At 38.9% G+C, this 115,343-nt stretch carries 108 protein-coding genes and 2 other annotated features (2 of these 110 only partly in view); of the genes, 80 read left to right on the top strand and 28 right to left on the bottom strand.

What is annotated here, in order from left to right:
* The 4 genes from I588_RS15865 to I588_RS15850 all read right to left on the bottom strand — a co-directional run.
* Positions 1-114, bottom strand: the 5' portion of a protein-coding gene (locus I588_RS15865; protein ID WP_211219390.1) for a tyrosine-type recombinase/integrase. 867 nt of this gene lie to the left of the window's left edge; the window shows 114 of its 981 coding nt (coding positions 1-114); its start codon is at positions 112-114; its stop codon lies off the left edge, out of view.
* Positions 115-139: 25 nt separating this feature from the next.
* Positions 140-1,123 (bottom strand): tyrosine-type recombinase/integrase, encoded by a 984-nt coding sequence (locus tag I588_RS15860; protein ID WP_010755494.1) that lies wholly within the window; start codon positions 1,121-1,123, stop codon positions 140-142.
* A complete protein-coding gene (locus tag I588_RS15855) occupies positions 1,110-2,333 on the bottom strand; it encodes a tyrosine-type recombinase/integrase (RefSeq protein WP_010755493.1) in 1,224 nt (407 codons plus the stop codon). The genes I588_RS15860 and I588_RS15855 overlap by 14 nt, the downstream gene beginning before the upstream one ends.
* A gap of 132 nt (positions 2,334-2,465) precedes the next feature.
* Entirely contained in the window at positions 2,466-2,726 is a 261-nt protein-coding gene (locus tag I588_RS15850) for a PD-(D/E)XK nuclease family transposase (protein WP_010759775.1), read from the bottom strand.
* Positions 2,727-2,948: 222 nt separating this feature from the next.
* Between I588_RS15850 and I588_RS15845 the strand changes: the two genes are divergently transcribed.
* Positions 2,949-3,575 (top strand): hypothetical protein, encoded by a 627-nt coding sequence (locus I588_RS15845; RefSeq protein ID WP_010759774.1) that lies wholly within the window; start codon positions 2,949-2,951, stop codon positions 3,573-3,575.
* A 65-nt stretch (positions 3,576-3,640) separates the two neighbouring features.
* Here I588_RS15845 and I588_RS15840 read toward each other — a convergent pair whose 3' ends face one another.
* A complete protein-coding gene (locus tag I588_RS15840) occupies positions 3,641-4,543 on the bottom strand; it encodes a LysR family transcriptional regulator (RefSeq protein ID WP_010759773.1) in 903 nt (300 codons plus the stop codon).
* A 302-nt stretch (positions 4,544-4,845) separates the two neighbouring features.
* On the opposite strand from I588_RS15840, the gene I588_RS15835 reads away from it, so the two are divergent.
* From I588_RS15835 to I588_RS15805, 7 genes are all read left to right on the top strand, one after another.
* Positions 4,846-5,697: a sugar phosphate isomerase/epimerase family protein gene (locus I588_RS15835; protein WP_010759772.1), complete on the top strand. Its 852-nt coding sequence runs from the start codon at positions 4,846-4,848 to the stop codon at positions 5,695-5,697.
* Between the two features lie 83 nt (positions 5,698-5,780).
* Positions 5,781-6,632 carry a shikimate dehydrogenase gene (gene aroE, locus I588_RS15830; RefSeq protein ID WP_010759771.1) on the top strand — a complete coding sequence of 284 codons (852 nt, stop codon included), beginning with the start codon at positions 5,781-5,783 and terminating at the stop codon, positions 6,630-6,632.
* A gap of 76 nt (positions 6,633-6,708) precedes the next feature.
* Positions 6,709-7,992 carry an MFS transporter gene (locus I588_RS15825; RefSeq protein ID WP_010759770.1) on the top strand — a complete coding sequence of 428 codons (1,284 nt, stop codon included), beginning with the start codon at positions 6,709-6,711 and terminating at the stop codon, positions 7,990-7,992.
* Between the two features lie 158 nt (positions 7,993-8,150).
* The gene (locus I588_RS15820) at positions 8,151-9,479 is read left to right on the top strand and encodes a hypothetical protein (RefSeq protein WP_010759769.1); all 1,329 of its coding nucleotides are present in this window, start codon (positions 8,151-8,153) and stop codon (positions 9,477-9,479) included.
* A 27-nt stretch (positions 9,480-9,506) separates the two neighbouring features.
* Entirely contained in the window at positions 9,507-11,630 is a 2,124-nt protein-coding gene (locus I588_RS15815; protein WP_010759768.1) for a hydantoinase/oxoprolinase family protein, read from the top strand.
* 42 nt (positions 11,631-11,672) lie between these two features.
* The gene (locus I588_RS15810) at positions 11,673-12,326 is read left to right on the top strand and encodes a hypothetical protein (RefSeq protein WP_010759767.1); all 654 of its coding nucleotides are present in this window, start codon (positions 11,673-11,675) and stop codon (positions 12,324-12,326) included.
* Between the two features lie 106 nt (positions 12,327-12,432).
* Positions 12,433-13,269 carry an SDR family NAD(P)-dependent oxidoreductase gene (locus tag I588_RS15805; protein ID WP_010759766.1) on the top strand — a complete coding sequence of 279 codons (837 nt, stop codon included), beginning with the start codon at positions 12,433-12,435 and terminating at the stop codon, positions 13,267-13,269.
* 114 nt (positions 13,270-13,383) lie between these two features.
* Here the strand turns inward: I588_RS15805 and I588_RS15800 are convergent, their stop codons facing one another.
* Entirely contained in the window at positions 13,384-15,291 is a 1,908-nt protein-coding gene (locus I588_RS15800) for a M13 family metallopeptidase (protein ID WP_034694450.1), read from the bottom strand.
* An 84-nt stretch (positions 15,292-15,375) separates the two neighbouring features.
* On the opposite strand from I588_RS15800, the gene I588_RS15795 reads away from it, so the two are divergent.
* The gene (locus I588_RS15795; protein WP_010759764.1) at positions 15,376-15,921 is read left to right on the top strand and encodes a hypothetical protein; all 546 of its coding nucleotides are present in this window, start codon (positions 15,376-15,378) and stop codon (positions 15,919-15,921) included.
* A 68-nt stretch (positions 15,922-15,989) separates the two neighbouring features.
* Positions 15,990-16,964 (top strand): ribose-phosphate diphosphokinase, encoded by a 975-nt coding sequence (locus I588_RS15790; RefSeq protein ID WP_010759763.1) that lies wholly within the window; start codon positions 15,990-15,992, stop codon positions 16,962-16,964.
* 58 nt (positions 16,965-17,022) lie between these two features.
* On the opposite strand, the gene I588_RS15785 is transcribed toward I588_RS15790, so the two are convergent.
* Positions 17,023-18,198, bottom strand: coding sequence for a PucR family transcriptional regulator (locus I588_RS15785; protein ID WP_010759762.1), 1,176 nt, complete (start codon positions 18,196-18,198; stop codon positions 17,023-17,025).
* Between the two features lie 207 nt (positions 18,199-18,405).
* Between I588_RS15785 and I588_RS15780 the strand changes: the two genes are divergently transcribed.
* From I588_RS15780 to I588_RS15740, 9 genes are all read left to right on the top strand, one after another.
* Positions 18,406-19,914: an ABC transporter substrate-binding protein/permease gene (locus I588_RS15780; protein WP_010759761.1), complete on the top strand. Its 1,509-nt coding sequence runs from the start codon at positions 18,406-18,408 to the stop codon at positions 19,912-19,914.
* A gap of 11 nt (positions 19,915-19,925) precedes the next feature.
* Positions 19,926-20,660 (top strand): amino acid ABC transporter ATP-binding protein, encoded by a 735-nt coding sequence (locus I588_RS15775; protein WP_010759760.1) that lies wholly within the window; start codon positions 19,926-19,928, stop codon positions 20,658-20,660.
* A 21-nt stretch (positions 20,661-20,681) separates the two neighbouring features.
* A complete protein-coding gene (locus tag I588_RS15770) occupies positions 20,682-21,809 on the top strand; it encodes an aminotransferase class I/II-fold pyridoxal phosphate-dependent enzyme (protein ID WP_010759759.1) in 1,128 nt (375 codons plus the stop codon).
* Positions 21,810-21,819: 10 nt separating this feature from the next.
* The gene (locus I588_RS15765; RefSeq protein ID WP_010759758.1) at positions 21,820-22,872 is read left to right on the top strand and encodes an ornithine cyclodeaminase family protein; all 1,053 of its coding nucleotides are present in this window, start codon (positions 21,820-21,822) and stop codon (positions 22,870-22,872) included.
* A 151-nt stretch (positions 22,873-23,023) separates the two neighbouring features.
* A complete protein-coding gene (locus I588_RS15760; RefSeq protein ID WP_010759757.1) occupies positions 23,024-24,169 on the top strand; it encodes a cysteine desulfurase family protein in 1,146 nt (381 codons plus the stop codon).
* A 61-nt stretch (positions 24,170-24,230) separates the two neighbouring features.
* Positions 24,231-24,578, top strand: coding sequence for a DUF1831 domain-containing protein (locus I588_RS15755; RefSeq protein ID WP_010759756.1), 348 nt, complete (start codon positions 24,231-24,233; stop codon positions 24,576-24,578).
* A 125-nt stretch (positions 24,579-24,703) separates the two neighbouring features.
* Positions 24,704-25,351 carry a hypothetical protein gene (locus tag I588_RS15750; RefSeq protein WP_010759755.1) on the top strand — a complete coding sequence of 216 codons (648 nt, stop codon included), beginning with the start codon at positions 24,704-24,706 and terminating at the stop codon, positions 25,349-25,351.
* A gap of 53 nt (positions 25,352-25,404) precedes the next feature.
* Positions 25,405-26,250, top strand: a complete 846-nt coding sequence (locus I588_RS15745) for an aldo/keto reductase (RefSeq protein ID WP_010759754.1) — start codon at positions 25,405-25,407, stop codon at positions 26,248-26,250.
* 10 nt (positions 26,251-26,260) lie between these two features.
* On the top strand, positions 26,261-26,866 hold the full coding sequence (locus I588_RS15740; protein ID WP_010759753.1) for a metallophosphoesterase: 606 nt from the start codon (positions 26,261-26,263) through the stop codon (positions 26,864-26,866).
* Positions 26,867-26,921: 55 nt separating this feature from the next.
* On the opposite strand, the gene I588_RS15735 is transcribed toward I588_RS15740, so the two are convergent.
* Complete coding sequence (locus tag I588_RS15735) at positions 26,922-28,322, bottom strand: PH domain-containing protein (protein ID WP_010759752.1); 1,401 nt, start codon at positions 28,320-28,322, stop codon at positions 26,922-26,924.
* On the bottom strand, positions 28,319-28,696 hold the full coding sequence (locus I588_RS15730; protein WP_010759751.1) for a GntR family transcriptional regulator: 378 nt from the start codon (positions 28,694-28,696) through the stop codon (positions 28,319-28,321). The genes I588_RS15735 and I588_RS15730 overlap by 4 nt, the downstream gene beginning before the upstream one ends.
* Before the next feature lie 218 nt (positions 28,697-28,914).
* Between I588_RS15730 and mnmA the strand changes: the two genes are divergently transcribed.
* The 3 genes from mnmA (at position 28,915) to I588_RS15715 (ending at position 30,821) form a co-directional block, all read left to right on the top strand.
* Complete coding sequence (gene mnmA, locus I588_RS15725) at positions 28,915-30,033, top strand: tRNA 2-thiouridine(34) synthase MnmA (RefSeq protein ID WP_034694446.1); 1,119 nt, start codon at positions 28,915-28,917, stop codon at positions 30,031-30,033.
* A gap of 194 nt (positions 30,034-30,227) precedes the next feature.
* Positions 30,228-30,494, top strand: a complete 267-nt coding sequence (locus I588_RS15720) for a hypothetical protein (RefSeq protein WP_010759749.1) — start codon at positions 30,228-30,230, stop codon at positions 30,492-30,494.
* A gap of 78 nt (positions 30,495-30,572) precedes the next feature.
* Positions 30,573-30,821 (top strand): hypothetical protein, encoded by a 249-nt coding sequence (locus I588_RS15715; RefSeq protein WP_010759748.1) that lies wholly within the window; start codon positions 30,573-30,575, stop codon positions 30,819-30,821.
* 16 nt (positions 30,822-30,837) lie between these two features.
* On the opposite strand, the gene I588_RS15710 is transcribed toward I588_RS15715, so the two are convergent.
* Positions 30,838-32,106 (bottom strand): multidrug efflux MFS transporter, encoded by a 1,269-nt coding sequence (locus I588_RS15710; protein WP_010759747.1) that lies wholly within the window; start codon positions 32,104-32,106, stop codon positions 30,838-30,840.
* Between the two features lie 208 nt (positions 32,107-32,314).
* Here I588_RS15710 and I588_RS15705 point away from each other — a divergent pair, with 208 nt between their 5' ends.
* The 14 genes from I588_RS15705 (at position 32,315) to I588_RS15640 (ending at position 49,559) form a co-directional block, all read left to right on the top strand.
* Positions 32,315-32,686 carry a DUF1033 family protein gene (locus I588_RS15705; RefSeq protein WP_010759746.1) on the top strand — a complete coding sequence of 124 codons (372 nt, stop codon included), beginning with the start codon at positions 32,315-32,317 and terminating at the stop codon, positions 32,684-32,686.
* On the top strand, positions 32,625-34,697 hold the full coding sequence (locus I588_RS15700; protein WP_010759745.1) for a DNA topoisomerase III: 2,073 nt from the start codon (positions 32,625-32,627) through the stop codon (positions 34,695-34,697). Before I588_RS15705 ends, I588_RS15700 begins: the two co-directional genes overlap by 62 nt.
* Before the next feature lie 151 nt (positions 34,698-34,848).
* Entirely contained in the window at positions 34,849-37,524 is a 2,676-nt protein-coding gene (locus tag I588_RS15695; protein WP_010759744.1) for a sigma-54-dependent transcriptional regulator, read from the top strand.
* A gap of 124 nt (positions 37,525-37,648) precedes the next feature.
* Positions 37,649-37,969, top strand: a complete 321-nt coding sequence (locus I588_RS15690; protein WP_010759743.1) for a PTS sugar transporter subunit IIB — start codon at positions 37,649-37,651, stop codon at positions 37,967-37,969.
* A gap of 15 nt (positions 37,970-37,984) precedes the next feature.
* On the top strand, positions 37,985-38,314 hold the full coding sequence (locus I588_RS15685; protein ID WP_010759742.1) for a PTS lactose/cellobiose transporter subunit IIA: 330 nt from the start codon (positions 37,985-37,987) through the stop codon (positions 38,312-38,314).
* An 11-nt stretch (positions 38,315-38,325) separates the two neighbouring features.
* Positions 38,326-39,468, top strand: a complete 1,143-nt coding sequence (locus I588_RS15680) for a GNAT family N-acetyltransferase (RefSeq protein WP_010759741.1) — start codon at positions 38,326-38,328, stop codon at positions 39,466-39,468.
* Between the two features lie 194 nt (positions 39,469-39,662).
* Positions 39,663-40,922: a PTS sugar transporter subunit IIC gene (locus I588_RS15675; RefSeq protein ID WP_010759740.1), complete on the top strand. Its 1,260-nt coding sequence runs from the start codon at positions 39,663-39,665 to the stop codon at positions 40,920-40,922.
* A 92-nt stretch (positions 40,923-41,014) separates the two neighbouring features.
* Positions 41,015-42,403, top strand: a complete 1,389-nt coding sequence (locus tag I588_RS15670) for a glycoside hydrolase family 1 protein (protein ID WP_010759739.1) — start codon at positions 41,015-41,017, stop codon at positions 42,401-42,403.
* 17 nt (positions 42,404-42,420) lie between these two features.
* Complete coding sequence (locus I588_RS15665) at positions 42,421-43,509, top strand: DUF871 domain-containing protein (protein WP_010759738.1); 1,089 nt, start codon at positions 42,421-42,423, stop codon at positions 43,507-43,509.
* A gap of 80 nt (positions 43,510-43,589) precedes the next feature.
* Positions 43,590-43,816: a binding site (T-box leader), on the top strand.
* A 160-nt stretch (positions 43,817-43,976) separates the two neighbouring features.
* Positions 43,977-44,618, top strand: a complete 642-nt coding sequence (locus I588_RS15660) for an amino acid ABC transporter permease (protein WP_010759737.1) — start codon at positions 43,977-43,979, stop codon at positions 44,616-44,618.
* Between the two features lie 22 nt (positions 44,619-44,640).
* Positions 44,641-45,276, top strand: coding sequence for an amino acid ABC transporter ATP-binding protein (locus tag I588_RS15655; RefSeq protein ID WP_010759736.1), 636 nt, complete (start codon positions 44,641-44,643; stop codon positions 45,274-45,276).
* A 43-nt stretch (positions 45,277-45,319) separates the two neighbouring features.
* On the top strand, positions 45,320-46,156 hold the full coding sequence (locus tag I588_RS15650; RefSeq protein ID WP_010759735.1) for an amino acid ABC transporter substrate-binding protein: 837 nt from the start codon (positions 45,320-45,322) through the stop codon (positions 46,154-46,156).
* A gap of 71 nt (positions 46,157-46,227) precedes the next feature.
* On the top strand, positions 46,228-47,049 hold the full coding sequence (locus I588_RS15645; RefSeq protein WP_010759734.1) for an amino acid ABC transporter substrate-binding protein: 822 nt from the start codon (positions 46,228-46,230) through the stop codon (positions 47,047-47,049).
* Between the two features lie 125 nt (positions 47,050-47,174).
* On the top strand, positions 47,175-49,559 hold the full coding sequence (locus I588_RS15640; RefSeq protein WP_010759733.1) for a DNA translocase FtsK: 2,385 nt from the start codon (positions 47,175-47,177) through the stop codon (positions 49,557-49,559).
* Between the two features lie 209 nt (positions 49,560-49,768).
* On the opposite strand, the gene I588_RS15635 is transcribed toward I588_RS15640, so the two are convergent.
* Positions 49,769-50,371 carry a DUF1349 domain-containing protein gene (locus tag I588_RS15635; RefSeq protein WP_010759732.1) on the bottom strand — a complete coding sequence of 201 codons (603 nt, stop codon included), beginning with the start codon at positions 50,369-50,371 and terminating at the stop codon, positions 49,769-49,771.
* 236 nt (positions 50,372-50,607) lie between these two features.
* On the opposite strand from I588_RS15635, the gene I588_RS15630 reads away from it, so the two are divergent.
* From I588_RS15630 to I588_RS15600, 7 genes are all read left to right on the top strand, one after another.
* Positions 50,608-52,557, top strand: a complete 1,950-nt coding sequence (locus I588_RS15630; protein ID WP_010759731.1) for a BglG family transcription antiterminator — start codon at positions 50,608-50,610, stop codon at positions 52,555-52,557.
* Between the two features lie 4 nt (positions 52,558-52,561).
* A complete protein-coding gene (locus I588_RS15625) occupies positions 52,562-53,026 on the top strand; it encodes a PTS sugar transporter subunit IIA (protein ID WP_010759730.1) in 465 nt (154 codons plus the stop codon).
* Between the two features lie 18 nt (positions 53,027-53,044).
* A complete protein-coding gene (locus tag I588_RS15620; protein ID WP_010759729.1) occupies positions 53,045-53,353 on the top strand; it encodes a PTS fructose-like transporter subunit IIB in 309 nt (102 codons plus the stop codon).
* A gap of 11 nt (positions 53,354-53,364) precedes the next feature.
* Positions 53,365-54,462 carry a PTS fructose transporter subunit EIIC gene (locus I588_RS15615; RefSeq protein WP_010759728.1) on the top strand — a complete coding sequence of 366 codons (1,098 nt, stop codon included), beginning with the start codon at positions 53,365-53,367 and terminating at the stop codon, positions 54,460-54,462.
* 108 nt (positions 54,463-54,570) lie between these two features.
* Entirely contained in the window at positions 54,571-54,936 is a 366-nt protein-coding gene (locus tag I588_RS15610) for a hypothetical protein (RefSeq protein WP_010759727.1), read from the top strand.
* Between the two features lie 82 nt (positions 54,937-55,018).
* A complete protein-coding gene (locus I588_RS15605) occupies positions 55,019-55,291 on the top strand; it encodes a hypothetical protein (RefSeq protein WP_010759726.1) in 273 nt (90 codons plus the stop codon).
* A gap of 18 nt (positions 55,292-55,309) precedes the next feature.
* Positions 55,310-56,245, top strand: coding sequence for a LacI family DNA-binding transcriptional regulator (locus I588_RS15600; protein WP_010759725.1), 936 nt, complete (start codon positions 55,310-55,312; stop codon positions 56,243-56,245).
* 33 nt (positions 56,246-56,278) lie between these two features.
* On the opposite strand, the gene I588_RS15595 is transcribed toward I588_RS15600, so the two are convergent.
* Positions 56,279-57,040, bottom strand: a complete 762-nt coding sequence (locus I588_RS15595) for a DeoR/GlpR family DNA-binding transcription regulator (RefSeq protein WP_010759724.1) — start codon at positions 57,038-57,040, stop codon at positions 56,279-56,281.
* Positions 57,041-57,209: 169 nt separating this feature from the next.
* Here I588_RS15595 and I588_RS15590 point away from each other — a divergent pair, with 169 nt between their 5' ends.
* The 3 genes from I588_RS15590 (at position 57,210) to rlmN (ending at position 61,582) form a co-directional block, all read left to right on the top strand.
* Entirely contained in the window at positions 57,210-59,558 is a 2,349-nt protein-coding gene (locus I588_RS15590) for a formate C-acetyltransferase (protein ID WP_010759723.1), read from the top strand.
* A 15-nt stretch (positions 59,559-59,573) separates the two neighbouring features.
* Positions 59,574-60,356, top strand: coding sequence for a glycyl-radical enzyme activating protein (locus I588_RS15585; RefSeq protein ID WP_010759722.1), 783 nt, complete (start codon positions 59,574-59,576; stop codon positions 60,354-60,356).
* Positions 60,357-60,517: 161 nt separating this feature from the next.
* Positions 60,518-61,582, top strand: coding sequence for a dual-specificity RNA methyltransferase RlmN (rlmN, locus tag I588_RS15580; RefSeq protein ID WP_010759721.1), 1,065 nt, complete (start codon positions 60,518-60,520; stop codon positions 61,580-61,582).
* Positions 61,583-61,622: 40 nt separating this feature from the next.
* On the opposite strand, the gene I588_RS26470 is transcribed toward rlmN, so the two are convergent.
* The gene (locus tag I588_RS26470) at positions 61,623-62,051 is read right to left on the bottom strand and encodes a helix-turn-helix domain-containing protein (protein ID WP_010759720.1); all 429 of its coding nucleotides are present in this window, start codon (positions 62,049-62,051) and stop codon (positions 61,623-61,625) included.
* Positions 62,052-62,181: 130 nt separating this feature from the next.
* Between I588_RS26470 and I588_RS15570 the strand changes: the two genes are divergently transcribed.
* From I588_RS15570 to I588_RS15555, 4 genes are all read left to right on the top strand, one after another.
* Positions 62,182-63,000, top strand: a complete 819-nt coding sequence (locus I588_RS15570) for a hypothetical protein (RefSeq protein WP_010759719.1) — start codon at positions 62,182-62,184, stop codon at positions 62,998-63,000.
* Between the two features lie 35 nt (positions 63,001-63,035).
* On the top strand, positions 63,036-63,425 hold the full coding sequence (locus I588_RS15565; protein ID WP_010759718.1) for a hypothetical protein: 390 nt from the start codon (positions 63,036-63,038) through the stop codon (positions 63,423-63,425).
* A gap of 72 nt (positions 63,426-63,497) precedes the next feature.
* Positions 63,498-63,896 carry a VOC family protein gene (locus I588_RS15560; protein WP_010759717.1) on the top strand — a complete coding sequence of 133 codons (399 nt, stop codon included), beginning with the start codon at positions 63,498-63,500 and terminating at the stop codon, positions 63,894-63,896.
* A gap of 117 nt (positions 63,897-64,013) precedes the next feature.
* Positions 64,014-65,981, top strand: coding sequence for a HelD family protein (locus tag I588_RS15555; RefSeq protein WP_010759716.1), 1,968 nt, complete (start codon positions 64,014-64,016; stop codon positions 65,979-65,981).
* Between the two features lie 49 nt (positions 65,982-66,030).
* Here I588_RS15555 and I588_RS15550 read toward each other — a convergent pair whose 3' ends face one another.
* The 4 genes from I588_RS15550 to I588_RS15535 all read right to left on the bottom strand — a co-directional run bounded on the left by I588_RS15550 (position 66,031) and on the right by I588_RS15535 (position 68,966).
* Complete coding sequence (locus I588_RS15550; RefSeq protein WP_010759715.1) at positions 66,031-66,858, bottom strand: NUDIX hydrolase; 828 nt, start codon at positions 66,856-66,858, stop codon at positions 66,031-66,033.
* A gap of 94 nt (positions 66,859-66,952) precedes the next feature.
* Positions 66,953-67,978 (bottom strand): peptidylprolyl isomerase, encoded by a 1,026-nt coding sequence (locus I588_RS15545; protein WP_010759714.1) that lies wholly within the window; start codon positions 67,976-67,978, stop codon positions 66,953-66,955.
* A gap of 166 nt (positions 67,979-68,144) precedes the next feature.
* Positions 68,145-68,531 carry a YtxH domain-containing protein gene (locus tag I588_RS15540; protein ID WP_010759713.1) on the bottom strand — a complete coding sequence of 129 codons (387 nt, stop codon included), beginning with the start codon at positions 68,529-68,531 and terminating at the stop codon, positions 68,145-68,147.
* Entirely contained in the window at positions 68,532-68,966 is a 435-nt protein-coding gene (locus I588_RS15535) for an HIT domain-containing protein (RefSeq protein WP_139243958.1), read from the bottom strand.
* Between the two features lie 128 nt (positions 68,967-69,094).
* On the opposite strand from I588_RS15535, the gene I588_RS15530 reads away from it, so the two are divergent.
* From I588_RS15530 to I588_RS15465, 14 genes are all read left to right on the top strand, one after another.
* Positions 69,095-69,835 (top strand): ABC transporter ATP-binding protein, encoded by a 741-nt coding sequence (locus I588_RS15530; protein WP_010759711.1) that lies wholly within the window; start codon positions 69,095-69,097, stop codon positions 69,833-69,835.
* The gene (locus I588_RS15525) at positions 69,828-71,036 is read left to right on the top strand and encodes an ABC transporter permease (RefSeq protein ID WP_010759710.1); all 1,209 of its coding nucleotides are present in this window, start codon (positions 69,828-69,830) and stop codon (positions 71,034-71,036) included. The genes I588_RS15530 and I588_RS15525 overlap by 8 nt, the downstream gene beginning before the upstream one ends.
* 3 nt (positions 71,037-71,039) lie before the next feature.
* Positions 71,040-71,897, top strand: a complete 858-nt coding sequence (gene dat, locus I588_RS15520; RefSeq protein WP_010759709.1) for a D-amino-acid transaminase — start codon at positions 71,040-71,042, stop codon at positions 71,895-71,897.
* A gap of 99 nt (positions 71,898-71,996) precedes the next feature.
* Positions 71,997-72,779 (top strand): phosphotransferase family protein, encoded by a 783-nt coding sequence (locus I588_RS15515; RefSeq protein ID WP_010759708.1) that lies wholly within the window; start codon positions 71,997-71,999, stop codon positions 72,777-72,779.
* Between the two features lie 39 nt (positions 72,780-72,818).
* Positions 72,819-73,472, top strand: a complete 654-nt coding sequence (gene trmB, locus I588_RS15510; RefSeq protein WP_010759707.1) for a tRNA (guanosine(46)-N7)-methyltransferase TrmB — start codon at positions 72,819-72,821, stop codon at positions 73,470-73,472.
* 67 nt (positions 73,473-73,539) lie between these two features.
* Complete coding sequence (gene comGA / locus I588_RS15505) at positions 73,540-74,454, top strand: competence type IV pilus ATPase ComGA (RefSeq protein ID WP_010759706.1); 915 nt, start codon at positions 73,540-73,542, stop codon at positions 74,452-74,454.
* Positions 74,451-75,461, top strand: a complete 1,011-nt coding sequence (gene comGB, locus I588_RS15500) for a competence type IV pilus assembly protein ComGB (RefSeq protein ID WP_010759705.1) — start codon at positions 74,451-74,453, stop codon at positions 75,459-75,461. The genes comGA and comGB overlap by 4 nt, the downstream gene beginning before the upstream one ends.
* Positions 75,455-75,730 (top strand): competence type IV pilus major pilin ComGC, encoded by a 276-nt coding sequence (gene comGC, locus I588_RS15495; RefSeq protein WP_010759704.1) that lies wholly within the window; start codon positions 75,455-75,457, stop codon positions 75,728-75,730. The genes comGB and comGC overlap by 7 nt, the downstream gene beginning before the upstream one ends.
* On the top strand, positions 75,711-76,169 hold the full coding sequence (gene comGD, locus I588_RS15490; RefSeq protein WP_034694437.1) for a competence type IV pilus minor pilin ComGD: 459 nt from the start codon (positions 75,711-75,713) through the stop codon (positions 76,167-76,169). Before comGC ends, comGD begins: the two co-directional genes overlap by 20 nt.
* Positions 76,156-76,341, top strand: coding sequence for a competence type IV pilus minor pilin ComGE (gene comGE / locus I588_RS15485; RefSeq protein WP_010759702.1), 186 nt, complete (start codon positions 76,156-76,158; stop codon positions 76,339-76,341). Before comGD ends, comGE begins: the two co-directional genes overlap by 14 nt.
* Positions 76,342-76,364: 23 nt before the next feature.
* Positions 76,365-76,793 (top strand): competence type IV pilus minor pilin ComGF, encoded by a 429-nt coding sequence (gene comGF / locus I588_RS15480; RefSeq protein WP_010759701.1) that lies wholly within the window; start codon positions 76,365-76,367, stop codon positions 76,791-76,793.
* Entirely contained in the window at positions 76,786-77,154 is a 369-nt protein-coding gene (gene comGG, locus I588_RS15475; protein WP_010759700.1) for a competence type IV pilus minor pilin ComGG, read from the top strand. The genes comGF and comGG overlap by 8 nt, the downstream gene beginning before the upstream one ends.
* Before the next feature lie 223 nt (positions 77,155-77,377).
* A complete protein-coding gene (locus tag I588_RS15470) occupies positions 77,378-78,385 on the top strand; it encodes a class I SAM-dependent methyltransferase (protein ID WP_010759699.1) in 1,008 nt (335 codons plus the stop codon).
* 23 nt (positions 78,386-78,408) lie between these two features.
* Positions 78,409-79,605 (top strand): acetate/propionate family kinase, encoded by a 1,197-nt coding sequence (locus I588_RS15465; RefSeq protein ID WP_010759698.1) that lies wholly within the window; start codon positions 78,409-78,411, stop codon positions 79,603-79,605.
* A 74-nt stretch (positions 79,606-79,679) separates the two neighbouring features.
* On the opposite strand, the gene I588_RS15460 is transcribed toward I588_RS15465, so the two are convergent.
* The 3 genes from I588_RS15460 to I588_RS15450 form a co-directional block, all read right to left on the bottom strand.
* Positions 79,680-81,266, bottom strand: a complete 1,587-nt coding sequence (locus I588_RS15460) for a SulP family inorganic anion transporter (RefSeq protein WP_010759697.1) — start codon at positions 81,264-81,266, stop codon at positions 79,680-79,682.
* 164 nt (positions 81,267-81,430) lie between these two features.
* Entirely contained in the window at positions 81,431-83,695 is a 2,265-nt protein-coding gene (locus tag I588_RS15455; RefSeq protein WP_010759696.1) for an FtsX-like permease family protein, read from the bottom strand.
* On the bottom strand, positions 83,695-84,396 hold the full coding sequence (locus I588_RS15450) for an ABC transporter ATP-binding protein (protein WP_010759695.1): 702 nt from the start codon (positions 84,394-84,396) through the stop codon (positions 83,695-83,697). The genes I588_RS15455 and I588_RS15450 overlap by 1 nt, the downstream gene beginning before the upstream one ends.
* Before the next feature lie 170 nt (positions 84,397-84,566).
* Here I588_RS15450 and I588_RS15445 point away from each other — a divergent pair, with 170 nt between their 5' ends.
* Positions 84,567-85,178 carry a TetR/AcrR family transcriptional regulator gene (locus tag I588_RS15445; protein ID WP_010759694.1) on the top strand — a complete coding sequence of 204 codons (612 nt, stop codon included), beginning with the start codon at positions 84,567-84,569 and terminating at the stop codon, positions 85,176-85,178.
* A gap of 89 nt (positions 85,179-85,267) precedes the next feature.
* Here I588_RS15445 and I588_RS15440 read toward each other — a convergent pair whose 3' ends face one another.
* The 3 genes from I588_RS15440 to I588_RS15430 are packed head-to-tail and all read right to left on the bottom strand — an operon-like array spanning position 85,268 to position 87,067.
* Positions 85,268-85,807, bottom strand: coding sequence for a CDP-alcohol phosphatidyltransferase family protein (locus I588_RS15440; protein WP_034694434.1), 540 nt, complete (start codon positions 85,805-85,807; stop codon positions 85,268-85,270).
* Positions 85,808-85,863: 56 nt separating this feature from the next.
* The gene (locus I588_RS15435) at positions 85,864-86,778 is read right to left on the bottom strand and encodes a LacI family DNA-binding transcriptional regulator (RefSeq protein ID WP_010759692.1); all 915 of its coding nucleotides are present in this window, start codon (positions 86,776-86,778) and stop codon (positions 85,864-85,866) included.
* Positions 86,753-87,067: a hypothetical protein gene (locus tag I588_RS15430; RefSeq protein WP_010759691.1), complete on the bottom strand. Its 315-nt coding sequence runs from the start codon at positions 87,065-87,067 to the stop codon at positions 86,753-86,755. Before I588_RS15430 ends, I588_RS15435 begins: the two co-directional genes overlap by 26 nt.
* Positions 87,068-87,365: 298 nt before the next feature.
* Between I588_RS15430 and I588_RS15425 the strand changes: the two genes are divergently transcribed.
* The 3 genes from I588_RS15425 to I588_RS15415 all read left to right on the top strand — a co-directional run bounded on the left by I588_RS15425 (position 87,366) and on the right by I588_RS15415 (position 91,151).
* Positions 87,366-88,214, top strand: a complete 849-nt coding sequence (locus tag I588_RS15425) for a DUF368 domain-containing protein (RefSeq protein ID WP_010759690.1) — start codon at positions 87,366-87,368, stop codon at positions 88,212-88,214.
* 326 nt (positions 88,215-88,540) lie between these two features.
* Positions 88,541-89,980 (top strand): proline--tRNA ligase, encoded by a 1,440-nt coding sequence (proS, locus tag I588_RS15420; protein WP_010759689.1) that lies wholly within the window; start codon positions 88,541-88,543, stop codon positions 89,978-89,980.
* Between the two features lie 211 nt (positions 89,981-90,191).
* Positions 90,192-91,151, top strand: coding sequence for a D-2-hydroxyacid dehydrogenase (locus tag I588_RS15415; RefSeq protein WP_010759688.1), 960 nt, complete (start codon positions 90,192-90,194; stop codon positions 91,149-91,151).
* Positions 91,152-91,249: 98 nt separating this feature from the next.
* Here the strand turns inward: I588_RS15415 and I588_RS15410 are convergent, their stop codons facing one another.
* Positions 91,250-92,185, bottom strand: coding sequence for an aldo/keto reductase (locus tag I588_RS15410; protein ID WP_010759687.1), 936 nt, complete (start codon positions 92,183-92,185; stop codon positions 91,250-91,252).
* Positions 92,186-92,401: 216 nt separating this feature from the next.
* Entirely contained in the window at positions 92,402-93,346 is a 945-nt protein-coding gene (locus I588_RS15405; RefSeq protein WP_010759686.1) for an aldo/keto reductase, read from the bottom strand.
* A gap of 126 nt (positions 93,347-93,472) precedes the next feature.
* Positions 93,473-93,675: a binding site (T-box leader), on the top strand.
* A 48-nt stretch (positions 93,676-93,723) separates the two neighbouring features.
* Here I588_RS15405 and hisS point away from each other — a divergent pair.
* From hisS to I588_RS15385, 4 genes are all read left to right on the top strand, one after another.
* A complete protein-coding gene (hisS, locus tag I588_RS15400; protein WP_010759685.1) occupies positions 93,724-95,025 on the top strand; it encodes a histidine--tRNA ligase in 1,302 nt (433 codons plus the stop codon).
* Between the two features lie 40 nt (positions 95,026-95,065).
* Entirely contained in the window at positions 95,066-96,838 is a 1,773-nt protein-coding gene (aspS, locus tag I588_RS15395; RefSeq protein WP_010759684.1) for an aspartate--tRNA ligase, read from the top strand.
* Between the two features lie 102 nt (positions 96,839-96,940).
* Positions 96,941-97,819: a YitT family protein gene (locus I588_RS15390; protein WP_010759683.1), complete on the top strand. Its 879-nt coding sequence runs from the start codon at positions 96,941-96,943 to the stop codon at positions 97,817-97,819.
* Between the two features lie 338 nt (positions 97,820-98,157).
* Positions 98,158-100,002 (top strand): acyltransferase family protein, encoded by a 1,845-nt coding sequence (locus I588_RS15385; protein WP_010759682.1) that lies wholly within the window; start codon positions 98,158-98,160, stop codon positions 100,000-100,002.
* Positions 100,003-100,031: 29 nt separating this feature from the next.
* On the opposite strand, the gene I588_RS15380 is transcribed toward I588_RS15385, so the two are convergent.
* Complete coding sequence (locus I588_RS15380) at positions 100,032-100,310, bottom strand: GIY-YIG nuclease family protein (RefSeq protein WP_010759681.1); 279 nt, start codon at positions 100,308-100,310, stop codon at positions 100,032-100,034.
* Positions 100,297-101,034 (bottom strand): tRNA1(Val) (adenine(37)-N6)-methyltransferase, encoded by a 738-nt coding sequence (locus I588_RS15375; protein WP_010759680.1) that lies wholly within the window; start codon positions 101,032-101,034, stop codon positions 100,297-100,299. The genes I588_RS15380 and I588_RS15375 overlap by 14 nt, the downstream gene beginning before the upstream one ends.
* A gap of 80 nt (positions 101,035-101,114) precedes the next feature.
* On the opposite strand from I588_RS15375, the gene I588_RS15370 reads away from it, so the two are divergent.
* Positions 101,115-101,747, top strand: coding sequence for a lysophospholipid acyltransferase family protein (locus I588_RS15370; protein ID WP_010759679.1), 633 nt, complete (start codon positions 101,115-101,117; stop codon positions 101,745-101,747).
* A gap of 42 nt (positions 101,748-101,789) precedes the next feature.
* Here the strand turns inward: I588_RS15370 and I588_RS15365 are convergent, their stop codons facing one another.
* Positions 101,790-102,518, bottom strand: a complete 729-nt coding sequence (locus tag I588_RS15365; protein ID WP_010759678.1) for a DUF554 domain-containing protein — start codon at positions 102,516-102,518, stop codon at positions 101,790-101,792.
* A 193-nt stretch (positions 102,519-102,711) separates the two neighbouring features.
* Here I588_RS15365 and I588_RS15360 point away from each other — a divergent pair, with 193 nt between their 5' ends.
* From I588_RS15360 to pepF, 7 genes are all read left to right on the top strand, one after another.
* The gene (locus I588_RS15360; protein WP_010759677.1) at positions 102,712-103,851 is read left to right on the top strand and encodes an exonuclease SbcCD subunit D; all 1,140 of its coding nucleotides are present in this window, start codon (positions 102,712-102,714) and stop codon (positions 103,849-103,851) included.
* Entirely contained in the window at positions 103,841-106,972 is a 3,132-nt protein-coding gene (locus tag I588_RS15355) for an AAA family ATPase (protein ID WP_010759676.1), read from the top strand. Before I588_RS15360 ends, I588_RS15355 begins: the two co-directional genes overlap by 11 nt.
* Positions 106,972-110,148: a DEAD/DEAH box helicase gene (locus I588_RS15350; RefSeq protein ID WP_010759675.1), complete on the top strand. Its 3,177-nt coding sequence runs from the start codon at positions 106,972-106,974 to the stop codon at positions 110,146-110,148. The genes I588_RS15355 and I588_RS15350 overlap by 1 nt, the downstream gene beginning before the upstream one ends.
* 997 nt (positions 110,149-111,145) lie before the next feature.
* On the top strand, positions 111,146-111,544 hold the full coding sequence (spxA, locus tag I588_RS15345) for a transcriptional regulator SpxA (RefSeq protein WP_010759673.1): 399 nt from the start codon (positions 111,146-111,148) through the stop codon (positions 111,542-111,544).
* Positions 111,545-112,353: 809 nt separating this feature from the next.
* On the top strand, positions 112,354-112,998 hold the full coding sequence (locus I588_RS15340; protein WP_010759672.1) for an adaptor protein MecA: 645 nt from the start codon (positions 112,354-112,356) through the stop codon (positions 112,996-112,998).
* A gap of 54 nt (positions 112,999-113,052) precedes the next feature.
* A complete protein-coding gene (locus tag I588_RS15335) occupies positions 113,053-114,036 on the top strand; it encodes a competence protein CoiA (protein WP_034694427.1) in 984 nt (327 codons plus the stop codon).
* A 77-nt stretch (positions 114,037-114,113) separates the two neighbouring features.
* Positions 114,114-115,343, top strand: the 5' portion of a protein-coding gene (pepF, locus tag I588_RS15330) for an oligoendopeptidase F (RefSeq protein ID WP_010759670.1). 591 nt of this gene lie beyond the right edge of the window; 1,230 of the gene's 1,821 nt are visible here — the first part of the coding sequence; it begins with the start codon at positions 114,114-114,116; its stop codon lies beyond the right edge, outside the window.

The raw sequence follows: 115,343 nt of genomic DNA, 5'->3' as shown, positions 1-115,343 counted from the left end.
TCTTTCGTGCGTTGCTAAATAGTCAAAAAAGAGCACGAAAGTGTCTCGATAAGATTCAATAGTCTTTTTTGAGCAACCTAAGAATTTAGTTAAATAACTTGAAAAATAATTCATCACATAAAATGAAAAGCCATGCATGTCAATCTTCCTCTCCTTGATAGAACAAGTTACCGATATACTTTTTCACTTTTGTGCTCACATTTTTATGTTGCTGAACGGTTAGTCGTAAATAGTTTTCAGTTTGAGTCAGGTGTTCATGTCCTAAATAAACAGACAATAAAGGAAGTGCGGCATAAAGATCAATTCCTTCTTTTTCTGCCTTTTCAAGCGCATGAATGGCAAACGTATGACGTAAGTCATGAATTCGAGGTAAATTACCGCCCTGTCGATATGGAATGTAAGAGTCTACTAGTAGTTTCCTATATCTACGATATAGAGACCCTATAGAATAATGTTCGTCATAAGAATTCGGGTGATGAAAAATGAATTGGTTAGGTTCTAAGTGGGAACTGTAAGAGGTCATATAGCTTTGTAATTGTGCATGCACACTATCAGATAATGGAATGATTCGACTTATATGATTTTTAGAATCAATGATTTCAATAATCCCTTGATCCACTTTACAATGTTTTTTCCGTAAATGCAGTCCTTCGGAGCGACGCAGACCACAAGAGTAGTACAAAATGAATAATAAGGTAAACGCATCATTTGAATAATCCTTTTGATTGACGATCTTTTTTAGATTATCAAATAGACGGATAATCTCCTCGTGAGTAAAAATGTAAGGGACAAAAGAGCTTTTCAGGTATCTCGGTTCAAATGGATCAATATAAATATTTGGATAACCCATGTCAGTTAATATATGACAAATATCACAGAGTACTTTGATTCGCATGTTATGGTAGACTTTTCCTTCATTGTCAGTTTGTTCGCACCATTTCTCATACATTTCCTGTGTAATAATTGGTTTCGTTGGTTTAAACTGACTGAGAAATTTTGCAATTCGTCTATAAAAACCAACATAGCAGTCGCCATAATCATAACCTATTCCTCGTTTGTATTGAATAACACGCTCAAATGGTTCGTTGTAAGGTTCGGCGAACTTATAATTATAAAAAGACATAAGGCACCTCCAAAGAAAATTCTCTTAATTTGGTTTCGTCAATGGTCAGATATTTCTCTGTCGATCTTATTTGCTTGTGTCCTAGAACATTAGAAATTGCGCTAATTGGAACTGACTCCTGCATCAAATTTGTCGCAAGTGAATGTCTCATGGCATGGGCCCCCGCATGCTTACCAGTAATATCAATTTCTGCTCTTAGAAAGACTCGTTTAACGATAGAAGAAATTCCACCAATAGAAAATTTGTGATAGGGAGCACAGCTAATTAAAAAAATATGATCCAAGTCCTCATTGACCGCTTTTCTGCTGTTCTTAATGTAATCTAACAAGGCAAATTTCATTTCGGGCAATAATGGAAGTGTCAGAGGTTCGCCGCTTTTCTTTTGCCTGATAAAGAAAACATCGTTTTCCCAATCAAGTTGCGCAAACGTCATCTCTAATAAATCAGATGCACGTATTCCAGTATAATAAAGAGTTGTAATAACTGCCATTTCAAGTTTACCTTGAACAGAGTTTATATCGATAACATCAAATGCTTTTCTCATATCTTCTTTACTATAATAAGATAATATAGATAATCTCTGACTAGAATGGATAACTGGAAAGATAGAATACCCAGAAAACGGGCAAATTTGTTTATCAAACATCCAATCAATTGCTTGTCTAAGATTTCCACGATGTAAATCCTTAGTATTTGGAGAGCTTTCTAAACTATTGATGAATTGATGGACAAGTGTAGTAGATAGTTCTCTAAATGAATAGACCCGGTTTTTATCTAAAAAAAGAAGGAATTTTCCCATTGTCCATAACTTATTTTTTTTTGCTTGCTTCTGACAAGTGATTAAATTATCTACGAAATCTTTGTATTCTAAATAAAAATCTAAAAATGCAGTAGGGATATTTGTATAAGCCGTGTTGTGATGTCTTAATAAGTAATTTCCAGTGTGATAAAATTCAAACAGTAAAAGTACGGGGCGGCGAAGAGTAAATTGTAATTGGCAGTTAGGGGCATCTAAATCAAAGTCGAAGGATTCTTTAAAAAAATTTCGAGCTTCATTAGAGTTCACCTTCTGAATATTTCTCTTAACACAGAAAGTTTCAAAAGTATGACCAATCCATAAAAAATGATCCAGTGTATTGTCGGAATATCCATCGCCTTTCATTTTTTTGATAAGTTGATTCATAGTAGGAACAATCTGATCGGTATCCATGTAAAAACCTCCTTTTCTTTTATTTGGATACAAATCAACTGTACCACCATCTTTCATTATGTGAAGAAAAAAAGTGAATAGACATTGACAAATCAACGTCTGTTCACTCAACTTTACATAACTATTTACTTTTCATAACATCTCGATGGTTACGTGACTACCATCTTCTGTTTCAGCTAAAATATCTACTTCCGTGCGCATTAATTCAGGGTTTTCGTCGTAGGCCTTCTTGTAACTGTCAATGTGGTAGGTCTCTCTTGGCTTCAAGCTCTTAAACTCTTTTCCTAAAATATCACGGATAAAAGCTTTCAAAATATGCGTTGAGTCCTTGGAGCATAGGAGTTTTTTGAATAATAAATCCATTGTGGGTAATAATTTTACACGGTTTTCCATCTGAATCTCTGTCCTTTCGGCGATAGAGATTTTTCACCATTAGTATATCATGGTTGCCCATTCTCTATCAAAATATGCTTCAAGGTAATATATGCAAAAAAAGCCAATTTTTTCTTGAATAGGAAATAGATTTGAATTGAATATAACTGGGGATGGGGCTAAAAGCCGTATCCTTTCACCAATCCGGTCTTCTTCACTATAATAAGGACAGGAGGTGCTTTCATGGACAATCAAGCACAATTTGAAATGAAGGTCAGCAATTTAGCTAACCGTTTTTTGTATAATAGTTTAACTACCCCACAACGATTATTACCGCTGGCTGAGCGCATTGCGCGTGACGGTCAGAAGCTCGCCAAGGAATACGACGAGCAGCAGCGGATTCAATCGGTGGCTGAAGAACTGCTAAAGGTGATGGATGGTTCTTTGTATCTGGTGGATCGTTTGGCAGATGCTATTCTGACAAAGGATTATCAGCATTTATCAGAGGATGAACTGGTAGATGAGCTAGGTAAAATTGAGGGAAATTCAGATGAAGAGGAGCGCCTGATTCAGCTGTTGATGGAATCGATCCAATCCAATCTGCAGCAGGGCATCACACTGGAGGAAATCTACTACGAAAATTATTTAACCGAATATGCGGCAAGTTTAATGGAAATCTACGTAATCCAGCATTTAAAGAATCAGGAGGAATTTCTCAACGAATTGCAGCCATTAATCAAGACCAATCGCGACAGCGAAGTGCCTTACGGAATCTTCGTTCGCGTCAGCAACAACTTCAAAAAGGAGCTGGCTCGCCAGTATTACCGGTATGAAACAGTTGTTAAGCTGATGGAAACGGACGCTCACTAAAATGGAATACCTGAAGCAAGCCCTGAATCACAGCGATTCAGGGCTTGTTTTATGTAGCCTTTCCATCAATAAATCGTTTCCTGCGGATCAGAATGGGCTAGCACGTATTCTTTAAAATGAGTGACTACTGGCGTCAAATAAGCTTCTTTATTAGTAACTAGATAGAAGTAGCGTTCCCAATTCAAATTTTTCAAGCGGATTTTCTTCAACGGCAAAGATTCAAGGACACCCATGTCTGGTACCACCGCCATAGCAAAGCCTTCACTGACCAAGCCAGCGATTACTTGGTCGACGGTCACTTCATAAACAATATTATAGGTACAGTTGTTACGTTTGAAAGCACTGTCGATGATGCTGCGTAAGCCGCTGTTTTTACTAAAGCCGATCTGCGGGAAGGGCTGAGTTTGTTCCAAATAAACCTCATCAAATTGAGCCAGAGGATGATCTAACGGAGTAATTACTACCAGCTCCTGGTTAGCCACTGGGATAAATTCAATCGTTGGTTCATCTGGCAAGTAGGAACAAATACCGATGTCGTACTTCATACTCTTAATGCCCTCGATGATTTCTTTGGTAATACCAGAAGAGGTATGAAAATCAAATTCGATTTCCTTTTCCGGATTAGCTTTAATAAAACCGCTGGCAAAACGCGGAGCATAGCGAGTTCCTAAAATAGGTAGAAAGGCGAAGCTGATATAGCCGCTGCCTTTGCTGATTTTTGAAACGGTGTCGATACCAGTATCTAACATATTCAAGGTTTTACTGACGTAATCGTGGAAGATTATACCAGGTTTTGTTAAGACCACATTGCGGCCTTTTTTTTCAAAAAGCGGTACGCCAAGCTCGGATTCCAAGGAAGCAATGGCATTGCTTAGGCTAGGTTGTGTGACATTGAGCAGCTTACTAGAACGGGTATAATGCTGTTCGCGGGCCAAAACATCAAAGTATTTTAAATGTTGTAGATTCATGTATGTATGCTCCCTGTGCTCAGTTTTCTTCATTATAGCAAAACCTATTTCTTTTACCTATAGATTATTCGATAAAAACCAATTAGATATTTAACAAATTACACGTTAGAATAAATTCGTAAAGTGATTGTGAAGTAAGGAACTTTATCGATTATCTGAATGTTCGTGAAATTTTTTAGAATTTTGGATGTTTAGATCCTAAGTAACCGCTTTATTTACGAAAAACGTCTAAATCATGAGTTTGTTTATGCCAACTCATGTGAAAGTAATAACTTTAAATAATTTTTAGGAGGAAATAGAAGATGAGAAAAGTACCATTAACTATTAGTTCATTTACATTAGGCACGGAGATTGATTTTGAGGAACGGATTAAAGCAGCAAAAGCAGCAGGCTTTGACGGAATTGGGATTCGCGCTGAAACTTATATGTTAGCAGTTAAGCAAGGCTACTCTGATGAAAGAATGCTAGAAATTCTTGAAGAGAATGATATGAAGGTAACAGAAGTTGAATACATCACAATGTGGACTGATCAAAATAAAACAGCAGAAACACCAAGTACTCTATTACAACAGTTTAAAGAGCAAACAGTTTACCACATGGCGCGCTTGTTCGGCGTAGGCCATATCAACTGCGGTTTAATGGAAAGTGATTCATTGGAAGTACAAATTCAAGCCTTCAAAGAATTGTGCGAACGGGCGAAAGAATTAGTCATCGGTTTGGAATTCATGCCATACAGTGGTGTGCCAGATTTGAAAACAGCTTGGGAAATCGTTGACGGTGCAGGCTGTGACAATGGTATGCTAATTTTAGATACTTGGCATTGGGCTCGCGCTGAAATGACTGCTGAAGATTTGAAGGGTGTACCAGCTGACAAAGTTGTGTCTATTCAAATCTGTGATGTTTTAGAACGTCCATATCCAAAACCAATTTTACGTGAAGAGTCATTGCATGATCGTTTATGTCCAGGTACTGGCTGGGGCGATACAGTAGGTTTCTTGAAAGCCTTGAAAGAGCATGGTATTAAACCTCGTGTAGTTGGAACAGAAGTTATTTCAGATAACAACTTAGAATTAGGCTACCAAAAAGCAGCACAAATGAATTACGACACAAGTATTGATGTAATTAAGCAAGCTTGGCCTGAATTACTAGATTAATTTTACGAATTTAAAAAAAGGGATAAAATTACAAACCGAAATGTAGTATACTAGCTAATAAAAATGAATAGGGATGTGTATACATGTTAGAAGGAATTTCAGGAAGAACGAAATTATACGGCTTAATTGGTAGTCCGGTTGGTCATTCTGGCTCACCTGCTATGTATAATTATGCTTTTGAACAATTAGAGATGGATGCTGTATATCTGGCTTTCGATGTTGATGTTGAAGGGACAGAAAAAGCATTTGACGCAGTAAAAACATTCGGCATGCCTGGCGGAAACGTAACAATGCCATGTAAAGGCGAAGCAGCGAAATACATGGACGAACTTTCACCAGCCGCTCAAATGGTTGGCGCCATCAATACCTTCACTAATGTAGATGGGAAATTAACAGGACACATTACAGATGGTATGGGCTTTGTTGACAATTTAATGGCTCACGATGTTGATCCAAAGGGTAAAAAGTTTGTGGTTCTTGGTACAGGTGGAGCAGCAACAGCTATCCAAGTTCAATTAGCGATTGAAGAAGCAGCATCTATTGCCATCTTCAACTTGAAAGATGCATTCTTCGCGAACGGTGAACGCACAGTTGAACGTGTGAAGGAGCATTATCCAGAATTAGATATTGCGATTTACGATTTAGCAGATGCAGATCTTTTGAAAGAGAAGGTTGCTGAAGCAGACGTATTAATTAATGGCACTGTAGTTGGTATGGGCGAAGGTTCAACACGCACGCCAATCAGCGATACAAGCATTTTCCATGATGAGTTAGTGGTTGCGGATGCAATCTACAATCCACCGAAAACTCAATTGTTAAAAGATGCTGAAGAAAAAGGCTGTAAAACGGTAGGTGGATCAGGCATGCTGCTAGCACAAGGGAAAGCAGCGTTTAAGATCTTTACCGGTAAAGAATTGCCAGTAAGACCTAAGTAAGACTATTTCACCCGCACACCTTATGCTACAGGTGTGTGGGTGTCAAAAAGATGAATGAAAAATGAGGAGTGTCTAAATGAGAGCTAAAAAGTACATTTTGTCCTTATTGACCGTATACTTGTGCTATTTTACACATGGTATGCAGTCAATTATTTTGAGTCAAAATTCAGTTTATTTTTATACTAAGTGGGGATATTCAGATCCATCTGAAGGTGCAGCAGCAGTTTCATTAGCGATTACAGCTTATGGTGTTGGTAAATTAGTCAGTGTTTGGATCGGTGGAGAAATCTCTGATAAAGTCGGTCGTAAGAAAATGGCAATTTTAGGTGCAATTTTATATATTATGTTCTTTAGCGGCTTACTTGTTACTACATCTGTTACTATCGCTGGTATTGCGGCTTTCCTTTCAGGAATTGCAACTTCTGGTTTATGGGATGCAGCACTATATCCAGCGGCGCAAGAGAGTGCCCCGAAGTACTCTGCCTCAGCGTTATTAGGAATTAAATTATTTGTGTCAATCGCAGGAGTGGTTTATCCGTTAGCAGTTGTGAACTTTGCTCAATCGGGCAACCAATCACTAAGCATCATGATTCCATTAGTCTTATCAGTTGCTTGTCTAGTAATGGCAATTATCTCTCCATTTGCTTATGACGATATGATGAAAGAATCTAAAGGGAAAAATGATGGCAAGAAGAATTCTGCTGTTCAAGCAGAAATTGATGCAGCTAAAGCGAAAATGCTGGTTAAGCCAAATATCTTGGTGAACATTATCACCATGCTTTACGGCTTTACTTGTATGGTTATTATGTATGGTGCGCAACAATACACGAAAGCCTTCGGAATTAATAATGTTGGTTTGACTGAATTGCAAGCAGCAGGTATGACATCAATCTACACTGTGGGTTCAATCATCGCCGTGATCTTCTGGGCAATCTTGATGGGTAAATTGAGATGGAATCCAGTGAAGGTATTGTTAATCAACTCAATCTTTACTGCTGTTGCTTTGGGAATGGTAGTTTTGATTCGTCAAACAGCTGTTATCTACATCGCTATTGCGATGATCGGGTTCTTCGCAGCTGGTGGTGCATTGCAAACTGGTTTGAGTGTGCGTCAGCATTTCTGTCCGGGGCCTAAAGGACGTAATACTGGTATCTATTATACCTTTATGAGTCTGGCAACTGTATTCTTGCCATTTATCGTTTCATCAATGACGAGATCAGTTGGTGAAACTCAAGCAGTATCTGTTATGATGGGTGCATTATTAATTGTGGCAGTACTACAAATCTTGATGATGGCTTACTTGATTATGCAGCACACCAAAATCTTTGGTTACAGTGCCTTTGCTAAGATGAAGGACTAATCATCGTTAATTGAATGAATTTTATGGAGGTACGACTAATTTTTTAGGAATTAGTCTCCTCCTTGTTTTCATATTTCGGGATAATGTTTGAATAGTAAGGGAATTTGTTTAAAAATCAGTATCTGAAATTAGATGCGAGGGAATTTTGGGAGGGACCCATGGACGTTATAATTGGGATTTTGTTAATCTGTTCCTTCTTTGGAATGGTAATGTTTTGTATTAAGGGACACAACTTGATGGTTGGTTTCTTTATCATGGCGACAATTTGGACATTTTTGCCGATCATCGGCAATCTGCTTTCGCCTAATGCGGCATTTGATGGCCTGACAATCAATGATATGCTGCGCCAAGTTTATCAGACAGCACCAGAAAAATATGGTGCATCAATCATGAATATTTTCTTAGGAGCCTTTTTTGGCCGGATTTTACTGGATACGGGAATTGCGGCAACAATTATCCGTAAAAGTGTTGAGCTGGGTGGTGATAACCCTGCAGTAATTTTGGCGATTGTGAATGTTATTAGCGGATTTATTTTTACCTCGATGACAGGTGGTGGATCGGTTATTGCGATTGCAGTAATTATTCTTCCAATCTTGTTCTCAATTGGAATACCTAAGGTTATCGGTTTTTTCTCCTTTACCGGTTCAGTAGCAGCAGGAATCTTTTTAAATCCGATTAACTTTGGCCAATATTCCGCTTTCTTTTCCAATTCAAATGGGGGACTAGAGTATACATACAATGACTATTTCCCATTTGGTATTTTAGCTTTTTCTGTAATGATTATCGTGGTGTCATTAGCATCAATGATCTATTTAAAAATGGAAAATCTGACCTATTCATGGGCAGCAACTAAAAATGCAGAAGTTGTTGATGCACCAGGGATTGCTCTAATCACTCCATTTTTACCCGTAGTGGGAGTAATCGTATTCAAGTTGCCAGTAATTCTTTGTTTTATTTTAGCAAGCTTATATGGTCTGGGTGTTTGCGGCGGATTAAAAGGCAGTTTTAGAGATATCTGTCGGACACTTTCACGAATCTTTACCGAAGGGGTTAAAGATGTATCTGCTCTGATCGCTTTTTGGATTACCTTGGCGATGTTTAATGATGCAGCGGTGTATGCAGCACCATACTTTAAGGCAGTTATCGGTGGGGTCATTCCTACTGCACCTTTGGCTTTGTGTATTTTGTTTGGAATATTAGCACCATTAACTTGGTTTAAAGGTCCACTTTCTCTAATTGGTTCGGGTGCCGCTATTCTAGCAGTAGTCAGTCAAACAACCAATTATCCTACCACCTTCTTGTATCCCTTGTTCATCTCTGTGTTGATAGGGATGGCCCACTTCGATATTACCATTTCCTGGAATGCCTGGGGACTTGGATTTAATCGGATTAACAGTGTGGATTATATGAAAGTGGCGCTGATTCCAGGAACTTTAGTGGCTCTGCTTTTGGAAATTGCCAACTTTTTCCTTAACAACCCTTTATAGATTCTAAGAAGTAAGGAGAATATCGACATGAAACGACGCGTTCGAATAGGAATCGATGTTGGTGGTACTCACACAAAGGCGGTGGCCATTAACAATGATACGCAAGAAATTATCGGAAAATCCTCAGTTAAAACAACCCATGACAGTGAACAAGGGGTAGCTGAAGGGGTAGTGAACTCCTTTTTAAAATGTTTGTCTGAGTTTAATATTTCAGCTGAAGAAGTCGTATTTGTTGCCCACAGTACGACTCAAGCTACCAATGCCTTGTTAGAAGGCGACGTAGCTAAAATTGGTATCATCAGTACCGCTCGCGGAAAGATGGAGGGCTGGTTTGCCCGACCGCAAACCAAATTAAAGGATATTGATCTAGGAACTGGCCGAAGTATCTATGTCCGCTCTCGTTTTATTCCTCAAAAAGATTTTGATGAAGCAACAATTTCCCAAACAATTGATGAGCTTATAGCTGAGGGCATTGATGTTTTAGTCGCATCGGCTGCCTTTGGAGTAGATAATTTAAGCTTGGAAGAAAAAATTGCTGAAGTTGCTAAGGGGAAAGGCATTCAAGTGACTTTAGCCTCGGAAATGACTAAGCTGTACGGCTTGTCTCGTCGGACGCGTACTGCAACGATTAATGCTTCAATTTTACCTAAGATGCTGGAAACAGCTAATTCAACTGAACAAAGTGTTCGTTCATCAGGTGTAGACGTTCCCTTAATGATTATGCGTGGTGACGGTGGACTGATGGACGTTGTTGAAATGAAAAAACGTCCAGTATTAACAATGCTTTCTGGTCCAGCGGCCAGCGTAATGGGTGCCTTGATGTATTTACGAACATCGAACGGTATTTATTTCGAAGTTGGAGGAACCTCCACCAACTTAGGTGTAATTAAAAATGGTCGCCCAGTTATTGACTACTCAGAAATTTCGGGTCATAAAACCTACGTAAACTCTTTAGATGTTCGCGTACTTGGAGTAGCCGGAGGAAGTATGATTCGAGTAAGCAAAAGCGGTGTTAAAGATGTCGGTCCTCGAAGTGCCCACATTGCCGGCTTGGAATACTCAGTATACACTCCTGAAGATGAGATTGTTGATCCTAAGCTGGAGCTTTTTGCACCTAAACCAGGGGATCCAGAAGATTATGTAGCGATTCGTTTAGCGAGTGGAAAAGCAGTAACTATTACTAATTCCTGTGCAGCGAATGTTTTAGGCTATGTTACTGAAGAGGATTTTTCACATGGGTATGTCGAATCTGCGCGCAAAGCTATGCAGCCGTTGGCAGATTATTTAGGTCAAACTGTAGAAGAGGTTGCTCGTCAAATCTTAAGCAAAGCTATTGAGAAAATCGAGCCAGTCATTCAATCACTAGCGAAGAAATATCAGCTGGAGAAAAACCAAATGACGCTAGTAGGTGTCGGCGGCGGCGTTGCTTCATTGATTAAATTTGCAGCTGAAAGAATGGATCTGGTTTATAAGATTCCTGAAAATGCTGAGGTAATTTCTTCTATTGGTGTAGCTCTGGCAGCTGTTCAGGATGTAGTGGAACGGATTGTTCCTAGTCCGACCAAATCAGATATTCAGTCAATCAAACAAGAAGTTATTAATATGGCGATTGAAAGTGGCGCAACTGAAGAAAGTGTCGAGGTTCATATTGAAATTGATCCGCAAACCCAAAAAATCACGGCACGAGCTTCAGGTTCTACTGCAGCCCAGGCAACCGAATTGCAAGGGGCAGCTACAGAAGAGGAAGCACGAGATATTGCGGTGCAAGATTTACGGGTTCCAGATAATGAAGTTGAATTGTTAGAAAAAACCGAACAATTCCATATTTTTGGCACCTCTTCGGCTAAGACCGGTGACGCGATTCGGGTAATTGATAAAAAAGGCTTCATTCGTGTACAACGCCAGCATGCGAAGGTGATCAAGACCAATATTCAAAGTTATCTGGAACAGGTAACTAAATTATGGGAAGACATGGCTAACTATCAGAGTGATTTGATTATTCGTCCCGATTTCTATTTCTGTGTTGGACCACGTTTGCTGGATTTCTCCAGCACAGATTTTGCCCAATTAACAATGTTGATTGATATTGAAATGAGCGAAATCGTTGGTACAGATGAGATTATTATCATTGCGGCCAACCGCTTCAAATAAGTACCAGCCTTCTTTTTGAACGCTGTTTTAAGGAGCAAAGCTGTGAATACTGAAAGATTTGTTAGCCAGATGATCCAGCTAAGCCAGCAGAAGGAGGAGTTATTTGCCCACTATTTGCTGGCTCAGGATAATCTCTATCGTAAAATTCCCGAAGAACAACGGAATTCTTTAATTACAAAAGCAATGGCAAGTGGTGAAGCAGCCGCTCAGCAGCTGCAGGGACAAGCTTTGGCTGATTTTCTGGTGGAGTCAGGAATAGGTGTAACCTATGTTGAGGAGACTTCCAGTAAAACTAAGGTTTCCTACACTTTAGCAGAGATTCGTTTGCCGGATCGTATTACCTTAAACCGAACCTTGATCGATTCAGGTCAACAGCTGATTGACCAGCAGACAGGACTGCAATTTTTAATAGAACGAGCTTCAATTTCGGATGTTTTGACGGCCCATGAATTGTTTCATTACTTAGAGAATCGGGATCAGCTGTACACCACGGAAAAACATGTCCAGTACAAAATTGGTCCGTTTTCAAAAACAGCCAGAATCCATGCGTTAAGTGAAATTGCAGCCACGGCCTTTGCCAAGGCGTTCTTCGGTTTAAGTTTTTCACCACTTTTGTTCAATCCAGTGCTGCTGTACAACTTTGACGGAGAATTCAGTGAAGGCTTCATTGAACAGCTGTTGAAGCAGGGAAAGTGATTCATCACTTAAGGCTATGAATTAATTAAAAAAAGCAATTAGTATAAATGGTTAAAGTAACGTATAGTAGATAATAGAGAATAACAACAAAAGGGGAAATCAAACAATGGAAAAAACTTGGTTAGATTTAGCTGGCGACGTTGTCGTAATTACTGGAGCACTAGGCGGAATGGGACGCAAAATTGCAAATGATTTTGCTGAACAAGGCGCTAAATTGGCTTTGGTAGATTTGAATGAAGAAGCAACACAAAGCTATGCTAAAGAATTAAACAATACTTACGGCGTTGAAGCAAAAGGTTACGCGTGCAACTCAACTGTTGAAGAACAAGTAGATGCTTTAGCAAAAGCAGTGAAAGCGGACTTTGGCCGTATTGATGTGTTAGTTCAAACAGCAGCTATCTTAACATTCAGTCCTTTAGAAGATTTAGCATTAGACGAATGGAAACGTACGATCGATGTAAACTTAACTGGTTACTTCTTAGTTTCACAACGCATCGGCCGTGTGATGATCGAGCAGCAATCAGGTCGTATGGTTCATATTTCAACTATTGCTTCAATCGCTCCTGAAACTTACTCTGGTGCTTACAGCCCAAGTAAAGCTGGCGTAAACATGCTGTCTAAAATGATCGCAGGTGAGTGGGGACAATATGGCGTACGCAGCAACTGTGTATTACCATGCTTCGTTAAAACACCATTATCAACTAAATTCTACGAAGATGAAGAAGTAGAAGAAGGACGCAGAAGAATGACTGCTAACCGTCGTATCGGTGAAGTACAAGATATTGCAAATGCAGTTCTTTACTTGGCAAGCAAACGTTCTGACTACACCAACGGTCACGAACTACGTGTTGAAGGCGGATTTGGCAACATGATCGGCGACTTGGTACCAAAACCAGGCGGACGTCGTCAATATGCCATCGATTCAAAGAAACCTAAAAACTAATTAAAATGAACCCAGCTAAGAGGAGCAATGCTCAGCTTAGCTGGGTTTTTGTTTTCTTTCAATTGAGCCAAATAAGAAGAAATACTTAGTTATTCTATATTAAGGTAGTTCTTTTTACCAAATACTTACCCGTTTTTCAGGAGCCAGGTACATCTCATCCTCTGAAGTTACATCAAAGGTTTGATAGAAATCTTCAATATTTTTCACCTGAACGTTGGCTCTTAGTTTATTTGGTGCATGAACATCGACAGCCAATAATAGCTGTGAATACTCTGGGCGTGCTTTCATACGCCAAATGGTAGCCCAGTTAATAAAGAAGGCCTCCAGGTCTACGTCCTCTTCGCGTTTGGCTGCTTCTAAGGCACAGCTTAAACCACCAGCATCGGCAATGTTTTCTGAAACCGTCAGTTTACCATTGACGCTGCCGCCAGCAATCTCTAAACCATCAAATTCCGCAATCATGGCATCGGCTAAGGCTTGGAAATGTTCACGATCTTTCTCGGTCCACCAGTTGTTCAGATTCCCCAGTTCATCAAAGAGAGAGCCGTTGTTGTCAAAGGCATGGGAAATCTCATGGGCGATAACTGCGCCGATCCCGCCGTAATTTGCACTCTTTGATTGCTTCAGACTGTAAAATGGTGCCTGCAAAATCGCTGCCGGAAAGACAATGATATTGCGGAAAGGGTGATAATAAGCGTTGACCGTATCCGCACTCATTTCCCATTCGTCACGGTTTACAGGCTGATTCCATTTACTGAACTGGTCTTCACGGCCTAAACGACTGAAATGCAGTGCATTAGTTAATAATGTTCCGCCTTGTTCAGCAGGTGTTACCTTGAATTGATGGTACAAAGCTGGAATCTCATCAGGATAACCCACGTGAATGCCTAATGTACTTAGCTTCAAAATCGCTTTTTCGCGGGTAGCTTCACCTAACCAGGTATTGTTTGCCAAACGATCTTGATAGACTTGAATCATGGTTTCCACCATTTGTTTGACGTCACTCTTGGCTTGTTCGCCAAAATATTTTTTCCCGTAATAATCGCCCACTACTTGGTCAAAACGACCGGAAGCTAAATAAAATGCGGCTTTTTTCTGTGGTCGAGCTTCGGCTGCACCCGATAAAGCGCGGTTGTAAATACCGCCAATTTGTCGGGCTTCTTCACTTAGATAGCCGGTGAGCGAATTTAGGCTGAGTACCAGCATCCAGCTTTTTACCAATGAAAAATTGTCTGGATTAAGGAAGCTGTCTAATTGCTGGAAGTAATTCGGTTCAGTGACAATAATTTTCTCTGGCAGTTGACCGATCAATTGCTGCATGAGGTCAGCTAGCTTAATATGGCTGCTGTGGGATGCAAATTCTTCCGCTGTTTGTGGATTGTACATTTTACTGTAATCAGCATTTTCTTCGGCACTTTTCACGTGAGGTGCCATTAAGCGGTCAAAAGCTAATGCTTCATCTGTGATTCGTTCAGCCTCAGCATTGTCGTAGCCAGCTAAGGTAAACAGCTGCAGCGTCATATCCTTGAAGATCGCTAAAAGCTGTTCAGCTTGCGGATGATCCTCAGCATAATAGGTTTTGTCTGGCAAAATCAGGCCAGCTGGTCCGGCAAACAGCGCATTGATTGTGGTGTTCTTCATATCCGCATCCACATCTAAGCTGAAAGGCAATGGCAGCCCAGATAATACCCAGTCCTTTAACTGTCCATTTAAGTCGTCAAAGGAATTCAGTTTTTCAATTCGTTCTAGAATTGGTCGAATCGGCTCCATGCCATCCGTATCCCGCTTTTCAAAATCGCTAGCCAATCGATAATAGGCGATATATTCCTTCATCAAATCGTTTGGAATTTCCTCCGGTGCTTCCACCAGCTGATTAGTATCAGCGATTAACAAATCATCAATCTCATCCACTAAATCCTGAAATCCGCCAGTTGCAGGTTTATCCGCGGGTATTTCTGCCGTTTTCAGCCATTCGCCATTCACGGCTTCGTACAAATCTTGTTTTATCATCAATTTTTCCATTTAATACGTGCCCCTTTCCTTCCTTTCTATTATGATATAGACAAGAGAAATACTCAAAACAAATAAACTCAAGGAGCAAAAAAGATGACCTATCCTTTAAATACGTGGATCGAATTGCCGGAGGAACGCTTCAAAGCTTACCGCACATGGCGCACCCCTAGCGGTTTTTTATGCGGAACGTATGCCAGCAGTGTTCTATTAGCCTATTATCAAGATTATGTAGATGAAAAAATGCTTCCAGTCAACCTTAGGCAAAAGGGGTCTAAAGATAATCAAAACCTAATTGCGGCAATGCAGCCAATCCTGCAGCCAATCGATCTGCCTACTATTCCGGCGCAAATCAGCTTTGGATTGAATCGCTTTTTGAAGCAGCAAAAGGTTCAGCGGCGTGCACGCTTTACGACTACAGGGGCTTGGCATCGAACAACCAAACGGATTCTGGCAGGCAAGCCAGTGATGATAGGTGTTTTGCGTTTGTTAGGCAGTACCTATGGGAATCATTGGGTAGTAGCTTATGGCTTTTACGAGGATAGTGAAGGGAAACGACTTTACAAGGTGCACGACAATTGGGGAAATTACAATAAAATCATCCCAGCAAGCTGGGCAAATGGCACAATCTCCTTTCCATAAGAATAAAATTCACAAAAAAAGGGTGAAGTTGTGTTAAACTATTGGTAGAAAATGCTTGGAGGGACACCATGACAGAACAAAATAGCGAAAAGAAATTCAAGATTTTTAGTTTAAATGGCAATCAGCCATTGGCCGAAAAGATTGCAGCTGTTTGTGGAACAACATTAGGTAAGTGTACAGTGAAACAATTTAGCGACGGAGAAATTGCCATCAACGTAGAAGAAACCGTGCGAGGCTATGATACGTATTTAGTTCAAGCCACGAACGAGCCGGTAAACGACTACTACATGGAATTGCTGATTATGATTGACGCCATGAAACGAGCAAGTGCTAAGACGGTTAACGTTGTATTACCTTATTACGGGTATGCTAGACAAGACCGGACAGCCAAGCCTCATGAGCCAATCACAGCGAAACTAATTGCCAACCTTTTATCAGATGCAGGGGCAACTCGGGTACTGACATTAGATTTGCACACTGTTCAAGTCCAAGGATTTTTCGATATCCCTGTAGATAATTTGTTTACCATGCCGCTTTTCGCTCACTATTATCGTGAGAAAAACATGATAGGCGACGATTATGTGGTGGTATCACCGAAAAATAGCGGCGTACAAAGAGCGCGCAGCTTATCGGAATATTTAGACACAACGATTGCGATTGTGGATGAAGCAGAAGAAGGTAAGGCCGACAGTGGGTACGTGATTGGTGATGTTGCTGGAAAAGTATGTATCATGGTAGATGATATTTTAAATACCGGTGAAGTTTTCCAAAAAGCCGCTGCTACCTTAAAAAAGGCTGGGGCGAAAGAAGTTGTTGCCTGTGCTTCTCATGGTTTGTTGTCACCGCCGGCTAAGGAATGCTTAGACCAAGCCGATATTAAAGAAATTTGTATTACTGATTCGGTGTTTACGCCAGCTGAGCGTCATCCGAAACAGTTAAAAATCATTAGCTGTGCTGATTTAATGGGCGAAGCTGTAAAACGAATTCACAACAACCAATCGGTCAGTCCGCTATTCACGGTTGAAAAGAAAGATTTTAAATAGACAATCAATAAAAGGTGCGTTCAATCTGTTTACCGGATTGGACGCACCTTTTTTCGAGTCATTCTTCCGCTAGCAGGTCAGCCGTTTTCACTGCCAGTGAAAGCTGTTCATAGAGGGCAAAATCTGATAAGCTCTGTGTCCCATTACTTAACAGCTCTTTTAGCTTATGCAGTCGATAACGCACGGAATTTTCGTGAATGTCTAATGTGTCAGCCATCATAGATAAATTGCCTTCGCAATGAACAAAAGCCCGGGCGGTTTCCAACAGCTTCTGCTGTTTGGAGGGATCGTTACTAATGATCTTAGTTAAAAGCTGCTGACTATAATGGCGGAAGGTATCTTCCTGATAAAAAGGGATCAACAGCTGATAAACGCCCAGCTCCTCATAGCTGTTAACTCTGCTTTGTGATTTCCTGCTGAATTGAGCACTCACCAAGGCTTCAGAAAAAGCATTCTTCAAATCTGCTGTTTGGCGATAGTCTAAGCTTTTGCCGACGATAAAGTCGCTTGCTGAAAGTCCGATTTGTTGAAAAAGATCAGCAATTAGCGGGAAATGATCTTCTTTAAGCAGGTGTTTCTTCAAGCCTAAAAGGACAAAGAAGCCTTGCTGATAGCTGATACCTCGAATGAAAAAGCTGCTGTGCTGATAATTATTGATCAAAGACAGCCAATGAACAATCGGTGCATTCAAACGATCCGGCAGTAGATAAAATAAGGTATATTTTTTCAAGGATTCTTGCTGAAACAACAAGGTCTGAATCCGTGCTTCAGGAATCGGATCGCCAGCCAGCAGCTCCTCAACCAAGCCTTCCAAAATCTTCTGTTGCCCATCAAAGGAAATGACCTGCTTTAGCTGAAACAAAATATCCTCAAAATGAGGTGTGGCAGATTGCTCATAGGTGAAGATTGGGAAATTGATTTCATCCGCGTAAGCTAGGACCTCAGCTGGTAATTCTTGAAAGAAAATTTTCTTAACAATTAAGCCGCTGACCCCATCTCGATATAGCAGACGAATCGTGTCCACCAGCAAATCAGGATTGTTTTTAGCAAAGTACAAACTGGTGATAACCAAGCTATTTACATCAAACTTTCTTTTAGGATGCAAGCCCTCATCATATTCGTATTCCAAAATGCCTACAGTCGTGATTTCATTTTCTAAGCCGCTTTTTCCTGCTGCCAAGGTCAAGAAATGAAAGTAATCAAAGGATAATACCTCGCGAAGCGCAATACTCATGTCTGTCCTCCCACTGCCATCTAATAAATATGCATTCTAATAGGAATGATTATAGCACTAAAATAGCTGTTTTTGTGCTAATCACCAAAATATAGAAACATATTTGTATTATTTACAAAAAAGTGAACAGCACTAACGAGTATAATAGGAATAACCAAAAAATGTGAGGATAATGGTGAATGAATATTCACTGCTTGGAGGGAAACGATGAAGAAAAGATGGTTAAGTAAATTACCTATTTTGTTACTGGGACTATTCATATTGTTGGCGGGGACAATTACGGGATACGCAGAAGAAGATGACTCGCTGCAAAAGGTGTTGGATCGGGGAACACTAATTGTTGGGACCTCTGCCGATAATCCACCAAAGGAATTTATTCGCATGAACAATGGCAAGGAAGAAATTGTCGGCTTTGACATTGATGTGGCGAAAGAGATTGCTAAGGAATTAGGCGTTGAGCTGGAAATTACCAATATGAAGTTTGATGGATTGATTCCAAGTATTCAAACCAATGAGTTTGATATGGCCTTAGCGGGCTTTAATCCAACACCTGAAAGAAGAGAAATCGTTGGGTTCTCTAATCCTTATCATACCTTACCCTTTGTCATTTTGACGACGAAGGACAAGGCGGAGGTTTTTACTTCAGTAGATTCGCTAACCGGCAAAGAGGTGGCGGCTCAAAAAGGTTCTACTCAGGAAACGATTCTCAACGACTATTTAGGAAATGCTGAGCCTGTTGCGTTAGGCAAGCTGCCGGAGGTCATCGCCGAAATCAATGCGGGAACAGTAGATGCTGGCGTAGTTGGCTGGCTGACAGCCCAGAACTACTTAGATGTATACCCCAATTTAACCATTGCAGATGTAGAGATTGAGGTGCCTGAGGAAAAGACAGCTCAGGTCATTGCTTTTCCCAAAGAGAGCAACGCACTGATTGCACGAGTGAACGAAATCATCGCTGAAATGGAAGAAAAAGGGATGATGGAGGAGCTCTTAGATAAAAATATCGAGCTGGCAAAAGCAGGCGACAGCCAAGATAGCCGCAGTATGCTGAAGACATACGGTCCGCTGTTCCTTAAAGGGGCGGTGACAACGATTGGTGTAGCAATCATCTGTGTGCTTTTCGGGACATTACTAGGTATTCTAATTGCTCTACTGCGAATTTCTTCTAATAAGCTGTTAAAAGCATTGGCAACTTTTTATATTCAAGTGCTTCGGGGCACACCGGCCTTGCTGCAGGTGTTTATTTTCTACTTCGGTCTTTCCATGATTGTCAATATTCCTTCTATTCATGTCTGGGGTGTGAATTTGGCTCGCCTGATTCCCGGTTGTATCGCATTGTCGATTAACTCTAGTGCCTATGTAGCGGAAATTATCCGTTCAGGAATTAATGCCGTGGACAAAGGCCAAAGCGAAGCCGGTTATTCGTTGGGACTAAATAAACGAATGACCATGCGGGAAATTATTCTGCCTCAGGCTATTCGCAATATTTTACCGGCGTTGGGCAATGAGTTTATTTCGATGATTAAGGAAACCTCTTTATTGTCAGTGATTGCCGTTTCTGAATTAATGTTTGTGGCGGATACGGTGAAGGCAGCTACCTATCGAACGATGGAGTCGCTTTTCATTGCGGCGATCATCTATTTCTGCATGACCTGTGTGGTATCGCTGCTAGTGGCTCGGTTTGAGAAAAAACTGGCCCATTCATCTAAAGGCTAGGGGGAGAAAACATGTCTGAATTAATTCAAGTAAAAGAACTGGTTAAGGCCTTTGGCGATAATCAGGTGCTTAACGGCATTACAACTAACGTAAAAAGAGGAGAAGTTGTCGTCGTTATTGGTCCATCCGGTTCGGGAAAAAGTACGTTTTTACGCTGCTTGAACCTGTTAGAGGTGCCTACCAGCGGACAAATTATTTTTGAGGGCACCGATTTAACCGCTCCGAAGACGGAAATTTTCCATGTTCGGGAGAAGATGGGAATGGTATTCCAATCCTTCAATCTCTTTCCCCACAAAACGGTGATGGAAAATCTATGCTTGGCACCAGTTAAGCTAGGACGTAAAAATGAGCAACAAGCCAAAGATAAAGCAGAAGGTTTACTGAAGCAGGTAGGTCTTTCTGATAAAGCAGAAGCCTATCCCAGCTCCTTGTCAGGTGGGCAGCAGCAGCGGATTGCGATTGCCCGAGCTTTGGCGATGGAGCCGGATGTAATGCTGTTTGACGAGCCTACCTCAGCCCTTGATCCTGAGATGGTGGGAGAAGTGTTAACGGTTATGAAGGCGTTGGCTCAGGAAGGCATGACCATGATTATCGTTACCCACGAAATGGGCTTTGCCAAGGAAGTTGGCGATCGGGTACTGTTTATGGATGAGGGAAAAATTGTCGAGGAGGCGGCCCCAGCTGATCTATTCGACCATCCTCAGCATGCTCGAACTATCGACTTTTTAAGCAAAGTACTGCACTAGACAAATTAGGAGGAACCAACTATGTATATTAAGCCTTTCGGTGTCGAACGATGGCTTTCAAATTATGAATTCAATGTCGATTACAACTTAACCAGTACCTCAATCATTCCTTTTTCATTGGATGAACTGCTGGCGGTAACCGGTGAAAATCCAGAGGAAGTAAAAGAAGCGATTTTTTCTTTACGACTAAGCTATGGTGCGATTGAAGGCAATCCTGATTACTTAGCTGGAGTAGCGAGCCTGTACGATTCGCTGGGTCCAGATCAGGTGATCTCTACTCATGGTGGTGTAGGCGCTTCTCATTTAACTGTGATGACTTTAATTGAGCCAGGGGATCATGTGGTTGCGATTTTGCCAGCTTATCAACAAATTTATTCAGTCCCTGAATCAATCGGGGCTAAAGTTGATTATTTGTTTATGGAGAAAGCCGACAATTTTGTGATTGATTTGGACAAACTAGAAACACTGGTTACACCAAAAACGAAAGCAATCTGTTTCAACAATCCCAATAATCCAACTGGACAGGTAGTCAGCGATGAAATCGTTCGGGCCATGACTGAGATCGCTCGCAAAAATGACGCTTATTTAATTTGTGATGAAGCGTATCGCGGGCTGGCTCATGAAGCCGGCTTCGGGTTATCGGTCGCTGACAGCTACGAAAAGGGAGTCAGTCTAGGCAGTATGTCAAAGGCCTTTGCCATGGCCGGTTTGCGTTTAGGCTGGATTGCTACGCAGGATGCTTGGCTAATCAAGGCGGTTGAAATACAGCGAGATTACACGATGATCAGTTGCGGCGGTATTGATGAATACATCGCTGGATTGGCCTTAAAACACAAAGACGTAGTTTGTGAGAGAAACTTAGGCATTGTTCGTCATCGGGTAGCTCTATTTAATGAATGGGTACAAAATGAATCGAAGCTAGACTGTGTGCTGCCTCAGGGAGGTACTGTTTGTCTGCCGTATTACCAAAGCAGTCTGTCCTCGGAAGATTTTTGCCGCAAAGCGATTGAAACCGAGAGTGTCCTGCTGATGCCAGGTTCGGTATTTGAATTGGAAAACTGTTTCCGCATGGGATGTGCCCGCGAACCGGAGGAAAAATTTTTGGCGGGACTGGAACGGGTTTCCAGTTTCTTGAAAACGATCGATTAAGGAGAAAACAATGACACAAATACGCGTATTGAATCAAGCAATGGTCAAAGAAGTTTTATCATTAAAAGAAACCATCCAAACGGTGGAAGATGTTTATCGCGGCAAAGCGAACGAAACAAGCACCCTGTGGCCCATGATTTTCTATGAATTTGATCCAGGAAAAGCTGATATGGACATTAAGTCAGGTTACATGAAGGAGCTGGGAATTTATGGATTAAAGCTGGTTTCCTGGTATGGAAGCAATCCTCAACAACAACTGCCGGCTTTGTTTGGCACCACCATGCTGTTTGACGATCAAACCGGAGCACCGTTGGGCATTGTAGATGCGGAATATATTACCGGCATGCGGACTGGTGCGGCAGCAGCGATTGGCAGCAAATATCTGGCACGCGCTGATTCTGAAACCTTGTTAATGGTAGGAACGGGACATCAAGCGTTGTTCCAGCTGTTGAGTCATCTACTGGTGATTCCTAACCTGAAGCAGCTGCTGATTTATAATCCCTTGGCGCAAGAACAGGCAGCGGCCTTTGCAGCAAACTGCAAGGAACAGTTGCTTCATTTGTTGGACCAGCCGAAAATCAAAGAAGACCAAATCGAAGTACGGGAAAAGATTGCCCAGCTGCAGATTCGAGCAGTGGAAGATATAGCAAGTGCTACCGGCGAGGCTGATATTGTAGTGACAGCTACCCCTTCAAAACAACCGCTGATTCAAGCCGACTGGGTGAAACCAGGAACACATTTCAGCTGTGTAGGTGCTGACATGAGCGGTAAGCAGGAAATCGATGGCGCAATTTTTCAGCAAGCGCGTCTTTTTGTAGATGACCGCAATCAGGCAATCGCTGTTGGGGAAACGGAACAGCCGATTAAGCAAGGCTTTATTAATGAGACAGCGATCCAAGGAGAAATTGGCGAAGTCATTCTTGGCCGAGTAGCAGGTCGAATTTCTAACGAAGATATCACCATTTATGACACGACTGGAATTGCTTTACAGGATCTGGCGGTAACTAAGCAAGTGTTAGATGCTGCTAAGAAAAATGAGATTGGTCAAGTAGTCGATTTATAATACACAGCTCAGGAAAATGGACCGAAAGACTTCATGGTGACTGGTTGATTTTCCTGAGTTTTTTCGACATCCAGATGATTCTTTCCTTGTCTAAAGACGTTTGCCTATGCTAGAATAACCCTACTTTAACTATAGAAAGGTTCGTAGACTTGTGGAATCCATATACTTAGATCATGCAGCCACCAGCCCGATGCACCCTGATGTGATTGCGACGATGGCTGATATTATGCAAAACTATTACGGCAATCCCTCCAGTATTCATCACCTAGGTCGTTCAGCTTCTCAAAAGCTGGAAGAAGCGAGAGAAGTAATTGCCAAAAGCTTAGACGTAAAGCCTCACGAGATCATTTTTAACAGCGGTGGAACAGAAGGGGATAACACCGCAATTTTAGAAACAGCTTTTTCGCGCCAATCCGAGGGTAAACATTTGATCACCACTCAAATCGAGCACCCGGCAGTATTGAACACGCTACGCTATTTGGAGGATAAGGGCTTTGAAGTGACCTATTTAGCCGTGGATCAAAAGGGTCGCATTTCTCTTGATGAGCTGAAGTCAGCTTTGCGGAAGGATACCATTTTAGTTTCTATTATGTATGGCAACAATGAGATTGGTAATTTAATGCCGATTAAAGAAATCGGCGAGTTGTTGCAAGACCATCCGGCTTATTTCCACACCGATGCGGTTCAAGCATATGGCAACCAAACGATTCATCCTCATGAGCTAGGGATTGATTTGTTGAGCACCTCAGCCCACAAGGTTAACGGACCACGAGGTGTAGGTTTCTTATATAAAAACGATGCTATTCGGCTGCCTTCGCTGCTTCATGGTGGTGAACAGGAAGAAAAACGCCGGGCCGGAACCGAAAATCTGGCAGGGATCTGCGGCTTTGCTAAGGCAGTCGAACTATTGACAACAGAAGAACGGGAAAAACGCGGGAAGACCTATCAGCAATTTACTGAGCTTGTTTTGCAGGGCCTGAAGGATGCTCAAGTGGATTACCAGGTAAATGGTGATCTGGACCACAAGCTGCCTCATATCCTGAATTTGCGTTTGAAAGGAATTCCCAGCGACCTGCTGCTGATGAAATTGGACTTGAAAGGCATCGCCATTTCTACAGGTTCAGCATGTACTGCAGGTAACGTAGATCCTTCGCATGTGTTAGAAGCCATGTACGGAAAGAACGCTCCTGAAGTAAAAGAATCTGTACGGGTAAGCTTTGGTTACGGCAATACAGAGGCCGAAGTGCAGCGCTTTACCCAAGAACTTGTCGCAGCGGTTCAACAACTAAGAAAGTAGATTGAATTACGCGCCTGTTCCCTCTATAATAATAGGTAAAGAAAAAAGAAGAGGTGAGCGCATGGCTTTTGCAAAAACAGCCACAGTAGAAGGTGCGAAGGTAATTTACAGCTTGGCACCAACTGCTAAAAAATACACATTACGAGATAACGGATTTACCGAAACAACCTCGGGAAATTTCCAATTAATTCGTCCGTTAGATGCAACACCCCAAAGTAAAGAAGGCTTCAAATTAAAGATTACTGTCGCAAAGGACTTGCAGCAGTTAAAAATGTCGATTACTACTGCCAATGGATTGAAATCCGTGAATATTTTTAAGGATGACAACCATGCACTGCTACAAGAGAAGTTCTACTTCTTAATGGATGGCATGATTGATCGTGGACTTTTTGTAAAAGTTGAAAACTAACCAAGAAAACAATTTCTGTCAAATTTTAGACAGAAATTGTTTTTATTTGTTCCTCAAAAGGTTCAATTGGAAAAGAATATGGTACACTAAAGACAGTTATCTTTAATTGAAAAGAAGGTGGAACATTGGGGCGAAAAATACAGACAATGGTGCATCATAAAATTATTTCTGAATTTCGACATTTAACAGGTCTGACAATCGCAGTAGACGATTGTGCTTATCTGGCAAGGAAATATCGATCATTCGGAGTAGAAGATTATATCATTGCACACTATGAGGGAAATAGTTATTTTACTCGATACATACAATACTACGTGGACTTGCTTCCTTGCTGGGAGTACAAGAAGGATTATTTAATCCCGTTGATTTTTCGCGAAATGCCAGATACCCAAAGGATGTTTCAAGAGCCTTATCGCTGGGAAGCTTTTTTCAGGTTATTGGATTGGTATTTAACCTATCAGCCGGAGAAGGTACTGATTAACTGCCAAAATAAACAAGGTAAAAGACAGGTCGTCGATACGGCTTTCTTGATTTTCCGTCTGTGGGAAATTTGCGACGGAGCAGCCTTTCCAATTGGCAACTTAAATAACCTTTCTGAATTCCAGCACTGGGATCACATTTTCCATTTAATCGATACTGGGAAATCATTTCGCAGAACCACAGATTTTAACCCTGAAAAAATTGAAGACTTAACTCAGCTTGAAGTAATTATTGGAATTATAAAAATGCGTTACCAAGCTATTCTGGAAAGACAAGGTTACCAGCTGAATTAGCTCGTAGCCTTTTTTGCATTTTTAACGTAGACTAAATGTGAGGCGGAGAAAAAATGAACATTGAATTGGGACAAAAACGAGTGCCGGCAATTGGTTTGGGAACCTGGCACATGGGTGATGAAATTGGTAAGCGGCAACAAGAGATCAAAGCGCTGCGGGCAGGGCTGGATGCCGGAGCACGAGTGATTGATACAGCAGAAATGTATGGCGACGGACGCTCTGAACGACTAGTAGGCGAGGCGATTGCACCGTATGATCGGACTAGCCTGTATTTAATCTCTAAATTTTATCCTTGGCATGCCGATAAGGACAATCTGCAGTATTCTCTAGAACAAAGCTTGTCACGTCTGCAGACGGATTATTTGGATTTGTATTTGCTGCATTGGCCTGGTAGTGTGCCTTTGGAGGAAACAGTGAATGAACTGGAACGTTTGAAAAAAGCTGGCTGGATTCGCCAATGGGGGGTATCTAACTTTGATACTAGTGATATGCGGGCGCTATATAGTATACCTAAAGGGAAAGGCTGCCTAACGAATCAAGTGCTTTACAATTTAGCCAGTCGGGGCATAGAATATGACTTGCTGCCATGGATGCGGGAACATCAATTACCGCTGATCGCATATTCACCGATTGCACAAGGGGATACATTAGGTGCCCGTTTACAGGACAATCCTGTTTTGCAGGAAATTGCTGCCAACCACAAGGCCTCTATTTTTCAAGTTTTATTGGCCTGGGTGATTCGGGACGGCAAGACCTTGGCAATTCCGCAATCAGGAAAAGCGCAGCATGTATTAGATAATCTTCAGGCATTAGACATTCAACTATCTGCCGTGGAGTGTGAGCTGCTTGATCAAGAGTTTCCTAAGCCAACCACGAAACAACCATTAGACATATTGTAGGTGAGTGAAAATGAAATTTTTTATTGGCGATACCCATTTTTTTCATGAGAATCTGTTAGGGGACAATGATTTTGCGCCTCGTTTATTTGACACGGTGGAAGAGATGAACCAGCAGCTGATTACTAGCTGGAATGCCGTAGTAAAAGAAAAAGACACCGTTTATCATGTTGGGGATGTAGCGATGCACCCTAAATATGAAAAAGGCAATCAGGAAATTTTGGCGCAAATTTTGCAGTTGAACGGGAAGATTGTCTTTATTAAAGGTAATCATGATTCTCGCGCTTTCCTTAATTTTTTAGCAGCCAATGATCCGATGCTGCCAGATGGAACCCCTAAGTTTGAGTTCCATGATGTAGGTACAATTGTTAAGTTCAACCATCATCAGTATTATTTGACCCACTATCCTATGCTCTTAGGGACTACGTTGAACATTCGTAACCTTCATGGACACATTCATCATTATAGTATTCCGATTGCTGAAGACATTAATGTTGGTGTCGATGCACCTGAGCGGGATTTTTTGCCCAACAAGCTGCCTTTTGGCACACCACTTTCCGAGCACATGATTGATATTATCGCCGAAGCTAAAGCGAAGGAAATGGAAAAACTGAAATAAAAGTAGAAAAATGGGCACCTTTGACTGATGAAAGTCGAGGTGCTCATTTCTTTTTTTATTCCATTGCGGTCCGAATTTCCTGATAGGCCTGCTTCGTTTTCTGCGGTCTTTTACTAGTAAAATAATAATCTCGGTCATAGGTTTCAATCACTAAGATCGGTTTTGACTCATTAATAATCAATAAATCGGCTGGCTTGCCGTTTATCCGAAATTTTCCCATCGCATACTGATCCGTCGCAAGTCCATTCGTTCGAACCCCTTTGCCAGGTAATTTTTCGATTAATTCCAGCTTTTGAATATTGGGCAGGGCAATCGCCCGTTCTCGAAAAAATGGGCCATCCAAAGTAACCTTTTGAGCATCTACTGTGTAAACAAAAGGATCAGGATCATAATCTAAAATGAACATCGGGACGATGGTGATGATCAGGGAAGCCATTAGTATCACACCAACCAAGCCCATTAAAATTTTCCCGGATTGGGTTGCCAGATTAACAGATAGATTCAATCCAATACGATCAGGTACCATGAAGCGAGTATCATTAGGGTTATAATAAACGCCATAACGCCAGTAATAGTCGTCTCCCTGATAACGAAAGTCTTTTGCTTGAGCCAACAAACGGTCCTGTTTTCCCCGTAAAGCCAGTAACCAGCCAAGACTGAAAAACACGATAAACAGCAGCAAGCCAAGACTGAAAAACACGATAAACAGCAGCAAGCCAAACTCCAAAAATGTCAGCAAAGCAAACTGATTTTGCCACCGTTCCACCGCCAATAACGGTAAATAGATAGTCAAGGGCAGGATCATTCCAATAACGACCATTATAAGGGCCCAATGATGTTTGGTTAAATCATTATATTGTCGGTTAATTTCCTGATCATTGGTTAAAGCACGTACGGGTAAACGCCCAACAAAGTACCAACCGCCAACCATGATTGCTTCAGAGAAAAGGACAACCAAAAGAACGACTAGGCTGTCAGGAAAAGACCGAGTTAGGAAAAAAAGTCCGAGACTTAGTGCGCCAGCCAGCAGGAACCACTTCCAAGATACCATTTGAACATTTTTATCCCGCACTAGCTGCGTATTGATTTGTACGGGAGCAACATCTAGGTGCCACTGATTGTCTTCAATTAATTGACGCATTTTGCGAATGTAGCGAATTTGCAAACCATAACCAGCACCAATTGTTAGAAAAAGCATTACGAAAAACAGCAGCATGAACCACGAATCCCGAATGGGCAATAATAGCGGGGTCTCTATGATGCTTAACAGTAGAGCCGTTTGAAATTGACGTTTTCTGTAACGCTTAGCTAAAGCTTTTACCTGTGGATTATCCAGCTGACTAGGTGGGAGCGTGTTCTCGATAATCACATGATTATGCGGTTTTGCGGCCAAAGATAAAGTAAAGGCCATAATCAAATTGCAAAAAACTAAAGTGCCCCACATGAATAGGTTCATTGTTCTCTTCCTTTCCGAAAGCTGGTTAAAATCTCATCAATCAGTTGTTTAATTTCTGCTTCACTCGTACCTGATAGGCTCAGCTCAGCCAGCAGCAGAGTGAGGGCCGCAGCCTTTTCTCCTTTTTTCTCAACAGGCAATGGTGCGACTAAGGTTCCTTTGCGACGGTCTGTAATTAGATACCCTTCTTCCTTCAGCTGCTGATAGCCCTTTGAAACTGTCATGGCGTTCATTCCCAGCTCGTCCGCGATTTGACGTACGGTAGGCAGCTGTTCATTCGGCTTTACTTCACCCTTAGCTATACCAATAATAATTTGTTGGCGCAACTGAAGGTAGATAGGTTCCTCCGAATGGGGATCAATTTCAAGAATCATCCTCCTCAACTCCTTTGTATCATTTATATTAATACGAGTAATACAAAAATGCAAATGCTCAAAATTCCCTGAAAAACAAATTAGTTTAACGAAAATTTAAAGGTTTAATGTTTTTGCACCCAAAAGAGTATAATTTATCGTATAATACGTGTTACTGAAAAGTTGCGACCTTCAAATCGTAGAGTTTTCGGAATCTAGATTGAAATGATGGTGATACTGTGGCAAACAGCAACACAAGAGTCGTCGTGGGAATGAGCGGCGGCGTGGACTCGTCAGTTACAGCTCTTTTATTAAAAGAGCAAGGCTATGACGTAGTAGGAATTTTTATGAAAAACTGGGACGACACTGATGAAAACGGTGTGTGTACCGCAACTGAGGATTACAAGGATGTAGCGAAAGTGGCTGCCCAAATTGGTATTCCTTATTACTCAGTCAATTTTGAAAAGGAATATTGGGACCGTGTTTTCGAATATTTCTTAGCAGAATATCGGGCTGGACGAACACCTAATCCAGATGTGATGTGCAATAAGGAAATTAAATTTAAAGCCTTTTTGGACTACGCAATGGATTTAGGAGCAGATTATGTAGCAACTGGCCACTATGCTCAAGTTAAAACCGATGAAAACGGCGTTGTGCACATGCTGCGAGGGATTGATAACAATAAGGATCAAACGTATTTCCTAAGTCAGCTTTCACAAGAACAATTGTCAAAAACTATGTTCCCGCTAGGCGGCATGGAAAAGTCAGAAGTACGAGCAATTGCTGAACGTGCTGGCTTGGCTACTGCGAAGAAGAAAGACTCTACAGGAGTTTGCTTCATTGGAGAAAAGAACTTCAAACAATTTTTAAGTAATTACTTGCCAGCTAAAAAAGGCAACATGGTTACCTTAGAAGGTGAAATTAAAGGACAACATGATGGATTAATGTACTACACGATTGGTCAACGCCAAGGACTTGGAATTGGCGGCGGCGGTAAAACCCAAGAACCATGGTTTGTTATCGGCAAAGACTTAAGCACCAACACATTGTACGTTGGCCAAGGCTTCCATCATGAAGCATTGTATGCGACTAGTTTAGATGCCAGTGAAATTCACTTTACTACAAATGAAGACAAGCCGAAGGAATTCCGGGCAACAGCGAAGTTCCGTTACCGTCAAACCGATGTACCAGTTACTGTTTATTTAGAAGAGGGCAATCGTGCCAGAGTCGTCTTTGATGAACCTGTTCGGGCAATTACACCAGGTCAAGCAGTCGTTTTCTATGATGGGATGGAATGCTTAGGTGGTGGCCTAATTGACCATGCCTATAAAGAAACCAAAGTATTGCAATACGTATAAAGCACTACCCTTCAATCGAAATTAAGCAAACAAGCAGGAAATGCCTACTTTCGAAAATATGTTTTGCCAGACAATCTTTCCATGGATTGCCTGGCTTTTTTTCGTAATAGAATAGCAGGAGAAAAATTTTTCAACAATTAATGAGAATTAAATTAAAATATGCTATAATAACCATTAAAAAAGGGGTGGTATAGATGGCAGGATTTGATTTTTTTGTCGTTGCCTTGTGCGGTTTGTGCGGAGTAATTACTGAATATAGTGGACTGCTGTTTTATCGCGAACGGGAATTTGCTTATTTAATGCTGGGATTGTGCAGCGGGTTAGTATCTGTTTCCATTTACTCTTATTATTTTGCTGGAAAGGAAATTTTAGTCTGTACATATCTTTACCTTGCTTTTTGGATAGTTAGCGGATTGATTTTGATTTGGAAAGCCAAATACTCTAGGGTGAAAAACACATAGGCAGCAATAGATTGTGCATAAAATCACTTATCATTCTTTCGCCTTTATGATAAAATGATTAAAAAGGAGTGATTCCCCATGAGTTTAGTAAATTTATACGTAGTACTTATGTGTGGGCTTGGTGCCATTATTTCTGGTTATAGTATTCTATTAATGAATCGTGACTTCAAATTGAGATATGTCTGGATTTGCTGTTTTAGTGGAATGTTGTCTATAGTATTATATACGTATCATTTTGAAGCTCAGGAACCCTTCTCAATTATGTGTCTCTATTATGGCAGTTGGCTATTTAGTGCCTACTTCTTTACTAAGAAAATGAACGCTTAAAGCAAAAAGCATTGTCCTACTTATGGGCAATGCTTTTCTTTTCCTTTTGATGATAGATCTCTGTCTCAGCGATTTCTTTAGTATTGCGATGAACTGAAAGGTAATTAACCAATACCAACAATGAGGTAGATAGAAACACTCCTCGGTAGCCAAAAATTGAAGAAACGCTTGATCCAATCATAGGGCCCACTACATTGCCTGCGGCCTGGAAGGATTGATTATAGCTGAAAATCCGACCAGCAGCATGTTGAGGTGAATATTTTGTAATCAAGGTTTGTACCGCTGGCAGCAAACAAGCATCAGAAATGCCCACTAAAAAGCGCAGAAACGCCAGCTGCCAAACATTTTGAACAATTGCCATCGGAAGATACACCACAATCGCAAACAGTAAGCCAATACCTAAGATTTTCTCGCTGCCGATTCGGTCACCTAAGCGTCCTAAACGAGGTGCAGCAATTAAAGTAGCAATCCCTGGAATTGAAGCAATAACACCACTAACAAAGGTTACGTTCCCATGATTGTGCATCAATTGACGAATGTACAAGCTGATAATCGGGCTGATCGAATTATTAGAGGCTTGAATAATCATGGTGGTAAGAAACATACCAAGAATTAAATGTGGGTATTTCAATTCGCGGAGAATTTGCTTGGCTGGAATCATATCCTTTTTTTCAACTGGCGTAAATTCTTCATGAACGAAAAAAGTACTTAGTAGAAAAACTAAAAAGAGGATAGCGCTGGTAATAAAAAAGGTATAGCGATAACCAAAGATGGAGGCAGTTGTTCCGCCAACCAGCGGACCTAAAAGATTCCCAGTCACAGAACCGGTGGCCAATGTCCCTAAGACCTGTCCGCTTTTTTCTCTAGGAGTACCCGTCGCAACCAGAGCAGTTGCATTACTAATGTAACCTGAGAAAATACCCTGCAGCAGCCTTAATCCAATCAGCTGGTAAACATTAGTTACCAACCCCATCAAGCCGATGACTATGGCCATTCCTAATGAAGCCCGCAGCAGCATCAACTTCCGTCCCTTTTGGTCTGCCAGACGTCCCCAAAGTGGTGAGACAATTGCTGTAATCAAGAAGGTAGAGGAAAAAGTAACCCCGCTCCAAAGATTCAGCTCCTGACTGGTGTAATGACCTAGCGTATCAATATACAGAGACATAAAAGGCATAACTAAACTAAAACCGATCCCTGCCATAAACGTTCCAAACCATAACACAATTAAAGTCTTTTGCCAGGTTGGACGAGGCGGAAATAGTCGTTTCTTAAGTTGTTCTGACAAAACGTTCTGCCTTCTTTCATTTAGACTCAAACGTTTCTATTATAAACCTGAAAAATAAATTATCAAATCCCTTAGTACTGTGATAAAGTATAATTAAGAAAAACGCAAAAATGTTGTGCTAAACTAAAGGAAAAGAATACCAGTAAACAGAACGCTTGAAAAAATTTGACTGAATGCATTATGATGACAGTGGAAAGAAGGGGTGGGAATGTACCAAGTTATTACCATGTATGGTGACAATGAACCATGGTGGTTTTTTGAAGATTGGAAGGAAGACATCACTGAAGAGAAGCAATTTGATGATTTTGAACAGGCAGAAGACTATTTTGAAGAGCGCTGGGGCGCACTATCTCAAAATTTTACATATCATAATGCAAAAAAGAATTATTTGAGCGCCTTTTGGAACGATGAAGACGAGCGTTGGTGTGAAGAATGCGACGATTATCTTCAACAATACTGGGGTTTAGCACTTCTAATGGATGATCAACCAATCTCAGTAGAGAGCAGAAAGGAATCATATGAAACAGCTAATACTAGCGGAAAAGCCAAGTGTTGCAAAAGATTTAAGCAAGGTGCTTAACGCAAATCAAAAACATAAGAACTATTTTGAGGGACCCACTGTAATTGTAACGTGGGCTCTTGGTCATTTATTGAGCCTAAAAATGCCTGAGGATTTGAACAAGGAATGGCAAAGCTGGCAAATGGAGACCTTGCCGATTATTCCTAAATATATTGGCATCAAACCATTGCCTAAAACCAGGGCGCAATTAAAAACGATCCAACAGCTGGCCAAACGCAGCGATATCTCTGAAGCAGTCATTGCGACTGATGCTGGAAGAGAAGGAGAGCTGGTGGCTCGCTGGATTTTGGAGTACGTAAAATTCAATAAACCGGTGAAACGTCTTTGGATTTCTTCACAAACACCTAAAGCCATTAAAGACGGCTTCAACAAGCTGAAACCAGCCAAGGAATATGACAATCTTTACTATTCAGCAGTGGCTAGGGCCAAGGCTGACTGGCTAGTAGGCTTAAACGTAACTAGAGCATTAACCGTTAAATACGAAGACAGCCTGTCTGCTGGACGAGTTCAAACACCCACACTATCCTTGGTGCGTCAGCAGGAAAAGAAAATTGAAAAATTCCGTCCACAAAACTATTTTGTGATTTCCCTGCAAGTCGAGGGTCAAAAAGCTAAACTGAATCAAAAAAATCCTTACAGCATCACCGAACGGGAAAAAGCTGAAGCCTTAGTTAAAGAATTAAGCCAGCAAAAAGGAACGGTTACCGATATTTCAGAAAAAGAAAAGGTCGAACCGGCACCGCTGCCTTATGATCTAACCGAAATCCAACGGGAAGCCAATGCTCGCTACCAATTCTCTGCTAAGAAAACTTTGGCGTTAGTCCAAAGCCTATATGAAACGCATAAGATCGTTACCTATCCGCGAACAGATAGTAAATATCTGACGAGCGATATGAAGGCAACCATGAAGGAACGACTTCAGGCTATCAGTGATTTCGCTCCGGAAGTCAAGCTATATCTTAAAAACGGTGGACAAGTGAAGCAGCAGCGTGTCTTCCAAGACAGCAAAGTAACCGATCACCATGCGCTAATCCCGACAGAACAACGTCCGCGCTATGAAAAACTATCAAATGACGAGCAGCGGATCTATTCTATGATCGTTACCCGCTTTTTAGGCTTGTTTGCAGACGCTCACAAGGAAAGCCAACAAAAAGTAACTGTTACTTTCGGCAAGGAAACCTTTACCTTCCGTCAAAGTAAGGTTCTTGTAGCCGGCTGGAAGAAAATGGAAGAAGAAAAACCAGCGATTCAATGGAAGAAAGAGCAGCGGATTGTCCCTGATTTTACCATTGAAAAAGCGTTGACTTCACCGCCTAAACCGCTAAATGAAGGTACTTTGCTGGCTTTAATGGAAAAACACAGCTTAGGAACACCTGCAACTCGAGCAGAAATTATCGAAAAACTGATTAAGTCAGAATTAATGGAACGCACACCAAGCGGCCTGCAGGTCTCGCCAAAGGGCAAACAGCTGCTGGAGCTGGTAAATCCATCATTGGTGACACCAGAATTAACTGAAAAATGGGAAAAACAACTGGAAGCCATTGCTAAGGGCAACTACTCCAGCAAGCAATTCTTGAAGGAAATTGAAGAAGATACTAAGAAGCTGGTTCAAGAGGTTAAACAAAGTGAACAGAAGTATCAAGACTTCTCAATTACCCAAAAGAAATGTCCTGAATGCGGCTCTCTGCTGAGAGAAAAAAATACACGCGATGGCAAGATTTACAATTGCACCAACGCAGAGTGCAACTACCGCCGCCGTAAAGAACCGAAAGTTTCTAACCATCGTTGTCCGCAGTGTCACCGTAAAATGGAGATTATTGACGGCAAGAAGGGTTCTTACTTCCGTTGCAAGTATGACGGTACTACTGAGAAGATGTTGGACAAAAAAGAACGCAGTAAGAAAATGAGTAAACACGAAGAACGTCGCCTGCTGCAGAAAGTCAATCAAGAAGCTGAGCCGCAGGAAAGTGCTTTGGCGCAAGCGTTAAAGGCAGCCATGGAACAAAAATAGTGATGAAAGGGCCGACAGAAATGTCTGCTCTTTTTATTTAAAAAATAATTCTGTAATCGATTTCGCTATTTTTATCTACCGCTGGTTATTTCACTAAAAAAGCGGTATAATAGGCATTGGTTTATACCACTTCTTTTTAGGAGGTGCTCAAATGAAAGCAAGAAAAGACGAAGTGTTAGAACTTTTGAAGGAACAAAAGCGTGAAATGACCGCTCAGGAACTTGCTGACAAAATGTCAATGGACCGAACCAATATCAGCCGCTATTTAAATGAGCTGACGAAAGAAGGTTTGGTACGAAAAATCGATGGGCGTCCTGTTAAATTTCAATTCGTTGTCCAATCTACCGAAAACCATATTACTTTTGATAATTTAATTGGTCGAGAAGAATCCCTAAAAAGCCAAATTCAAAAATCAAAAGCTGCTATCCTATATCCGCCACGCGGACTCCACACGATCATTTTCGGTGAAACCGGCACAGGGAAAACAATGTTTGCTGAATGTATGTATCGTTTTGCTGTATCCTCTGGAGTCCTAGATGCTAGTGCGCCCTTTATTACTTTTAACTGTGCCGATTACGCTCAAAACCCACAACTATTATATGGTCATATTTTTGGTGTAAAGCGCGGTGCCTTTACTGGAGCTGAAGAAAGTCGTGAAGGGCTAATGGCTCAAGCAGATGGGGGAATTCTCTTCTTAGACGAAATTCATCGCTTGCCTCCTGAAGGACAAGAGATGCTGTTCACCTTTATTGACAAAGGTATTTTTCGTCCCTTGGGTGACAGTCAGGAAAAAACCGCCTCTGTTCAGATTTTAGGTGCAACCACAGAAACCAGCTCCACCTTTTTATCCACCTTTAATCGTCGAATTCCCATGCAAATTGAATTGCCTTCATTGGCTGAACGTTCATTAGACGAACGCTTAGCGATTATCAAAGAGTTTCTACAACAGGAAGCCAATCGCTTAATGGAAGAAATTGCCATCGACAAGCGCAGTCTACTAGGTTTTCTATTGTATACGGCTGAAGGAAATATCGGTCAGCTGAAGCGAGACCTTAAACTGGTCTGTGCCAAAGCATTTCTGCATTATCAAACCAACAGCGACATGGATAAGCTGATGATTACCGAAGAAGATTTACCGGTAAATGTCCAAAAAGGATTATTGAAAATGAAGGAGCAGCCTGATTTAGGTCCGTTCTTAGATAAGAAAAATCTTTACATGAGCTTTAAGCCAGGTACAGAAGAAGTAGTCTGGGGGCAAGATCCGGCGAAAAGTATGGAGGTTTATCATTCCATCACTGACAAGCTGGATACATTAAATCAGGAAAACTTGACCGAAATTGATTTAGAAGAACTGATTTCCAATGATGTGGATCAGTATTTTGAAACGTATGTGGAAGAACTCTCTCATACAAACGCTTATCGGGAAATTATACCTGATGATCTTTGGCGTTTGACCAATGAGCTCTATGAAGTTGCTTCCGAAAAGCTACAGCGAGAGTATGATGAGAAGGTTCGCTTTGCCTTTGCTTTACATTTAAACTCTACTATAGAAAGAATCAAAGTCGATCAAATCATTCCTCATCCGAATTTAAACGAAATTCGGAAAAAATATTCAAAGGAATTCCAGCTGGCGATTGAATTATCGGGACGTATTGAAGAAGAGTATAATATATTGATTCCGTTAGATGAGATTGGCTTTATCACTATGTTTCTCACGATGGAAATTAGTGAAGACAAGCATCCTGACGAACGTCAAGTAGCAGTGATAGTCGTTATGCATGGCAAATCAACAGCCTCCAGTATGCTGGAAACCGCACAGGATCTGCTGGGAACGAAAGACGGAATTGCCTTCAACATGCCGCTGACTGTAAAAACTGAGGAAATGTATGCGACGATTCGAAATTACATTGCTGCTGAAAAAGATCGTTTCTCAGAAGGGATTATTTTACTAACCGATATGGGGTCTCCCAATAATTTCGGAAATTTAATTTATCATGAGATGGGGATTCGAACCAAGGTAATCTCCATGGCAAGTACGATGTTAGTGCTGGAAAGTCTTCGATTAGCCACCTTAGGCCGTTCCTTGGAAGATATTTATCATAGTGTCATTACCGTGTTTACCAATATGATTCAACTAGAAGACCCCGTTCCTAAAGATGGCAAACGGGTGATAATCGTTGCCTGCTTCACTGGCGAAGGAGTCTCTAAACGTTTGAATCAAGTAGTTTCTCAGCTAGTCGACAACAATGAATTTGAAATTATTCAAATGCAGTCACTGGAACGAGAAAGCTTCAAGCACCGGATTGATCAGCTGATTACGCATAAGGAAATTGCTGCAATCATTGGGACGATGGAAATTCATTACCAACAGATTCCGTTTATTCCAGCCTTAAATCTGTTCAATCGTCAGAAAATCCTAGAGTTTCAAGATATTCTTGGAACAAAAATTTCTTTGCCAGAAATGGTAGAATCCTTAACCGAGGATTTTGCTCCGGACATTGCGGTTAGTGAATTGTTTTTTGTAACCGAAGAAGCCATTCAGCGCATCCGCAAAAGTCGCGGACTAATTATTGATACCAATGTATTGCAAGGCTTGATGATTCATATTGCTTTTCTGGTAGATAAAATTAAAAAAGGCTTACCAAGACCACTATTCAATGAAGTGGAAAGCTATCGTCAGCAAAATATTTCGATGTTTGCAGAGGTTTCCTTGCAACTAAAACCAATTGAAGAACAGTTTGGTGTTCAATTAACGGATGACGATAAAGCCTATATCGTAAAAACACTTTTAGACAACAGCATTGAACTAGAATTGCACAGTGTGTAATTCTAGTTTTTTTGTGTGTAAGTTGGAAACCTTATCATAGCAGCCTCTGTGCAAGCGAAAAGTTGGCACACTACTTGCTTTATATAAAAGTGAAAATAAAAAAATCTTGAAGGAGTGTTCTACCATGAAAAGAATTATGTTAGTTTGTTCTGCAGGAATGAGTACTAGTCTATTGGTTACCAAAATGGAAAAAGCAGCTGAAGAAAGAGGAATGGAAGCTGATATCTTTGCAGTATCTGCTTCAGAGGCTGATGGAAAATTAAATGACACAGAAAATCCAGTGAACGTTCTGTTGTTAGGACCGCAAGTTCGTTTTATGAAAGCGCAATTTGAAGAAAAATTAGCTGGCAAAAATATCCCATTAGAAGTTATCGACATGAAAGACTACGGCATGATGAATGGTGAAAATGTCTTGAATACAGCGATCGCTTTGATGGATCAATAAGAAGGGGTTATCAAGATGAGCGACGTAATGAACCAAGAACAATTAGAAGCTGTCATGGGCTTAATCATGAATTCTGGCGATGCGAAAAGCAGTGCGATGGAAGCAATTCAAGCAGCTAAAAAGAATGACTTCGATCTAGCTAGAGAAAAGCTTGCTTCCGCAGATGAAGCGCTAATTGAAGCCCATCATGCACAAACAGGTTTGTTAACTAAAGAAGCCAGTGGCGATCCAATGACTGTAACGTTATTAGCAGTTCATAGTCAAGACCACTTAATGACAAGTATTACTTTTAATGATTTAGCTAAGGAAGTAGTCGATATTTATCAACGCCTTGCTGACGAGTAGGAGATGATCATGTGAAGCTGCCGCAAAATCAAGCAACTCTGCAAGCGGTAACGAAATTAATTGAATATGCTTTTAATAAAAAGCAGCCAATTATCGAGAACGCATTGTTTCTCTCTCGTTATCACCATGCAGATTGTTTTGGCACTTTCAACAAGGAACAGCTAAGCAGCTTGGTAATGAGCAATCATTTTCAAGCCAAGATTTTCGCAGGAACTGTACCGATGTCAGGGATAGGTTATGTAGCAAGTTATCCTGAATTTCGCGGAAGCGGCGGTGTTTCTGAGCTGATGCAGGAAATATTAACTGACTCATACGAAAATGGCGTGGTCATCTCTCAACTAGCTCCGTTCTCTCAACGCTTTTATCGACAGTTTGGCTATGAGAATACCAGCAAACAAAAGCATTATCGGATTCCTGCAGCAGCGTTTGCTTACGTAGACAGTGAAAGAACTGGTGAGGTTCAACGAGGGACTTGGCAGGAATTGAAGCCGCAGATTCAAACGATTTATCACCAAGCCTTGAAAGGTCAAGTTGGTTCGGTGGAACGGGAAGAGTGGTGGTGGGAACGACTGCAGGAGTATTATCCACATCGTTTCTATGCAGCTTGCTTCGATCAGAATCATCAACTGCAAGGATATCTAATTTATCGCTTGCAGGGTGATACGTTCTTAGTAGATGAACTGGTCTATTTAAATGGCTTTGCTTTAAGAAAGTTACTAACGTATATGAAGGCACATGTGTCGTCCTTCGCTTGGTTTTACTATGCCGGCCCCGCTCACGAACGCTTGGAAGAGTTATTTTCTGAGCAAGAGACATTAGAAATTTCGATTAAACCTTATATGATGAGCCGAATCGTCAATTTTTCGCAATTATTTCGTCATATACCAATTGATGCCGAGGCCATTATTGTAGAGGTAACCGAAGACCGACAATGTCCTTGGAATGTAGGGAAATGGCAGGTAACGTCAAACCAGTGCCAAAAGGTTGAAGGTAAACAAGCAGATGTACGAGGAACAATTCAAGCCTGGGCAGAGTTGTTATTAGGTGATTTAACTTTGCAAGAAGGTTGTTTCTTAGACAAATTCGAAGTAACAAATCAAAAAATGATGACGGTCTTTCCACAAGGCAAACAATCATTTTACGATTATTTTTAGAAATAACTACATTACTAACGGAATAGGATGCCAGTCCAACTTTTGGCAGTCAGCAAAAAAGAGCAATCAAAGCATGAATTGTTCGCTAGTAAGAAACAGAAATATCTAGTTGGATGGTATGCGTGGTGAGAATCAAAAACATTTTTCTAGAAGAAAAATGATTACATTATTAACGAACTAGGAGGAATTTTATAATGGATGGATTTATTAATTTTATGGAAAGACGTTTCATCCCGATTGCGTCTAAAATTGGGGCGCAGCGTCACTTAGTAGCAATTCGTGACTCATTCATGGTAACCATGCCGTTGATGATTTTAGGTGCATTAGCCGTAATGATCAACAATTTATCGTTAACCATTCCAGCTTTCGGAGACTTTATGAATGGCATCTTCGGCGGCGAATCATGGAAAGGTTTCGGTGGAAGCGTTTGGAACGGTACTTTTGGTATTCTATCTGTCTTTATTGCCTTTCTAGTTGCCTATAACTTGGCGAACAGCTATGGCAAAGATGGCGTTTCAACAGGTGTTGTTTCTGTAGCCTGTTTCTTCACACTAGGTGCAGCTACTAGTGGGATGAACTCTAGTGGTTTATTCGTAGCTTTAATCGTAGCAATTGTCGTTACTGAGTTATTCCGTCGCCTATTGGGTAATCCTAAACTAGTGGTTAAAATGCCTGATGGTGTTCCGCCTGCAGTAGCTAAATCATTTGCAGCGCTGTTCCCAGCAATGATTACTATTTCTTTATTCGGTTTAGTTGCAGCAGTTATCGCTAGCTTTGGTGTTGAAGATATGTTTGCTTCATTCTACGCAATGGTACAAGAACCATTCATGGGCTTGGCAAACTCTTACGGTTCAGCTTTACTAATTGCTTTCATTACACCATTCTTATGGTTCTTCGGTTTACACGGTGCTAACATGATCGACCCATTCATGCAAGCAATCAATGCACCAGCAATCGAAGCAAACATGGCAGCACTTAGCGCAGGTAAAACAGCTCCTTATATCGTAAACAAACCATTCATCGATTCATTCGTTAACATGGGTGGTACCGGGGTAACACTTGGTTTGATTATCGCAATTTATTTAGTAGGACGTAAACATAAAGCCTTTATGGTAGTGAATAACTTAGCAGCAGCTCCAGGTGTATTCAACATCAATGAACCATTAATGTTTGGTTTACCATTGGTATTGAATCCAATTATGTTCATTCCATTTATCCTAACTCCAATGGTTTGTGTGACAACAGCTTACTTTGCAACCAAATTTGGTTTAGTGCCACCAGCAACTGTTATGCCACCATGGGTAACACCACCAATCTTAGGTGGATTCTTGGCAACACAAAGTATCGCAGGTGCCGTATTATCAGCAGTAAACTTAGCAATCTCAATCGTTATGTACGTACCATTCGTAATGCTTTCTACTAAACAAGAGCTAAAACGCGAAGCAGCACAATAAATCTAAGAAAGGATTCAAGGATCAATGGATTCTTGAGTCCTTGTTTCTTGTAAGATAAAATAAAACTAGCAAAAGAAAGTCAGGAGAAAACTATGAAGCAATTTCCAACAAATTTTTGGTGGGGCGCAGCCACCTCAGGACCGCAAAGCGAAGGTCGTTTTAACAAGAAACATGCCAGTGTATTCGATTATCATTATGAAATTGAACCAGAAGCTTTCTACAATCAAGTAGGACCGGATACTGCATCGAACTTTTACAACAGCTACAAAGAAGATATTCAAATGATGCGTTCTATCGGCATGAACAGCTTGCGTACCAGCATTCAGTGGAGTCGTTTGATTGATGATTTAGAAACCAACACAGTTAATGAAGACGCTGTTCGCTATTACAACGATGTAATCAATACGATGCTGGATCAAGGAATGACACCAGTTATGAACTTGCATCATTTCGATCTGCCAGTGGAGCTGTTTGATAAATATGGCGGTTGGGAATCAAAAAAAGTTGTTGACCTGTACGTTGGTTTTGCTAAGCGTTGTTTTGAATTATTTGGCGACCGAGTGAAATACTGGGCAACGCATAATGAACCAATGGTAGTAGTCGAAGGGGAGTATCTTTTCCAATTCCATTATCCTAATATTGTTGATGGTAAAAAAGCTGTTCAGGTGGCCTACAATTTAAATCTAGCTTCCGCTAAAGCGATCAAAGTCTTTCGTGAATTAGCGATTGAAGATGCGCAAATTGGAACAATTTTGAATTTGACTCCAACTTATGCCGCTTCAGACAGCGATGCAGATCAGGAAGCGGCCAGAATTGCCGAGCTTTGGAACAATAAAATGTTCTTAGAACCAGCCGTTTATGGACATTTTCCGGCTGAATTAGAGGAACTATTAGCGAAGGACAAAGTGTTGTGGGAAAGTACGGATGAAGAAAAAGTAATTTTGAAAGAAAATACAGTCGATTTCTTAGGGGTGAATTTCTATCATCCAAATCGAGTAAAAGCACCTGATGTGGCACCAAACTCGGTAGGGTCATGGATGCCAGATCGTTACTATGATGCCTACGACATGCCAGGTCGTCGTGTGAACCTGGATCGCGGCTGGGAAATTTATCCCAAAGCATTGTATGATATTGCCGTAAATATTCGTGAGAATTACAAAAATATCCCTTGGTATGTATCAGAAAATGGGATGGGCGTTTCTAATGAAGAGCGTTTTAAGAATGCAGAAGGTATGATTGAAGACGATTACCGCATTGACTTTGTCCAAGAGCATTTAGAATGGCTGCATAAGGGCATTGAGGAAGGTTCAAACTGCTTTGGCTATCACATGTGGACCCCAATTGACTGCTGGTCTTGGTTAAACGCTTATAAAAATCGTTATGGCTTTATTTCTAACAATATCCATACACAAATCAAAACGGTGAAAAAATCTGGTCACTGGTTCAAGCAAGTTGCTGAACAAAATGGCTTAAAAGACTAAAATCAAGGAGGCACCACATGAAAAGAGAACTAGGCGTATCAATTTATCCTGACCACAGCGACCCGCAGGAGGATCGTCAGTATTTAAAAAAAGCGGCGGAGCTCGGCTACACCCGCATCTTTATGAGCATGCTGGAGGTAACCGATGGTAAGGATAAGGTTCGTGAAAAATTCCAAGGAATTATTGGCTATGGAAAAGAATTGGGATTTGAGACCATCTTGGATATCGCACCAGCCATTTTCGACGAGCTGGAAATTTCTTACGACGACTTAAGCTTTTTTGCAGAATTAGGGGCAGAGGGCATTCGTTTAGATGAGGGCTTTGATGGAAATAAAGAAGCTATGCTGACGTTTAATCCACAAGGTCTGGCGATTGAATTGAATATGAGTAATAATGTTGCTTACTTGGAAAATATTTTGTCCTATGAAGCCAACAAACCATTTTTGTATGGCTGCCATAATTTTTATCCTCAAAGCGGGTCTGCTTTGCCATACGATTTCTTCATCTCTTGCAGCGAACGTTTTAAACGTCAAGGAATTAAAACGGCGGCTTTCATTACAAGTTCAGCAGCACAGTATGGTCCCTGGGATGTGAACGATGGATTGCCGACATTGGAAATGCATCGCCATTTGCCAATTGATTTGCAGGCTCGTCATATGTTTGCTACTGGATTAATTGATACAGTGATTATTGGGAATGCATATGCTTCAGATGAAGAGCTAGCAAAGGTCGCAGCAATTGATCGTTACAAACTAAGTCTAAGTGTTGAACTAGTCTCAGAAATCAACGAAGTGGAAAGCAAGATTATCAACTATGATAAACATTTTCGCCGCGGAGATATTACAGCTTCCATGGTACGTTCAACCCAAGTTCGGGTAAATTACAGCGAGGTTGCAAATCCTCCTCATGACAATGAACAAGAGTTTCAAGTGGGGGATGTAGTTATCGGCAACGATAAATTTGGTAAATACAAAAATGAGCTGCAAATTATCTTAGAACCCCATAGCGATGACCGGAAAAATCTAGTCGGCAGAATTCCACAGGACGAATTAATTATGTTGGAATTTTTACGTCCATGGGTGAAATTTCAGTTTGTTCCTAAATAAAATCAACAAAAATTAAAAATCGATGAAATTTTCTAGTTGACAAACCCTTTGACCCGGTGTAAAGTTAAAAACAACTTAATCAAACGACAATGAAAAGAAGAGTAGCAGGTAAGTTGCTTTTAGAGAGTCTCTGGCTGGTGAAAAGAGACAGCAGTTAGTTGTGAACCACATCTTTGAGTCGGCTAGTTGAAGCAAGTAGGCTAGTCCGGGAGGGCCCGTTACAGCTGTGGTCAAGTTGACCAGTGGAGATTGCTTGTTGTGAGACAGCAATGAAAAAAGGTGGAACCGCGTAATTTACGTCCTTTAGTCATTATGACTAAGGGACTTTTTTTATTTCACCAAGCTGGCATTGACCCAAAGAGGCTTTTTCTGTAAAGAATAAGCAAACAAGAGGTGGAACCACGTTTAACGACGTCCTCTGGCAGACAGCCAGGGGACTTTTTTTATTTTAGGGAGGAACATGCAGGATGAATTATTTAATCGAAGTTATGCCGCAACTATTAACCGGTGCCAGTACGACATTGAAATTATTTTTATACACCATTATTGGCTCGCTGCCATTAGGAATTTTACTTTCCTTTGGATTATCCAGTCGGTTCAAACCAATTCAATGGATTTTGCAATTATATGTTTGGATCATGCGCGGAACGCCATTATTGCTTCAATTAATCTTTGTCTTTTACGGTCTGCCGCTGGTAGGAATCGTATTTGACCGCTTTGAAGCAGCACTGTTCGCATTTGTTTTAAACTACGCAGCTTACTATGCTGAAATTTTCCGTGGCGGGATTCAATCGATTCCGTTGGGTCAATACGAAGCGTCCCGCGTTTTAGGTTTGACGCCTTTTCAAACGATTACCCGTATCATTATTCCACAGGTAGTAAAAATTGTTTTACCATCTGTCGGTAATGAAGTAATCAACCTAGTTAAGGATACTTCGTTAGTCTACATTTTAGGCTTATCTGATGTAATGCGAGCAGGGAAGATTGCGATGGAACGGGATACTACTTTACTACCATTGCTAGGAGTTGCTTTAATCTATCTAGTGATGACAGGAATTGCTACAGTAGTGATGAAGCAATTGGAAAACCGTCTAAACTACTATCGCTAATATGTGAAAGAGGAGAACCTACATGATTGAATTAAAAAATGTCAATAAATCATTTGGCAATAAAAAAGTAATCAATAACCTAGACCTAGTTATTCCTGATGGACAAATCCTTGCCATTGTTGGACCATCTGGTGGGGGGAAAACAACATTGCTGCGAACGTTAGCCGGCTTGGAAAAAGCAGATAGCGGAACCTTTTTACTGGATGGGGAACCTTTTGATCCAGCAGCTGACAAACAAACTGAACAAGTCGTTGGTGTGGTATTCCAAGATTTTCAGCTGTTCCCACATTTGAATGTAATGGATAATATTACTATCGGACCAAGACTTGTTTTAAAACAAGACAAAGAAACCTATACCAATAAAGCTAAGAACCTTGCTAGTTTGTTAGGGATTGAAGAGCTGCTAAACAGCTATCCTTTCCAGCTATCTGGTGGTCAAAAGCAGCGGCTGGCAATTGCAAGAGCAATGGCGATGAATCCCAAAGTGTTAGCTTACGACGAACCCACCAGTGCCTTAGATCCAGCACTGCGGCAGCAGGTAGAAAGTTTGATTTTGGAACTGAAAAGCGACGGTGTGACGCAAATTGTGGTTACCCATGATTTAGTTTTCGCTGAAAACATTGCTGATAAATTATTGAAGGTTGAACCAATTAAATAATTGCTTTAAATAAAGTAAAACTTAAATCGAGGAGGAAGTAAGAATGAAATTGAAAAGATTTGTAATGGGTGCAGCAGCATTATTAACGGTAGTGGCTTTAGGAGCATGTGGCAAAAACGATGATGATAATACTTCAGAGGGCAGCTCGTGGAAGCAGATCGAAGAATCGAAAAAAATCACGATTGGACTAGATGACACCTTTGTACCAATGGGCTTTAAAGATGAAGATGGAAAAACGGTTGGTTTTGATATCGATTTAGCTAACGCAGTCTTTGAGCAATATGGAATTAAACCAACCTTCCAGTCAATTGATTGGTCTATGAAGGAAAATGAGTTAGACAATGGAACCATTGATTTGATCTGGAATGGCTATACTATGACAAGTGCCCGGGAAAAGAAAGTAGCTTTTTCAAAACCATATGCTAAAAATGAACAAGTGATTGTTGCAAAAAAAGACAGTGGAATTACCAAGGACGAAGACCTAAAAGGCAAAATATTAGGTGCGCAAGAAGGTTCATCTGGTTATGAAGGCTTCAATAACGAACCAGAGAAATTAAAGGATCTGGTTGATACAAACGATGCTACTTTATATGCTAGCTTCAATGAGGCTTTCATCGATTTAGAAAGCGGCCGAATTGACGGATTGCTGATTGACCGTGTTTATGCTGATTACTATTTAAAGCAAGCAGGAAAAACCGCTGACTTCACCGTCTTTAATGCCGGCTTCAACAATGAAAACTTTGCTGTGGGTGCTCGTAAAGACGACACAGAACTAGTGGATAAAATTAACGAAGCGTTTGATAAACTTCAAGAAGATGGTAAATATGGAGAGATCTCTGAAAAATGGTTTGGTGAAAAGTGGAGTCTTCCTGAAAAATAATTGAATATAGGCGAGCGGAGTAGTTCGCCTATTTTTTATACTCAAAAAATCAAAAAAATGGGGGAAGTATAATGAAAAAATGGGTTGCGGGAATATTGGGATTGGTTATGGTACTGAGCTTATCTGCTTGTGGTGAAAAGGAAACCAGCGGTGACGACAGCTGGAAAAAAATTGAAGAGTCAAAGAAAATCACGATTGGCTTAGATGACACCTTTGTTCCACTTGGCTTTAAAGATGAGGATGGAAAAACAGTCGGCTTTGATATTGATTTAGCCAAAGCAATTTGCAAAGACTATGGGATCGAACCAACCTTCCAGCCAATCGATTGGTCCATGAAGGAAAATGAACTAGACAATGGAACGATTGATTTAATCTGGAATGGCTACTCAGTAACACCAGCTCGAGAGAAAAAGGTAATGTTCACGAAGCCTTACGCTACCAATGAACACATCATTTTGACTCGTAAGGACAGTGGGATTACAGAACGTGAACAAATGAAAGGCAAGATCTTGGGAACACAAGAAAGTTCTTCCAGCTACGAATCCTTCTTGAAAAAACCAGAGTTTCTAAAAGACTTAGTAAAAGATGAAGATGCCATTCAATATGCCAGCTTTAATGAAGCATTTATGGATTTGGAAAATGGGCGTTTAGATGGCATCTTAGTTTCGGTTATTTATGCCGAATACTATCTGAAACAAAATGACAAGTTGGATGATTTCAACATATTCAATCCTGGTTTCCAAGGTGACAGCTTCGCGGTTGGTGCTCGTAAAGGGGACAAAGCACTGGTAGAAAAGTTAAACCAAGGCTTTGAAAAATTAGAAGAAGATGGCCGTTACGCTGAAATTTCAGAAAAATGGTTTGGGACTGCTTGGGAAATCCCAGAAGAATAAAGCTTAAAGACCAGCTTTTTCCACTTAATAACCGGAAAAGTTGAAGAAGTAGCAAAAAGAGGCAAACAAAACTTTTGTTCGCCTCTTTTTTTTTGTATAATGGAACAAGTGAAAAGAGGGATAAAATGGCGCAGAAAAAGCGTACAAAGAAAAAAAGAAAGACGACGAAAAAACAAAAACAACTGCAGGAACAACGATTAGTCATTATTATCGGTCTCATTTTTATTCTGTTTGCAGTTTTCTCTTTATTCAGCTTGGGCTTTTTAGGTAATTTGATCGCGAATGTTCTTCGAATGATTGGAGGCAATACCTATCAATTCTTAGCTTTCTTGCTGGGTGTCTATGGACTGCTGTTAGTAGTCAAAAATACGAAGCTAAAATTCTCCAAGGGCCGGCGTTGGGCCGGAATTGGCGTATTTTACATAGGAATATTAGTTATTCTTCATGCTCGACTATTTGCAAATGTTCAAAGTCAAAACCCGAATGTCCTGAAAACTACTTGGGAATTACTGATGATTGATTTTTTAGGTAATCAGGTGACTCAAAATGTCGGTGGAGGAATGCTGGGGGGAGCGATATACAGTCTAACACATTTTCTAGTTTCTCAAGTAGGCAGTTATATTATTGCTGGCTTGCTCCTAGTATTGGGTGTTTACCTGTTCAGCATGTTGGATTTTGCTCAGGTAACGGACTTTTTAAATCATTCAATGGACACTCTTCAGCAGAAGCTGACAGAATCTGATGAGAAGAAAGCGGAACGAACAGCGAAGCGGGAAGAGCGCCAAGCTGCCAGAGCCAAACAAAAAGCAGAAAAAGAAGCGGCTGCTAAAGAAAGACAGGCCGAAAAAGAACGCAATCAGGTTCGTCCGTTAACACCGGGGGAAAAACTAGCGAAGGAAAACTTAGAGCCGCTGGAAAATGAACCTGAACAAATGACTTTAGTACCGATTGAGGCTTATCAAGCCAATGCTGAGCCGAAGAAGCCAATGCCAGATCCTATTGAGGAAATTGATGAGGAAGCAGATGCAGGGGACCTGGAGTTTGAAATTAGTGCCGAGCCTGAGGATCACGATTATCAATTGCCGCCATCGTCATTGCTGGATTCGATTCCAGCTGCTGATCAAAGCGACGAGTACAAAAAGATTGAGAACAATATTAAAATTCTTGAGAAAACCTTTGATAGCTTTGGCGTAGAAGCAAAAGTGGTGAAGGCCAGTCTAGGTCCGTCAGTTACGAAATTTGAGATTCAACCAGCCGTGGGAGTAAAGGTAAGTAAAATTGTTAACCTGACTGATGACATTGCTTTAGCTTTAGCTGCTAAGGATGTGCGGATGGAGGCGCCAATTCCAGGGAAATCCTTAATTGGGATTGAAGTGCCAAACAGTACCATCAGTACAGTCTCCTTCCGGGATATTATCGAATCCCAGCCAAATCATCCAGATAAGCTGCTGGAGGTGCCCTTGGGACGTGATATTTCTGGGATGGTTCGTACAGCAGACTTAACTAAAATGCCTCACTTACTAATTGCTGGCTCAACTGGTAGCGGGAAATCCGTGGCTATCAATGGAATCATTACTAGTATATTGATGCGGGCTAAACCAAATGAAGTAAAAATGATGATGATTGACCCGAAAATGGTTGAATTAAATGTCTACAATGGCATTCCTCATTTGCTGACCCCAGTTGTTACCAATCCTCGGAAAGCTTCTCAAGCATTGCACAAAGTGGTGCAGGAAATGGAAGAACGCTACGAGAAATTCGCCGCAACGGGTGTACGGAATATTACGGGATTTAATGAGCTGGTCATTCAAAAGAATTTAGAAGATGGGCAAAATCGTCCAATTCTGCCCTTCATTGTGGTAATCGTTGATGAGTTGGCTGATTTAATGATGGTAGCCAGCAATGAAGTGGAAGATGCCATCACCCGATTGGCGCAAATGGCGCGGGCTGCCGGTATTCATATGATTCTGGCAACGCAACGGCCAAGTGTCGATGTAATTACGGGAATTATCAAAGCTAATGTACCATCAAGAATTGCCTTTGCAGTTTCCAGCGGGACTGACTCTCGAACGATTATTGACAGCAATGGGGCAGAGAAGCTCTTAGGTCGGGGAGACATGCTGTTTCTGCCAATGGGTGAAAACAAACCGATCCGTGTCCAAGGAGCCTTTATCTCAGATCATGAAGTAGAGGAAATTGTGACCTTTGTTTCCGATCAGCAGGAAGCCCATTATGAAGAAAAAATGATGCCGACGGAGGAAACCACTTCCTCACCTTCGGAAGTACCGCAGGATGATTTGTATGAAGAGGCCAAAGCACTGGTGGTAGAAATGCAAACTGCAAGTATTTCTCTCTTGCAGCGTCGTTTCCGGATCGGCTACAATCGGGCCGCACGAATTGTCGATGAATTAGAAGAAAACAAAGTCATTGGACCATCTGTCGGCAGTAAACCACGAGAAGTGTACCTGCAAAAGACAGAAGAGGAACCAGAAGAAACAACAGAGTACTAACTGAAAAAGCATCTTCCCTAAGTGAGACGAGGGAAGATGCTTTTTAGCATGCTTATGAAGAGTTGCAAGATACAAAATAATAACTTCATGTGATAAAACATCAACTATTGGTTTACTCAAATAGCTTCGTTAATCCATTCACTTTTTTCAAAAGCTGATTTTGAGCAATTGAGCTGTATTTTAACCGTAAGTTTATTCTATTTCACTTCTTAGTCAGGTGCTTGCCCATCATGAGCAGGCCATTGACACTCCAACATTTGCAGATTGGTGAAGCTTGCCTTAAAGGAAGATTCTTCTGGGCTGCAGGCATAAACACCAAACTGGATAACCTCTTTTGCCTCCTGTAAATGACAAATCCTGATTTGCTGGAAATGTACGCCATCCTGGGAACATTCAATACAAAAATCGCTGTCTCGTCGACTCAAACGATACCACATAGAGTTAATTGAAGCATCAATCGAAGTGGTTGCCCAGTCAGAATAGCCTTGATTTGTTACAACACTTCCCAAACGTTGAAATTCTTCATTCTCATATTCAATCGAGCCCTTCAACCAATTCTCACTATCCAGATAAACCACCACGCCACACTGATCAAAACGATGCTGGCTATTAAAGGTTGTCTTGACAACAAAAGAAAAATATTTTTCTTTGGTGGTCATTTGTAAAACTGGGGCATTATCATTTCTAAAATGATAATACGTTCTTTGCCATAAATCCGTATAAGAATCAGTAATAATGTCAATTTTATCCTTTTGAATGGAATAAGTTGTCGGTTTTCGTGTCCAATTTAGTTTGTCTAAAGAAAATTCCATCAAGTTTCCTCCTAATGCCTGCCACTTTTTATGCAAGTTGTTTTATACTAAAGTATACCATGAATCAGAAGAATTACTCGAGTTTGCTTAATGACTCCTATGTTCGAGGGGTCATTCTTTTTTTGCATGTGAAAAAATTTCAACATTAATGTGTAACTGAGTTGTGTTATACAACATTAAATACCTGTGCTATATTTTTATTAAGTTGATAAGCGTTTACAATTGGAGGAAACAAAATGAAGGGAATGAACACTCGACAGAAAAAGTTAATTAGTTTGCTTGTGCAAAATGATGAGTATCTACCAGTGTCTCATTATGCCAAATTATTAGGCAAAACCAATCGCACTATTTATTCAGATTTGGAAAGAATTCAGAAGAATTTTTTAGATGAACAAATAAGAATTGATAAAAAACCACGCGTAGGAATAAAGCTGGTAGGAGATGCAATTGATAAGATGCTGCTGTTAGAAGCATTTGATTATACAGAAGACGAATGCGTCGACTGTACGCCGGCCAATCGCCAATTATTAATCGCTAAAATGTTATTGGTAGACGAAAGGGTGGTTACACAGCAAAAGCTGTCAGAGCATTTTCACGTCAGTGCTAGTTCAATCGCAAGCGATCTGGAAAAAATTAATGAAACCTACACTGTTTCATTAGTAGCATCCAAAAGGGGGACTTGGGCTGTTGGCAGTGAGGAGGATCATCAACGAAGTCTGTTTCGCTTTTGTGAAAACTGGTTGGTCTATAAAAGTATAGATAATGAGCAGCAGTTTTTAGAAAAGGGCCAGCAAGAGCTTCAGGTAATTTTTGGTGAATCAATTGTTGGTGCTGTATTTCAGCAGATCCAGGTACTTAAGCAAAATCCAACGGTTTTTCTACCTGAGCAGTATGAGAAATCATTAACAATGGGATTGATTATCTTTTTATATCGTCTGCAAAAGAATCAGCATGTAGAAGAGGACAAATTTCTATTTGATCAAATCAAAATGATTGATACTTATTTTTTAGCAAGTGAACTGTTGGAGGAGATAACAAAAAGCTTAACAATCAGCTACATGGAAGAAGACGTTGCTTATGTCAATCGACAATTAGTCGGCTATGGAGTAAAAATCTATTCCAATCAGCCTCAAACTATTGAAGAAATGACACCGATTATTGATAAGGTATTGAGCAATATGAGTGAAATTATGCAGGTGGATTTCTCTCAGGATGAGGAGCTGCGCAGCCGTTTTATCAATCATTTTATTCCGATGATTTATCGGCTGAAGTTAGGAATTGAAATTACCAATCCGTTAGTGGAGGAAATCAAGAACCAATACTCAATTATTTTCAGCTCGACCTGGTATGCGTTGGCCAATGTTGAACATGAATTAGCAGTCAAATTCAACGATGAAGAAGTAGCTTTCTTGGCGATGTACTTTCAAGTGTCTTTAGAAAAGAGCCATAATGGTAAAAAAATCCTGATTGTCTGTCCAACAGGGATTGGAACATCTGAGCTGATTTACAACAAAATTAAACGGATTTTACCTGCTCAAGATATCGCTGAAGTTACGACTGTTGATAAGCTATACAAGAAAAATCTCGATAATGTAGATTTAATTATCTCATCGATTCACTTGCCAACTATTGATAAACCGACCATCAAGGTTTCGACATTGATTACCCAGGAGGATATCAAGAATATTACGTCTCTCTATTCGGATTTCTTCTATCAAGAAGAGGATGCTGCTAGTCAAGAGGTGATTTTCGAATCATTAAAAAGAGTCATCGATCCCTCCTTTATTGTAACGGGAAAAGAAATTGATACTAAAAGTGATTGTTTAAACTATATGATTGATCAGCTGGAAAAGGCAAGAATTGTCAATCAAGCTTTTCGCCGAGAGGTATTTGAACGGGAACAGTTAGGGGAAACTGCTTTAGAAACAGGGGTCGCGATTCCTCATGCTTCACCGCAAAATGTTTTGCAGACCAAGGTGTTTATCCTAACCTTGCAAAAGCCGATTGTTTGGGATCAGCGAAAAGTCAGCTATGTATTATTGATGTGTGTTGCCAAAAGTGACCGCAGTTTAGTGAGAGGGATTATTACCGATATTCATAAAATTGTCCGTTCAGAAAAAAATATTCGCCATTTTTTCTCCGGAAAAAATGCACAGGAAATTTATCAGGAAATCAGCAGGGGGTAGGACCATGGTAAAAGTTATTACGAATGAACTGGTTGATTTATCAACCGTAGGAACCAATAGTCAGGAAATCATAAAAGCACTAGCAAAAAAAATAGAAGCCACTGATCGCATCACTAACTTTGACGGGTATTTACAAAGTGTGCTAGATCGTGAAGCTCTGACTTCAACAGCTATCGGATTTGGGATAGCCATTCCTCATGGTAAAAGTCCTCATGTTAAGGAATGTACGGTAGCCTTTGGTCGGTTAGCGCAACCAGTGGATTGGAACAGTTTAGATGGCAAAGATGTAGAAATGGCCTTTCTCTTAGCGGTGCCTGAGGATTGTGCTGGGGATGAACATTTGAAAATTATTGCTGGTTTATCTCGCAAGCTAGTTCATGAGGATTTTCGTGAAATGTTGAGAACCTCTGCTAGTGAAGAGGAAATTGTTCAAGTTATCAATGACAGTTTAACCGCTGTATTAAACTAATGAAAAGAGGAAAATAAAATGAAATTAGTAGCCGTAACCGCATGTCCTTCTGGAGTAGCACATACTTATTTAGCAGCTGAGAGCCTGGAGGTTGCTGCAAAAAAACATGGGATAGATATTCATGTAGAAACACAAGGATCGATTGGAATTGAAAATGAATTAACTGCAGATCAAATTACTGCTGCTGATGCAGTGATCTTAACCAATAATATTGGCATCAAAAACGAAGAACGCTTCAAAGGTAAGCCGGTTGTTCGGGTAAGTGCTGGAGATTGTATTAATAAAGGTGAAGCAATCGTCAAGAAACTACAGCAAAAATTAGGCTAGGAGGAACAGGAATGGTCAACTTACTAAAAGATACAAGAAAGAATCTGATGACTGGTGTATCTTATATGATTCCCTTTGTAGTGGCTGGTGGTATTTTGCTGGCGTTAAGTGTGCTGTTTTCAGGCAGTGCAGCTGTACCAGAGGATGGTATGCTGGCTGATATTGCTAATATTGGGATTACCGGCTTAGGTATGATGGTACCGATTCTTTCAGGCTATATTGCCTTCTCAATGGTGGATCGTCCAGGATTGGCGCCAGGGATTATTGGCGGCTTGATTGCTAGTAATATTGGCGCTGGGTTCTTAGGCGGAATTTTATCAGGGTTATTAGCCGGGATTGTTGTTTATTACTTGAAGCAAATTAAATTGCCTTCTAGTTTGCGTTCATTAGGGCCTATCTTCATTATTCCGTTATTAGGAACAACCATTGTTGGTTGTTTGATGTACTGGGTAATTGGTCAACCAATTGCTGCATTGATGACTGCTTTGACTGCATGGCTGGAGTCGATGGGAACAACTAATTTGATGCTTCTAGGATTAGTGTTAGGAGCAATGATTGCTTCTGATATGGGTGGACCAATTAACAAGGTAGCGTTTGGTTTTGGTTCAGCGATGGTAGGAACAATTGATCCTGCGACTGGGATGCCAAGTGCTACTGCATTATCAATTATGGCTGGAATTGGTGCCGCAATTTGTATTCCTCCTCTGGCGATGGGGGTGGCTACCTTGATTGCACCGAAGAAATTCACGATGGAGGAACGCAACTCTGGAAAAGCCGCGATTGTTATGGGATTGGTTGGTATTTCTGAAGGAGCCATTCCTTTTGCAGCAGCTGACCCTTTACGTTGTATTCCAGCTAATATGATAGGCAGTGCGGTGGGAGCTGCAGTTGCCATGGTATTGGGTGCTGGAAATCCGGCACCATGGGGCGGCTGGATTGTCGCACCTGTTGCTCAAAATCCGATTATGTATATTGCAGGTACATTGGTTGGGGTGGCAATTACAGCCGGAATTGTGATTGTATTGAAAAAACCAGTGGCAGTTGATGATGGCGTTGAATCTGCTGCGGCAGTCGATGATGACATTGATTTAGATATTGAAATTATGTAATAGCATAGGCAAGCAACCTTATAGAAAAGGCTGCTTGCCTTATTTTGCCTTGAAAAAACAGGAACATGCTATACTAAATGGAAAGAATTCATTTAGGAGGAAACAGGCATGGCAAAAATTTATCGTGGTACGGGGATTTTCGGCAAGGATGCAATCGGGATATTTGATGATGGCAAGGTTTATAAAGGCACGGGTCTTTTAGGTAAAGATTTAGTGGGCTCTTATAAAGATGGAAAAATTTACAGCGGCAGCGGATTAATCGGTAAAGATCATATCGGACAATTTAAAGACCATAAAATATACAAGGGTACGGGTCTTTTTGGCAAGGAAGCTGTCGGAACAATTAAAGACGGAAAAATTTACAGTGGTACTGGACTTTTTGGGAAAGATGCGATTGGTTCCTATGAAGGTGATGACGAAGAGGGTGCAGCAGCTGCTGCTTTATTATTGTTAGCTGAAGAATTAGAGGATTAGGCAGGAAAAACCGTGCTTTTTGCTTGCTGTGGTACGCGTTTCATCCATTATACTTTGGGTATAACCAAAGGAGGAGATAGCGATGAATGCTTACGTAGAAGTCCATGATCAAACAGGAACAGATTACTATTACGCATCACTGGAAATTAAAGGACAGCGTTTATCTGTCCAGCGTCACCAAGGTTTGTATAAGGTACGGGAAAAAGAATTATCTCTAACCGGTATTCATAATTTAGCAGTTAATGGCAGTGAAGATCGTCAAATTAAATTTAGCTATGGTAAGGATACCTTTACATTTTTTGACTCTGGAAATAATGTTGTGGGTTATCTCTATCATCAGTTATTTACTGCATAAAAAATTCAGGAGAAGTTTATGGCGAATATTCGTGACATTGCAAAAAGAACGGGCTACTCTGTCTCAACCATTTCGCGAGTAATCAACAACCATCCTTATGTGGATGAACAGAAGCGGCAAGAAATTTTGACTGTTATGGCAGAGCTAAACTATGTTCCTAACCATACAGCCCGCAATCTTAGCTATGGTAAGACAAAAAATATTGGGGTGATTGTTCCTTTCGTAAATCATCCTTATTACGATCAGCTGGTGAAGGGAATTACTGAGGAAGCCTTTACCCAGAAATATAAAGTTACTTTACTGCCGACTAATTATGATGCGGCAACCGAAAAAAATTATTTGAATGAACTAGCTGCTAAGAGTTTTGATGGAATTATCATTACTTCAAAATCCAACAGTTTAGAAGTGATCGCTGACTATCTTAAATTTGGAAAAATCGTTTTGTGCGAAGATGTTCGAGTGGAAGGATTAAGCAGTGTATTTATCGACAGAAAAGGTTCCTTCAGAGAGAGCTTAAATTACTTGAAAGACCAAGGTGTCGAAAAAATCGGTTTAACTTTAGGACGAACGGGTAAACGAAGTAATAATTCAAAGCTGGCAATGCAGCTATGTGAAGAGTTGTTTCCCAGGTTTGATCCTGAACTGATGCGCTGGGGCTGTCAAGAAGCTGAAGATGGACTAGCTGTAGCAAATTTTTTCAAGCAAAATCAGGTAGATGGGATATTTAGTAATGGTGATGAAGTTGCTGCGGGCATCATTGAAGGGTATGGAAAAGAAAAAGCACCATTAATTGTTGGACAGGAGAATCTTTTCATCAGCAGAGTGTTGAAGTTTCCAACGATCGATCATCATTTGCCAGAATGCGGCCGCAAGGCTTTTGAAGCATTAATTACCGAGGAAACACAACGTATAAAAATACCTTATACTTTTGTAAAACACAACGAAAGGACTTAGCCAAAAACTGCCAAGTCCTTTTTTGTTCGTAAATCATACCAAGATCAATTGGGCAAAAGCGCTAATCATACGTTCATAGTCGTGAGGAATTCCCTTATTAGCAATCACAATGTCTATCTCTGACCATGGTGCTACCTGAACTAAAGAGGTGGTTTCGAATTTACTGTTATCAAGCAAAACGACCTTCTTCAGTGATTTTCTTAACATCATTCGCTTTGACTCGGCATCTACCAAAGAGGAGGTACAAAAGCCTTTACGATTTTTAACACCGCTGGAACCGAAAAAGCAAAGATCAAATTGAACATCGGGATACATTTCTTTGCCTGTATCATTACGAAAAGCCATATCGCTAGCTGAATATTGGCCACCAAAGGAATGAATCAAATGACGCCCATTAGTCAGTTGTAAAATAGCAGCCAAGGAACCAGTGAAAATTTGTCGTTGATCTAAAGGCAGCAGGCGCTTAGCCAGTAAAGCAATCGTACTCCCTTGATCCATACCAATGACTCGATCATTCTCATTAATTAGCTCCAACGCTTTTACTACAATTCGTTCCTTTTCTTTTAAGTTAACAGTTCGAAGGGAAACAGGGGCTAATTCTGTTTCCTTAACAAGCACCGCTTTCCCATGTTCCTTCTGTAAAATGCCTTCTTTTTCCAAATAAGCGAGGTCTTTACGAATTGTTTCGTCGGAAACCTGAAAATAATCAACCAGCTGGGCAACCTTCAAGGATTCTTCCTGATACAGCCATTCGGTAATTGTTTTTCGCCGTTGAGCAATCTCCGCTGCTTTCATCTAAATTCCCCCATATTCTTATGGATAACGTACCATGCTATTCCAAAAAAAGCAATAAAAAACTTGGGAAAATCAGGGTAAATCCAAGTTTTTATCTGAAATTCAATAAAATACGTGGATTTATTACTTGTGCATTCGTATACTAAGGGAGAAGAGGAGATGGTAGGAAATGGCGACGGGAATTATAGATAAAGAAAAAAATATTGCCAATGTAGTCACAAACGGAAACGAACGCATTCAACGAATGAAGGATAATTTGTTTAAAGAAAAACGGCAAATCTCTTTAGAGCGAGCACTACTCTATACGGAAAGCTATCAACAAACTGAAGGGGAGCCAACTATTATTCGTCGGGCGAAAGCAGTCGCTCACATATTAGCTAACGCAGCCATCAGTATTCGTGAAGGAGAGCTGCTAGTAGGGAATCGTACGGTTCGCCCTCGTTCGGGAATTATTTCTCCCGAAATGGATCCTTATTGGATTTTAAAAGAAATTGATACGATTGATGAACGGCCTCAGGATCAGTTTGAATTTACTGAAGCTGATAAAGAGATTTATCGTCAAAAGCTTTATCCTTATTGGGAAGGTCGCTCGATGAAGGATTTTATCAATGGGCAGCTGACGGATGAGGTCAAAACAGCGTTGGCGGATGAAGTGTTCAAATTGAATCAAACCGATAAAGGTCAAGGCCATATCATTATGGATTTTCCTGCTATTCTAAGCAATGGTGTAGGTTACTATATTGATGAGTTAAAAGCGAAAACAGCTGAAGAACCTGATAATACATTTTTCAAAGCTGGTTTGATCATTTTTCAAGGAATGCAGCAACATTTTCTGCGATATGCTGACTTAGCAACAGAATTGAGCCATCAGGAGACAGAAGCTAATCGTCAAAAAGAATTAGCAACAATAGCAGCGATGTGCCGGAAGCTAAGTGTTGAAAAGCCGGAGTCCTTTTATGAAGCTTTACAGTTATTATGGATGACTAGTATTGTGGGTCAATATGAATCTAATGCCTCCTCCTTGTCATTAGGGCGAATGGATCAATACATGTATCCTTATTATCAAGCTTCTCTAGATAATGGAATTCCTGAAGCATTCTTGTATGAAGTATTAGGGGATTTTTATATTAAAACCAATGATGTGGTGCTTTTACGCAGTGAAAGCAGCGCAAAATGCTTCGCTGGCTTTCCAACTGGTTATACGGTTGTTCTAGGCGGGCTAGATGAGTACGGCCACGCTTCGGTGAATCCCTTATCTTATATTATGCTAGATTTGTATCATGAGGTCCTTTTGCCACAGCCGAATCTTTCTGTTCGTATGAATGAATTAATTCCGCGACGGTTTTTATTGAAAACCTGTGAAACAATCCGCTTAGGTACCGGAATTCCGCAGCTTTTTAATGATGAGGTTTGTGTTCCTGCCTTCTTGAGTAAAGGCGTTTCTTTGGATGATGCGCGTGATTATGCAACGGTTGGCTGTGTGGAAACCTCCATTCCCGGAAGAACCTATGGCTTACATGATATTGCTTTGTTCAATTTGTTACGTATTATGGAATTGAGTATGTATGAACTGAAAGACAAAATTGATGTAACCTATGAGGAGCTTTTCGAAACTATTAAAGCTAAAATTGCTTATTATGTAGAGCTAGTCGCCAAAGGATCAGATATTGTTGATTTGGGTCATCGGCACTATGCGCCCACACCATTTCTCTCAGTTTTAATTCAAGATTGTATGGAAAAAGGTAAGGATGTAACTGAAGGCGGCGCAAGGTACAACTTTTCAGGTGTTCAGGGTATTGGCGAAGCGAATCTGAGTGATTCCTTGTATGTCATAAAAAAAATGGTTTTCGAAAACCACGAAATGAGCTTTTCTGAATTAGTAGAGGCAATGGCCGCAAATTATACTGGAAAATACGAGGCATTGCAAAAACATGTGATCCAAGATTTTGAGAAGTATGGAAACGATGATGATGAAATCGACCTGATCGCAGCTCAGCTATTCAGACACTATGCTAAAGAGCTAGAAAAATACACTAATGTTCGTGGTGGACAGTTTATCGCTGGAGCCTATACAGTTTCTGCTCACATTCCATTAGGTGAAGCAGTCGGCGCAACGCCAGATGGCCGGAAAGCGCAAGAACAATTGGCAGATGGCGGCTTGTCACCGATGGTAGGCCGAGACCATTTAGGACCAACAGCTGTTTTAAAATCAGTTAGTAAATTAGATAACTATTTAACAGTAAATGGCAGCTTGCTTAATTTGAAGTTCCAACCCAATACGCTAAAAGGTCAACAAGGATTAAATAAATTTGCTGATTTTCTAATGGCTTATACAAAACTAAAAATTCAACACGTTCAGTTTAACGTTCAATCAAAAGCGACTTTGTTAGAGGCCCAAAAGCATCCAGAAAAATATACGGGATTGCTAGTTCGGGTAGCAGGTTACAGTGCTTTCTTCGTTGATTTGAATAAACAAATTCAAGACGATATTATCGCACGTGTTGAACATGAATTGTAGAATTGAGGAATATCCATGTCCAAAGGATTAGTATTTAATATCCAACGCTATTCTGTGCACGATGGTGGTGGAATTCGTACCATTATCTTTTTGAAAGGCTGTCCATTAAAATGTCCCTGGTGTTCCAATCCTGAATCAAGAAAAGCAGTTACACCAACAACTTGGACTAAAAACGGCAAAACTGAAACGATTGGAAGCTGGCGTACAACAGACGAGTTGGTGGACGAAGTGATGAAGGATGAGATATTTTACCGAACCTCTGGTGGAGGAGTGACCCTTTCTGGAGGAGAAGTATTAATGCAAGCCGATTTTGCTGCGGATTTGTTGGCAGAATTCAATTACTTAGGTGTGCACACCGCCATTGAAACCACCGGATGTTTTCCTTTGAACGAGATTAAAAAGTTAACACCTTATTTGCAGCAGGTTTTGTTTGATTTGAAAATAATGGATGCTGAATCAAGTAAACAAGTGATAGGTTCTAAGATTGAAACAGTCAAAGAAAATTTTGAGTTTCTCTTAAGCCAAGATCATTTAGAGGTCATTCCTCGTATCCCTTTAATTCCTGGATACACAACAGCGCCTGATAATATTTCAGCTTTAATCAATTATTTACAAAATTTGGAGGTAAAAGAAGTTCATTTGCTTCCTTTTCATCAATACGGCAGCAGCAAATATGATTACTTGGGCTGGGAATATACTATGAAGGATACAAATACGTTAACCCAAGCTGAGATAAATGAACTAAAGAACGAATTTGAAGATGCAGGTATTTATACAAATGTTGATGGCTTAGAATAAAGCGGGACTGTCAGGAAACTGACAGTCTTTTTATTGATTTTTTCCAAAGGCGATTGCTTTCATTTTTTTAATCGGTTATAGTATGAAGCGAGACTTTACTAGGCCAGTTTCTATTTGTGAAAAGAAGCACGGCTAAGACATAAGAAATAGGGGATAAGAGTTTGAAACCATCAATTTATGAATTAAGAAAAGAAGCCTTGATCGATTGGCTGATTGAGCATGGAGAAAAGAAATTTAGAGCGACACAAATTTGGGAATGGTTGTATCAAAAACGGGTAACCAGCTTTGATCAAATGAGTAATCTTTCAAAGAAAACCATTGAACTGTTGGAAGAAAATTTCTGCATTAATCCTTTAAAGCAAATGGTGGTACAAGAATCAAACGACGGAACAGTTAAATACTTATTTGAATTGCCAGACAAGAATATGATTGAAACTGTTTTGATGCGTCAAGAATATGGCTTATCTGTTTGTGTGACTACTCAAGTAGGCTGCAATATCGGGTGTACTTTTTGTGCATCAGGTCTATTGAAAAAACAAAGAGATTTAACTGCTGGTGAAATTGTGGCTCAAATTATGCTAGTCCAACATTACTTTGATGAACGAGGTGAGGATGAACGCGTATCTCACGTTGTTGTAATGGGGATTGGCGAGCCATTTGACAACTACGAGAATGTAATGGATTTTATTCACGTAATCAATGATGCCAAAGGCTTAGCTATCGGTGCTCGCCATATTACAGTATCGACAAGTGGTTTAGTGCCTAAAATCAAGAAATTCGCTGAAAATGGACTGCAAGTTAATTTGGCCATTTCCTTGCATGCATCAAACAATGAAGTTCGTTCTTCAATCATGCGAATCAATCGCAGCTTCCCTATTGAAAAATTAATGGAGGCTGTTGACTACTATTTAGAATCTACCAATCGCCGGATCACGTTTGAGTATATTATGCTTGCAAACGTTAATGATCGTCCAGAGCATGCCAAACAATTAGCTGAGCTTTTAAAAGACAAGAAGAAGCTCACTTATGTTAACTTGATTCCTTATAATCCGGTGAGTGAACATGATCAATATTCTCGTAGCTCAAAAGCAGACGTTTTACGCTTCTACGATGTGCTAAAGAAAAATGGTATCAATTGTGTCATCCGTAAAGAACACGGTACTGATATTGATGCCGCTTGCGGACAATTACGCAGTAAGCAAATGAAAAAAACAGTCACTAATTAATTACAATCCTCTCACTTATCGGTGGGAGGATTTTTTACGGTTAAGGAAATAAGGGATCAGTGGATTTATCGTCATCGAAAAAAGTCCAATGATAGGCGCCAAAGACCGAAAAAAGTAGCGCAGCAATAATCAATAACCACGTGTAGTCATCAGAAAAAAGTGCACCCCCAAAGGCCACCGATGACAGGCTTTGGCTAATTCGAAACCAAGTCTTGTGCTTTCTTAACTGCGCCAACTCTTTAGCATCAGTAATTAGTTTTTCTTTCATGATAGAATCCTCCTTTACGAGTTCATCTAAAGTTACTTCATAAAATTCACTTAATGCAATTAACTTTTCGATATCTGGATAAGTCTTTCCTAATTCCCAATTCGAAATCGTTTGACGAGAAACATACATTTTTTGAGCAATACTTTCCTGAGAAACCCCCATTGTCTCTCTGCGTTCTTTTAGCATTTTTCCAACTTCCATGATTCTCACCTCACAATAATTATCCAAAATAATCCACTAAATTGCTAGCAAAGAATGTTTGCATTACGGAAAAACAGTGATTTGTAAAGGGAAAATTGCTACAATTAAAAGAAAAGTTTGGAGAACAAAAATGGATTATCAAAAAGATATTGAAACAATTTTAAGTCATCGTTATGACCAAAAATGGGATTACTGGACAACAGAGGATCGCCGGTTAACTAATGGAGGTGCATTTTCTTGTATCGCTTCTGCCAATTATTTGTTGGAATTAGGTGTTTCACCAGAAGATCCAATTTTACAAACGGTTGGCGAGTTGATTTGGGAATCTTGGAAGGAGCCGGGAGATTTCAAGCTATATCCGAAGGGCCCCGTTTTTCCCTGCCAAACTATTCCGGCAGCAACCTTATTAATTCGTCTAGGTTATTTAGAAGACCCTCGGATGAAAAAAACATTGGCCCATTTGATGGAAACCCGTTATTCAGATGGTGGCTGGTGGTGTAAGAAATTCTATTTTGGAAAAGGACCTGAAACCGAGCATTCCAATCCATTACCTACCTTAAATGCTTTAAATCTATTTCGATACACCAAGTATTTTTCTGATGACAGCTTGAATCAGGCAATTGATTTTCTTCTAGACCATTGGGAAACGAAAGCTCCAATAGGTCCGTGCCATTACGGGATTGGTACTCTATTTATGCAGGTGGAATATCCCTTGAGTGATTATAATCTTTTTCACTATGTTTACGTGTTGTCTTTTTATGAGCACGCACGTAAGGATCTCCGTTTTCAGGATGCTTTTGAAGCATTAAGAGAACGAACAGTAGATGATCAAATCGTGGTTGAGCGGGTGAATCGTAAATTATCCAAGCTGGAATTCTGCAAAAAAGGCCAAGTAAGTGAATTGGCAACTAAAAAATATTTGGAAATCATAAAACGAATGACCGATTAATTGCGTATCTTTGATTAAACAAGGAGCGTGATAAAATGAAATTGCATGAAGTAAGAAAAGAATACGGACTAAACCAAACCACTTTCTATGGATGGCTGAGAGAGGTCGGCGCAATCAGAAAAACAGATACGGGCTATGTTGTAGGTGATAATTGTTTTGACGGGATGGAAACATTAATAACTCGTCGAGTGAATGAGGAAGGAGAACTTACCGAACGAACACAAGTGAAAATTGATAATCAAAAAATCCCTTTTTTACTTGAACAGTACAAAAATTCTGGTTTGCCGAAGCTGTATTCTCCTACAAAAATGACTGAAAAAAATGTTGGTCTAGAAGAATTATCCGCTTTAGAAAAGCGAGTGGCTGTTTTGGAAAATCAGCTGTTTGTATTAACACAGCAAATGCAGCTGCTGCTAAAAAAATAAACTAAGCCAATCAAAGATTTTGACACCGTTTTCTTTGGCGCGCATAATAACGTTAAAGAGAGGATGGTCAGAATGACAAGTATGGTATTTGTTAATTTTCCAGTAACCGATTTGCCGCGTTCGATTCAGTTTTACGAAGCATTAGGATTTAAAAAAAACGAAGAGTTTTCTACGGAAGAGGCTAGTGCAGTAGTCTGGGATGACCATTTCTGGATTATGTTATTGACTTATGACTTTTATCGAAAGTTTATTAAAGATCGTAAAATAGCTGATCCTAAAACTACTAGCAGTGTACTCGTTTCATTTAGCTTAGAAAGTGCTGAAGCGGTTAAGCAGTTTGCAGAAAAGGCTAGAGCAACTGGCGGGGATTACTATCATATTGATATGGGAATTCCCGAAGATCAAATGTTTGGTTTAGAAGTAGAAGATCCAGATGGCAATATTTTAGAACCAAATTGGATGAATAGTTAGTATACAACGGACTCTCAGTCATCGACTGAGGGTTCTTTTTACTTTAACGCTCCACTAACCCACCAACCTTTTTGTTTCCCGTATACTATAGGTCTATTTACAAAGGGGGATGATCGGATGAATGTCACAGAAGAACAATATCTTGAAAGAATCATTGAAACGATTAGCGAACAGGCTAACTTACTTGAAGCAACGATTGATTCTAATGAAGATCAGTACAAAGAATTAAAGCGGCATACGGTTGATTATAAAGCAGAGCTGGACAAATATGAGGTGTATAATTATCAGCAGACAATGAGTTTCATTGACCACAGAAGTACGTTAGAAACAGGGATTCTGCAAAAATTGAATTATCAAATGAGCAATCCATACTTTGCAAAAATAGGATTTCAGTATCAGCAAGAAGAAGAGGTCGAGCCATTTTATATTGGACGTTACGGTTTTGCTAACGATAGGGGAGAACAGCTGATTTATGATTGGCGAGCACCCATTGCTTCTCTGTATTATGAATTCAATCTTGGAAAGGGCTGTTACGAATCCTTTGGTAAAATATTTAGCGGGAATATTTTGGAAAAAAAGCAATTTGAAATAAAAGATGGAAAGATTCGTTTAATGGTAGATACAGAGGACACGGTTAATGACGAATTCCTATTACACGAGCTGAGTCAAATTTCTTCTCATGAAATGAAGACCATCATTCAAACCATTCAAAAGGAACAAAATGAAGTGATTCGCGACACTAAAACGAAAAATTTGATTATTCAAGGTGTGGCTGGTTCAGGAAAGACCTCAGTTGCTTTGCATCGAATGGCTTTTCTACTGTATCAAAAAAGGGACAGCCTCACTGCTGAAAACATTTTGATTGTGTCACCTAATCAAATTTTTTCCAGCTACATCAGCAATATTCTGCCCGAATTAGGAGAAAATGAATTACAGCAAATGGATATTGGTTCGTTGGGAAAAAGCTTCATCGATGAAGCTATTTCTGTATCCAGTCGGCAGGCAGAATTAACGGAAATACTTGAGCAGCCTAATTCTTTGCGAAGTCAAAGTTATCGTTACCGGAGCTCCTCAGATTTTTTCGAAAAGCTGATAGCTTATCTTCAGCAATTGATGCAACAGGTTTCTTTAGAAGACTTAATACTGTCAGAGGAGAAACGAATCACCAAAGAAAGGCTGTCAAAATTATTTGAAAACGTTAAGCCATTATTTGTTTTGATTGAAGAAGTTAGTAGAAGAATTGCAGAAGAAGAAAGGATAAATAGCAGTAAGTCAATTGCTGCTAAGCTCAAAAAGCGATTGGGATATTCAGACAGCCTAGCAGCTTATTTGGGATTTTTAGAAACTTTACCACAGAAATATCGAGGCGCTAGTGGCAAAGACTATTTGGAAAATAGTGATTTGTATCCTTATCTATATTTCAAACTCCATTTGGAAGGAATTAAACCAACACAACACATTCAGCACTTAGTTGTCGACGAGATGCAAGATTACTCTATCTTGCAATTCCAAGTACTGCAGATGCTTTTCCCAGGTGAGAAAACAATCTGTGGGGACATTAATCAGGCATTAATTGGCGATCAGCAATTGTTTTTAGAAAAATTAGCCCAACTTTTACCAGCGAACCGGGTAGTAGAATTTAACCAAAGCTATCGTTCTAGTTATGAGATTATCGAATTTGCTAAACAGTTTTCAAACAATTCAGAGCTGAATGTTGTTAATCGACATGGGGCTCCTGTAGAAGTCACAGCTATTGAAAATTTAGAGGATAAATGGACTAAAATCAGGAAAAGATTGGTTGAGTTTCAGAAGAGTGGCTTCTCAACCTGTGGAATTATTTGTCAAAGTCAGCAGGAAGTTTATCAATTGGCTGAAGAACTGTCTGTTTCGGCAACAATTGTCACTGAAAACACCAATAAAATTGAGGATAATATTGTAGTGACAACGATTCAGTTTGCTAAGGGGTTAGAATTTGATACCGTAATTTTACCGGATATTGAAACTCAGCAGCTGCAACGTAAAAATAATCGATTGTATACTTGTTGTACTCGAGCACTTCACCAGCTAATTATCTTTACCAGATAAATACAAAAACCGGCTAGAGACGAGTCTGGCCGGTTTTCCAGTTATTCAATTATTTCTTTTCACCAATTTCATCTTTTAAACGATAAATTTTTGATGGTCGGCCAATACCTACTGGACGTTCACCGATTTCATCAAAATATTGCAGCATAGCTTTTTTGAAATTGGAGTGATCCACTGTTTTAAAATCAATTCCTAAAAACTTCGCAAATACTTTGCGCGCTTCAGTGATAGTAAATTCATCACCTAGTACTTGAAGGATCAGTGGTTCGTGGTCCATTTTATTTACTACACGGTTGAAGGCTTTGCGAATAATTTCATTGTGATCAAAAGCCAAGGTGTCCCTGCCAATTGATTTTCCCGTTTCTAAATCAATTTCAATCGAAATATCATCGCTAGTTAAGAACAATGAATCACCATGACGTTCCATATTAAACCAGCGAGCATCCTGCGTATCATCACCAGCTTTTGGAGGTACTTGACCTAGAAAAGCAATATAACTGACGGTGATAACCCAGCCACGCGGATCACGATTTGGTGTACTAAAGGTATGTAGTTGTTCCACATTGCGTCGACCAATCGTTAAACCAGTTTCTTCTTTAGTTTCCCGACGAACACTGTCATTGGTAGATTCATTGCTTTGAACGAAACCTCCAGGTAACGCCCACGAGTTGCGGTAAGGATTGCCACGACGTTGTATCAAAAGAATTTTTAACTGATCTTCTTCTTTATTGTAACCCATGACAACGATATCCACTGTTACGGATGGCTTTTCATATTGGGGATGATCTTGCTGCTTATACCAAGACAAAAATTCTGCCTCGGAAGCTTCGTGTTCATAATAATCCTTTTCTGCTTCTTTTGAAGGGAATTCTTTCATGACTATCCACCTTATCTGTTAAAAGTAATTGATACCATATTGTAGCATGAATAACGAAGAAAAGGGAACTCCAATTGGAATTCCCTTTTTGTGTTTAATTAGATGCTTCAGTGCTGCTTTGTGATTCTTCAGTAGAAGCTTGACTTGATGCTTCAGTTGATGCCTCTGTAGAAGATTTAGATTCTTTGTCTGAAGATTTCTTAGATGAAGAAGTTCCAGTAGAATCAGTTGTTCCTAAGAAGTCAGACAAAATGTTGTCGAAGGCTTCGTCTTTAATCTTCACATTTGCTTTCTTCAACTCTTCACCGATTACTTCAGAAGTGAAGGTTTGGTCAGCCATTTTTGTGTTCTCAGCAATTTCATTTACTTCTTTTTCATATTTGCTCATATCGTTACCTTTAGGAGTGTTTTTCTCCATTTTAACGATGTAGTAAGCTGTTTGATAAGTAGAAGCGTCCATTGCAGAAACTACAGCTGATACTTCGCCGTCTTTCAAAGCAAATGCTGCTTCTTTTACTTCAGAAGGAACAGCGTCGGATTGTGAATCAAACTTAACTTTACCGCCATCTTCTTTAGTAGCAGTATCTTGTGATTTTTCTTTAGCAATCTTAGCAAAGTCGCCGCCATCATCAAGTTGCTTCTTGATTTCGTTGGCCTCATCTTCACTACTTGCCAGAATGACTCTAGCTTCTACTTCTGGATGGAAAGATTCCCATGCTGCTTTTTTGTCAGCATCTGTTAGTTTAATGTGGCTCTTGATTCCTTCTTGGAAAGCTAAAGACTGTTTTAGGTAGTCTTTATAAGAAGATTTTGTATAGCCAGCAGCTTGTAACTGACTTTCAAAGCTATCGCCTAATTGTTTTGCTTGTTTGTTGTACTCTTTGTCGATCTGTTTATCAGTAACCTTGTCTCCATAAGCATTTTCAAAGACATCATAGATAATCATGTTGCGAACTAATTGTTGGTTAGTTTGTTCTTTCTTTGCTTCATTGTAAAAATCTTCTACGGTCAATTTACCGCCTTTCATTGTTGCGATTTCTTGACTGTTGCTACTTGAACAAGCACCTAAGACTAAGACGCTTAATAGTCCAGCAGTAGCTAAAACGATTTTTTTCTTCATTCTAAGTTACACTCCTGTATTAAGTTATTTGCGTATTATTGCTCCTCAATCACTATACCACACTTAAATTTGTAAAATAAAGACTTTTACAGATAGTTTCTATAAAAATTCACATTAAAGGCATAAAAGAAAGGACGGAGCCATAAAAATGTGCCCGTCCTGTTGATTATTTAAGTTTACCAGGGCGTTCTAAGATAAAACGTCCCTGTTTGTTGGTATTGTTTTGCATTTCTTCCGGCAAATGACTTTGAATGAGCGCTACTTGTTCTTGGATTTGCTGAATCCGTGGTTCAGCCTGAAATTTAAACTCCTCAATGTCACTTTCTATTTCGGCTTTAAATTCAGGGACTAACGTATTAACAGTTGTTTTTAGTTCCACTAAGGATTCACGAAAATCAGTTAAGCTGTCATTCAGCTCATCGGTTAACTGAACAACATCACGAACATCGTTCACTAATTTCTCGCGGGTTTCCTCACCTTTTCTCGGGGCAAAGAGTAATCCGCCAACAGTTCCAATTCCGGCACCCACTAAGAGTCCTTTGAAAAAGCCCATTTAGTTCACCTGCTCCTTGATCGCTTCAGCAATCGCCTGCATATCTTCTTTGCTGTAGCTTTCAGAATTGTCCCCAAAATGAATAGAGAAATCATCCTGCTTGCTGTAACGTGGGATTAAATGTACATGAGAGTGAAAGACTGATTGATAAGCCAATTCTTTATTATTATTTAAGATATTCAAGCCCTCCATTTCGGGGAAAGCTTTTTCTAGTGCTTTGGCAACTTTAGGAATTCGTGCAAATACTTCACCTGCTAAAGCTTCATCGTATTCAAAAATATCAGCAACATGCTGCTTCGGAACAACTAAAGTATGCCCTTTTGTTACTTGAGATAGGTCTAAAAAGGCATAGACTTTATCGTCTTCATACACTTTATAGCTGGGAATTTCTTGATTAATAATTTTACAAAAGATACAGTTTTCCATGACAGACACCCTTTCTTTTTTTGCTTACTTTCACTTTACCATAACTTTTCTCAACTGTGCGCAAAAATGAAATCACTTTGTCAAAAATCTTTGCAAAACTTCTGCTATAATATAGGACAAGTATTGGAGGGAATAAAATGAGTTTATCCATTCAGCAAGTAACAGGCGGCTATGGTCATTTGCCTGTTTTGAAAGATATTAGTTTTGATGTGAAAAACGGTGAGATGGTCGGCCTAATTGGTTTAAATGGAGCTGGTAAATCTACAACAATAAAAAATATTATTGGTTTATTAACACCTCAAAAAGGAAAAATTACAATCGACGATCTAACCTTGGCTCAAGCACCGGAGGATTACCGCAAAAAGATTGGTTTCATCCCTGAAACACCTTCTTTATATGAAGAATTAACGTTGCGGGAGCATATCGAAGTGACAGCGATGGCCTATGATATTCCTAAAGAGGTGGCGATGCAGCGGGCTGAACAGTTGCTGAAAACCTTCCGATTAGAAAATCGGTTGGAATGGTTCCCAGTGAACTTCTCTAAAGGGATGAAGCAAAAAGTAATGGTGTTGTGCGCTTTTTTGATTCAACCTAGCTTGTACATTATTGATGAACCATTTTTAGGTTTGGATCCATTAGCAATTAATGCTTTATTGGAATTGATGATGGCAATGAAAAAAGAAGGGGCTGCGATTCTGATGTCCACCCATATTTTAGCAACTGCTGAAAAATATTGTGATCGTTTTGTCGTTTTACACAATGGTGAAGTACGAGCGCAAGGTACCTTGAGTGAGCTTCAGCAGGAATTTAATCTGCCAGGCTCTTCCTTGGACGAAATCTATGTCGCATTGACAAAGGAGTCTGAGGCGAATGTCTGATTTTTTTAATCAACGACTAAGACTGCATCAAAAGAAAATGATGAAGTACATGCGTTATGTGTTAAATGATCATTTTGTCTTAGTCTGTTTATTTTTAGTTGGAGGGCTGGGGTTTTACTACTCCAATTTATTAAAAGAATTACCAGCCGATTTTATTTGGGGACTTCCTATAATTGGTGTTATCTGGTTTTTAATTTTACCCGTTGGTCATTTAGTGACATTAATTGAACCAGCCGATACTACTTTTATTTTGCCAAAGGAACGGCAGATGGAGGGGTATTTACAAAAGGGTCTGCGTTACTCGCTGGTTTTTCCTATGATTCTGATTGCTCTAATTGTGGGAGTATCGATGCCTCTGTATGTAGTAAGTACCGGGTATGGATTTAACAACATCGTTTGGTTTGCCCTAATGCTGTGGCTATTAAAGTATTGTCACTTAACTATTTTACGTTTGGCTTGCTACCAAGAAACTGTTTCCAAGATTCAGCAGTTAAAATTGTTGTGGTATGCAGCTAGTTTGATAGTAATTGCAGCTAGTTTATATCTAACCCCATTAGCTGGTACTGGAGCAGCGTTGCTTTTCACGCTTATCTTTTCTCATACAACTAAGCCAGGTGCTCGTTTATTGGATTGGGAAAAAATGGCTGATCTTGAACGGAGTCGATTGTATCGAATTTATCAGTTTATTAATTTGTTTACAGATGTGCCGGAAATTGAGGCTAAAGTAAAACGTCGCAAATACTTAGATGGCCTGTTAGCACGAATTACCTTTAAGCAATCTAACACCTATCTTTATTTATTTATGCGTCGGGCACTACGAGGTTCTGAATACAGTGGACTTTACTTGCGCTTAGTGGTAATTGGCGGGATATTAATTTTTACCTTGCAGGATTTTCTTTATGCCACGGGCGTAGCAGCCCTATTAATCTATTTAATTGGATTTCAAATGATTCCATTATACAGTCAATTCGATTATATTAGTTTTATTCAATTGTATCCGGTTAGTCAAAAGACTAAGCAGGCTTCATTACAAAAAATGATTGCTTGCTTGTTAGGAATTGCGGCTTTTGTTTTTGCCGGAGTTGCCTTGACCCAATTGACTGTGGTGGATAGTTTATTGCTGTTTGCTATTTTAATAGGAGAAACTGCTTTGTTTGTTTGGTTTTATGTGCCGGTTCGTATTAGAAAGATGGAGGATTAACCAATGAAAATACTGTGGAATGATAAAATTGTTGATGAATCAGAAGTAAGAATTGATACGGAAGATCGCGGGTATCAGTTTGGTGATGGAATTTATGAAGTGATTCGTATTTACGATGGATTGCTGTATATGGAAGAAGAACATTTAGAACGTTTCTGGCACTGTGCCAATAAGATTCGTTTAAGCTTACCCTTTACTAAGGAAGAGTTCAGTCAGCGATTGCATAAGTTTGCTGAAGAAGTAGGAATCAAAAACGGACGTCTTTACTTCCAAGTAACTCACGGGACGGCCAAGCCAAGATTACATGACTTTCCAGATGCTAAAGAGGTTATGCCGGTATTAACAGCAGATATTCAAGCAACAAGCCGACCAAATGAAAAATTAGAGAACGGCATTCATGGTGGATTTGTTCCTGACAAACGCTGGCTGCATTGCGACATTAAATCAATCAGTTTATTAGGTAATATTTTGGCTTTAAACGAAGCAAAAGAGAAGGGTTATGATGATGCTATACTTATAAGAGATGGTATTGTGACAGAGGCTTCATCATCCAATCTTTGGATGGTAAAAGATGGTATTTTATATACTCATCCGGATGGCGAATTAATTTTACCAGGAATTACGAAAATTAAAGTGCGACAATTAGCTGAAAAACTTGGAATCCAGTTAATCGAGGAACCTTTTACTAAGGAACAATTAATAGAAGCAGACGAATGCTTCAAAACTAGTTCGGTGGCTGAAGTGATGCCAATTATTAGTATTGATGGTAAAAATGTTGGCAATGGTAATCCAGGAATAATCACAAAACAATTGCAAAAGGCTTATATTGAGGCAATAGAAGAATCTGTAAAGAAAATGTAATCCAAAAAGACTAAAGAAGAACATACATGCTCTTGACGAAGCTGCTTTCCCTAGCTAGAATAAGAGGTACTGCGAAAAAAGCATGAGGAGGCCCATAAGATGGATTTTCAGTTAGATAGCGAATGGCGTGTTAGTCCAATTAAGGGTGACACCGGCAAAACCTATATCGGGTATCGAGATGAAGACCGTGTCTTTATAAAACGAAATACTACTCCTATGCTGGCAGCTTTATCTAGAGAAGGAATCGCACCTAAATTGGTGTGGATTAAACGGACAGGGAATGGCGATACGTTAACTGCACAAGAGTGGCTAGATGGTCAGGTGCTTAGTCCAGAAGAAATTAAACAGCGCAATGATGTAATAGATGTACTATATCATTTGCATCATTCTGATTCATTAAAGATGATGCTAAAAAAGGTAGGCGGACGCCAAGTTTCTCCCCAACAATTGTTAGCAGATTTTGAAAAAAGCATACCGCCAGAGTTGCATCAAAATAGTTTTATTGAGTTAGTCCATAATTATTTGAAGCAAAATATTCCTTATTATCCAAAAAAGAATTATACCGTTGTGCATGGAGATGTAAACCATCGTAATTGGTTAGTCTGTCGTAATTATCTTTATTTGGTCGATTGGGATTCGGTTATGTTTGCCGATCCTGCTTTAGATATAGGTACAATTTTAGGAAGCTATGTACCGCTCTCAAGCTGGAGTAAGTGGCTGGTTCGCTACGGGATTCGGCCTACTGATGCGAACATGGAGCGTGTATATTGGTATGCTCTAATGAGTTTACTATTAGAAATATCCCGGTTGTATCGACGCCAGGAATTTCGTCACATGAATCAATCAATATTGCAATTAAAACGAATTTTTGCTGGAAGCTGAACGATTTAGGTTCAGCTTTTTTTAAGGAGGAAATTAATCATGCGTGTAAGAAAAAGATCAGGTGCTGAGGAACTATTAGCTGCTCATCCACAGTTTGTAGTTGAGGAACCTCAAAGCTGGAAGGGGCGTTGGCAAGAGCATTTTGGAAATAATCAGCCAATTCATATTGAAATCGGTATGGGAAAAGGACAGTTTATCAATCAAATGGCTCAAGCACATCCAGAGATTAATTATATTGGAATAGACATGCAAGTAAGCGTAGTTTCTTTTGCTTTAGACAAATTAATTGATGAACCGGTACGGAATTTACAATTGCTGCATGTCGATGGCTCAGAATTAACTAATTATTTTGCAGAAAGTGAAGTAGATCAAATCTATTTGAATTTTTCAGATCCGTGGCCTAAGAAAAGACATGAAAAACGCCGCTTAACTTATCAAAGTTTTTTAGCAGTAGATGAAGCTATTTTACGTCCCAATGGTGAGATTCATTTTAAAACTGACAATCAAGGGTTATTTGAATATTCATTAAGCAGTTTCTCAAAATATGGGATGATTTTGGAACAAGTTTGGTTGGACTTGCACCATAGTCCGTATGAAGGAAATATCATGACCGAATACGAAGAAAAATTTTCTAAAAAAGGGCAACCAATTTATCGTGTAGAAGCTCGTTTTTCAGATAAAACAAAAAAATAAAAACTTTTTTAGCGAGTCTAGATTGGACTCGCTTTTTTTTGCGTAATTTATTTACGAGGTGAAGGAGATGACTATCGAAGAATTTTCAACAGAATTGGTTTGGTATGGTTCTAAGGAGCAGATGCAGGATTTCTATTTAATGCCCAAAGTAGATCATTATGAGTATTACTTTCGTCAAGGCCCTTTTTATCATGGCCAGGGTTGTGTATCAGATGAAATTGGAAGGCAGTTGATTAGTCGGTTTAAGTACTTGGGACAAATGGATGTCAGTGAAAGGCGCAAGGCACAATTAGGAGCAATTACTTATATTCTTCCCAATAAGGAGCAGCGTTTGCGCTTATCTACTGTAGGTGACTATTTACAGCGAGAAAGCTTAGTCATCCGCTTTTTGCATTCGTTTGGGAATAGTTGTGAGAATTACTTATTGCCTGAACAATTAGTGACTATTCTTCAGGCTTGCCATTCAAAAGGCTTGTATCTGTTTTGTGGACCAGTGGGTTCTGGAAAAACAACCTTAATGTATAAGCTGGCGAAGGAACGTGGCGGTCAAGTATTAACTATTGAAGACCCTGTCGAAATTGAAGAGTCGGATTTTCTGCAGCTGCAGGTCAATGAAAAGATTCATCAGACCTATGAGGAGCTCATCAAACTATCTTTACGCCATCATCCGGATGTGTTAATCATTGGTGAAATCCGTGATCAAAAAACAATTCTTGGAGCAATTCGAGCGGCACTAACTGGTCATTGTGTATTTGCAACGTTACACGCGTCTAGTTTAGAAGCAGCAGAGAATCGAGCAATCGAGTTAGGAGGGGATAAGCAATTATTACAAGATTGTTTGCGCGGGATTATTTACCAAGAATTACTTCCCTACCAGAAAAAGGAAGTAGGATTATTGATGAGCTACACATTTTACGAGGATCAGCCAAAACATTTTAGCTGGCAAGAAGGATTGAAACAAGTTGAGGAAAGAAAGCTATGAAAAACAGATTGACATCCCAACAAAAAATTACCTTTTGTCAGCTATTAGGAGATCTACTTACGAATGGTTTTAGTTTGCAGCAGGCGTTGTACTTTCTGCAGACAACAGATACTTTTCCAGTGGAACTTGTACAATTAGTACAGAAAAATCTTCATAGCGGACAATCTTTATCGAAAAGCTTTGCCCAGCTAAACTTTTCAGCTGATCAAGTATTACAGGTTGCTTTAGGCGAGATGCATGGAGGTATTGCTCTTACTTTAAAGGGAATTGCGAAACAGATGTTACTGGTTCAAAAACAACGTCAAAACTTTATTAAGGCGATTTCCTATCCAGCTTTGCTGCTGCTCTTTTTACTGCTAATTTTGTTGGGTATGCGAACCCTTCTTTTACCTCAATTGTTAGAAAGTGGGATGATAGCTGTCGATAATCCTTCGATTCTCTTCATCCAGGCAGCTCCTTGGTTTGTTATCGGTGTTTTATTAATAGGTATGTTATTGCTAATTTTATGGAACTATTGGGGAAAGAAGCAAAGCTATCTTATTAAATATAGCTTTCTAGCTAAATTACCGTTAATTGGACGGTTGCATCGGGATTATTATTCAGCCTACTTTGCTTTAGAGTGGGGAAAACTCTTTGATCAAGGTTTGGAACTGCAGCAGATTATTGCGTGTCTTCTGGCAACAGAAAAAGAGTCGCTTATGAAAGAATTAGCAGCTTCATTACAGCAGCAACTAGTTCAAGGTCAATCCTTAGCTCATCAATTAAAAGCGTATCCCTTTTTGACGAAGGAATTCGGACAAATAGTCCAGCAGGGTGAAGTTCGGGGCAATTTAGGAAAGGAATTGCTTGTCTATAGCCAATTGGTTTGGCAACGCTTCTTTGCCCGACTAGAATTTTTATGTTCTTGGCTGCAGCCACTTGTATTTTTGTTAGTTGCTTTGTTAATTGTCAGTATTTATGTTGCTATGCTTTTGCCGCTATCCAGCGGTTTGGAGGGAATATGGTGAAAAAGAAAAAGCTCAAAGGTTTTACTTTACTGGAAATGATGGTCGTTCTATTTGTTATTAGTATATTACTGCTGTTGTTTGTGCCAAATATCATGAAGCAAAAAGACTCTGCCAAGAACAAAAGTGATGAATCGATTGTTAAGGTAGTTGAAACGCAAATGGAAGTTTATGAATTAGAAACAGGCAGTCGTCCAACATTAGAAGAATTAGTAACGGATGGGTATATTACAGACAAACAAAAAGAAACCTATGAAAAAGCGAAGCCTTAGAAATGAATCAGGATACACATTGATCGAAACTTTAATCGTTATGATTGTAATCTGCAGCTTTGTCTTGTTGCCAACGGTGATGTTCTCCAGTTGGCAACAAAAGCTTGAATGTCAATTTTTTTACTATCAACTAGAGAAGTCAATGCTGCATCTCCAGCAGGTAGCAATTTGTGATCAAAAAAATACCCGAATTGACTTGCATCCAGATAAACAGCTGATTGCTTTTAAGACAATTGAGGAAGAGCTTCCTTGGAAAAATTTGGAAGTACCAGAATCAGTTGTTTTGCATAGCGGATACTCGATTATGTTTAAAAGTAGTACGGGAAACGTTTCTACGAATCAACCAGAGACCGGCATTCCTAAAATCAGGTTTACCGACAAGTATGGAGAGGTTACTTACCAATTTCAGTTAGGAAGTGGTCGTTTTGAAAAAAAATAAAGGATATATTTTATTAGAGAGTCTAGTAAGCTTATCTTTAATGATGGGAATGACTTATGGCTACTTATCGATCACGATTCAGTTGCAAAAACAGACCCAGCAGCAGTTGGAAAAGGTTGAGCAATATCGCAATCTTTATATTGAGCTTCGCCATAAACGGCTCTATCCGTAAAAAGCTGATAAAGGAGAAGATAAGTGAAAGAAAAAGGTTATCAGCAATATAAAGGTTTTACGCTTTTAGAATGCTTAGTAGCACTGCTAGTATTGGGAGGAAGTCTCCTCTTGCTAGATGGGTTAATTAAACATATGGCTAAAGTTGAGCAGCAATTGACAGCCTATCACAGTCGGGAGTGGGAAGTCGGATTGCTGCAATTGGAAAATGAGCTTGCTGGGTTAAAACACAGTAAAACAGAAGCTCATAGAATTGTGTTAACAGACGGATCAGGGAATCTAGTTAAAATAGAAAGGGCTAATTCAACTGTTCGAAAGAATTATAAAAATGGACATCAACCGCTGTTTACTCAGGTATACGCATTCAACTGTCGTGAAGTTAATCATACTGTAGAATTCGAAGTTATCTTCAATGATGGCATGAAGAAGAAAGGAATTTGGGTGATTGAATAAACGGGGCGGGATTCTAATTTCAGTATTGCTGTTGATTTTTCTTTTTAGCTTTTTAGTCTTGCATCTACTGTTTACTTATCGCCAAACCACGGACTTTTCAAAGCGAACAATTCAACTGTATCAGGCAAAAATTGCTAAAGAAGAATTTTTGATAGCTCATTTGCCGTTGGAGGCTGAACAGGGGATCTGGAATTTTGATCAGGGAGAGCTTTCTTACGAGAAAAAGAAGGATACAGTGAAAATTCGTGTAGCTATTCAAGGGAAAATTTACAATTTTTCAGAAAAAATTGGAAGAGAAACTACTCAATCTACTGTTGTTTCTTCTAATGAGGAAGAAAGCGAGCAAAGAACCAATTATTAATCTTCAATACTTGTGAAAGTGTTAGTAAATCTTAAAGACTTTACTAACACTTTTTAGTTGATAATCTAAAAAGACTAATACACAAGTTTGTGAAAAGTTTTACAGAAGTTTTTCTTCTTAAAACACTAAAAATCCACAATTTTAAAAAGAAAGCGATTGATTATTTTTAATTTGTCCGCTAAAATAGAACAGGTATCATAGGTGTTATACTAGGAGGTATAAGATGAATCCAGAAAAAATCGAAACAGCTTTTTCTTTGATGAATCAAGCAGTGGAAATATTACAACAGAAACTAGACACTTCCTTTTTTGACGCCTATATCGAGAATGCGGAGAATCTAGTGGATGGTGCAAAAGTACGTGTTGTTGATCAGACACCGGATCATCAAACGGTTAACCAAGTAGAAGCACTTTATCAAGAGATTTTGGATCTTAATTTGGAAAAAGAAGAATGGCGCAAAGTCACTCAGTTGCTTTTGTTGAAGGGGTCTAAACAAGAAACGTTACAGCCTAATCATCAGTTAACACCAGACAGCTTAGGCTTTTTGTTTGTCTTTTTGATTGAACAGTTAGCGACAGAAAAAAAAGCACCTATTCGCATATTGGACATTGCAGTTGGTATGGGGAATTTACTTCTAACTGTCACGTCTAATTTACAATTAGCAGGCTTTAAGGTTGAATCAGCAGGTGTAGATATTGATGATACGTTGCTAGCGGTAGCTGCTTCAGACAGTGCTCTGATGGAAGAAGAAGTTCAATTGTTCCATCAAGACAGTCTGCAGGATTTGTTAGTTGATCCGGTAGATTTTACTATTGGGGATTTGCCTATCGGTTATTATCCTAATGATGAAAAGGCTCGCCAGTTCATCACCAGTTCGGAAAAAGAGCATAGCTACGCACATCATTTATTAATGGAACAAGCAATGGCTTATGTAAAGGAAAGCGGCTTCGGGCTATTTCTGCTGCCAAGTAATTTCTTAGAAACGGAGCAAGGACCGTTACTACAAAAATGGCTAGGTAAAGAAGTCTTTTTGCAAGGGATTATCCAACTGCCAGATGAGCTGTTCAAGTCTGAACATTCTCGTAAAAGTATATTAATTCTGCAAAAATCTGGTGAGGCTGCCAAGCAGGCAGAAAAAGTACTGCTGGTGAAATTGTCTACCCTTAAGGATCCAAGCAAAGTAAGAGAATTTTTCAAAAAATTCGAGGACTGGAAGTCTTCTAATTTATAAGTTAAAACAAAAGGAGAGTAAAAATGTCAAAAACAATTGCAATCAATGCTGGTAGCTCAAGTCTAAAATGGCAGTTATATCAAATGCCTGATGAAACCGTCGTAGCTAAAGGAATCGTAGAAAGAATCGGAATTAAGGATTCTATTTTTACAATTAAATATGGTGACGGAGAAAAATTTGAAAAAGTATTAGACATCAAGGACCATGAAGTGGCTGTTCAAATGCTTTTAGACCAATTGATTGATCTAAAAATCATTTCATCATTTGACGAGCTAACAGGTGTAGGTCATCGTGTAGTAGCTGGTGGCGAATACTTCAAGGATTCAACGATTATCACTGATGATGTGTTGGAAAAAATTGAAGAATTGAGCGAATTCGCTCCGTTGCACAACCCAGCCAACGCTATGGGAATTAAGGCATTCCGCCGTATCTTGCCTAACGTGTTGAGCGTAGCTGTTTTTGATACTTCTTTCCATGCTACAATGCCGAAAGTAAATTATCTTTACAGTATTCCTAAAGAGTACTATGAAAAACACGGTGCTCGTAAATATGGCTTCCACGGAACCAGTCATCGTTATGTATCTGAACGTGCAGCTGAATTACTAGCTAAGCCAATTGAAGAAACAAAGATTATCACTGCTCATATTGGTAACGGCGGGTCTGTGACAGCAGTTGAAGGTGGAAAATCTGTTGATACTTCAATGGGCTTCACACCATTAGCAGGTGTAACAATGGGAACTCGTTCTGGAGATATCGATCCATCATTACTACCATACTTAATGGAAAAAGAAGGCATTTCTTCTATCAATGAAATGATTGATATTTTAAACCAAAAATCTGGTGTCTTAGGCTTAACTGGTTTATCAAGCGATATGCGGGACATTGAAAATGGTGCAGCTGAAGGTAACGAAGATGCCACTCTAGCTTTAGAAATTTATGCTGATCGCATCCGTAAGTATATTGCACAATACATTGCTGTTATGAATGGTGTTGACGCAATTGTCTTTACTGCTGGTGTAGGTGAAAATGGTGATATTATTAGAAAAATGGTTCTAGAACAAATGACTTGGTTCGGAATTGATTTAGATGTAGCTGTAAACGAAAAAATTCACGGCAAAGAAGCTGAAATTTCAACTTCTGATTCAAAAGTAAAAGTTTATGTAATTCCAACAGACGAAGAATTAATGATTGCTCGCGACGTTGAACGTTTAAGCAAATAAAGTAACTAAAGAAGAAGGTGAAGTAAGAATGCCTATGGGCACCTTATTTCACCTTCTTTTTCAAGAAATTAAGACTAATATAATTCTCTCAAAGCATCAGCAACAGAAAAGTGATAGCTCACCTCTGGATCAATATGCATGGTCTTGATCATTTCTTTTACCTCTGGCTGCATTGAACTAAAATGAAGTTCTTGACCAGTCTTTTTACGTTGAGCATAACAATCAGAAAGGATAGTCAGGGCTGTCGTGTCAATGCTTGAAACGCCGCGCATAGATAGAATGATGCCTTCTTTATCTTTTAAGTCATCCAAGCTTCTTTTTAATTTTCCGGAAGACATAAAGAATAATGGTCCACTAAGGTAAACAACAACCCAGTCTTTCGTATGTTCAACGGGAGCCATAGACATGCGCTCCCAATCAATTTCTTCTACGTTAATTGAGATTTGGGAAGACTTGGCTAAAAAGATTAAGCAACTGGCTGCTACTCCTAAAATGATCGCTAAGCTTAAATCAAAGATTACAGTCGCTATCATTGTGACAAAGAATTTTATTAAAGCAGGATAAAATCTTTTTTTGCAAAATTCTTGAATGATTTCCCATTCATTCATGCGCCAAGCTGTTACAATCAGCACACCTGCTAAAGCAGACATAGGAATGTTTGACATGATTGGAGCAAACACCATCATGGAGAGTAACAAAAACACTGCGTGGAAAATACCAGTTAAACGAGTCTGTGCTCCTGATTTAATCGCGACACTTGTCCGCGCAATCGCGGCAGTTGCAGGAACACCACCAAAGAAAGGTAGAATAATGTTTCCAATCCCTTGTGCTATCAATTCTTGGTTACTATCCAACTCTTTGCCCGTCATACGTCCAGCTGAAGCTCCGCAAAGCAGACTTTCAATCATTCCTAACATGGCAATACTGATCGCTGGTATAATTACATCCTTTAATCCACTAAGCTGAAGATCAGAAAAGAAAAGACGATTATCACTGATGAGTGTAGTTGGAATTTTCCCCACTGTGGCAATTGGAAGTTTTAAAAGTACAGTAAGAATGGTTGCCAAGATAATCATGACTAAAGATGCTGGAATTTTTTGGTTCCATTTTTTGGGAAAAACGATCATGCCAATGATGACACACAGTCCTAAAAGTGTGGTGGCTGCATTTGGGGAAAACCCAAACTGTTGATAACTTTGCAGCTTTTCAATTAAATTATGACCCTCAGAATGTACGCCAAAGAAATTGTCCAACTGTCCTAAGGCAATGATGATAGCGATACCTGAAGTAAAACCAGTAATTACAGGTGCTGGAATAAGAGAAGTAATGCTACCAATTTTCAAAATACCCGCGAGCAGCAAGAAAACACCAGCTAAGAAAGTTGCAAGCATGACTCCGGCAAATCCCTTGGTCGCAACAATTGATATAAGGATTGCTCCCATCGCGCCAGTTGGACCAGAAATTTGATAAAAACTTCCTGACAAACTACCGATAACACCACCAGCAATAATTGCAGTAATCATACCAGCAGCGGCATCCACACCATTAGACACACCAAAGGCAAGCGCCAGCGGCAAAGCTACTGCAGCCACCGTTATTCCAGCCAATAAATCCATTTTCAATGTTCGAAGGCTATATCCTTTGAACTCCGCCCGAATCATTTTTAAGTAATTCAATCTACCCTAACACCCCATTCTTAAAGTCAACAAATAAATGATACCATAAGAATGACGTTGAAAACTTTAGCAAACAAATTAAAAACGTTTTCTTAACTATGGATACGATAAAACTGTTCAAGCCAGGGTTAAAGTACTAGCGAATTAGATTATTCAGCAGGTTTCAAAGCCGTAGCAAAATCAATTTGATTGATTTTACGGTTTAAAAATATCTGGACAACCAACATACAGCTAAACAGGATTAAACTTGCCAGTAATAAACTTTGGGCTGATAGCTGCGGCAGATATTGCTGATTTTCAGTAGAGACCATTGATACATATGCTTGGAGAAACAGCCAACCTGAGGGGATACTAAATAACCAGCCAATACTTGTTAATAACATTGTTTCCAAAAGAGAAAGGCGTAGGACCTCTGACTTAGTAAAGCCCAACACTTTCAAAGTGGCAAATTCAATAAAGCGCTCAGAAAAAATCAGTAAATGACAATTCATCATAATCGTAATACCTAAAGCCAAGGCAGCTAAGATCAACAACGAAATGATAAAACGAACCCCTTCAATTAACTGATGAGAGTCCTGATACTGCTGCTTTTTAGAAACCGAGTTGGAGAAAACGGCAGAATCTTTTATTTGGTCCAGCCTCTCAAGTAAAAGTGATTGTGGCAGGAAGTTTTGATCCAATTCTTCCCAACCTTTTTTTGAAAGAAATAATCCTTGAGGAGCCGACAAATAGGCTAAATCTTTTACTTGAAGAGGCAGAATAGTTTGACCAATTCTAACGTAGATAGAATCATTTTTTTGAATATGATTTTTGCTTGCTAGTGCGGAAGAAACAATCACTTCATTCTCCTCTAAACTTTGAAGAGAGAGCGATTCTGACTTAGTTTTTAAGTTGAGAAGATTTCCTGGTGACGCAATAGTAGCCGTAACCAGTTGTTCTTCAGAACCATTTAATAAGGTAACGCTTTGCTGTTCCAACCATTGTGAGTTGTGAGAAAATAGCTTTTCAGTTTCAGCTTGTTTTTTTTCAGTCATGGGCTGGGTGAAGCTAACTTTTTCGTTGTATTGATAGGTTTGATAAAAAACGTGTTGCAGGGAATAATCAATTGAATCATTAATTCCAAAGGCTGCCAGTAACAAAATCATACAACCCATCGCACCAAAAATTCCAAGGATCCCTCGTCGTATATTTCTTTGGATATCCCGCAACGTCCATTGCAAAGAAAAAGGAAGATATTTCCAAATAATTGAATGCTCCAGCCAAACTCGACGAAACCGTTTGTTTGACTGTTTCTGCATGATGGTAGCAGGAAGTTCATTTATAATGGGAATCACAGGGATCAGCGTGGTAAGTACACTGCATAAAGTGACTGCACCTACTACCCAATAACCTAAGGGGCTAACGATGCTTTCCCAACTAGGCACAGAGAATTGTTTACCAATCACGGATAATAAAATAGGTGACAATATCCTTGGTCCTAATAGACAGCCAATGAAAGATCCAGCAAAGGAAACAAGTAAACCAAATAGGGAATAGTGGAACAATAAGGCTGATTTACTTAATCCTTGAGCAAGTAGACTACCAATTTGTAATTGTTGCTGTTTAACGAACCGCCGCATAGTCGCTTCCATCGTAATTAGCGTAAGGATTAAAAATAATCCGGAGAACAAAATTGCCAAACGTTTAATTTGATCAGATCGATCAGTAAAAACAGCAATACCCGCAATATCCTTTTGTGGTGTCAGCTGTTGAAAATCAGATTCCCAGATGGTAGACAATTGCTTTTCTAGCCATGCTTGATTGGTTGACTTTTTCGTATTAATCAGCAATTGTGGGGTTGCATAAATACCTGAATCAGTAAACGTTTCTTCTGATAGATAAGCATAACCATTTTTTTTATGATCAGGCAAAGGTTGATCTGCATTTTCAGTGAAATAAATAAACTCAGGTTGTCGGATGGTTCCAAGGATTTTACAAGGGGTGTGATTAATTATAATTTCATCCTCTAACTGATAATTATTTTCGCGAAAAAAGTCTTCATCTAACCAGATACCAGTTTGCTGCAGCTTATCGCCTTGAATTACTTGTGGTTGGCTGATCTCTGATTGATCAAAAGAAAGCAAGGTTAAGGAAATTTCATCATTTTTAAATCGTCCTACGTTACGAACGGCTATCTCCTTCACATTGGGTAATGCGGCTGTTTTGGTTTCTTTTTTCTTGTCTAAGTGATGAATTGTTAATAAATAGTCAGCTAACTGACTATTTGCTATAAACGTTTTACCAGTTTGTTCCATTTGCTGACTGAGATAGTAAATACCTGTAAAGACAAAAAGACAAATAAAGCTCATTAAGAAAACAGCGAAGAAACTCAGCACATTTTGTCGGAAATCACGAATTGTTTTGCGAAATAACATTACCAGCTCACCTCATCAATTTTTAGTGGATGAAGTTGTTGTTCATTTTTGAGAATTTTACCGTCCTTTAAGTGAATGACTCGATTTGCGATTTGGGCAATTGCTGCATTGTGAGTAACCACAATAATTGTATGTCCGTGAACCTCTGACATTTCTTTTAATAGGTATAAAACCTGTTGGCCTGTATGACTATCTAAAGCTCCAGTTGGTTCATCACATAAAATCAATTGAGGATTTTTGCAAACGGCCCGAGCAATAGAAACCCGCTGCTGCTCGCCACCAGAAAGCTCTTGCGGGAAATTATTAAACCGATGAGACATTTGGACTCTGGTTAAGATTTCTTTTGCTTCGAAAGGATCTTTTGCAATTCTTTGAGCAATAGATACATTTTCTAAAGCAGTTAGTGTCGGGATCAAATTATAAAACTGGAAAATGAAGCCAATACTGTGACGCCGGTAATTTGTCAGTTCGCGATCCTTAAATAAATGGATATCCGCTTGATTCACAACCAATTCCCCACCAGTTGCTTTGTCCATTCCGCCCAAAAGATTCAGCAAAGTTGTTTTTCCGGAACCACTAGGACCAAGAATTACAGTAAATTCACCCTTTTCAATAGCAAAGGTTACGTTTTTCAATGCGGAAATTTTAGTAGTTGCTGTTAAATAATTTTTCTGCAGGTTTGTTGCTTGAATATAAGTCATGATTTTCTCCTTTTTTGAACACTGTGTTGATTTATTATGTGCTTTAGTTTAGGATGAAATCATTCAAGGAACAATAACCAAATAGCAACAGACTGTTCAAAAAAGCAACAGCAGGTTGTTCTTTGTTGAATAATTGAACAGATAAAGGAAAATTGTGGAAGGAAAGTATAATGTCTAATAAAACAGATCGAACCAAACAGCATATTGTCCTAACTTTTTTTGAAATGATGGATGAACTTGGCTTTGATAAAATCACAGTAGCAGGTTTATCCAAGCGAGCAAAAATAAATCGAGGCACCTTTTATCATTATTACGTAGATAAATATGCTTTGCTTGAAGAGATTGAAGAGGAAATGTATAGCAGTTTTAAGCAAGTAATGGAGAATCATATTGGTGTCACTGTAAAAAGTAAAATTGATCAGTACGGAAGAGACAATATTTTTCAGTTTTTCAAAGATGCTTGCGAAAAATTAATGGTATTTCTATATGATCGCAAGGAGCTTGCAAAAATTCTGATTGGTGAAAATGGCCGTCCGCAATTCATTGAACGTTTAGAGCGTTTATATATCGAAACCGTTCAGCTTAAACTTCAAAATGTATCGCCAGAAATTACGGAAAGTGAAAAATTACAGCAGGAATTTATTTACTATGGAGTGATCGCGATAGTAAAACGTTGGCTGCTCACCGGTGCAAAACAATCGCCAGAAGAAATTGCTGAGATTCTCGCAAAATGTATGACTACTTCACCACTTACGATTTTTGAAGAAATCGAGTCTAGATGAACAAAACCCGATTGTAAGCACTTCTCCTTACAGTAGAACTCTGCTTATTTTTAATCAGTCTAAGCAATGGTAGAAAGGTCTTCCTCCCTTTATTTTTTGAGATAAGTTAGGAATGACGGACAATTTTTATCTAGCTTTTTTGCTACAGTTACTATTAATAGTTCATCTAAAGCTGAAAGTGCAGCAAATACGACAATGATTGCACCCAAAACATTTAGTGAAACTAAGCGATAGAAGTATGGAGTTAAAAAAAGTAGTAATCCGGTTAGTTTATTCAACCAAGTATGCAAACTGGCCCACTGACGAAAACGGAGAAAGCCAATGCTATAAGTAATCAGTCGAAAGCCAAGGATACCTGCTGCTGAATAAAGCAGCCAAATTGGTAATGAAAGCTTTAAAAGTAAAGTACCCGCAGCTACAAACAGAAAAAGAGTATCTGCAAAAGTATCTAAGAACGTTCCTAAATCGCTGGTATCGTTTAGCTTCCGGGCCAAATAGCCATCCACCATATCACTGATTCCGCAAAAAGTATAAAGAATCAGAAAATTTTTGCTAAGTGGCGTTGTAAAAGGTAAAAAAAATGTCAGTAAAATTCGACAACTAGTAATAAGATTAGGGATATTTTTCATAGATTAAGTATAAAAGAAAAACCAGCCATTTTCTATTAGAAATTGGCTGGTAACGCTTAACGTTTCACTAACTCATAAGGCAAGCAAATCTTATCCTGTCTTTTTTGAAAAAAAAGCTGAAACGCTTGACGACCACAATCAATTAGATGGTGGTCAATACTAGAAAAATTCATGACTTCACTAATTAGTAAATTTTCCCGACCAACCACTATCGGTGTCGGATAGTTCCGCAAAATAACGGCAGCCAATTCATCACTGTTTACCAATATGCCATCTACCTGTTTTTTAGCAAAAAATTCTGCAGCTTCTGGCCCGTCCTCTCCAGAAAAACAGTCCCAAAAAATATTTTCTGGATCAAAATCAGGGAACACTTGGTAACTAAGCCGCTCAATTAAAACTGAGTCTTGGCTGATTTTTTTACTGCGTCCTAAAGTAACACCTAACTTTTTAACGCCACGTTCCTTCAAATATAGAAGGGCTTCGTGAATAGATGACTCCATATCAATATAAACACACCCTACGTTTTCCAAATTAATTTTCTGACAAAATACCACAGGTCCATAGGTAAGATAGTCGCAATAAAAATCGGGTCGGTTGGCCATTGTTGTGATAATGACTCCGTCAAATTCTTTAGCTGCAAATTGATCTAAGTAGTCTTTTTCAAGATCGGGATTATAGTTTGTTGGCAGCAATGTAATCTTATAGGAATGAAGAAATGCTTCCTCCATTATTCCGCTTAACAATTTTGTGTAATAGGGATGATTGGTGAAAGGTAAAACTACACCAATATTTTTTGTTTCACCATGGCTTAAATTTTGAGCTGTTTTGTTAGGAACATAATTCAATTCTTTCATGACTGCCAAAACTTTTTGACGTTTTTCCTCTTTAATATAAGGATAGTTATTGATTACTCGTGAAATAGTTGAAACAGAATAACCAGTTTTTTTAGCTATATCTCGGATATTTGCCATAATTTATTACCTCTTTTTTTAAAGATAATTGATTATGCAAATCAGCAATAACTGCTGGACCAGACTCAAAAATAGCAAACTGTTCATCTTCATAGCTAAAAATAATACGCTTGCCACCGTAATATTGATCTTCCCCTAAATAGGAAATAGTTGACAGATCAATAATACGTTTGAAGGATTTAAATAAACTAACGGAACATGTAATAACCAAACTATTGTCCTTTACCTGGATAAATGCATAGTACAATTTTTCTTTACCATCTTTTTGAATTTTAACATAAGTTCTCATGTTTATGCCTCCTTTTTCTTATCTGATTGTAGTGTACTTTATGAAACGAGTTTCAATGCAAGAGGTTTATATCAAAAAGTTGAGAAAAATTAAGTGATCATTGATCGTATAACTTTTATAGCAAGTAGTAACAGATTGAATATCTCAATTTAAGTAAACATGAATAAATTGAACAAGTTACGTTGCCTTCATTAAAAAGCAAAAAATAGGCTAAACTTGATAAAAAATCTTGCCACAACATTTCTTTATCGGTACACTAAATGAGGTAGAAATGTGAAAGTTAAGGAGATAAGGACAGATGGAAAACAAAAAAATAACGAAACCAGAAAAAAGTGACTGGTTTTTACGTTTTATCAAAGGAATGTTTATTGGTTCAGGATTTATTTTGCCAGGAGTTAGTGGTGGGGCATTAGCCGCAGTTTTTGGTATTTATGAACGTATCATTTCATTTTTAGCTCACATCACAAAAAATTTCAAAGAGAATGTTCTGTTTTTTATTCCAGTAGGATTGGGCGGATTAGCGGGGGTATTTGTTTTATCTTTTGCAGTCAGTTTTTTACTCGGCGAGTTTGAAACTATCATACTTTGGTTCTTTGTCGGCTGTATAATTGGTACTGTTCCAGCGTTATGGAAAGAAGCAGGCAAGCACGGGAGAGCAACTAAGGATATTATCATTCTTATCATTAGTTTTATAGTAGGATTTTTGTTTTTGTGGCAAGGATCGGGTTTATTTGGAGAAGTGGATCAAAACTTTTTTACTTGGATGATTGCGGGTGGATTAATCGGTTTAGGATTGATTGTACCAGGATTAAGTCCTTCTAACTTCTTAGTTTACATGGGGATGTACAAGGCAATGGCTGATGGATTTAAAACTTTTGATTTAGGAGTTCTTATTCCTATAGCTATTGGTGGACTAGCAACTGTTTTAAGTCTTTCCAAACTAATGGACTGGATATTTAGTCGTTATTTTGCACCAATGTTTCATTTTATTTTGGGAATTGTTTTTGCATCTACAATAATGATTATTCCTACCGACTACAGTGGGATTGGATTTTTAGGATTCATTGGTTGTGCAGTGTTATGTTTTTTAGGTGCAGCATTAGGCTGGTGGATGAGCCGCTTAGAGGAACGCTACAAACCTGAATAATAAATTTGAAAAAAACTCAAATTTAGGCTTGCTTTTTTTTAAATAACCCTTTAACATATGAGTAAGCATTCGAGCTAGTAATAAATTTTATGGCATTCAGAGAGTTGATTCACCGGCTGAAAGATCAACACGTCCACTGGAATTTATGAACCTGTCGAAGAAGATTGTTGCGAAAGTGGCACGTATCTCCAGCGTTAAGGGAGCTTAAAGTTGGGTCTTCTAAGAATGACCAAGCAAGGTGGTACCGCGAAATTATCCGTTTCGTCCTTACATTATGTAGGGATGGAACGGTTTTTTTATTTTTTATTTTATAGGAGGATGCATGGATGACTAACTTACAAAAAGAAGATTTTTCAAAATGGTATCTACAAACCATTCAAAAAGCGGATTTGATGGATTACTCACCGGTTCGTGGTTGTATCGTATTTAAAGCGGATGGATATGAACTTTGGGAACATATTCAAGAGGATTTCAACAAATGGCTGCGGACTCAAGATATTCGTAATGTCTACTTCCCAATGCTGATCCCTAAACATTTCTTGGAAAAAGAAGAAGAGCACGTTGAAGGATTCGCGCCAGAATTGCCATGGTTGACACGGGTTGGTGACGAAGATTTGGAAGAACCTTACGCATTACGTCCGACTTCTGAAACATTGATCGGGGATGCATTTGCGAACTGGATCAATTCATATCGTGATCTTCCTTACGAAATCAACCAATGGGCGAACGTTTTCCGTTGGGAGAAAAAGACGATGCCGTTCTTACGAACATCAGAATTCTTATGGCAAGAAGGTCATACGGCTCATGAATCTGAAGAAGATGCACGTGTACGTACGATGAGCGCTTTAGAAGCATACGCGGATATGTGTGAAAATACTTTGGCGATCCCAGTTTATCGCGGACAAAAGACACCATCTGAACGTTTCGCGGGAGCTGTTGATACTTATTCTGTAGAGGCAATGATGCGTGACGGGAAAGCCGTCCAAGCAGGAACGTCTCATTATCTTGGTCAGAATTTCGCGAAGGCATTTGATATCAAATTCTTGAATCGTAACAACGAACATGAACATGTTTATACAACTTCATGGGGATCATCTACTCGTTTGATTGGTTCATTGATTATGGTTCATGGGGATGAACAAGGTTTAGTATTGCCGCCAAAAGTTGCGCCAACACAAGTTATCTTGATTCCAGTTGGCCCTTGGCAAAAACAACCAGAAATTCTGGACAGATTACGTGAATTGAAAGCTTCATTAACTGAAAAAGGTTTACGCGTTCGTATTGATGAAACAGACAATACACCAGGCTTCAAGTTTAACGAATGGGAGCTTAAAGGTGCACCATTACGTGTTGAATTTGGTCCTCGCGATTTAGAAAACAATCAAGCAGTCCTTAAGATGCGTGATTTAGACGATAAAGAATCTGTGTCATTAGATGGCATCGAAGATCATATCGTTGAACAACTAGACGTGATGCAAAAACGTTTATTGGAAAGCGCAAGAAAACGTTACGCTGAAAATGAACATACTGATATTGATACTCTTGATGAGTTAAAAGCTCATATTGAAAAATCAAAAGAAGCAGGCGAAACTCCTGGATTTGTTTTGATTGGTTGGGATGGTACTGAAGAGACAGAAGCGAAGATCAAAGAAGAAACTGGCTTCACAACTCGGAATATTCCATTCAATCCACCAATGGAAAAAACCGTTGATATCGTTACTGGAAAACCTGCGAAACACACAGTGTGGATCGCACGCGCTTATTAGGAAAGCTTCCGTAAAGAAACTGCTTTAATATATAAAAATTCCTTCAACACCTGTTCGAAAAATCAGCCGCAAACAATAAGTAGACAGTGCGAAAATTTTTAACTCCCGCTGAAGCAAGTTTCTAAACGGACTTTTAATTGAGAGTTTGAGATAATGATCTTAGTTGGTTATTAACTCAAGCTCTTTTTAGTTTATTATGAGGAGGATGTTTATGAAAATTGTAGTATTAGATGGTTATGCGTTAAACCCTGGAGATTTAACTTGGGAAGGATTTGAGCAGTTCGGAGAGATTACTGTTTATGATCGAACTTCCTATACCAATACATCAGAAATTATTCAGCGGATTGGTGAAGCAGAAGTGGTTATTACCAACAAAACACCGATTGACGAAACAGTTTTAGCTCAAACACCTAAGGTTCAATATATTGGTGTGATTGCTACAGGTTATAATGTGGTGGATACTCAAGCAGCCGGTGAGAGAGGAATTGTGGTAACTAATATTCCGTCTTATGGAACTGAAGCAGTTGCCCAATTTACGTTTGCTTTATTATTGGAGATCACTAGCCAGGTGGGGCTACACAATCGATCGGTACATGCTGGCGATTGGCAAAATAGTGTCGATTTTATGTATACCAAAACACCTTTAATGGAATTGAGGGGCAAAACTTTTGGTTTAATAGGTTATGGTGCGATAGCCCAAGCTACCGCTAGAATTGCTCATGCAATGAATATGACAGTTATCTACGCCAATCATCGACCGAAAGAAGCCGAGGAATGGGCAGCTCAGGTTTCTTTGAACGAGTTATACCAACGCTCAGATGTGATCAGTCTGCATGTACCTCAAACTAAGGATACTACTGAAATGATCAATCGATCCGCTATTGCTAAAATGAAAGATGGCGTAATTTTGTTAAATACAGCTCGTGGAGGATTGTTGGATGAAGCTGCTGTTGCTGAGGCCTTGAATACTGGGAAAATCGCAGCTGCGGGTGTTGATGTAGTTTCGACCGAACCTATTCAATCAGATAATCCGTTGCTTCAGGCAAAAAACTGTATTATCACGCCTCACATTGCTTGGGCTCCAGTAGAAACTCGTGAACGCTTGATGGGGATCGCGGTGGATAATTTGTCTGGATTTCTTAATGGTCAGCCGCAAAATGTAGTAAACTAAGAAAAATAGAATAGTGATTATTGGTTGCAAAAAGGCTCTTTGCCTCTTTTCGTTAAAGCTAACGATTAAAGGAGGTAAAGAGTCTTTTGTATGTCTAATTATTGGAATAATTGATCGATGTGATCAAAATCAGTTTTTGAAAGTTCTACGTCAATTGCTTTAGCGTTGCTTTCTACCTGCTCAGGCCGCTTCGCTCCCGGAATTACAACACCCATTACCGGATGTTTCATATACCAAGCTAAAACTAGCTGTGTTACTGATACTTTATATTTTTGAGCTATTGGTTTTAAATGATCAACTTTACCAATAATTTCTTTAAAGCGTTCCCCTTTAAAATCCGGATTTTTGCTGCGAAGATCGCTATCGTCGAATACAGTTTCTTTTTCGTATTTTCCAGTTAATAAGCCAGAATCTAACGGGTAATAAGGAACAAAAGTAATTTGTTGTTCTTTCAAATAAGGAAACAAGGTATCTTCGTGTTCTCGATGAATTAAGCTGTATCGTTCTTCAATCACATCAACATGACCATCTTGATTGGCTTCCTTCAATTGTTCTAATGAAAAATTTGAAACGCCAATAGCCTTTATTTTGCCCGCTTGTTTTAATTCATACAAAGCAGCTACTGCTTCATTCTTAGGAGTAGTTTCATCAGGAAAGTGAATGTAAAAGATATCTAAATAGTCCGTTTGCAAGCGTTTCAATGATTCTTCGACTGCCTTTTTAAGGAACGCTGGAGAATTGTTGAAGGCCCCATCTTTAGACATATCATGTGCGGCTTTGGAGGCAATAATAACTTTGGATCGATCAAATTCCTCTTCCTGTAAAACCTCGCCAATTAATTCTTCTGAGCGGCCGCGACCATAAGAAAAAGCAGTATCTAACAAAGTGACGCCATTTCTAAGAGCAGTCCGGACAACTTCTTTCCCAACTTCTTCGTCTAGATTTGGGTATAGATTGTGTCCGCCGACAGCATTTGTTCCTAAGCCTAATTTACTTGCATATACTGAAGATTTTCCAATTTGTACTTCCGACATTACTACTATCACTCCTTGACTTTTATTATTAAATCATTTAAACCTAAATAATTTGCCTCCTAATGAAGATGACTTAAACTTGAGCACGTTACCCATAACAACGATTATTTTACATAGAAGGTCTTTATAATAGTTTAAAGTAAAAAAATAGAAAAAGCGATACCCACTTTGCTTTTTCTATTTTTTTTGTGCAACAAAAAAACTGAGACAAGGGCCTCAGTTTAAGTCTTTAAAAATGTTATCAATCATAATATAGTCTGCTTCTGATAAACGAATGTCGACAGCTTTTGCGTTTGTTTCAACTTGATCGGGGTGTTTTGCCCCAGGTATTACGGCGCTGATAGCAGGATTTTTCATGTACCAAGCCAATACCAGTTGAGCAACTGTGGCGTTGTAGGTTTCAGCAATCGGACGTAGTAAATCAACCTTTGCCAAAATTTGTCTGAAACGTTCACCTTTAAAGTCAGGATTGTCATTTCTGATATCTGAATTGTCGAAATCATTTTCTTTAGTATATTTACCCGTTAACAAACCAGATGCAAGGGGGAAGAATGGTACAAAACTAATCCGGTGTTCCTTCAAATAGGGAAATAGTTCGCTTTCAGCTTCGCGGTGTAACAGACTGTATTGATCTTCAACTACATCTACGTATGAGTCTTGATTTGCTTCCTGTAGTTGTTCTAATGAAAAATTCGAAACACCAATTGCACGAATTTTTCCGGCTTCTTTTAATTCGTGTAAAGCAGCAATTGCTTTATTTTTAGGAGTATTTTCATCTGGAAAATGGATATAAAATATATCAATATAAGTCGTCTGTAATCGTTTAAGGGCATCCTCAACAGCTTGCTTTAAAAATTCCGGCGAATTGTTCAAAGCATCATTTTTAGTAACATCTTGCGCAGCTTTAGTGGCAACAATAACTCGAGAACGGTCATAGTTGGGCTCTTGCAGCACTTCTCCAATTAATTCTTCTGAGCGGCCAATTCCATAAGCAAAGGCGGTATCTAACAATGTGATACCATTATCTAATGCTGAACGAACAACTGCTTTTCCTTGTTCTTCATCTAAATCAGGGAACAAATTATGTCCACCAACTGCATTTGTTCCTAAACCTAAGTCTGTTGAATAAACTCGAGATCTACCTATTCTTACATCTGTCATTAGTTTCTCACTCCTATTCTTTCAACTAAGTGTAAAGTGGAATGCAAAAAAAGTGAAATATCTTGCTTTTTCTTTTCACTTATCCTTGACTTCCCAGCCTTTTTTTAGTAGTTTAAAAGATGATAATTAACATCAATGAAAGAAAGAGTAAGCAACGAAGAGGGTGCAGAGAGAATTGCCTAGGCTGAGAGCAATTCCAAATCGAGTTCCTGAAAGACATTCTGGAGATGAGCGCGTGCAAAGCCGCTCCGTTTCGCAAGCGTTAATTGCTAGAGGAAAAAGGAAACTTTTTCAAAGATAGGTGGTACCGCGATTATTTCGCCCTTGTTCAGCTGAGCAAGGGCTTTTTTACGTCAATCAAGAAAAGAGGCAAAAAGATGAATTATCAGCGACCAAAAGGCACCAATGATATTTTACCTGGAGAGAGTGAAAAGTGGCAGTTTGTGGAAGAAACTGCTCGTTTACTATTTGGTGATTATCAGTATCAAGAGATTCGTACACCCATGTTTGAACATTATGAGGTGATTGCACGCAGTGTGGGAGATACTACAGATATTGTATCAAAGGAAATGTATGATTTCCGAGATAAAGGCGATCGGCATGTAACACTTCGACCAGAAGGAACTGCACCCATTGTACGGGCTTATGTAGAAAACAAATTGTTTGGGCCAGAACACAAGAAACCTTATAAAGTTTATTACACCGGTCCCATGTTTCGCTATGAACGTCCACAAAAGGGGCGGTTACGTCAATTTCACCAAATTGGCATTGAGGCTTTCGGCAGTGAAAATCCTAGTTTAGATGTTGAAATCGTGGCAATGGCAATGGACTATTTCAATCAATTAGGAATTCGCAAAATACGATTGGTGATCAATTCAATTGGTGATAAAGAAACACGTGCGGCCTATCGTCAGGCACTGATTGATTATCTAGAACCTTTCGAAGCAGAATTAAGTGAAGATTCCAAACGACGGTTACACGAAAATCCTTTGCGGGTATTGGATAGTAAAGATAAGAAGGATAAACCAATTGTAGTTAATGCACCTAGTATTCTAGATTATCTTAGTGAACCGGCTAAAAAACACTTTAATGCTGTAACTGAAACCTTAAAGTATTTAGAAATTGATTTTGAAATAGATCATCGCATGGTTCGTGGTCTGGACTATTATACTCATACCATTTTTGAGATAATTAGTGATGCTCCAGGAATGGGGGCGCAATCTACGATTTGTGGAGGCGGCCGTTACGATGGGTTAGTAGAGGAGCTTGGTGGACCTGCTGTACCTGGTTTTGGTTTTGCTATGGGAATTGAACGTATTTTGTTGACATTAGAACAAGAAGATGTGCTCGTTCCTGCCATCAATAACCTTGATGCATATGTAGTGGGTATTGGTGAGAGAACAAATATGGAGGTTCTTAAAGTAGTTCAAGCAATTCGTGGATTTGGTTATTCAGCGGATCGTGACTTTATGGAACGTAAAGCAAAGGCTCAATTTAAATCTGCAGATAAGCAGGGTGCTAAACTAGTTCTGACTTTAGGAGAAGATGAATTAGAAAAAGGCCAGATTAATGTAAAAGCTTTAGCATCTCACAGAGAAAAAACATTTTCTCTTGAAGAGGTATATCAACAATTTAATGAGGTCTATGATGAGATGATGACCTTCATTATTGAAGACTAGTTCATATTAAAATTTATTACAAAGAATGAGGAGTAGAATAATGGCTAAAAGATCGGTTTATTGTGGTTTAATTTCTGACCAATGGTTGGATAAAAAGGTAACGTTGAAAGGATGGGTTCAAAAGCGTCGTGATTTAGGTGGTTTGATCTTTATCGATTTGCGTGACCGTGAAGGGGTAGTTCAAGTAGTTTTCAATCCAGAAGAATCAAAAGCTGCTTGGGAAGTTGCTGACCAATGCCGTAGTGAATATGTTGTTGAAATTACAGGAACAGTGATTCGTCGAGATAACAACTCTGTAAATCCTAAAATGACTACTGGTGATTTTGAAATTAAAGGAGAAGAAATCGTTATCCTCAACGAGGCAAAAACTCCGCCATTTTCAATTGAAGATGACCAGAATATTAGTGATGAGGTCCGCTTGAAATATCGCTACATGGATTTACGTCGTCCGAAAATGACTCAAAACATTATGCTGCGTCATCGTTTGACTCAATCGGTTCGTAATTTCCTAGATAACAATGATTTCTTAGATATTGAAACACCTTATCTGGCAAAATCAACACCAGAAGGAGCTCGGGATTATTTAGTACCATCACGTGTTCACCCGGGTCATTTTTATGCGTTACCGCAATCACCGCAAATTTTGAAACAATTGTTAATGACAGCTGGTTTTGATCGTTATTATCAAATTGTTCGTTGTTTCCGCGATGAAGATTTGCGTGGAGATCGACAACCTGAATTTACTCAGATTGATATTGAAACTAGCTTTTTAACAGCAGAAGAAATTCAAGAATACACTGAAAACATGATTGCTCAAGTAATGAAGGATCTTTTAAATATTGAAGTGACTCTACCTTTCCCACGTATTACTTGGGATGAGGCAATGGAGCGTTATGGTTCTGACAAACCTGATACTCGTTTTGAAATGGAGTTGATTGATGTAACGGAAATTGCTGCCGCAACAGATTTTAAAGTGTTCCGCATGGCTACAGACAACAGGGGAGTAGTGAAAGCCTTAAATGCTAAAGGCGCTGCAGACAAATATTCTCGTAAAGAGTTAGATCGCCTAGGCCAGTTTGTTGGTCAGTTCGGAGCTAAAGGATTAGCTTGGATTAAAGTGGATGAAAACGGTGAGCTAACTGGACCGATTGCAAAATTCATGGATGGAGTTGCGGATGATCTTAAAGCAGCGATGAAAGCTGAAGCAGGCGATGTGCTAATGTTTGCTGCTGATCAATTCTTAACGGCAGTAACAGCTTTAGGTGCTGTGCGCTCGAAGGTCGGAAAAGAACTAGGCTTAATTGATGAGAGCAAATTCAATTATTTATGGGTAGTAAATTGGCCTCAGTTTGAATATGACCAAGAGTTAGGGCGATATGTTTCTGCACATCATCCATTCACTATGCCTAACGATGAAGACATTGCAAACTTGAAGGATCATCCAGAAAAAGTTTATGCTCAAGCTTATGATATTGTCTTAAACGGCTACGAATTAGGTGGTGGATCATTACGTATCCATACCCGTGAATTACAAGAACAAGTTTTCGAAACATTAGGCTTTACGCGCGAATCTGCTAATGAGCAATTTGGATTCTTGCTGGAATCATTAGATTACGGTTTCCCACCAATTGGAGGAATCGCTTTAGGTTTAGATCGTTTTGCGATGTTATTAGCTGGTGAAGACAACATTCGTGAAGTCATTGCCTTTCCGAAAAATGGTAAGGCTGCTGATCCAATGTCAGATGCTCCAAGTACAGTATCACCATTGCAGCTGTATGAGTTAAGCATTAACACTACAAATGTAGAAGACTAAGAATATTCTAAGATAAGCACGCTCTTTTGGAGGGTGCTTTCTTTTTATTATGAAACCCCGTATAATGTGTATGAATTTGCGGAAAAGAGGCCTTTAAATAAAATGAAAAAAAAGATAGAGGGTTGGCCGTATCATGATTTTGCTACCCGTTTGTCTGTTGCCGTTGTTTATGCATTCTTAGCTTCCATCGCTGTCAATTTCTTTTATCAGCCAGGGAATATTTATTCTAGTGGATTAACTGGATTTGCTCAAATATTGACTACCTTATCTCATCAATGGCTTGGACATACTATACCAGTTTCGATTACGCTGTTTGCATTGAATATTCCATTGTTTATTTTAGCTTGGTTTAAAATAGGTCATAAATTTACGATTTTTACATTTGTGACAGTCTTTTTGACTTCCTTTTTTATGCATATCATACCAGAGACACAGTTAACGAATGATCCTATTATTTGTGCTATTTTTGGTGGAGCTATAATGGGAGTGGGGATTGGGTTTGCTTTGAAAAATGGACTATCTTCGGGTGGACTTGATATTTTGAGTATTACGATTCGTAAAAAGACAGGGCGCTCGGTAGGTTCCATCTCAATTATCTTTAATGTAATGATTATGCTGATTGCTGGAATTTTGTTTGGCTGGCAATATATGTTTTACTCAGCCTTGTCTATTTTTATGAGCGGAAAGCTCACCGATGCACTATATACTAAACAGCGCAAAATGCAGGTGATGATTGTTACTAAATGCCCCGATAAAGTTATTAATGGTATTCAGGAGAGTATGCGAAGAGGGATTACGATAATTAACGAAGCAGAAGGAGCATATAAGCATGACAAACAGACGGTGCTATTCACCGTTGTTACACGTTTTGAATTGCCACAACTAGAAAACATTATGAGAGAAACAGATCCGGGAGCTTTCGTTAGCATCTCCGAAAATGTTCGTATCATGGGACGATTTTATGAAGAATCCTTAGACTAAGCGGGGCTGTTGCCTCGCTTTTTTTTTGTATAAAATAGAATAAGTTTATGGAATATACTCATTTACTAGAGGTTTTTTCTCAGAACTAAGGCAATTTTTCGATGATACAGTAGTTGAATATTTGAGGAAGTATGGATTTTCTTTTTATTTCGATTTATGCTATGGTTTTTAGTGAAACATTTATTGCTGTAAAATCTATGAAAGTAACAAGACAAGTTCGATAATTTTTTTAGATAAACAAATTTTAGGAAATGTTTATTTTCTGAGATACCTCTTGCACTTTGAAAGAATAGAACGTATAGTTTAATTTGATTCTAAAGTAAAGTTGGAAAGTAAAAATGGGAAAAAGACTGAAGAATAGTCGCTATATAACTGGGTTTGATGGACTTCGATCGTTGGCAGTGATTGGAGTCATTTTGTATCACTTGCTGCCTTCTCAAATGCGGGGAGGATTTTTAGGTGTTCCAGTATTTTTTGTTGTTTCAGGATACCTGATTACTGATTTATTAGTTCAAGAATGGAAACAAAATGGCAAAATAAGGTTAGGAAAATTTTATATACGAAGAATGAAGCGGTTATATCCTGCGCTGGTAACTATGCTGATTGCTTCTTCTGCTTATATCACTTTGTTCCAACGTAATTTATTAAACAATCTTCGTGGGAATGTAGTCAGTAGTTTATTGTATGTAAACAATTGGTGGCAGATTAAGCATGGACTTTCTTATTTTGATCGTTTTGCGGGAGAGTCTCCGTTTACTCACATTTGGTCATTGGCAGTGGAAGCCCAAAATTATTTATTCTGGCCGATTATTTTTATTTTATTAATGAAGCTAGTAAAAAATCGAGGAAAGATTTATATTACAGTCTCTGTAGCCGCATTGATTTCAGCTATTTGGATGGCCATTTTGTTTACGCCAGGACAAGATCCTACGCGGGTTTATTATGGAACGGATACAAGATTATTTTCAATCCTGATGGGCTCAAGCTTAGCATTTATTTGGCCTAGTACACGATTAAAATCTCAAATTCCTAAACAAGCAAAAAAAGTATTAAATAGTATAGGCCTCGGTTCTTTATTTCTTCTTATCGCCGCCTTTTTGTTTTTGAATGACGGAACTACTTTTTTATATTATGGTGGGATGTTTTTAATTAGCTTAATCTGTGTTGTGCTAGTAGCAATTACAGCGCATCCAGGTGCAAGTTTAAACAAATGGTTGACTAATCCTGTATTTACGTGGCTTGGAAAGCGAAGTTATGGGATTTATCTTTATCAGTTTCCAATCATGATTTTTTATGAGGCGAAGTTTAATGTGGCCGATCATTTGGTACTTCATACGATAATTGAAATTGTTTTAATTTTACTAATTACTGAGCTTTCCTATCGTTTTGTTGAAAAGCCAATGCGTTTCTTCAATTATCGAGGTTTATTTGCTAAATTAAAAACTTGGGTGCAAGCGCCATTGAAGAGTAAAGAAAAGATCGTTTTTTTATCGACTTCATTAGTGATAGTGATCGCTTTAATTGGTATTGCAATAGCACCAACTAATCAAGTGGATGCGAATCAGCAAGAACTGCAAAAGCAGATTGAAGCCAACCAGAAGGAAGCACAAAAGACGCAGTCTTCTACTGAAACTACTGAAACAAGTGGTGAAGGAACTGATATGGCTGAAAAATATAATTTAACCAACCGACAAATAACTAAAGCTGAAAATATGCCCGTTACGGCTTTTGGTGATTCGGTACTTTTAGCTGGTGCCAGTGGTTTAAAAGAGATTTTTCCTAAAATGATTATTGATGGAGAAGTTGGTCGTCAAGTAGAGGATAGTCCACCATTATTGCAAGCCTTGAAAGATAAAAAACAACTAGAGGATAATGTCTTGCTAAGTTTAGGAACTAATGGACCTTTTACTGACGAAGAGTTTGATCAAATGATGAAGGTCATTGGAACCAAACGACGTGTGTTTGTTTTAAACGTTCACGTACCAACACAACGCTGGCAAAATGAAGTGAACCAGAAGCTTAGCGAAATGGCTGAAAAATACAAAAATATTACGCTAATCGATTGGTATAACTACAGTAGCAGTCAACCGGGTTGGTTCTATGATGACCAGGTACACCCTAATCCTGAGGGAATTATTCCTTATTGTTCGCTAATTGCAGAATCATTGCTGAAAGGGCAATAAAAAAGTGTTTTGTGAAAGCTCGCTGAAGCTCACAAAACGCTTTTTTTTCGATATTCTTTTAGATACTGTTCTTTTTGAACTCTTGAAAGCCTTTTGAAAGCAGCTTCTGCTTTCATAGCTGCACTCCGAGAATCAAAGTGTTCAGCATGAATCATAGCAACAGGTCTGCGTTTTGTTGGATGGGTATATTTAGCACCTTTACCAGCGTTGTGTTCAGCTAAACGTCGGGCAAGGTCTACCGTATAGCCACCGTAATAGGTGTGATCTTGACATGACAAAACATAAAAATAGTGATTAGCTGCGACCATAAAGCATCTCCTTGATCGGTTTAGTATAATTACCTTGAACATCATAAGTTAATAGGGGTGGTAAAAACCGTAGTCCTTCATTTTTTCCATGTTTAATTCCTTCAATAAGCAAAATATTCGCTTCTTTCCCTTCCTTTGGATAAACAAATTGAATTCTTTTTGGAGCAATATGATAGCTCCGCAGACAATCAATAATCTCTAAAAAGCGATCAGGACGATGGACGATCGCAAAATGACCATTCATTTTTAACAAACGTGATGATACGGAGATAACATCTTCAAGAGTAGCATGAATTTCATGACGAGCAGCAGCAAGATAAGGATTTGGATTTTTTTTGCTGGTGGGAAGCTCTTTAAAATAGGGTGGATTACACACAACTAAGTCAATTGAATCAGGTTGGAATTTAGAAAAAGTATTCTTCAAGTCCAATGTATGCATGTTCATTTGATGATCCAATTGATTTAATTGAATACTTCGTCTACCCATATCTGCCAAACGAGGCTGTAGTTCAACCTGATCAATATGAGCAGTTGTCCTTTTACTAATGAAGAGCCCTACTGCACCATTCCCAGCACATAAGTCCATAATTCTTCCGCGCTTGGGAATTCTTGGGAAATTGGCTAAAAGGACTGCATCTAAAGAAAATGAAAAAACTTCAGAACTTTGAATAATTTGAATATCTTCTGCATAAAGCTGGTCAATTCGTTCTCCATTGTTTAACATTTACTTATACCCCCTTAAAAAAAGCGTGCGCATGTATTATACTACGTTTAACTATGATAGAAAACCGAAAGGAAGAAAAGATGTTTTTCAAATTTATTCGCGGCGTTGTACGCGTCCTGTTGGCAATTATTAACGGAAACGCTCATTATCAGAATCAAGCAGCTTTACCTAATGAAGAAAACTATATATTAGTAGCTCCTCATCGTACATGGTGGGACCCTATATATATGGCGTTGGGAGCTTCACCAAAACAATTTTGTTTTATGGCAAAGGAAGAGTTATTTAAAAATCCAATTCTACGGTTTTTCTTAGTTCATTTAAATGCTTTTCCTGTGAACCGAGATAAGCCAGGACCGAGTGTTGTAAAAAAACCAGTGAAGCTTTTAAAGGATTCTGATAAAAGTTTGATTATGTTTCCTAGTGGCACACGCCACTCCACTGAACTAAAAGGCGGAATGGCACTGATTTCTCGTTTAGCCAAAGTGAAAATTGTGCCTTGTGTCTATCAAGGACCGTTGAAATTTTCTGAGTTATTCAAACGCAAGCCGGTCTACGTTCGTTATGGTGAACCGATAGACGTAAGCGATATTAAGAAGCTGGACAAAGAAGGATTAGCAAAGATTGAGGTACGTGTTCAGCAGGCATTTGATAATCTTGATAATGAAATCAATCCAGATTATAAGTATATACCAAGTAAAAAGAATAAAGATTAATTAAACATGCCGATTGATATTTCCCAATCGGTATGTTTTTTGCTATAGCAATGGTAAAAAGACGCTACTCCAAATCCAACTGAGGGGCATAACTAAAATCATCGAAGGAATCATATCAGCTGTAGGAAACATTTTCACACGAATCATACGGAAAGATGTTGCTACAATTAATAATCCTCCACATGAACGAAAATCTAGAATCATTTCAGGAGTAGTTAAGGGAAGAATGATTCCAGCAAATAAGAATAGTGACAGGAAAATGATAAATTGAGGGATAGCAATCACAGAAACGACATATCCCAAGTTACAAGCAAAAATGGCTGCTGTAAAGAAATCTAGAATAGATTTAGCAATGAGAATAGTATGTTCACCCGTCATACCAGCATCTAAACTTCCATAGATACCTGTACCACTAGCACAGAATAGCACGATGATAGTTACCAATCCTCGAACAAACTCCTCATGTGGAATTGACAAATGTTCTTGTGGAAATAGTTTGTTTACTGGTCGCTGCATTAAGTCTGCCGCATGCTCAATTTTCTTCTCTAGATGTAAGAACATTCCTAAAGAAGTACCCAAAATCACTGATAAAATCACTGCTGGAAGATTTGCTGTTTGTGTAATCGCTGGAATTCCCATCGCCAAGGCACACAGACCAAAAATTAATTGAATCTCTTCTTTGAATTTTTCAGACAAAAGATGGCCTAAAAAACCTCCAGCCAAACCTCCTAAAATAATTGATGCAGAGTTGATAAATATTCCAATCGGCATAATAGTCCCCCTAGATTTTCAAAAATACAACTAGTTTTATCCTATCTTATTTAAAATAAAAATGATAGCCTCAATGAAAAAAAGAGAGTTATCTTTTTAAATAGAGCAGCTTAACTCTTTAGCAACAACAGCGGAAAAAAAGATAGACTCATGTTATACTTGTAGGAAGGACTTATTTAGAAAAGGTGATTTTGTGAGGTTTTTACATACTGCAGATTGGCACATTGGAAAAAAATTGCATGGATATGATTTGTTAGAAGACCAAGCTCATATTATTAAGCAAATATTGACAATTGCTAAGACTGAGAAGGTTGACGCAATTGTCATAGCTGGTGATTTATATGATCGCTCAATTCCTTCTGAAGAAGGAGTACGATTGTTAAATCAGACAATTGCTGAGATAAACTTAACTGCTGGGATTCCATTATTAGCAATTTCAGGTAACCACGATAGTGCAACACGGCTAGCTACTGGAGCACCTTGGTTTGCACAATCAAATTTCCATTTACATACACGATTAGACCAAGCTTTTGAACCGATTGTTATGGGAAATACGGCATTTTTCTTACTACCATATTTTGAACCTGTTGATGCGCGAATTCATTTTGAGGATTCTTCGATTCGTTCTATTCATGATGCAATGCCGATTGTAATCGAAAAAATAAAGAAACAGTTTGACCCTAAGTATAAGCAAGTATTGGTAAGCCATTTTTTTGTTTCCGGCAGTAGCCGAACAGACTCTGAAACAAAAGTAGAAGTTGGAGGATTGGATGGAATAAACGGCGTTCTTCTGGAAGATTTCACCTATGTTGCACTTGGACACTTGCATAATAAAAATGCTTTAAATTTACCAAATGCTCGCTATAGTGGGTCGCCATTAAAATATTCTCTTTCAGAAAAAGAACAGAAGAAGGGCGTATGGCTGGTAGAAACTGAAAGTCAGTTGAATCTCAAGTTTATCGAATTAGAGCCGCTTAGAGAGATGCAGGAACTTCAAGGAACCTTTGAATATTTTTTAACTCCAGATACTTATCAGCAATTAAATCGTGAAAATTATTTTTCTTTTCTTTTAGAGGATCGGTCGATTATTCCTAATATGATGAATCAATTAAGGAAAGTTTACCCAAAGGTTTTGCAGGTAGGACGCTTAAATGGACGAGAAAATAGTCAGCAATCTGCTATAAAAAAACTAAAGGAAAAGACGCCTATTGAATTAACAGAAGAATTTTTCACTTCAATTGTTCAAGTTGCGCCAACAGAAAGACAGAAAAAATGGATTGAACAGACAATCCATCAATTGGTAAAAAATGGAGGTGAGTCAGATGCTTCCTAAAAGAATTATTATGGAGAATTTCGGGCCGTTTCTTCATGAAGAAGTAAATTTTGAGCATTTTCTTGAAACACCGCTTTTTCTAATTAGTGGAAAAACTGGTGCGGGAAAAACGACTATTTTCGATGCGATTACTTTTGCGCTTTTTGGTGACGCTTCCGGGGGAATAAGAAATGCTAATGAAATCCGATCTACCTTCGCCGAACCAACAGAAGAAACCCGCGTTCGTTTCTTTTTTGAACATCAGGGACGTCAATTTGTGATAGAGCGCTCTCCCAAGCAAATTGTACAAAAGAAAAATGGTAAAGGTGAGACTACTAAAAATCAAAAAGTACAATTGGTGATTTTAGATGATGATGGAAAAGAAGTTGAAGCGTATCAAAAAGTAGAACCTGTGGGTGATATGATTTATGGTATGCTGCATCTAAACAAAGATCAATTCAGGCAAATAGCTATGTTGCCACAGGGTGAATTTCGTACGTTTTTAGTAGCTAATAGTTCTGAAAAAGAAGCAGTGTTGCGCAGCCTTTTTGGAACGGCCATCTATCGTACCTTTACTGAAAATTTAAAGGTCAAAAAACAAGAATTAGAAAAAGATGTCAACGAAATTTTAGTTCGAATTGATCAACTGTTTCAACAAGTTGTAACCGAAAAGGGATCAACTTATCAGGAATCATTAATGAATGCTCGAAATTATCTAACGCATGAACAGCTTGTTCTGCAAAAAATGAATAAAAGAGTGTCCGTGACAAAATCCCAATATGAGAAACAACGAGATTTACTGACGAAAGCTGAACAGCTGACCATCAAGTTCCAAGAATTTGAAAAAGCGAGAAAAGAAGTAAATCTGTATGAAAAACAAGAAGCGGCTATAAATGAGCAACGTAAGCAGCTTGATAAAGGTAAAAAAATACAGCACCTAATGCCGCTGTATACAAGATTGAAAGAATTGGAAAATGACTCTCAAGAATTGAAACAACGAATGGAGCAAGTCCGTGTAGCGTTACAGGAATTGTCTGTACGACAGCAAAGCTGGACCCAACAGAATGAGAAGCTTGAAAAAGAAAAAGAAGAATGGGCACTTAAGGAATTAAAATGTCAAGAGTGGAAGAAAGCTTTACCCTTTGTCATCCAAAAAGAGGAATTGGAGAAACAAAAAGAGAAGCAGCGGGAACTAAAAAAAGGAATTCAAAAAGCTCATGATGGTATTGCTGTTGCTATTGACGAATTACAAAAACAACTTGTCGATTTGAGAAAGAAACAAGCTAATGAGGCGTTTTGGCAGGATAGACGTTATCAGGAAATTCAATATCAACAACAAATTGAACAATTAATACAGAAGCAGCGGCAGCTGGATCAGGAAGAAGAATCGATTGAAGACCAGCAAATTCAGCTAGCGGTTCTTACGAATAAAATTAGTCAGGCCAGTAATGACTTGACTGCTCAAACGGCTGAAAACAAGAAACGGAAAAGTCGCTGGGCTAGTATGGAAATTGTTCGGTTAAGTCAAGAGCTGCTTTCAGGTGAACCTTGTCCAGTATGTGGATCATTAGAGCATCCCAATCCTGCAATTGGAGAGGTTGTGTCTAGTGATGAATTACTGAAGCTTCAAATCGAGTTAGAAGAAGCTGAAGAAAATGTAAAACAGCTTCAGATTCAAAAAGAAACCGCTGAACATGACTTACGAATAAACACAAAAAAATACGATATTGCTAATCAAAAGTATACGAAAGAAACAGAGTATCTCCAGCAGGAAGTTGACTTACTTGCTAAAAATATCCAAGCTTATTACGACGAAAGTTTTGGTCAGCAATTAGAAGATATCCAGACACATATAAAGGAAAAGCAAGCGATAACGAGCCAAGAACTGACAACGATTTCTTCTGCTAAGCAAGAAGTTCTGAAGTTGGAAATACGCAAAGAAGGTTTGCAAACAGATTACGAGGAATCAAGCAATGCGCTAAGACAAGCTGACAGTCAGCTTCAGCTACTAGCAGGACGTCTTCAAGTGGCGGAGGAGCAGGCGAAAAGCTGGCAATCTGCGGAATTAGAGAAAGGCATTAAAAAGCTGGGAATTGAGATAGCGGATAGACAGATGCTAGTAGTTAAACATCAGAAAGAAGAACAATTTATAAATACTGAAAATGTTCGTTTAGCAGAAAGTCAGCAACAATTAATGACTCAAGACGAATTGCTGAAAAGAGAGTATGAACAAAAAAAAGCAGACTTTTTTGAGGCTCTTCAAAAAGCTAATGTCGACCTATTATCAGTTGAAAAGCAACATATTGATCCTGAAGATTTTCATGAGCTGGAGGAACAAATAAAAGCTTTTGACAATGCTCAACTATTAGTTCAAGATCGATTGAAACAATTGGAAAAGGCTCTAGCAGGTCAAGAATGCCCAAATTTAGAACCTTTGAAAGAAAATGCAGTCAAAGCAGAAGAAATCTTCCATGAGATGCAAGAAGCTTTTTATCAAAAAGATTTACAATTAAAGCAGTTGGAAGAAATTATTTGCAAAATCGAAGAATTGCATCAAATGAGCAGCAGCCAGTTAGAGGAACTGAGTGAGCTAACTGAGCTGTATCAAACAATGAATGGTGATAATTCTGCTAAAATCAGCTTGGAACGCTTTGTTCTGCAATGGTATCTAAATGAAGTCTTGCAAGCAGCTAATCAACAATTAGCTGTGTTAACCAATGGACGTTACCAATTTGAATTAAATCAGCAAATTGGTCGTTCTAAAGGGAACACAGGGCTAGAAATTAATATTTTTGATGATAATACTGGGGCTAGCCGAAGTGCACATACGTTATCGGGTGGTGAAAGTTTTATAGCGGCTTTGGCCTTAGCTTTAGGATTGGCTGAAGTTATTCAGAACCAGTCTGGTGGGATTGCTATGGAAACATTGTTTATTGACGAAGGTTTTGGCTCACTAGATGAAGAAGCTTTGGAAATGGCTGTGAGTGCACTTGAAGGAATAGAAAGTCAAGGTCGTATGATTGGAATAATCAGTCATGTCAGGGAATTGAAAGAACGAATTCCACAACAGGTTATTGTACAAACGACTGGAACTGGCCAAAGTACGATTCATTATCAACTAGAAGGATGGGAGAGACACTAATGAGATGGAGTATTCCAGAAAAGGTTATTGAACGCGGAAGAACGTATTTAAAAGAAGGGCGTGTACTTTCGGTTTCAGCAGATCCAGCTCGACGTGTATGGCATGGTGAAGTTTTAGGTAGTGAACTTTATTTAGTCGATTTAGACGGTAGCGGAAAAGAAAATGATTTATGTGAGTGTCCTTATTGGGAGGAACATGGATATTGTAAACACACGGTAGCCGTCGAGCTATATTTGCGTGAGCAAGGTCTATCCAGAGTGATTAAGCCTGAAACTGTATTGCCTAAACCTAAAGAAAGTTCTATTTCGTTTGCAGACTTATTAAATCAAGGATTCGCACGCTTAGAAAAAGATGCATTGCCTATTCAGCCATTATTTGTAGAATTTGTGGTAGAACCCATTCCCACAAACCCTTATCATCCAGAATTGGATGTACTAGCAGTATCTCTTCGTTTAGGAAGCCGTGTAAATCGACGCAGTTATATTGTAAAAAACCTTTATGATTTTTTACATGCTTATCAAACTGATTCTGTGTACACGATCAATAAACAATATCGGTTTCAAATTGAAGCAGGGGCTTTTGATCCAAAATGTCGGGATATTATTGAAGATCTTGTGGGTGTAAGTGAAACTTATCAGCTTTTAGGCAAGGCAGGGTTGCAAGTTAAAGGCAAGTTAGATAAGCGGTATTTATTATTGCCAGTTCATCGAATTCAGGAATTACTGACTAATATGGAACAAACAGGAAATCTAACAGTTAACCTGAATGAAAAAAGCTATCATCAGCTTAAGGAAGGTACAGAATTACCACTGACTTTTCAATTAATGAAAAAAGAAAATGCTTTTGTTTTTACTATTGAAGATGATTTTACTGCATATTTTAGTAATTATTTCTTAGGATTTGTTGGAAATCACTACTACATCCTTACCCATGAACAACAGGAAACCTATATAACTATGAAACAGCTGCTGAAACGGTTAAAAGAGCCAGTAATTACGTTCAAACAAAGCCAGCTTTCACCATTATTTAGCGAGGTATTTCCTTTTCTTAGAAAAATAGGACAGGTTATTGTAGCAGATGAAGTATCTGCAATGATAAAAAGTGATCCTTTAAAATCAGTAGTCATCTTTCGTAAAATTAAAGGGATGATTCGTGTTGAAGTCGAATTTCATTATGGGAAAATCCACTTTACTACTAATGAAGCTCATCAACCTGCTTTACCAGATCAGGTGGAAATATTACGTGACCGAAAAAGTGAGCAGTATCTTTTAGAGTTATTTGAGAAATTCCAATATAAAGTAATTGATACGGGTTTTGAAAAACCTATACCAACTCAAGAAGGCTTGTATCGATTTTTTCGAGTAGAAGTTAACGCGTTTAGACAATTAGCAGAAGTTAAGATGGGTAAAAAGCTTCGTCAGTTGTTCTTAGATGGACAGGAATTTCAACCTACTTTAGAGGTGGATCAGAAAGGTTCTTGGCTAGATATTCGTTTCGATGTCACAGGTATTAATGATTCCGAAATCGATAATGTACTGTCTAGTCTTTTGAGAAAGGATCAGTTTTATACGTTAGACAATGGCGAAATTCTTTCATTTGATTCAGATGCGTTTCGAGAAACCAGTGAGATCATCGGTCAGCTAAGAGAACGCTTGAATTCAGAGAATGGTGTAATTCGTTTACCGAAGAGTCAAGGAATTCTATTGGAAGAGCGCTTAAAAAACAATCCTCAAACTCAATTTAGTGAAGGTTTTCAAAAGATGGTTCAGGATCTAACTCATCCAGAAGATTATCCAGTGAAACTTCCTACCAACTTGAATGCAACTTTGCGACCTTATCAGGAAATTGGTTATCGTTGGTTGAAGATGCTCAGCGATTATGGATTTGGCGGTATCTTGGCTGATGAAATGGGGCTAGGAAAGACATTACAGGTAATCACCTTTTTATTAGCTGAAAAGCAACTAAAACCTATTAAGGTAGTAGTAGTGGCACCAGCTAGTTTAGTCTACAATTGGCAAGCTGAGATGAAAAAGTTTGCTCCTGATTTGAAAACAGTAGTTGTTTCAGGCAATCGTTTGGAGCGGGAAACACAATTGAATCAAGAACTAGAAATTGTAATTACTTCTTATGCTAGCTTGAGACAAGACATTGATCTACATTCGAAACAGCATTATCAGTATATGATTTTAGATGAAGCACAAATGGTCAAAAATGCAGCTACGAAAACTTCTCATGCGTTAAGACAATTAGATATCCCTAATCGTTTTGCATTAAGTGGGACACCGATAGAGAATAATTTAGAAGAGCTTTGGGCTTTGTTTCAAACGGTAATGCCTGGATTCTTTCCAGCGATTAGCCGTTTTCGACAAATGCAAGTATCAGAAATTGCCCGAATGATCCAACCATTTGTTTTACGGAGGGATAAGGATACTGTCTTGCAGGATCTTCCTGAACGTATTGAATCAAATATTTTGAGCAGTCTAATGGAAGAGCAAAAAACAGTTTACTTAGCTTATCTAAAACGAATGAGACAAGAAGTTGATCAAATGGACTCCGCCACGTTTAGGAAGCAGCGGGTAAGTATTTTAGCTGGTTTAACTCGTTTGAGACAAATTTGTGATGATCCACGTTTGTTTATGGAAGATTATCATGGAGGTTCAGGTAAACTTGAACAAGTTAAGGACCTCATTCAGGCAGCCAAAGAAAATGGACGGCGTGTACTACTTTTTTCACAATTTACCGGTATGTTATCTATTTTAGAAGAAGAATTAAATGCTATTGGCATTTCTAGTTTTTACTTAAGAGGAAGTACGAAGGTGAAAGATCGACTGACTATGGTAGATGCTTTTAATCAAGGAGAAAAAGATATCTTCTTGATTTCATTAAAAGCAGGAGGCACAGGTTTAAATCTGACTGGTGCAGACACAGTAATTCTATATGACTTATGGTGGAATCCAGCGGTTGAGGAACAGGCGGCTGGCCGTGCACACAGAATTGGTCAGAAAAAAGTAGTTGAGGTTTGGCGTATGATTGCTGAAGGAACAATTGAGGAACGTATGAATGAGTTGCAGAAAGAAAAACGTGAATTGTTCCAAAAGGTAATCCAAGGTAACGAAGAGCAAGTTAATAAACTTACTGAAGATGATATCCGGATGATCTTAAGTATTGGTGAATAGTGGGACTGGAATAGTTGCAGTGTAATAGAACTGCAACTATTTTTCCTTTTCCAGGAAGCTTTAATCGTACTTAAGATTTTTTTAACAAAAGACTTCACCAGATATTGAAATAGTTTTAAGATTTAGTGGTCGTTATTATCTAAAACAAGCTTTAGGTAAAAGGTAAAATAATTTTTATAAAGGTGAACTCCGAAAATATTAGTATATCTCATCTTTTTATCATTGTAATATCAGTATTGCGAAATTTCTCTAATTATTTGCTCTTAAAATCTCTTTAAATAGGTGCTAAAGAATCGTTAAAGAACCATTGTTATCTTATTTTTTTGTGATTTTTGACAAAAAAAACATAGGTGTTTGCCAATCAAAAAAAATCAGCTAGAAAAAAATAATGATTGAGAAAAGTATACTATTGAAGAGTAACCATTTCCTAATCGTTTGATAAGGGAAATAGAAGTAAGAATTCGCTTTTTTTTGAGCAAACTACATCTATCAATATATCCAATTTGAGCAAAGATATTTGAAATAGAAGTAGCTTTTAGAATCTAAAAGATTTTGATTTTTTCTTTCTGAAAGTTTTTTTATATTAAATTTTAATTATATAATCATTCAGTGATCATAATAGAAACCGTGATTTAATAGCGTTTCAAGCTCTAAAATTGTGTTTGAAATGATCTTGATATGTATTTTAGAAAGTCTTTTTTTTTATTTTTATATAGAGTTGTAAATGCCTAAAGATGTTTGGTAATAGAGTTTTTGATTTTAGTGGATATCATTAAATTATTGATAGAGGATTTTGATGAAGCTGTATAGTGAGCTGAAGCTTGCTCAAGCAAGGGGGACACAAAATGAAAAATTAAATAACGGTATTATTTATAAACATTGTTGTTTAACCCACTTTTTTTTGTTACGTTTTTTCTGTATAATAGGAATCAGATAGAAGAGACACAAAACCTTCTGTTACAAAATCATTTTAGTCAAGAAAAGGAGTGATACATGTATGTTGACACTATATACTTCCCCTAGTTGCACATCATGTCGGAAAGCACGTGCTTGGCTGCAGGAACATGAGATTCCATTTGTGGAAAGAAATATATTCTCTGAACCTTTAACCATTGAAGAATTAAAAGATATTTTGCAAATGACTGAGGATGGGACAGAGGAGATTATTTCTACTCGCTCGAAGGTTTTTCAAAAGTTGAACATGGATCTAGACGAATTGTCTTTAAAAGATTTATTGAGTCTAGTGAAAGAAAATCCAGGTCTACTTAGACGACCAATCATGATTGATGACAAAAGATTGCAAGTAGGATTTAATGAAGACGAAATTCGCCGCTTTTTACCTCGTGATGTAAGACAATATGAATTACGACAGGCACAACTTATGGCCGGACTATAAAAGAAACCTCGCTGATTTGCGAGGTTTTTTATTTCGCTTGACCAGCAAGTGTTATTTGCTAACTGATGAGAGGCTAGTTTGAGTAAGTACAAAAATTCTCAATAGTTATCAGATAGTTTGCGACGAAATTCGCTGGCTGAATCTCTGAAAAGCATTCGTTTTCTAAATAGAATCAAAAAAAGGAAACTGGAAATAAGTACGGAAAAAAGTCGCTTAGTCAATTTTTAGGATGAGTCAGAAGGAATTAATTTTCTAGAATTTCATCATTAAAAATTTTCTAAAGGACGAAAACATAGAAAAGTAATTTTATCCATTGGAACATGACCTGAGAAAGAAAGCTATGCTGAAAATATGACAAATCTATAAAACATGCATTTCTCTACGAAAGTGACGGTGGCTAAATATCTTAGATTTTGTGAAAAGAATAAGGCATAAGGCTGTAGGGCTGGAAACTACTATTTGACCACGTCGTCATCTCAGAAATGACTAGCGAAGATTGATTGGTCTATCAGAGGATTATTGATATACGCCACAATATGAGATGATAAAATCAAAATATCGAGAACGAAAAGCTAGAAATAAAATAGCGACCTAGCAGCCGATGTTCGAAAATCAATTTTTTATTCTATATTGACAATGATAGTTGAATGGCCAGTGTTTCCTTTGAGAAAAAATTTTCTAAAGAAAAAGAGGTAAATCCCAAAATTTATTTTTAAAGACTTGATAAATTCTGATTGCTTTCTTTACTTTTGCTGCCAATCGGTTACAATGAACATATAACCTACCTATTTGAAATGAGGTGTGCTTAGATGGAAATGGAACACATCAATGAAAACACCATTCGAGTGATGATCGGCAGTGATGATTTGGCAGAACGAGGGATTACTTTTTTAGATCTTCTTGGAAATCATCGCGAAATTGAGTCCTTCTTTTACAGTATTTTAGAAGAAGTTGACATTGAAGATGAATTCAAGAGTAGCGAAGCCGTTACTTTTCAAGTATTGCCTAAAAATGATGGACTGGAATTATTCATTAGTAAAAATCTTACCCAAGATGATTTGAATAAGTTTTCTGATCCAGGTGATTTTGAAACGAATGACCTTGATCAATTAATTCGTCAGCAGATTCTTGCTTCTCAAAATGTAACACCCGAAAATGCTGAGATTGGTCGTTTACGTGTTTTCAAACTCAACGATTTTGAAAACATGATTGAATTAGCTAGCTATTCCTTTTTGGATGAGGCTTGGAGTGACTTGTATCAGTACGATAAAATGTATTATCTTCAACTGTATTTTGATCCAGAAACTTACGGAGAATCGTCAATTTCAGACGTTGTGGCTGAAGTGCTAGAATATGCTGAAGATACACAAGTAACACCAGAGTTTTTAGAAGAATACGGTACTTTATTAATGCAAAAAGATGCGATAGAAATCACCCGGAAATATTTCGTTTAAGAAGCCTGAACAGGGCTTCTTTTTTTTGCGTATATTACCTACGGGGTGATAAATATGCTGTTTGCATATAATAAGGAAAATCAATTGGTTTCGGTTAAACACTATTCGCCAAAAGAAAATTATTATTGTCCAGATTGTGGCGATCAACTGATTTGCAAACAAGGAACGATAAAAATACCTCATTTTGCTCATCGAAAAAAAACAAACTGTGAAGGGTTAAGTGAAGGTGAAACACAAGAACATTTAAAATTGAAACAACTTTTTTTGCATAGTGGTTATTCGTGCGGCGAAAACTGGGAATTGGAAAAACCGCTTCCTGAGTTAAAGCAGCGACCAGATTTGCTACAAAATCGTACAGCTGTAGAAATACAATGTTCCTCATTGAAAATTTCTCGCTTAATTCAACGCTTTGCTGGATATCAAAGCGGTAATTACCGAGATTGGTGGCTATTGGGTCCAAATTTATGGCCTAAAAAAAATTGGAGTACTTTACAAAAGCATTTTTGCTCGTATGACCAACAGAATGGATTTCATTTATGGTTGATTGATTTTAAAGGAATTTACTTACTTAGTCATATTAAGAAAATAGATCAACACTACTATTACACAAAAAATACTTTTCCATTTTATTCAAAACCGTTATTAGAGGTTAAGCAAATTGTGACAAAAGATAAACTAGCAATTAAATATGGCGATCAACAAATCCAAAATAAGAAAAGATTTTTAGCAAACAAGCTAGTCTCCTTTGACCAAGGAATAAAACCTTTACAGCAATTTTTGTACCAGCAAAATCAGCACTTGCTTCATTTGCCAGATTGGATGTATTTACCCAGTCAATATTCCTTTCTTTACAATGAGACTTATATTATTTTTCGCTATCTTTATTCTTTAAGTCCAGATAAACCAGTATCCGTGATTCAACGTTTTGAAAAATTCTATGCAGAGAATAAGTTCACTTGGCACTTTCCTCGAATTAATGAAGAAAAAATGATAGCTGCTCTCATGTCAGAAACACGCCGTCTCGTTTTGAAAGGATGACAGAAATCTTTAAATGTAACCAGTTATTTTTTTCAGTAAAATATGTTAAGATAAGGCAAAAAGATGGGAGCGATGATATGACTGAAGCAAAACAATTACCAAAACGTGAAGAGGTTCCTGTGGATTTGACATGGGATTTAACAAAGATATTTGCAAATGAAGCAGAATTTGAAGTGGAATTTGAGTTTTTATCAAAAGAATTGCAAGCTGCTGAAAAGATCCAAGGAACTTTAAAAGAAAACGCTCAGGCATTTTTAGCAGGAATTGAATATGTACTGGATATCTATCGTAAGGCGGAAGTAATTTACGTATATGCACATTTAAAAAATGATCAAGATACAGCAAATACTAAATACCAAGCTCTGTATGCGCGTGCTTCAAGTTTAATAGCTCAAACAAGTGAAGCTGTCAGCTGGTTTGAGCCAGAAGTACTATCACTATCCGATCAAACCATTTGGAGTTTTTTTGAAGCTGAGCCAGCTTTATCTATCTATCGTCATTTTATTGAGCAGATTCTTTCTCAAAGAGCGCATATTTTACCTGCAGAACAAGAGGCTCTTTTGGCAGGGGCTAGTGAAATTTTTGGCAGTTCGGCGGACATCTTCTCTGTAATGAACAATGCAGATTTAACATTCCCAATTGTTCAAAACGAGAATGGTGAAGCTGTGCAGCTAACTCATGGTGTTTATGGTCAGCTGATGGAAAGTACGAATCGTGATGTACGGCAAGCAGCCTTTAAAGCTTTGTACACTGTTTACAAGCAATTTAAAAACACATTAGCAACTACGCTAAGTACCCACGTGAAAAGCCATAACTATAAAGCGAAGGTACGAGGATATTCTTCCGCCCGTGCAGCTGCTTTAACGAATAATCACATCCCAGAAGATGTATACGACACTTTGGTGTTAGTTGTTAACCAGTATTTGCCATTGCTTCATCGATATGTAGAATTGCGCAAAGAATTGTTAGGATTAGAAGAATTGCATATGTATGATATGTATACACCTCTTTTAGCTGAGGCGCCGATTAAGTTTACTTATGAAGAAGCTAAACAACAAGTTTTACTAGCTCTAAAACCTTTAGGAAATGAATACTTAGAGATTGTAGAAAAAGCTTTTGAAGAACGATGGATTGATGTTGTAGAGAATCAAGGAAAACGCAGCGGGGCCTATTCATCGGGAGCTTATGACACACAACCATACATTCTATTGAATTGGCATGATCGCTTAGATGAATTGTACACTCTGGTTCACGAAATGGGACATAGTGTACACAGTCATTTTACTCGAAATAATCAACCTTATGTT

This window comes from Enterococcus pallens ATCC BAA-351 (genome assembly GCF_000407485.1).
In the GTDB taxonomy this organism is placed as follows: domain Bacteria; phylum Bacillota; class Bacilli; order Lactobacillales; family Enterococcaceae; genus Enterococcus_A; species Enterococcus_A pallens.
The sequence above is the reverse complement of the archived record's forward strand: the minus strand, read 5'-3'. Positions and strand labels throughout refer to the sequence as shown.

Excerpts from the sequence above, each read along its gene's own strand:
- I588_RS15860 (WP_010755494.1), bottom strand. The coding sequence starts at position 1,123 with ATGTCTTTTTATAATTATAAGTTCGCCGAACCTTACAACGAACCATTT.
- I588_RS15855 (WP_010755493.1), bottom strand. The coding sequence starts at position 2,333 with ATGGATACCGATCAGATTGTTCCTACTATGAATCAACTTATCAAAAAA.
- I588_RS15850 (WP_010759775.1), bottom strand. The coding sequence starts at position 2,726 with ATGGAAAACCGTGTAAAATTATTACCCACAATGGATTTATTATTCAAA.
- I588_RS15845 (WP_010759774.1), top strand. The coding sequence starts at position 2,949 with ATGGACAATCAAGCACAATTTGAAATGAAGGTCAGCAATTTAGCTAAC.
- I588_RS15840 (WP_010759773.1), bottom strand. The coding sequence starts at position 4,543 with ATGAATCTACAACATTTAAAATACTTTGATGTTTTGGCCCGCGAACAG.
- I588_RS15835 (WP_010759772.1), top strand. The coding sequence starts at position 4,846 with ATGAGAAAAGTACCATTAACTATTAGTTCATTTACATTAGGCACGGAG.
- aroE (WP_010759771.1), top strand. The coding sequence starts at position 5,781 with ATGTTAGAAGGAATTTCAGGAAGAACGAAATTATACGGCTTAATTGGT.
- I588_RS15825 (WP_010759770.1), top strand. The coding sequence starts at position 6,709 with ATGAGAGCTAAAAAGTACATTTTGTCCTTATTGACCGTATACTTGTGC.
- I588_RS15820 (WP_010759769.1), top strand. The coding sequence starts at position 8,151 with ATGGACGTTATAATTGGGATTTTGTTAATCTGTTCCTTCTTTGGAATG.
- I588_RS15815 (WP_010759768.1), top strand. The coding sequence starts at position 9,507 with ATGAAACGACGCGTTCGAATAGGAATCGATGTTGGTGGTACTCACACA.
- I588_RS15805 (WP_010759766.1), top strand. The coding sequence starts at position 12,433 with ATGGAAAAAACTTGGTTAGATTTAGCTGGCGACGTTGTCGTAATTACT.
- I588_RS15800 (WP_034694450.1), bottom strand. The coding sequence starts at position 15,291 with ATGGAAAAATTGATGATAAAACAAGATTTGTACGAAGCCGTGAATGGC.
- I588_RS15795 (WP_010759764.1), top strand. The coding sequence starts at position 15,376 with ATGACCTATCCTTTAAATACGTGGATCGAATTGCCGGAGGAACGCTTC.
- I588_RS15790 (WP_010759763.1), top strand. The coding sequence starts at position 15,990 with ATGACAGAACAAAATAGCGAAAAGAAATTCAAGATTTTTAGTTTAAAT.
- I588_RS15785 (WP_010759762.1), bottom strand. The coding sequence starts at position 18,198 with ATGAGTATTGCGCTTCGCGAGGTATTATCCTTTGATTACTTTCATTTC.
- I588_RS15780 (WP_010759761.1), top strand. The coding sequence starts at position 18,406 with ATGAAGAAAAGATGGTTAAGTAAATTACCTATTTTGTTACTGGGACTA.
- I588_RS15775 (WP_010759760.1), top strand. The coding sequence starts at position 19,926 with ATGTCTGAATTAATTCAAGTAAAAGAACTGGTTAAGGCCTTTGGCGAT.
- I588_RS15770 (WP_010759759.1), top strand. The coding sequence starts at position 20,682 with ATGTATATTAAGCCTTTCGGTGTCGAACGATGGCTTTCAAATTATGAA.
- I588_RS15765 (WP_010759758.1), top strand. The coding sequence starts at position 21,820 with ATGACACAAATACGCGTATTGAATCAAGCAATGGTCAAAGAAGTTTTA.
- I588_RS15755 (WP_010759756.1), top strand. The coding sequence starts at position 24,231 with ATGGCTTTTGCAAAAACAGCCACAGTAGAAGGTGCGAAGGTAATTTAC.
- I588_RS15745 (WP_010759754.1), top strand. The coding sequence starts at position 25,405 with ATGAACATTGAATTGGGACAAAAACGAGTGCCGGCAATTGGTTTGGGA.
- I588_RS15740 (WP_010759753.1), top strand. The coding sequence starts at position 26,261 with ATGAAATTTTTTATTGGCGATACCCATTTTTTTCATGAGAATCTGTTA.
- I588_RS15735 (WP_010759752.1), bottom strand. The coding sequence starts at position 28,322 with ATGAACCTATTCATGTGGGGCACTTTAGTTTTTTGCAATTTGATTATG.
- I588_RS15730 (WP_010759751.1), bottom strand. The coding sequence starts at position 28,696 with ATGATTCTTGAAATTGATCCCCATTCGGAGGAACCTATCTACCTTCAG.
- I588_RS15720 (WP_010759749.1), top strand. The coding sequence starts at position 30,228 with ATGGCAGGATTTGATTTTTTTGTCGTTGCCTTGTGCGGTTTGTGCGGA.
- I588_RS15715 (WP_010759748.1), top strand. The coding sequence starts at position 30,573 with ATGAGTTTAGTAAATTTATACGTAGTACTTATGTGTGGGCTTGGTGCC.
- I588_RS15705 (WP_010759746.1), top strand. The coding sequence starts at position 32,315 with ATGTACCAAGTTATTACCATGTATGGTGACAATGAACCATGGTGGTTT.
- I588_RS15700 (WP_010759745.1), top strand. The coding sequence starts at position 32,625 with ATGAAACAGCTAATACTAGCGGAAAAGCCAAGTGTTGCAAAAGATTTA.
- I588_RS15695 (WP_010759744.1), top strand. The coding sequence starts at position 34,849 with ATGAAAGCAAGAAAAGACGAAGTGTTAGAACTTTTGAAGGAACAAAAG.
- I588_RS15690 (WP_010759743.1), top strand. The coding sequence starts at position 37,649 with ATGAAAAGAATTATGTTAGTTTGTTCTGCAGGAATGAGTACTAGTCTA.
- I588_RS15685 (WP_010759742.1), top strand. The coding sequence starts at position 37,985 with ATGAGCGACGTAATGAACCAAGAACAATTAGAAGCTGTCATGGGCTTA.
- I588_RS15675 (WP_010759740.1), top strand. The coding sequence starts at position 39,663 with ATGGATGGATTTATTAATTTTATGGAAAGACGTTTCATCCCGATTGCG.
- I588_RS15670 (WP_010759739.1), top strand. The coding sequence starts at position 41,015 with ATGAAGCAATTTCCAACAAATTTTTGGTGGGGCGCAGCCACCTCAGGA.
- I588_RS15665 (WP_010759738.1), top strand. The coding sequence starts at position 42,421 with ATGAAAAGAGAACTAGGCGTATCAATTTATCCTGACCACAGCGACCCG.
- I588_RS15660 (WP_010759737.1), top strand. The coding sequence starts at position 43,977 with ATGAATTATTTAATCGAAGTTATGCCGCAACTATTAACCGGTGCCAGT.
- I588_RS15655 (WP_010759736.1), top strand. The coding sequence starts at position 44,641 with ATGATTGAATTAAAAAATGTCAATAAATCATTTGGCAATAAAAAAGTA.
- I588_RS15650 (WP_010759735.1), top strand. The coding sequence starts at position 45,320 with ATGAAATTGAAAAGATTTGTAATGGGTGCAGCAGCATTATTAACGGTA.
- I588_RS15645 (WP_010759734.1), top strand. The coding sequence starts at position 46,228 with ATGAAAAAATGGGTTGCGGGAATATTGGGATTGGTTATGGTACTGAGC.
- I588_RS15640 (WP_010759733.1), top strand. The coding sequence starts at position 47,175 with ATGGCGCAGAAAAAGCGTACAAAGAAAAAAAGAAAGACGACGAAAAAA.
- I588_RS15635 (WP_010759732.1), bottom strand. The coding sequence starts at position 50,371 with ATGGAATTTTCTTTAGACAAACTAAATTGGACACGAAAACCGACAACT.
- I588_RS15630 (WP_010759731.1), top strand. The coding sequence starts at position 50,608 with ATGAAGGGAATGAACACTCGACAGAAAAAGTTAATTAGTTTGCTTGTG.
- I588_RS15625 (WP_010759730.1), top strand. The coding sequence starts at position 52,562 with ATGGTAAAAGTTATTACGAATGAACTGGTTGATTTATCAACCGTAGGA.
- I588_RS15620 (WP_010759729.1), top strand. The coding sequence starts at position 53,045 with ATGAAATTAGTAGCCGTAACCGCATGTCCTTCTGGAGTAGCACATACT.
- I588_RS15615 (WP_010759728.1), top strand. The coding sequence starts at position 53,365 with ATGGTCAACTTACTAAAAGATACAAGAAAGAATCTGATGACTGGTGTA.
- I588_RS15610 (WP_010759727.1), top strand. The coding sequence starts at position 54,571 with ATGGCAAAAATTTATCGTGGTACGGGGATTTTCGGCAAGGATGCAATC.
- I588_RS15605 (WP_010759726.1), top strand. The coding sequence starts at position 55,019 with ATGAATGCTTACGTAGAAGTCCATGATCAAACAGGAACAGATTACTAT.
- I588_RS15600 (WP_010759725.1), top strand. The coding sequence starts at position 55,310 with ATGGCGAATATTCGTGACATTGCAAAAAGAACGGGCTACTCTGTCTCA.
- I588_RS15595 (WP_010759724.1), bottom strand. The coding sequence starts at position 57,040 with ATGAAAGCAGCGGAGATTGCTCAACGGCGAAAAACAATTACCGAATGG.
- I588_RS15590 (WP_010759723.1), top strand. The coding sequence starts at position 57,210 with ATGGCGACGGGAATTATAGATAAAGAAAAAAATATTGCCAATGTAGTC.
- I588_RS15585 (WP_010759722.1), top strand. The coding sequence starts at position 59,574 with ATGTCCAAAGGATTAGTATTTAATATCCAACGCTATTCTGTGCACGAT.
- I588_RS26470 (WP_010759720.1), bottom strand. The coding sequence starts at position 62,051 with ATGGAAGTTGGAAAAATGCTAAAAGAACGCAGAGAGACAATGGGGGTT.
- I588_RS15570 (WP_010759719.1), top strand. The coding sequence starts at position 62,182 with ATGGATTATCAAAAAGATATTGAAACAATTTTAAGTCATCGTTATGAC.
- I588_RS15565 (WP_010759718.1), top strand. The coding sequence starts at position 63,036 with ATGAAATTGCATGAAGTAAGAAAAGAATACGGACTAAACCAAACCACT.
- I588_RS15560 (WP_010759717.1), top strand. The coding sequence starts at position 63,498 with ATGACAAGTATGGTATTTGTTAATTTTCCAGTAACCGATTTGCCGCGT.
- I588_RS15555 (WP_010759716.1), top strand. The coding sequence starts at position 64,014 with ATGAATGTCACAGAAGAACAATATCTTGAAAGAATCATTGAAACGATT.
- I588_RS15550 (WP_010759715.1), bottom strand. The coding sequence starts at position 66,858 with ATGAAAGAATTCCCTTCAAAAGAAGCAGAAAAGGATTATTATGAACAC.
- I588_RS15545 (WP_010759714.1), bottom strand. The coding sequence starts at position 67,978 with ATGAAGAAAAAAATCGTTTTAGCTACTGCTGGACTATTAAGCGTCTTA.
- I588_RS15540 (WP_010759713.1), bottom strand. The coding sequence starts at position 68,531 with ATGGGCTTTTTCAAAGGACTCTTAGTGGGTGCCGGAATTGGAACTGTT.
- I588_RS15530 (WP_010759711.1), top strand. The coding sequence starts at position 69,095 with ATGAGTTTATCCATTCAGCAAGTAACAGGCGGCTATGGTCATTTGCCT.
- I588_RS15525 (WP_010759710.1), top strand. The coding sequence starts at position 69,828 with ATGTCTGATTTTTTTAATCAACGACTAAGACTGCATCAAAAGAAAATG.
- dat (WP_010759709.1), top strand. The coding sequence starts at position 71,040 with ATGAAAATACTGTGGAATGATAAAATTGTTGATGAATCAGAAGTAAGA.
- I588_RS15515 (WP_010759708.1), top strand. The coding sequence starts at position 71,997 with ATGGATTTTCAGTTAGATAGCGAATGGCGTGTTAGTCCAATTAAGGGT.
- trmB (WP_010759707.1), top strand. The coding sequence starts at position 72,819 with ATGCGTGTAAGAAAAAGATCAGGTGCTGAGGAACTATTAGCTGCTCAT.
- comGA (WP_010759706.1), top strand. The coding sequence starts at position 73,540 with ATGACTATCGAAGAATTTTCAACAGAATTGGTTTGGTATGGTTCTAAG.
- comGB (WP_010759705.1), top strand. The coding sequence starts at position 74,451 with ATGAAAAACAGATTGACATCCCAACAAAAAATTACCTTTTGTCAGCTA.
- comGC (WP_010759704.1), top strand. The coding sequence starts at position 75,455 with ATGGTGAAAAAGAAAAAGCTCAAAGGTTTTACTTTACTGGAAATGATG.
- comGD (WP_034694437.1), top strand. The coding sequence starts at position 75,711 with ATGAAAAAGCGAAGCCTTAGAAATGAATCAGGATACACATTGATCGAA.
- I588_RS15470 (WP_010759699.1), top strand. The coding sequence starts at position 77,378 with ATGAATCCAGAAAAAATCGAAACAGCTTTTTCTTTGATGAATCAAGCA.
- I588_RS15465 (WP_010759698.1), top strand. The coding sequence starts at position 78,409 with ATGTCAAAAACAATTGCAATCAATGCTGGTAGCTCAAGTCTAAAATGG.
- I588_RS15460 (WP_010759697.1), bottom strand. The coding sequence starts at position 81,266 with ATGATTCGGGCGGAGTTCAAAGGATATAGCCTTCGAACATTGAAAATG.
- I588_RS15455 (WP_010759696.1), bottom strand. The coding sequence starts at position 83,695 with ATGTTATTTCGCAAAACAATTCGTGATTTCCGACAAAATGTGCTGAGT.
- I588_RS15450 (WP_010759695.1), bottom strand. The coding sequence starts at position 84,396 with ATGACTTATATTCAAGCAACAAACCTGCAGAAAAATTATTTAACAGCA.
- I588_RS15445 (WP_010759694.1), top strand. The coding sequence starts at position 84,567 with ATGTCTAATAAAACAGATCGAACCAAACAGCATATTGTCCTAACTTTT.
- I588_RS15440 (WP_034694434.1), bottom strand. The coding sequence starts at position 85,807 with ATGAAAAATATCCCTAATCTTATTACTAGTTGTCGAATTTTACTGACA.
- I588_RS15435 (WP_010759692.1), bottom strand. The coding sequence starts at position 86,778 with ATGGCAAATATCCGAGATATAGCTAAAAAAACTGGTTATTCTGTTTCA.
- I588_RS15430 (WP_010759691.1), bottom strand. The coding sequence starts at position 87,067 with ATGAGAACTTATGTTAAAATTCAAAAAGATGGTAAAGAAAAATTGTAC.
- I588_RS15425 (WP_010759690.1), top strand. The coding sequence starts at position 87,366 with ATGGAAAACAAAAAAATAACGAAACCAGAAAAAAGTGACTGGTTTTTA.
- proS (WP_010759689.1), top strand. The coding sequence starts at position 88,541 with ATGACTAACTTACAAAAAGAAGATTTTTCAAAATGGTATCTACAAACC.
- I588_RS15415 (WP_010759688.1), top strand. The coding sequence starts at position 90,192 with ATGAAAATTGTAGTATTAGATGGTTATGCGTTAAACCCTGGAGATTTA.
- I588_RS15410 (WP_010759687.1), bottom strand. The coding sequence starts at position 92,185 with ATGTCGGAAGTACAAATTGGAAAATCTTCAGTATATGCAAGTAAATTA.
- I588_RS15405 (WP_010759686.1), bottom strand. The coding sequence starts at position 93,346 with ATGACAGATGTAAGAATAGGTAGATCTCGAGTTTATTCAACAGACTTA.
- hisS (WP_010759685.1), top strand. The coding sequence starts at position 93,724 with ATGAATTATCAGCGACCAAAAGGCACCAATGATATTTTACCTGGAGAG.
- aspS (WP_010759684.1), top strand. The coding sequence starts at position 95,066 with ATGGCTAAAAGATCGGTTTATTGTGGTTTAATTTCTGACCAATGGTTG.
- I588_RS15390 (WP_010759683.1), top strand. The coding sequence starts at position 96,941 with ATGAAAAAAAAGATAGAGGGTTGGCCGTATCATGATTTTGCTACCCGT.
- I588_RS15385 (WP_010759682.1), top strand. The coding sequence starts at position 98,158 with ATGGGAAAAAGACTGAAGAATAGTCGCTATATAACTGGGTTTGATGGA.
- I588_RS15380 (WP_010759681.1), bottom strand. The coding sequence starts at position 100,310 with ATGGTCGCAGCTAATCACTATTTTTATGTTTTGTCATGTCAAGATCAC.
- I588_RS15375 (WP_010759680.1), bottom strand. The coding sequence starts at position 101,034 with ATGTTAAACAATGGAGAACGAATTGACCAGCTTTATGCAGAAGATATT.
- I588_RS15370 (WP_010759679.1), top strand. The coding sequence starts at position 101,115 with ATGTTTTTCAAATTTATTCGCGGCGTTGTACGCGTCCTGTTGGCAATT.
- I588_RS15365 (WP_010759678.1), bottom strand. The coding sequence starts at position 102,518 with ATGCCGATTGGAATATTTATCAACTCTGCATCAATTATTTTAGGAGGT.
- I588_RS15355 (WP_010759676.1), top strand. The coding sequence starts at position 103,841 with ATGCTTCCTAAAAGAATTATTATGGAGAATTTCGGGCCGTTTCTTCAT.
- I588_RS15350 (WP_010759675.1), top strand. The coding sequence starts at position 106,972 with ATGAGATGGAGTATTCCAGAAAAGGTTATTGAACGCGGAAGAACGTAT.
- spxA (WP_010759673.1), top strand. The coding sequence starts at position 111,146 with ATGTTGACACTATATACTTCCCCTAGTTGCACATCATGTCGGAAAGCA.
- I588_RS15340 (WP_010759672.1), top strand. The coding sequence starts at position 112,354 with ATGGAAATGGAACACATCAATGAAAACACCATTCGAGTGATGATCGGC.
- I588_RS15335 (WP_034694427.1), top strand. The coding sequence starts at position 113,053 with ATGCTGTTTGCATATAATAAGGAAAATCAATTGGTTTCGGTTAAACAC.